The organism is Natrinema pellirubrum DSM 15624, assembly GCF_000230735.2.
GTDB lineage: Archaea > Halobacteriota > Halobacteria > Halobacteriales > Natrialbaceae > Natrinema > Natrinema pellirubrum.
In genome coordinates this window covers 1-111206 of record NC_019962.1, presented here as the reverse complement: position 1 = coordinate 111206, position 111206 = coordinate 1, and the positions used below count along the sequence as shown (strand labels likewise).

Annotated in this window: 115 protein-coding genes and 6 pseudogenes (1 of these 121 running past the window's edge); 60 read left to right on the top strand and 61 right to left on the bottom strand. The window is 65.1% G+C overall.

Going from position 1 to position 111206, the window contains the following annotated elements; genetic code table 11:
- A protein-coding gene (locus NATPE_RS00575; RefSeq protein ID WP_006183219.1) for a heavy metal translocating P-type ATPase crosses the window boundary here: on the bottom strand, positions 1-185 show its beginning. Its footprint begins 2413 nt before the window's first position; the window shows 185 of its 2598 coding nt (coding positions 1-185); the start codon lies at positions 183-185; its stop codon lies off the left edge, out of view.
- An 84-nt stretch (positions 186-269) separates the two neighbouring features.
- Positions 270-860 (bottom strand): AsnC family transcriptional regulator, encoded by a 591-nt coding sequence (locus tag NATPE_RS00570; RefSeq protein WP_006183218.1) that lies wholly within the window; start codon positions 858-860, stop codon positions 270-272.
- Positions 861-986: 126 nt separating this feature from the next.
- On the opposite strand from NATPE_RS00570, the gene NATPE_RS00565 reads away from it, so the two are divergent.
- Positions 987-1184, top strand: coding sequence for a CopZ family metallochaperone (locus tag NATPE_RS00565; protein ID WP_006183217.1), 198 nt, complete (start codon positions 987-989; stop codon positions 1182-1184).
- Between the two features lie 29 nt (positions 1185-1213).
- Here the strand turns inward: NATPE_RS00565 and NATPE_RS00560 are convergent, their stop codons facing one another.
- Positions 1214-2611, bottom strand: coding sequence for a permease (locus NATPE_RS00560; RefSeq protein WP_006183216.1), 1398 nt, complete (start codon positions 2609-2611; stop codon positions 1214-1216).
- 404 nt (positions 2612-3015) lie between these two features.
- On the opposite strand from NATPE_RS00560, the gene NATPE_RS00555 reads away from it, so the two are divergent.
- The gene (locus tag NATPE_RS00555) at positions 3016-3384 is read left to right on the top strand and encodes an SHOCT domain-containing protein (RefSeq protein ID WP_006183215.1); all 369 of its coding nucleotides are present in this window, start codon (positions 3016-3018) and stop codon (positions 3382-3384) included.
- Positions 3385-3466: 82 nt separating this feature from the next.
- Positions 3467-4324, top strand: a complete 858-nt coding sequence (gene hisG, locus NATPE_RS00550) for an ATP phosphoribosyltransferase (RefSeq protein ID WP_006183214.1) — start codon at positions 3467-3469, stop codon at positions 4322-4324.
- 16 nt (positions 4325-4340) lie between these two features.
- Here hisG and NATPE_RS00545 read toward each other — a convergent pair whose 3' ends face one another.
- Both NATPE_RS00545 and NATPE_RS00540 read right to left on the bottom strand, forming a co-directional pair.
- Positions 4341-4760 carry a DUF7344 domain-containing protein gene (locus NATPE_RS00545; protein WP_006183213.1) on the bottom strand — a complete coding sequence of 140 codons (420 nt, stop codon included), beginning with the start codon at positions 4758-4760 and terminating at the stop codon, positions 4341-4343.
- Positions 4761-5120: 360 nt separating this feature from the next.
- Positions 5121-5681, bottom strand: coding sequence for a TATA-box-binding protein (locus tag NATPE_RS00540; RefSeq protein ID WP_004267580.1), 561 nt, complete (start codon positions 5679-5681; stop codon positions 5121-5123).
- 170 nt (positions 5682-5851) lie between these two features.
- Between NATPE_RS00540 and NATPE_RS00535 the strand changes: the two genes are divergently transcribed.
- Positions 5852-6973 carry a THUMP domain-containing protein gene (locus NATPE_RS00535; protein WP_006183211.1) on the top strand — a complete coding sequence of 374 codons (1122 nt, stop codon included), beginning with the start codon at positions 5852-5854 and terminating at the stop codon, positions 6971-6973.
- Positions 6974-7184: 211 nt separating this feature from the next.
- Here NATPE_RS00535 and NATPE_RS00530 read toward each other — a convergent pair.
- The 3 genes and pseudogenes from NATPE_RS00530 to NATPE_RS00520 all read right to left on the bottom strand — a co-directional run bounded on the left by NATPE_RS00530 (position 7185) and on the right by NATPE_RS00520 (position 9972).
- Positions 7185-7700: pseudogene (locus NATPE_RS00530) on the bottom strand (acyl-CoA thioesterase).
- Positions 7701-7784: 84 nt separating this feature from the next.
- Positions 7785-8789 (bottom strand): AAA family ATPase, encoded by a 1005-nt coding sequence (locus NATPE_RS00525; RefSeq protein WP_006183209.1) that lies wholly within the window; start codon positions 8787-8789, stop codon positions 7785-7787.
- 64 nt (positions 8790-8853) lie between these two features.
- The gene (locus NATPE_RS00520) at positions 8854-9972 is read right to left on the bottom strand and encodes a DUF7282 domain-containing protein (protein WP_172637281.1); all 1119 of its coding nucleotides are present in this window, start codon (positions 9970-9972) and stop codon (positions 8854-8856) included.
- Positions 9973-10240: 268 nt separating this feature from the next.
- On the opposite strand from NATPE_RS00520, the gene rnz reads away from it, so the two are divergent.
- Together rnz and NATPE_RS00510 are read left to right on the top strand one after the other, a co-directional pair.
- Positions 10241-11185, top strand: coding sequence for a ribonuclease Z (gene rnz / locus NATPE_RS00515; protein ID WP_006183207.1), 945 nt, complete (start codon positions 10241-10243; stop codon positions 11183-11185).
- 106 nt (positions 11186-11291) lie between these two features.
- Positions 11292-13268, top strand: a complete 1977-nt coding sequence (locus NATPE_RS00510) for a DUF460 domain-containing protein (RefSeq protein ID WP_006183206.1) — start codon at positions 11292-11294, stop codon at positions 13266-13268.
- 78 nt (positions 13269-13346) lie between these two features.
- On the opposite strand, the gene NATPE_RS00505 is transcribed toward NATPE_RS00510, so the two are convergent.
- Positions 13347-13526: a DUF7470 family protein gene (locus NATPE_RS00505; protein ID WP_015298646.1), complete on the bottom strand. Its 180-nt coding sequence runs from the start codon at positions 13524-13526 to the stop codon at positions 13347-13349.
- A 135-nt stretch (positions 13527-13661) separates the two neighbouring features.
- Here NATPE_RS00505 and eif1A point away from each other — a divergent pair, with 135 nt between their 5' ends.
- Positions 13662-13952, top strand: a complete 291-nt coding sequence (gene eif1A / locus NATPE_RS00500) for a translation initiation factor eIF-1A (RefSeq protein ID WP_006183204.1) — start codon at positions 13662-13664, stop codon at positions 13950-13952.
- Positions 13953-14314: 362 nt separating this feature from the next.
- Positions 14315-15658 carry a S8 family peptidase gene (locus NATPE_RS00495; RefSeq protein ID WP_006183203.1) on the top strand — a complete coding sequence of 448 codons (1344 nt, stop codon included), beginning with the start codon at positions 14315-14317 and terminating at the stop codon, positions 15656-15658.
- Between the two features lie 188 nt (positions 15659-15846).
- Here NATPE_RS00495 and NATPE_RS00490 read toward each other — a convergent pair whose 3' ends face one another.
- The 4 genes from NATPE_RS00490 to NATPE_RS00480 all read right to left on the bottom strand — a co-directional run bounded on the left by NATPE_RS00490 (position 15847) and on the right by NATPE_RS00480 (position 18805).
- Positions 15847-17193, bottom strand: a complete 1347-nt coding sequence (locus NATPE_RS00490) for a hypothetical protein (RefSeq protein WP_006183202.1) — start codon at positions 17191-17193, stop codon at positions 15847-15849.
- 133 nt (positions 17194-17326) lie between these two features.
- A complete protein-coding gene (locus NATPE_RS00485; protein WP_049804964.1) occupies positions 17327-18439 on the bottom strand; it encodes a pyridoxal-phosphate-dependent aminotransferase family protein in 1113 nt (370 codons plus the stop codon).
- 71 nt (positions 18440-18510) lie between these two features.
- Positions 18511-18642, bottom strand: a complete 132-nt coding sequence (locus NATPE_RS22920; RefSeq protein WP_241432783.1) for a plastocyanin/azurin family copper-binding protein — start codon at positions 18640-18642, stop codon at positions 18511-18513.
- Positions 18611-18805: a hypothetical protein gene (locus NATPE_RS00480; protein WP_006183200.1), complete on the bottom strand. Its 195-nt coding sequence runs from the start codon at positions 18803-18805 to the stop codon at positions 18611-18613. The genes NATPE_RS22920 and NATPE_RS00480 overlap by 32 nt, the downstream gene beginning before the upstream one ends.
- A gap of 285 nt (positions 18806-19090) precedes the next feature.
- Here NATPE_RS00480 and NATPE_RS22035 point away from each other — a divergent pair.
- Together NATPE_RS22035 and NATPE_RS00475 are read left to right on the top strand one after the other, a co-directional pair.
- Positions 19091-19237: pseudogene (locus NATPE_RS22035) on the top strand (IS5/IS1182 family transposase); the annotation flags it as partial.
- A gap of 158 nt (positions 19238-19395) precedes the next feature.
- Positions 19396-20078 (top strand): annotated as a pseudogene (locus tag NATPE_RS00475) (IS5 family transposase); the annotation flags it as partial.
- Between the two features lie 118 nt (positions 20079-20196).
- Here the strand turns inward: NATPE_RS00475 and NATPE_RS00470 are convergent.
- Both NATPE_RS00470 and NATPE_RS00465 read right to left on the bottom strand, forming a co-directional pair.
- Positions 20197-20664, bottom strand: coding sequence for a hypothetical protein (locus NATPE_RS00470; RefSeq protein ID WP_015298644.1), 468 nt, complete (start codon positions 20662-20664; stop codon positions 20197-20199).
- Between the two features lie 122 nt (positions 20665-20786).
- A complete protein-coding gene (locus tag NATPE_RS00465) occupies positions 20787-22019 on the bottom strand; it encodes an MFS transporter (protein WP_006183197.1) in 1233 nt (410 codons plus the stop codon).
- A gap of 118 nt (positions 22020-22137) precedes the next feature.
- On the opposite strand from NATPE_RS00465, the gene NATPE_RS00460 reads away from it, so the two are divergent.
- Positions 22138-22794 carry a DUF6517 family protein gene (locus NATPE_RS00460; RefSeq protein ID WP_015298643.1) on the top strand — a complete coding sequence of 219 codons (657 nt, stop codon included), beginning with the start codon at positions 22138-22140 and terminating at the stop codon, positions 22792-22794.
- Positions 22795-22826: 32 nt separating this feature from the next.
- Here NATPE_RS00460 and NATPE_RS00455 read toward each other — a convergent pair whose 3' ends face one another.
- The gene (locus tag NATPE_RS00455; RefSeq protein WP_015298642.1) at positions 22827-23165 is read right to left on the bottom strand and encodes a DsrE family protein; all 339 of its coding nucleotides are present in this window, start codon (positions 23163-23165) and stop codon (positions 22827-22829) included.
- 147 nt (positions 23166-23312) lie between these two features.
- On the opposite strand from NATPE_RS00455, the gene NATPE_RS00450 reads away from it, so the two are divergent.
- From NATPE_RS00450 to NATPE_RS00440, 3 genes are all read left to right on the top strand, one after another.
- Positions 23313-24692, top strand: coding sequence for an O-acetylhomoserine aminocarboxypropyltransferase/cysteine synthase family protein (locus NATPE_RS00450; RefSeq protein WP_006183194.1), 1380 nt, complete (start codon positions 23313-23315; stop codon positions 24690-24692).
- Positions 24689-25948, top strand: a complete 1260-nt coding sequence (gene metX, locus NATPE_RS00445; protein ID WP_006183193.1) for a homoserine O-acetyltransferase MetX — start codon at positions 24689-24691, stop codon at positions 25946-25948. Before NATPE_RS00450 ends, metX begins: the two co-directional genes overlap by 4 nt.
- 137 nt (positions 25949-26085) lie before the next feature.
- Positions 26086-26877 carry a hypothetical protein gene (locus tag NATPE_RS00440; RefSeq protein ID WP_006183192.1) on the top strand — a complete coding sequence of 264 codons (792 nt, stop codon included), beginning with the start codon at positions 26086-26088 and terminating at the stop codon, positions 26875-26877.
- A gap of 120 nt (positions 26878-26997) precedes the next feature.
- Here the strand turns inward: NATPE_RS00440 and NATPE_RS00435 are convergent, their stop codons facing one another.
- A complete protein-coding gene (locus NATPE_RS00435) occupies positions 26998-27375 on the bottom strand; it encodes a hypothetical protein (RefSeq protein ID WP_015298641.1) in 378 nt (125 codons plus the stop codon).
- Positions 27376-27541: 166 nt separating this feature from the next.
- A complete protein-coding gene (locus tag NATPE_RS00430; RefSeq protein WP_006183190.1) occupies positions 27542-28234 on the bottom strand; it encodes an HAD family hydrolase in 693 nt (230 codons plus the stop codon).
- Between the two features lie 426 nt (positions 28235-28660).
- Between NATPE_RS00430 and NATPE_RS00425 the strand changes: the two genes are divergently transcribed.
- The gene (locus NATPE_RS00425) at positions 28661-30118 is read left to right on the top strand and encodes a PAS domain S-box protein (RefSeq protein WP_006183189.1); all 1458 of its coding nucleotides are present in this window, start codon (positions 28661-28663) and stop codon (positions 30116-30118) included.
- 9 nt (positions 30119-30127) lie between these two features.
- Here NATPE_RS00425 and NATPE_RS00420 read toward each other — a convergent pair whose 3' ends face one another.
- Positions 30128-30583: a universal stress protein gene (locus tag NATPE_RS00420; RefSeq protein ID WP_006183188.1), complete on the bottom strand. Its 456-nt coding sequence runs from the start codon at positions 30581-30583 to the stop codon at positions 30128-30130.
- A 231-nt stretch (positions 30584-30814) separates the two neighbouring features.
- Between NATPE_RS00420 and serA the strand changes: the two genes are divergently transcribed.
- Positions 30815-32401, top strand: a complete 1587-nt coding sequence (gene serA / locus NATPE_RS00415) for a phosphoglycerate dehydrogenase (RefSeq protein WP_006183187.1) — start codon at positions 30815-30817, stop codon at positions 32399-32401.
- A gap of 63 nt (positions 32402-32464) precedes the next feature.
- Here the strand turns inward: serA and NATPE_RS00410 are convergent, their stop codons facing one another.
- Together NATPE_RS00410 and NATPE_RS00405 are read right to left on the bottom strand one after the other, a co-directional pair.
- Positions 32465-32905 (bottom strand): PIN domain-containing protein, encoded by a 441-nt coding sequence (locus tag NATPE_RS00410; RefSeq protein WP_006183186.1) that lies wholly within the window; start codon positions 32903-32905, stop codon positions 32465-32467.
- The gene (locus NATPE_RS00405; RefSeq protein ID WP_015298640.1) at positions 32902-33198 is read right to left on the bottom strand and encodes an AbrB/MazE/SpoVT family DNA-binding domain-containing protein; all 297 of its coding nucleotides are present in this window, start codon (positions 33196-33198) and stop codon (positions 32902-32904) included. Before NATPE_RS00405 ends, NATPE_RS00410 begins: the two co-directional genes overlap by 4 nt.
- 180 nt (positions 33199-33378) lie before the next feature.
- Here NATPE_RS00405 and NATPE_RS00400 point away from each other — a divergent pair, with 180 nt between their 5' ends.
- The 4 genes from NATPE_RS00400 (at position 33379) to NATPE_RS00385 (ending at position 35735) form a co-directional block, all read left to right on the top strand.
- Positions 33379-33636, top strand: a complete 258-nt coding sequence (locus NATPE_RS00400) for a hypothetical protein (RefSeq protein WP_015298639.1) — start codon at positions 33379-33381, stop codon at positions 33634-33636.
- A 69-nt stretch (positions 33637-33705) separates the two neighbouring features.
- Positions 33706-34074 (top strand): phosphoribosyl-AMP cyclohydrolase, encoded by a 369-nt coding sequence (gene hisI, locus NATPE_RS00395; RefSeq protein WP_006183183.1) that lies wholly within the window; start codon positions 33706-33708, stop codon positions 34072-34074.
- Position 34075: 1 nt separating this feature from the next.
- Positions 34076-35254, top strand: coding sequence for a DUF7118 family protein (locus tag NATPE_RS00390; RefSeq protein ID WP_006183182.1), 1179 nt, complete (start codon positions 34076-34078; stop codon positions 35252-35254).
- A gap of 85 nt (positions 35255-35339) precedes the next feature.
- Positions 35340-35735 carry a universal stress protein gene (locus NATPE_RS00385; protein WP_006183181.1) on the top strand — a complete coding sequence of 132 codons (396 nt, stop codon included), beginning with the start codon at positions 35340-35342 and terminating at the stop codon, positions 35733-35735.
- 368 nt (positions 35736-36103) lie between these two features.
- Here the strand turns inward: NATPE_RS00385 and glmM are convergent, their stop codons facing one another.
- Positions 36104-37480, bottom strand: coding sequence for a phosphoglucosamine mutase (gene glmM, locus NATPE_RS00380; protein WP_006183180.1), 1377 nt, complete (start codon positions 37478-37480; stop codon positions 36104-36106).
- A gap of 102 nt (positions 37481-37582) precedes the next feature.
- Between glmM and NATPE_RS00375 the strand changes: the two genes are divergently transcribed.
- The 4 genes from NATPE_RS00375 (at position 37583) to NATPE_RS00360 (ending at position 40583) form a co-directional block, all read left to right on the top strand.
- Positions 37583-38416, top strand: coding sequence for an HVO_0234 family beta-propeller protein (locus tag NATPE_RS00375; protein ID WP_006183179.1), 834 nt, complete (start codon positions 37583-37585; stop codon positions 38414-38416).
- 63 nt (positions 38417-38479) lie between these two features.
- The gene (locus NATPE_RS00370) at positions 38480-39001 is read left to right on the top strand and encodes a hypothetical protein (RefSeq protein WP_015298638.1); all 522 of its coding nucleotides are present in this window, start codon (positions 38480-38482) and stop codon (positions 38999-39001) included.
- Positions 39002-39091: 90 nt separating this feature from the next.
- Positions 39092-39949 (top strand): ribose-phosphate diphosphokinase, encoded by an 858-nt coding sequence (locus NATPE_RS00365; RefSeq protein WP_006183177.1) that lies wholly within the window; start codon positions 39092-39094, stop codon positions 39947-39949.
- Positions 39950-40043: 94 nt separating this feature from the next.
- Complete coding sequence (locus NATPE_RS00360) at positions 40044-40583, top strand: heme NO-binding domain-containing protein (protein ID WP_006183176.1); 540 nt, start codon at positions 40044-40046, stop codon at positions 40581-40583.
- A 15-nt stretch (positions 40584-40598) separates the two neighbouring features.
- Here the strand turns inward: NATPE_RS00360 and NATPE_RS00355 are convergent, their stop codons facing one another.
- The 3 genes from NATPE_RS00355 to NATPE_RS00345 form a co-directional block, all read right to left on the bottom strand.
- Positions 40599-42647: a hypothetical protein gene (locus NATPE_RS00355; RefSeq protein WP_006183175.1), complete on the bottom strand. Its 2049-nt coding sequence runs from the start codon at positions 42645-42647 to the stop codon at positions 40599-40601.
- 353 nt (positions 42648-43000) lie between these two features.
- Positions 43001-46267, bottom strand: coding sequence for an isoleucine--tRNA ligase (gene ileS / locus NATPE_RS00350; protein ID WP_006183174.1), 3267 nt, complete (start codon positions 46265-46267; stop codon positions 43001-43003).
- A 581-nt stretch (positions 46268-46848) separates the two neighbouring features.
- Positions 46849-47079, bottom strand: a complete 231-nt coding sequence (locus tag NATPE_RS00345; RefSeq protein WP_006183173.1) for a hypothetical protein — start codon at positions 47077-47079, stop codon at positions 46849-46851.
- Between the two features lie 139 nt (positions 47080-47218).
- Between NATPE_RS00345 and NATPE_RS00340 the strand changes: the two genes are divergently transcribed.
- From NATPE_RS00340 to NATPE_RS00325, 4 genes are all read left to right on the top strand, one after another.
- Entirely contained in the window at positions 47219-47926 is a 708-nt protein-coding gene (locus NATPE_RS00340) for a uracil-DNA glycosylase (RefSeq protein ID WP_006183172.1), read from the top strand.
- 32 nt (positions 47927-47958) lie between these two features.
- Positions 47959-48378, top strand: coding sequence for an HIT family protein (locus NATPE_RS00335; RefSeq protein WP_006183171.1), 420 nt, complete (start codon positions 47959-47961; stop codon positions 48376-48378).
- A gap of 156 nt (positions 48379-48534) precedes the next feature.
- On the top strand, positions 48535-48840 hold the full coding sequence (locus NATPE_RS00330) for a hypothetical protein (RefSeq protein WP_006183170.1): 306 nt from the start codon (positions 48535-48537) through the stop codon (positions 48838-48840).
- Positions 48841-48924: 84 nt separating this feature from the next.
- The gene (locus NATPE_RS00325; RefSeq protein ID WP_006183169.1) at positions 48925-49155 is read left to right on the top strand and encodes a hypothetical protein; all 231 of its coding nucleotides are present in this window, start codon (positions 48925-48927) and stop codon (positions 49153-49155) included.
- Here NATPE_RS00325 and NATPE_RS00320 read toward each other — a convergent pair.
- The gene (locus NATPE_RS00320; protein ID WP_015298636.1) at positions 49147-50175 is read right to left on the bottom strand and encodes an A24 family peptidase; all 1029 of its coding nucleotides are present in this window, start codon (positions 50173-50175) and stop codon (positions 49147-49149) included. The genes NATPE_RS00325 and NATPE_RS00320 overlap by 9 nt on opposite strands.
- A gap of 235 nt (positions 50176-50410) precedes the next feature.
- On the opposite strand from NATPE_RS00320, the gene NATPE_RS00315 reads away from it, so the two are divergent.
- Positions 50411-50917 (top strand): HPP family protein, encoded by a 507-nt coding sequence (locus NATPE_RS00315; RefSeq protein ID WP_006183165.1) that lies wholly within the window; start codon positions 50411-50413, stop codon positions 50915-50917.
- Between the two features lie 7 nt (positions 50918-50924).
- Here the strand turns inward: NATPE_RS00315 and NATPE_RS00310 are convergent, their stop codons facing one another.
- Genes NATPE_RS00310 through NATPE_RS00300 form a run of 3 tightly spaced genes read right to left on the bottom strand, consistent with a single transcriptional unit; the run spans position 50925 to position 52932 of the window.
- Positions 50925-51368, bottom strand: coding sequence for an arsenate-mycothiol transferase ArsC (locus NATPE_RS00310; protein ID WP_006183164.1), 444 nt, complete (start codon positions 51366-51368; stop codon positions 50925-50927).
- Positions 51369-51383: 15 nt separating this feature from the next.
- Positions 51384-52544 (bottom strand): ACR3 family arsenite efflux transporter, encoded by a 1161-nt coding sequence (arsB, locus tag NATPE_RS00305; RefSeq protein ID WP_006183163.1) that lies wholly within the window; start codon positions 52542-52544, stop codon positions 51384-51386.
- Positions 52537-52932 carry an ArsR/SmtB family transcription factor gene (locus NATPE_RS00300; RefSeq protein ID WP_006183162.1) on the bottom strand — a complete coding sequence of 132 codons (396 nt, stop codon included), beginning with the start codon at positions 52930-52932 and terminating at the stop codon, positions 52537-52539. Before NATPE_RS00300 ends, arsB begins: the two co-directional genes overlap by 8 nt.
- Before the next feature lie 140 nt (positions 52933-53072).
- On the opposite strand from NATPE_RS00300, the gene NATPE_RS00295 reads away from it, so the two are divergent.
- Positions 53073-53492 carry a RidA family protein gene (locus NATPE_RS00295; RefSeq protein ID WP_006183161.1) on the top strand — a complete coding sequence of 140 codons (420 nt, stop codon included), beginning with the start codon at positions 53073-53075 and terminating at the stop codon, positions 53490-53492.
- 312 nt (positions 53493-53804) lie between these two features.
- Here NATPE_RS00295 and fer read toward each other — a convergent pair whose 3' ends face one another.
- From fer to NATPE_RS22915, 6 genes are all read right to left on the bottom strand, one after another.
- Positions 53805-54194 carry a ferredoxin Fer gene (gene fer, locus NATPE_RS00290; protein WP_006183160.1) on the bottom strand — a complete coding sequence of 130 codons (390 nt, stop codon included), beginning with the start codon at positions 54192-54194 and terminating at the stop codon, positions 53805-53807.
- 356 nt (positions 54195-54550) lie between these two features.
- Positions 54551-55735, bottom strand: coding sequence for an inorganic phosphate transporter (locus NATPE_RS00285; protein ID WP_006183159.1), 1185 nt, complete (start codon positions 55733-55735; stop codon positions 54551-54553).
- A 233-nt stretch (positions 55736-55968) separates the two neighbouring features.
- Complete coding sequence (locus NATPE_RS00280; RefSeq protein ID WP_006183158.1) at positions 55969-56394, bottom strand: universal stress protein; 426 nt, start codon at positions 56392-56394, stop codon at positions 55969-55971.
- 159 nt (positions 56395-56553) lie between these two features.
- Positions 56554-57732, bottom strand: a complete 1179-nt coding sequence (locus tag NATPE_RS00275) for an inorganic phosphate transporter (protein WP_006183157.1) — start codon at positions 57730-57732, stop codon at positions 56554-56556.
- Between the two features lie 116 nt (positions 57733-57848).
- Complete coding sequence (locus NATPE_RS00270) at positions 57849-58232, bottom strand: hypothetical protein (protein ID WP_006183156.1); 384 nt, start codon at positions 58230-58232, stop codon at positions 57849-57851.
- Positions 58233-58459: 227 nt separating this feature from the next.
- The gene (locus NATPE_RS22915; RefSeq protein WP_241432781.1) at positions 58460-58609 is read right to left on the bottom strand and encodes a hypothetical protein; all 150 of its coding nucleotides are present in this window, start codon (positions 58607-58609) and stop codon (positions 58460-58462) included.
- Between the two features lie 105 nt (positions 58610-58714).
- On the opposite strand from NATPE_RS22915, the gene hisA reads away from it, so the two are divergent.
- Positions 58715-59467 carry a 1-(5-phosphoribosyl)-5-[(5-phosphoribosylamino)methylideneamino]imidazole-4-carboxamide isomerase gene (hisA, locus tag NATPE_RS00260; protein WP_006183154.1) on the top strand — a complete coding sequence of 251 codons (753 nt, stop codon included), beginning with the start codon at positions 58715-58717 and terminating at the stop codon, positions 59465-59467.
- A gap of 111 nt (positions 59468-59578) precedes the next feature.
- Here hisA and NATPE_RS00255 read toward each other — a convergent pair whose 3' ends face one another.
- A complete protein-coding gene (locus NATPE_RS00255) occupies positions 59579-59836 on the bottom strand; it encodes a hypothetical protein (protein ID WP_006183153.1) in 258 nt (85 codons plus the stop codon).
- A 276-nt stretch (positions 59837-60112) separates the two neighbouring features.
- Between NATPE_RS00255 and hisB the strand changes: the two genes are divergently transcribed.
- Entirely contained in the window at positions 60113-60700 is a 588-nt protein-coding gene (hisB, locus tag NATPE_RS00250; RefSeq protein ID WP_006183152.1) for an imidazoleglycerol-phosphate dehydratase HisB, read from the top strand.
- Here the strand turns inward: hisB and NATPE_RS00245 are convergent, their stop codons facing one another.
- The gene (locus NATPE_RS00245) at positions 60701-61402 is read right to left on the bottom strand and encodes a hypothetical protein (protein WP_006183151.1); all 702 of its coding nucleotides are present in this window, start codon (positions 61400-61402) and stop codon (positions 60701-60703) included.
- A 118-nt stretch (positions 61403-61520) separates the two neighbouring features.
- On the opposite strand from NATPE_RS00245, the gene NATPE_RS00240 reads away from it, so the two are divergent.
- Positions 61521-62024: a hypothetical protein gene (locus NATPE_RS00240; protein ID WP_006183149.1), complete on the top strand. Its 504-nt coding sequence runs from the start codon at positions 61521-61523 to the stop codon at positions 62022-62024.
- 4 nt (positions 62025-62028) lie between these two features.
- Here NATPE_RS00240 and NATPE_RS00235 read toward each other — a convergent pair whose 3' ends face one another.
- Positions 62029-62451, bottom strand: a complete 423-nt coding sequence (locus NATPE_RS00235; RefSeq protein WP_006183148.1) for a DUF7522 family protein — start codon at positions 62449-62451, stop codon at positions 62029-62031.
- Positions 62452-62661: 210 nt separating this feature from the next.
- Here NATPE_RS00235 and NATPE_RS00230 point away from each other — a divergent pair, with 210 nt between their 5' ends.
- Complete coding sequence (locus NATPE_RS00230; protein ID WP_006183147.1) at positions 62662-63270, top strand: IMPACT family protein; 609 nt, start codon at positions 62662-62664, stop codon at positions 63268-63270.
- 2 nt (positions 63271-63272) lie between these two features.
- Here NATPE_RS00230 and NATPE_RS00225 read toward each other — a convergent pair whose 3' ends face one another.
- Together NATPE_RS00225 and NATPE_RS00220 are read right to left on the bottom strand one after the other, a co-directional pair.
- Positions 63273-64100, bottom strand: coding sequence for a hypothetical protein (locus NATPE_RS00225; protein ID WP_006183146.1), 828 nt, complete (start codon positions 64098-64100; stop codon positions 63273-63275).
- 93 nt (positions 64101-64193) lie between these two features.
- A pseudogene (locus tag NATPE_RS00220) lies at positions 64194-66104 on the bottom strand (TRAP transporter permease); the annotation flags it as partial.
- Positions 66105-66392: 288 nt separating this feature from the next.
- Here NATPE_RS00220 and NATPE_RS00215 point away from each other — a divergent pair.
- Both NATPE_RS00215 and NATPE_RS20900 read left to right on the top strand, forming a co-directional pair.
- Positions 66393-67208: an IS5-like element ISNpe14 family transposase gene (locus tag NATPE_RS00215; RefSeq protein ID WP_015298633.1), complete on the top strand. Its 816-nt coding sequence runs from the start codon at positions 66393-66395 to the stop codon at positions 67206-67208.
- Between the two features lie 595 nt (positions 67209-67803).
- Positions 67804-67908 (top strand): annotated as a pseudogene (locus NATPE_RS20900) (transposase); the annotation flags it as partial.
- 6 nt (positions 67909-67914) lie between these two features.
- Here NATPE_RS20900 and NATPE_RS00210 read toward each other — a convergent pair.
- A complete protein-coding gene (locus tag NATPE_RS00210) occupies positions 67915-69027 on the bottom strand; it encodes an IS630-like element ISNpe13 family transposase (protein ID WP_015298696.1) in 1113 nt (370 codons plus the stop codon).
- Positions 69028-69072: 45 nt separating this feature from the next.
- Here NATPE_RS00210 and NATPE_RS00205 point away from each other — a divergent pair.
- A pseudogene (locus NATPE_RS00205) lies at positions 69073-69852 on the top strand (IS1595-like element ISNpe21 family transposase); the annotation flags it as partial.
- A gap of 2 nt (positions 69853-69854) precedes the next feature.
- Here NATPE_RS00205 and NATPE_RS22025 read toward each other — a convergent pair.
- Entirely contained in the window at positions 69855-70148 is a 294-nt protein-coding gene (locus NATPE_RS22025; protein WP_152422619.1) for a hypothetical protein, read from the bottom strand.
- Between the two features lie 507 nt (positions 70149-70655).
- Here NATPE_RS22025 and NATPE_RS20895 point away from each other — a divergent pair.
- Positions 70656-70859: a YgaP family membrane protein gene (locus tag NATPE_RS20895; protein ID WP_081597646.1), complete on the top strand. Its 204-nt coding sequence runs from the start codon at positions 70656-70658 to the stop codon at positions 70857-70859.
- A 92-nt stretch (positions 70860-70951) separates the two neighbouring features.
- Here the strand turns inward: NATPE_RS20895 and NATPE_RS00195 are convergent, their stop codons facing one another.
- Both NATPE_RS00195 and upp read right to left on the bottom strand, forming a co-directional pair.
- Entirely contained in the window at positions 70952-71329 is a 378-nt protein-coding gene (locus tag NATPE_RS00195) for a cupin domain-containing protein (RefSeq protein WP_006183139.1), read from the bottom strand.
- 66 nt (positions 71330-71395) lie between these two features.
- Positions 71396-72073 (bottom strand): uracil phosphoribosyltransferase, encoded by a 678-nt coding sequence (gene upp, locus NATPE_RS00190; protein WP_006183138.1) that lies wholly within the window; start codon positions 72071-72073, stop codon positions 71396-71398.
- A 461-nt stretch (positions 72074-72534) separates the two neighbouring features.
- On the opposite strand from upp, the gene NATPE_RS00185 reads away from it, so the two are divergent.
- The 5 genes from NATPE_RS00185 (at position 72535) to NATPE_RS00165 (ending at position 76511) form a co-directional block, all read left to right on the top strand.
- Positions 72535-73044 carry a hypothetical protein gene (locus NATPE_RS00185; protein WP_006183137.1) on the top strand — a complete coding sequence of 170 codons (510 nt, stop codon included), beginning with the start codon at positions 72535-72537 and terminating at the stop codon, positions 73042-73044.
- Positions 73045-73128: 84 nt separating this feature from the next.
- A complete protein-coding gene (locus tag NATPE_RS00180) occupies positions 73129-73851 on the top strand; it encodes a DUF5828 family protein (RefSeq protein ID WP_006183136.1) in 723 nt (240 codons plus the stop codon).
- A gap of 88 nt (positions 73852-73939) precedes the next feature.
- Positions 73940-74365, top strand: a complete 426-nt coding sequence (locus NATPE_RS00175) for a hypothetical protein (RefSeq protein WP_006183135.1) — start codon at positions 73940-73942, stop codon at positions 74363-74365.
- A gap of 174 nt (positions 74366-74539) precedes the next feature.
- The gene (locus tag NATPE_RS00170) at positions 74540-75733 is read left to right on the top strand and encodes an inorganic phosphate transporter (protein WP_006183134.1); all 1194 of its coding nucleotides are present in this window, start codon (positions 74540-74542) and stop codon (positions 75731-75733) included.
- A 49-nt stretch (positions 75734-75782) separates the two neighbouring features.
- Positions 75783-76511, top strand: a complete 729-nt coding sequence (locus tag NATPE_RS00165; RefSeq protein ID WP_006183133.1) for a hypothetical protein — start codon at positions 75783-75785, stop codon at positions 76509-76511.
- A gap of 48 nt (positions 76512-76559) precedes the next feature.
- Here NATPE_RS00165 and NATPE_RS00160 read toward each other — a convergent pair whose 3' ends face one another.
- Complete coding sequence (locus NATPE_RS00160; RefSeq protein ID WP_006183132.1) at positions 76560-77960, bottom strand: hemolysin family protein; 1401 nt, start codon at positions 77958-77960, stop codon at positions 76560-76562.
- Between the two features lie 108 nt (positions 77961-78068).
- Between NATPE_RS00160 and NATPE_RS00155 the strand changes: the two genes are divergently transcribed.
- The 4 genes from NATPE_RS00155 (at position 78069) to NATPE_RS00140 (ending at position 79828) form a co-directional block, all read left to right on the top strand.
- Positions 78069-78359, top strand: coding sequence for a glutathione S-transferase N-terminal domain-containing protein (locus NATPE_RS00155; protein WP_015298628.1), 291 nt, complete (start codon positions 78069-78071; stop codon positions 78357-78359).
- Positions 78359-78874: a redoxin domain-containing protein gene (locus NATPE_RS00150; RefSeq protein ID WP_006183130.1), complete on the top strand. Its 516-nt coding sequence runs from the start codon at positions 78359-78361 to the stop codon at positions 78872-78874. Before NATPE_RS00155 ends, NATPE_RS00150 begins: the two co-directional genes overlap by 1 nt.
- Positions 78875-78924: 50 nt before the next feature.
- Positions 78925-79512, top strand: a complete 588-nt coding sequence (locus NATPE_RS00145; RefSeq protein WP_006183129.1) for an L-threonylcarbamoyladenylate synthase — start codon at positions 78925-78927, stop codon at positions 79510-79512.
- Between the two features lie 106 nt (positions 79513-79618).
- A complete protein-coding gene (locus tag NATPE_RS00140) occupies positions 79619-79828 on the top strand; it encodes a hypothetical protein (RefSeq protein ID WP_006183128.1) in 210 nt (69 codons plus the stop codon).
- A 14-nt stretch (positions 79829-79842) separates the two neighbouring features.
- Here the strand turns inward: NATPE_RS00140 and NATPE_RS00135 are convergent, their stop codons facing one another.
- A complete protein-coding gene (locus tag NATPE_RS00135) occupies positions 79843-80526 on the bottom strand; it encodes a CRISPR-associated protein Cas4 (protein ID WP_006183127.1) in 684 nt (227 codons plus the stop codon).
- A 329-nt stretch (positions 80527-80855) separates the two neighbouring features.
- Between NATPE_RS00135 and NATPE_RS22020 the strand changes: the two genes are divergently transcribed.
- Both NATPE_RS22020 and NATPE_RS22015 read left to right on the top strand, forming a co-directional pair.
- On the top strand, positions 80856-81221 hold the full coding sequence (locus tag NATPE_RS22020; protein WP_152422618.1) for a hypothetical protein: 366 nt from the start codon (positions 80856-80858) through the stop codon (positions 81219-81221).
- Between the two features lie 2 nt (positions 81222-81223).
- Positions 81224-81859, top strand: a complete 636-nt coding sequence (locus NATPE_RS22015) for a hypothetical protein (protein WP_015298627.1) — start codon at positions 81224-81226, stop codon at positions 81857-81859.
- A gap of 518 nt (positions 81860-82377) precedes the next feature.
- Here NATPE_RS22015 and NATPE_RS00130 read toward each other — a convergent pair.
- Positions 82378-82968, bottom strand: a complete 591-nt coding sequence (locus NATPE_RS00130; RefSeq protein WP_006183126.1) for a hypothetical protein — start codon at positions 82966-82968, stop codon at positions 82378-82380.
- Between the two features lie 180 nt (positions 82969-83148).
- Here NATPE_RS00130 and NATPE_RS00125 point away from each other — a divergent pair, with 180 nt between their 5' ends.
- Positions 83149-85335: a (Fe-S)-binding protein gene (locus NATPE_RS00125; protein WP_015298625.1), complete on the top strand. Its 2187-nt coding sequence runs from the start codon at positions 83149-83151 to the stop codon at positions 85333-85335.
- 79 nt (positions 85336-85414) lie between these two features.
- On the opposite strand, the gene NATPE_RS00120 is transcribed toward NATPE_RS00125, so the two are convergent.
- From NATPE_RS00120 to alaS, 8 genes are all read right to left on the bottom strand, one after another.
- Entirely contained in the window at positions 85415-85855 is a 441-nt protein-coding gene (locus NATPE_RS00120) for a type II toxin-antitoxin system VapC family toxin (protein ID WP_006183124.1), read from the bottom strand.
- A complete protein-coding gene (locus NATPE_RS00115) occupies positions 85852-86130 on the bottom strand; it encodes a hypothetical protein (protein WP_006183123.1) in 279 nt (92 codons plus the stop codon). The genes NATPE_RS00120 and NATPE_RS00115 overlap by 4 nt, the downstream gene beginning before the upstream one ends.
- A gap of 55 nt (positions 86131-86185) precedes the next feature.
- Entirely contained in the window at positions 86186-86902 is a 717-nt protein-coding gene (locus NATPE_RS00110; protein WP_006183122.1) for a type 1 glutamine amidotransferase, read from the bottom strand.
- Between the two features lie 128 nt (positions 86903-87030).
- Entirely contained in the window at positions 87031-88284 is a 1254-nt protein-coding gene (locus NATPE_RS00105) for a class I adenylate-forming enzyme family protein (RefSeq protein WP_049804962.1), read from the bottom strand.
- 57 nt (positions 88285-88341) lie between these two features.
- On the bottom strand, positions 88342-89127 hold the full coding sequence (locus tag NATPE_RS00100) for an alpha/beta fold hydrolase (protein ID WP_006183120.1): 786 nt from the start codon (positions 89125-89127) through the stop codon (positions 88342-88344).
- Positions 89128-89199: 72 nt separating this feature from the next.
- On the bottom strand, positions 89200-89712 hold the full coding sequence (locus NATPE_RS00095; protein WP_006183119.1) for a DUF3368 domain-containing protein: 513 nt from the start codon (positions 89710-89712) through the stop codon (positions 89200-89202).
- Positions 89713-90003: a UPF0175 family protein gene (locus NATPE_RS00090; protein WP_006183118.1), complete on the bottom strand. Its 291-nt coding sequence runs from the start codon at positions 90001-90003 to the stop codon at positions 89713-89715. It abuts the gene before it with no gap.
- 108 nt (positions 90004-90111) lie between these two features.
- Positions 90112-92889 (bottom strand): alanine--tRNA ligase, encoded by a 2778-nt coding sequence (alaS, locus tag NATPE_RS00085; RefSeq protein WP_006183117.1) that lies wholly within the window; start codon positions 92887-92889, stop codon positions 90112-90114.
- 334 nt (positions 92890-93223) lie between these two features.
- On the opposite strand from alaS, the gene NATPE_RS00080 reads away from it, so the two are divergent.
- The 3 genes from NATPE_RS00080 to NATPE_RS00070 all read left to right on the top strand — a co-directional run bounded on the left by NATPE_RS00080 (position 93224) and on the right by NATPE_RS00070 (position 96756).
- On the top strand, positions 93224-93880 hold the full coding sequence (locus tag NATPE_RS00080) for a hypothetical protein (RefSeq protein WP_006183116.1): 657 nt from the start codon (positions 93224-93226) through the stop codon (positions 93878-93880).
- A complete protein-coding gene (locus NATPE_RS00075; RefSeq protein WP_006183115.1) occupies positions 93877-94566 on the top strand; it encodes a hypothetical protein in 690 nt (229 codons plus the stop codon). Before NATPE_RS00080 ends, NATPE_RS00075 begins: the two co-directional genes overlap by 4 nt.
- Before the next feature lie 93 nt (positions 94567-94659).
- Complete coding sequence (locus NATPE_RS00070) at positions 94660-96756, top strand: GAF domain-containing protein (RefSeq protein WP_015298623.1); 2097 nt, start codon at positions 94660-94662, stop codon at positions 96754-96756.
- A gap of 9 nt (positions 96757-96765) precedes the next feature.
- On the opposite strand, the gene NATPE_RS00065 is transcribed toward NATPE_RS00070, so the two are convergent.
- A complete protein-coding gene (locus tag NATPE_RS00065; protein ID WP_006183113.1) occupies positions 96766-97758 on the bottom strand; it encodes a replication factor C small subunit in 993 nt (330 codons plus the stop codon).
- A 131-nt stretch (positions 97759-97889) separates the two neighbouring features.
- Between NATPE_RS00065 and NATPE_RS00060 the strand changes: the two genes are divergently transcribed.
- From NATPE_RS00060 to NATPE_RS00045, 4 genes are all read left to right on the top strand, one after another.
- Entirely contained in the window at positions 97890-98987 is a 1098-nt protein-coding gene (locus NATPE_RS00060; protein WP_006183112.1) for a bactofilin family protein, read from the top strand.
- 82 nt (positions 98988-99069) lie between these two features.
- Positions 99070-99321 (top strand): ubiquitin-like small modifier protein SAMP2, encoded by a 252-nt coding sequence (gene samp2 / locus NATPE_RS00055; RefSeq protein WP_006183111.1) that lies wholly within the window; start codon positions 99070-99072, stop codon positions 99319-99321.
- On the top strand, positions 99322-99744 hold the full coding sequence (locus NATPE_RS00050; RefSeq protein WP_006183110.1) for a GNAT family N-acetyltransferase: 423 nt from the start codon (positions 99322-99324) through the stop codon (positions 99742-99744). It begins immediately after the preceding gene.
- 60 nt (positions 99745-99804) lie between these two features.
- Entirely contained in the window at positions 99805-100173 is a 369-nt protein-coding gene (locus NATPE_RS00045; RefSeq protein WP_006183109.1) for a hypothetical protein, read from the top strand.
- A gap of 41 nt (positions 100174-100214) precedes the next feature.
- On the opposite strand, the gene NATPE_RS00040 is transcribed toward NATPE_RS00045, so the two are convergent.
- From NATPE_RS00040 to NATPE_RS00030, 3 genes are all read right to left on the bottom strand, one after another.
- The gene (locus NATPE_RS00040; RefSeq protein WP_006183108.1) at positions 100215-101561 is read right to left on the bottom strand and encodes a tryptophanase; all 1347 of its coding nucleotides are present in this window, start codon (positions 101559-101561) and stop codon (positions 100215-100217) included.
- A gap of 153 nt (positions 101562-101714) precedes the next feature.
- The gene (locus NATPE_RS00035) at positions 101715-102341 is read right to left on the bottom strand and encodes a hypothetical protein (RefSeq protein ID WP_006183107.1); all 627 of its coding nucleotides are present in this window, start codon (positions 102339-102341) and stop codon (positions 101715-101717) included.
- Positions 102342-102485: 144 nt separating this feature from the next.
- The gene (locus NATPE_RS00030) at positions 102486-103664 is read right to left on the bottom strand and encodes an aspartate kinase (protein ID WP_006183106.1); all 1179 of its coding nucleotides are present in this window, start codon (positions 103662-103664) and stop codon (positions 102486-102488) included.
- A 206-nt stretch (positions 103665-103870) separates the two neighbouring features.
- Here NATPE_RS00030 and NATPE_RS00025 point away from each other — a divergent pair, with 206 nt between their 5' ends.
- Positions 103871-104308: a hypothetical protein gene (locus NATPE_RS00025; protein WP_015298622.1), complete on the top strand. Its 438-nt coding sequence runs from the start codon at positions 103871-103873 to the stop codon at positions 104306-104308.
- 233 nt (positions 104309-104541) lie between these two features.
- Here the strand turns inward: NATPE_RS00025 and NATPE_RS00020 are convergent, their stop codons facing one another.
- Positions 104542-106107, bottom strand: a complete 1566-nt coding sequence (locus tag NATPE_RS00020; RefSeq protein ID WP_006183104.1) for a DNA-directed DNA polymerase II small subunit — start codon at positions 106105-106107, stop codon at positions 104542-104544.
- Positions 106108-106285: 178 nt separating this feature from the next.
- Here NATPE_RS00020 and NATPE_RS00015 point away from each other — a divergent pair, with 178 nt between their 5' ends.
- Positions 106286-107161, top strand: coding sequence for a S24/S26 family peptidase (locus NATPE_RS00015; RefSeq protein ID WP_006183103.1), 876 nt, complete (start codon positions 106286-106288; stop codon positions 107159-107161).
- A gap of 92 nt (positions 107162-107253) precedes the next feature.
- Positions 107254-108216, top strand: a complete 963-nt coding sequence (locus tag NATPE_RS00010; RefSeq protein WP_006183102.1) for a S24/S26 family peptidase — start codon at positions 107254-107256, stop codon at positions 108214-108216.
- A gap of 87 nt (positions 108217-108303) precedes the next feature.
- Here the strand turns inward: NATPE_RS00010 and NATPE_RS00005 are convergent, their stop codons facing one another.
- Complete coding sequence (locus NATPE_RS00005) at positions 108304-110064, bottom strand: Cdc6/Cdc18 family protein (RefSeq protein WP_006183101.1); 1761 nt, start codon at positions 110062-110064, stop codon at positions 108304-108306.
- Positions 110065-111206 lie beyond the last annotated feature (1142 nt).

Below are 111206 nucleotides of genomic sequence, written 5' to 3'. Positions count from 1 at the left end.
ATCGTCTCGTAGATCTCGGCCAGCGTGATCGTCTCGGAATCGTACTCGACGGTGCCGTCGTCGGTCGCGAAGTTGACGTTCGCTTGCGCCACGCCGTCTCGGGATTCCAGGGCGTCACTGATAGTCTGTGAGCAGTTCGCACAGCTCATGCCCCGGATGTCCAAGTGTGTGGTCTCAGTACTCATTACCAGCTAGTAGGGGATCCCGTCTTACCCCCTTTACTGACCAGAATCCAAAGTACAGAGGAGTATTTACTTTCGAGTCGAAAGTCAGGCACCCTCCTCGAGCCGGTCGTAGCGATCCTCGAACCGGCCCTGACAGGACGAACAGCAGAAGTGATAGACGTCGCCGTCGATCCGGCTCGATTCCCCTTCGCTGTCGACGGTGTTGCCACACTCCGCGCAGGTGAGCGCGAACTGCGTCCCATCGAGCGAAGGCGTCCACTCGGCGTCGTCCATCAGCGTCACGTCGTAGGCGATGCCCGCAGCGTCGGGGAGCAGTCCCTCGAGCCACTCGCGGACCCGCTGGACCTGTGCGCGGGCGTAGAACCAGACCCCGCCGTCGGCGGTGACGAACACGTGTTCGACGGCGTCGGCCTCGGCGGCTGCCGTTCGGCAGTCCTCGACTGTGCCCGGCGGGGCCGTGACCTGCACGAACACCGGCACCCCCGCCCGGAGCTGTGACTGGTCTACGTCGATCGTAAACCGGTTGATAATCCCGGCCTCCTCGAGGCGGTCGACGCGGTCGGAGACGGCGGGCCCGGAGAGGTCGACTTCGTCGGCGATCTCGCTGAACGGCCGCCGGGCGTTCTCGCCCAGCAGTCGCAGGATTTCCATGTCGGTCTCGTCGAGGTCGCGCATACCCGTCGTTCGATCCGACTGCCAAAGAGAGTGGCGACGATAGTTTTCGAAGTCGAAGTCAGATCCATCCGAGCGTTAGCATCGAAAGCAGAAACACACAAAGAAGCGGCGTCCCTACGTTCTCGTATGAGTCAGACGATCACCGTCGAAGGAATGTCGTGTGAACACTGCGAACAGACCGTCGAGGACGCCCTCGAGGGCGTCGACGGCGTCGAATCGGTCGCCGTCGACCGGGAGACCGAACAGGCCACCGTCGAGGGAGATGCGGACCCGCAAGCGCTCGTCAGCGCGGTCGACGAGGCCGGCTACGACGCGTCGGCCTAACCCGTTTTTTTCAACGACTGACGGCGGCGTCAGTGGTGGTCGTGCGACGACCCGTCGTCCGACACCCGCGGCGGGTGCGCCGCGAAGTCGGCCGGCGCGTCCTCGAACGCCCGCTTGCAGGTGGTCGAACAGAAATAATAGGTCTCGCCGTCGTGTGCGGCGCTCGGACCGTCGTCGTCGGTTCGCATTCCACAGACCGGGTCGCGGTACTGTCCAGGGGCACCGAGCCCGCGACGGTACACGAACAGGAGGAACCCGGAGACGGCGAAGGCGATGAGGTTGAGAGAGAAGGTGTAGTTCAGCTCGAAGTACCGCTGCTCGGTCGCCGTCTCGCCGCCGGCTAAGTTCGGGACGATGCCGAGCGCGTCGAACAGCAGTTCCATGAGAAAGCCGGTAAACGCCATCGTCACGAAGAAGACACCGAGAATGTACAGCATGACCGCCCAGCCGTAGTACTTCCGGTAGACGTTCAGTACCGGAACCGTGATGAGGTCGGCGTAGACGAACGCGATGACGCCGGCGAAGCTTATCCCGCCACCCCAGAGAGCGACCGCGAACGGGACGTTGCCCATGCTCCCGACGAAGCTGACGACGGCGATTGCGACGCCCATAACTGCGTTCTCGGCGGTCACGAGCAGGCCGTCACCCCCGAGAAACAGCGCGTTCCAGACCGACTGGGGGACGAACACGATGACGAAGCCCGAGACGAGAAAGCCCGCGATGACGTCGGTCCAGATCATCGACCACTCCTTCCGGTACTGGTTTGCGATCTTGTACCAGCCGCCCCACGACCGGAGTTCGTCCGACCACGCGCCGCTGCTGGCGGTTTGCTGTCGGTAGGTTTCCAGACAGCCCGCGGAGCAGAACCGCAACGTCTCGCCACCGTCGGTCACGATCGTGTGTTCGTCCGACCCCTCCATGCCGCAGGTCGGATCCGTCATCCCGCCGCTCTCGCGGTCCTCGCGCTCGAGTTCCGCACGGACCTCGTCGAACAGCGGCTCCGGGAGCGTCAGCCGGACGATGACGGCCATGACCGCGATGAGGACGAGACCGCCGAGCAGTTCCGCGACGAGGAACTCCCAGCCGAGCAGGAGCAGGATCATCAGCCCGAGTTCGACGATGAGGTTCGTCGACGCGAACATGAACGCGAGGACGTTCACCGCGTGTGCGCCCTTCGCGAACAGCCCCTTTCCGATTGCGACAGCACCGAAACTACAGCCGCTGCTGGCCGCGCCGAACGCCGTCGCCGTCGCGAGACTCGAGAAGTCGCTCTCCCCGAGAACGCGGGCCATTCGCTCCTTCGAGACGTACACCTGCACGAGGCTAGTGATCGTCAATCCCATGATGATCGCCCACGCCGCCGTCCAGAGGAATCCGACGCCGATCCGGAGCGACTCGAGGACGCCCTCGACGAGTGATACGGCCATGTATAGGACGTCGTGGGAATCGACTATTGCGATTTCCCTTGGGAAACCGATGACATCGCCCGTCCGGAACGACGGGGTCGAAAGCGGCCGCGAACCACACGCCGTAGTGGTACGGACCGACCGCCCAGAAGCAGCAGAAGCCGGTTCAGGAATACTACGCGGTGATCTCCGGGGTACCAGCACCGTCTCCTCGTGACCGTCTCGCGTCGAACTCCCGATGGGGCGGGAACCGCCACACTGTGACAGCGATGGATCACGGTTCGATCGCGTCAGTGGCCGACGATAGAACTGTGAAAGTCGAAGTGAGATCCTTCCCAGACATTGCATTCCAAAGGAGAACTGCATTGAGTCACAACCCCGTATCCCTAGCCGGAGACGGACCGTTCCGTCGCCGGTGAGATTGCATGGCAACCGACACACGCGATACGCGACTCGCCACGATCGTCCTCATCGCCATCGGTGCCCTCGTGGTACTGCCAATGGCGTTCATGGGGTTCGGAATGATGGGGTTCGGCCCGATGATGGGCGGCATGTGGGGCCACGGGATGTGGGACGGCGGAACGACACCCGGCTGGCTGCCGCTCGTCGCCGTCCTGCTGCAGCTCCTGTTCGTCGCCGCCATCGTCGGCGGCGGCTACCTCGTCTACCAGGCGATCGCCGGCAGGGACGACACTGACCGCGCGCTCGAGGAACTGCGGCTGGCGTACGCTCGCGGCGACCTGAGCGACGAGGAGTACGAACAGCGCCGAGACGCGCTCGAGCGGGACGAGTGAGCGGGCGGACTGACCGGCGACCCCTCGAGACCGACCGCTCGGATGAAAAGACAGTTCCCCGTCGCCGTCCAAGGACGTGCATATGCGAATCGCCGTTCCCAACAAGGGCCGCCTGCACGAGCCGACGATCGATCTCTTAGAGCGGGCGGGGCTGCACCTCGAGAACGGAGCGGACCGAAAGCTCTACGCGGATACCGTCGATCCCGACGTGACGGTGCTGTTCGCCCGCGCTGCGGACATTCCGGAGTACGTCGCCGACGGCGCGGCCGATCTGGGCATTACGGGCTTCGACCAAGTGCAGGAAGCACGCGTTGACAACGTCTCGGAGCTACTGGATCTCGAGTTCGGGCGCTGCCGTCTCGTCCTCGCAGCCCCCGAAGACGGAGACACCAACAGCGTCGCGGATCTGACGGGCAAGACCGTCGCGACCGAGTTCCCGAACATCACGGCGGACTTCTTCGCCGACACCGGCGTCGACCCCGACATCGTCGAGGTGTCGGGCGCGACCGAACTCACCCCCCACGTCGAGATGGCCGACGCCATCGTCGACATCACGAGTACCGGGACCACGCTGAAAATGAACCGGCTGGCGGTCGTCGAGGAGGTCCTTGCCAGTTCGGTCCGGCTGTTCGGCCGCGAGGACGTCCTCGACGACCCGAAAGTCGACGAGGTCCGGACCGCCCTGGGCTCCGTCAAGCAGGCCGAAGGCAAACGCTACCTGATGATGAACGTCCCGCAGGACCGACTCGAGGCGGTCCGTGACGTCATTCCGGGACTGGGCGGGCCGACGGTCATGGACATCGCCGACGACGAAGATGGGGAGAAGGTGGCGGTCCACGCGGTCGTCGACGAGAGCGACGTCTTCGAGACGATCACGGCGGTCAAGGAGGCCGGCGCGAGCGATATTCTGGTGACCGAGATCGAGCGACTCGTCGAGTAGCCGCGGGCGGTACTCCTTACTCCAAGCGAGCGGAAATCGGCCGCTCGAGCGAGTCGATCTCGAGGACGGATTCGAACGCTCCGCAGTTGGCGGCCGGGCCGACGAGGCTCCGGGCGCGGTCCCAGGTGACGATGTCGTGATCCTCGAGCAGCGGCAGGTGGGTTCGACACAGCGAGGTGTGGATCCGCTGGCGCAGTCGGTGGATCGTCGTCCCAACGGTCGGATCGTGTTCGGCGTCTGCGAGTCGACCGACCAGCGTCCGCAATGGGACGGGGCCGTCGGCGACGAGGACACAGCGGATGACCTCGCGCCGCCGGTCGCTGTCGACGGCCTGACGGATCGTCTCCCGCGAGGGCGGTCGGCGACCGATACCGCCGTCGTTGCCGAGCCGCGACCGGTCCGAAACGACCGTCGGTCGATCTGGGTGGATCGTCATGGGCACGTGAGAGTCAGGGACGGAGACCCGGATAAACGCGAGCGGTCGTTTCGACGAGTCCGACTCGATTCAGGCGAGTCGAGCGCGCTAGGTGGGAATTGAACGGTCGATAATTCGGTGAAAGCGACGGCCGAACGGGCGACTATCGAGGTGAGCGAAGCGAACCGAACGGAACGGGCGACACCGAACGCAAGTAAGCCGATATTACCGGCGCGGCGGAGAACGGCATCGCAGCTAACGTCGAGACACTGAGAGGAACGATCGGCAACGCCGCCGGACGCGCTGGGCGATGTCGACGCGTCCGCGACTGAAGAGGTGGTAGCGTCGGCCGCGGGTGACGCGGCACGAAAACGGACGCCGTTACTCGAGCAGGCCGAGGTCCTCGAGCCGGGAGACGATCTTGTCGACGGCGTGTTCGGCGTCCTCGGGCTTCTTGCCGCCAGTGATGACGAGCTTGCCCGAGCCAAACAACAGCGCGACGACCTCGGGGTCGTCGAGTCGATAGACGAGCCCGGGGAACTGCTCGGGCTCGTACTCGATGTTCTCCAGCCCCAGCCCGATCGCGATCGCGTTCAGGTTGAGGTTCCGACCGAGGTCGGCGCTGGTGACGATGTTCTGGACGACGATCTCGGGGTCCTCGTTGACCTGGATCTGGAGTTCACGGAGCTTGTCGAAGACGATTCGAAGGCTCTCGTGAACGTCGTCGGTGCTTTTCGCGCCGGTACAGACGATCTTCCCCGACCGGAAGATCAGCGCGGCGGACTTGGGATTCTGGGTGCGGTAGACGAGACCGGGGAACTGCTCGGGATCGTAGTCGGCCCCCTCGAGGTCCATCGCGACGCTCTGGAGGTCGAGTTCCTGTCCGATGCCGGTCGACGCCACCACGTTTTCGATGTTGATGGTGTCCTTCGGATCCGTCATTAGTCGCTTAAAAAGACGTATTTAAGGTTTATAAAGGTTGGTACCGCCACCTGATATATCCGGTATATACCCTCCGCGCCGAAGCGGCCGAGACGCCGATTCCGGGCTGCTTGCGGTTTCAGGCCGTGGTATTCGATCACAGTATCCGGTTCGCGGAAAGCGGTAGGCTCATGGCCGCGCCGCCGCGACCATCGGGCGTGTATCTGCTCGAATTGGGCGGCGAGGACGACGCCTTCGCGGCCCGAGAGGCCGAAAGCGCCGCGGTCGGCGTCGATAGGATCGCGCCCGGGCTGGCCGTCGCCGACGCGGTCGTCCCCGAGCGGGTCCGCGGCCTCGCCTACACCCATCGCGCGAGCGAACTGGTCGGCCAGGGCGACGCCGACCTCGCGAGCGCCCGCGCGATCCTCGAGGCCGCCGCGATCGACCGCGAGGGATCGGTCGCGGTCCGAGCGACCGACGTTCACGGTTCGACGGGCGTGAGTACCGAACGGGCCGAACGCGAGCTGGGCGCGGTGTTGGTCGACCGGGGGTTTTCCGTCGACCTCGAGGACCCCGATCACTGCCTGCGGGTCGTCTTTGCCGAAGGCGCGCTCGCGGGCAGCGGTGACCTCCTCGAGTCGGCCGGCGACGAGACGAGTGTCGGGGCCGGAACCGACGGCGACCCGACCTCGGTCTGTGCGCTTGGCTGGCTCGCGGCCGAGAGCGTCCGCGATTTCGGCACGCGCGCACCGACGGACAAACCGTTCTTCCAGCCCGGCAGCATGGACCCCCTGCTCGCGCGGGCCGTCGCGAACCTCGCGGGCGCTCGGCCAAGAGCGACGATCCTCGATCCGATGTGTGGGACCGGTGGCGGCCTCGTCGAGGCCGGCCTCGTCGGCGCGGACGTGATCGGCACCGACGCACAGGCGAAGATGGTCCGGGGCGCGCGCGAGAACCTCACTCACTTCCTCGAGCGCGAGGAGCCGTCGCCGACCGGCGTCGCCCGCGGGGACTGGCACGTCGCCCGCAGCGACGGGACCCGCCTTCCGCTCGCCGACGACGCGGTCGACAGCGTCGTCTTCGACGCGCCCTACGGCCGCCAGTCGAAGATCGACACCCACCGGCTCGAGGACCTCGTCGCGGGCGCGCTCGAGGAAGCCCACCGGGTCGCGCCGCGAGCGGTCATGATCGCCGATCGCTCGTGGGCCGGCGAGGCGCGGGCCGCGGGTTGGGAGGTCGAGTCGGCCTTCGAACGCCGGGTCCATCGGTCGCTGACGCGGTACGTGCTGGTTCTCGAGCGAGAATCTTCGTAACGTCTGTCGGTTATGGTAGCTAAATCCGTCTACCGGATACAGAACGACGGGGAAACGGATTTGCTGCTATCGTGGCAACACGGAGTCACCACACCCTCCCCAACCGATTCACTCGCTCACTACGTTCACTCGTTCATCCCTCGCGCAACGTTAGGTCGCGGTTCGTCGGTGACGAACCGCGCCCCGGCGCGCGCCACCGCAGCGATCCCGTTCAGTTCTCGATCTCGTGGACGCGATCCCGAAGCCGTTCCCCTTTCTCGGTCTCGACGGAGAGGTCAGGAACGGGGACCGTCTCCCCGTTCTCGTCGATCGCGACGAAGGTGAACGTCGACTCGGTGGTCTTCTCGGTCTCGCCGCTGCGAGGTTCCTCGCGCCAGGCGCGCAGGGCCACGTGGACGCTCGTCCGGCCGGCGTCGTAGACGTATGCCTCCACGAGGGCGGTGTCGCCGATCCGGATCGGCCGCTCGAAGTCGAGTTCGTTCACGCGGGCGGTGACGCAGGTCTCGCCGGCGAAGCGCATCGCCGACATCGCGCTCACCTCGTCGAGCCACTTCATCAGGTTGCCGCCGTGGAGCGTGTCGTTGTTGTTCGCGTTACCTTCGAACGTAACGGTTACCCAAATTCGCCCGGCACTCGGGCGAATTCGTTCACCGACTTACGTTCGAAGGTAGTGGTTGGGCTGGACGCGAAAGCGGTTCTTGATGTGGGTCTCGAGAAGCGTCGCCATACTCGCCCTTCGAACGGCGGGCGGATAACGGTCCGTTCTCGACCGATATTGACCGGAGAATACCGCCCGCGGTCCGAGCCCCGATCAGGCGTCTCGACCGAGTTCGGCGAGCAGCCCCGAGACGTGGAGTCGGTCGCTGGTCCCCTCGTGCATCTCGAAGTCGACGTCGGCCGCCAGCCGGTGGATCTCGGCGAGTTGCTCGCCCTGATACCGCTTGCGAGCGATCCGAAGGATCGCCTCGAGGACCTCGTTGCCGTCGAGTCCCTCGTCGACGAGCAGGTCGTCCAGCGTCGACCGGGCGTCGGTAAAGTCGCCGGCCTCGGCGTCGTCGAGCATGGACTCGATCTCGTCCTCGAGGCCGACCTCGCCGAGGGTCTCGTAGGCCGCGCTCATCGTGAGTTCGCCCGCGTCCTCGACGGTCGTCTGCGCTGCGAGAATGGCCTGTCGGAGGTTGCCGTCGGCGTAGCCCGCGACAAACTCGAGGCCGTCCGCGTCGTAGTCGACGCCCTCGCGCTCGACGATCCGCTCGAGGACGGTAACGATCTCCTCGCTGGTCGGCGAGGGGAAGGAAACGGGGAAACACCGCGAGCGGATCGGCGGGATGAGCTTGGTGGGCTGGCGCGTCCCGATGATAAACTGCGTCGTCCGGTGGTGTTGCTCCATGATCCGGCGCAGGGCCTGCTGGAAGTCCTCGCGGACGTCCTCGGCGTTGTCGAGCAAAATAGTGGTGTACCCGCCCGAAACGGGCGCGTAGCTCGCGGACTCCTTGAGGACGTGGTTGATCATGTCCCGTTTGGACATCGAGGATCGGCCGACGAGGAAGTGTTCGAACCGCGGATCGTTCTTGATCTCGGTCTTGGTCCGCCCGAAGAAGTCGGCGACGTTGATCTCGACGAAGTCGTTGTCCGGATCGTCGTGGGCCTCGCGGGCCAGTGCGCGCGCCGCGGCGGTCTTCCCGCTCCCGGGTGGGCCCTGCAGGAGGAGGTTGATCGGCTCCTCGACGGCTCGCTCCAAGTACTCGCGAGCGTCGTCCTGTGGCAACTCGGCCAGCTCCGGGGCGTGGATCTCGGTCCACAGCGGCGCGTCCATCGCCAGCGGATAGGGGACAGGCGGGTAAGAATCGGTCGGTTAGGCGGCGGCCGGGCCGGGTCGACTACCCGCCGTCGGACTCGTTTCCGTCGCCGTCGTCCGCACCGCCCCCCGCCTGCGCGATCGTAAACGTCGTCTCGACCGGTTCGCCCTCGAACTCGATCGGCGACGCCGCGTCGGCGTCGGCCGGGCTCCCCGCGTAGAGGGCGGCCGTCAGGTCGTCGTCTTCGTCGATCGACGCGTCGTCCGAGAGATCGATCGTCACGTTCTCGTGTTCGCCCGGCTCGAGCTGGTCACTCGTACCGACCACCGACCCGTTGTCTTCGACGGCGACGAATCCTCGTTCGGGGATCGCCGCGGCGACCGTCACGCTCTCGGTGGTGCCATCGGCGACGGAAACGCTCGGCTCAGTGTGGAACTCGAGGTCGATCGTCGAGACCGCGCCGTCGGCGTCGGTGTAGATTCCGATCGTCCGCTCGCCCGGCGGCGCGCCGCTCGTATCGGTCTCGAAGGTGACGGTTCGGGACTCGCCACCCTCGAGTTCCAGGATCTGCCGTTCGAAGACCGCGCCGTCGATGCGGACCTCGACGGGCTGTTGGGTCTGGAACTCGGTCGGGTTGCGGATCGTCGCGTTCACCCGGATCGTCTCGTTGGTCGTCGCCGACGCCGGCGCGTCGATCGATTCGACGGCGAAGGAATCGCTCAGTGCGTCTTCCTCGCTCGTGGTCACCGTCGCGGTGTCGCTGACCGGGAACCCGGCCTCGAGGTAGGGCTGGTCCTCCTCGCCGTCGGTCTCGCCGTAGGCGTATCCCTCCTGGTCCGCGGTATCCCGGTGGACCGTCGCCGTCAGCTGGCCGACGAGTTCGCGAGTCGCGTCGTCGGCGCGTTCGACGGTGACGTTCTCGTGAGTGCCGGCCTCGAGCCGGTTCGAGACCGCAAGCGGCTCGTCGCTGCCGTCGGTGACGACGACGTAGCCGCCCTCGGAGAGGGAGACCTCACGGATGGTGACCGCGGTGCCGTTGCCCTGTTGGTCCTCGAACGTGATCGACGCCTCGGGATCCTCCTCGACGCCGAAGATGGCGGGAGCCTGCCCGACCACGATCCCGGCGGCGAGGACGATCGCGATCGCGAGCAAGATCGCGCCGATCCGCTTTACCGTGCCGAACGTCAGTTGCGGGCTCATCTGGGGGTCGTCGTTCCCCCATTCGGGCCGACGGTGGTAAAACGCGTCGTCCGTTCGCAGGACGGCGAATCGGTTCGAATCGGTTTTCCCGAATAGTCTCCGCTTACCACAGTTCACGGAGACTGTCCGTTCGGGCGCCGACTCGAAACTCGACCGGCACGCGCCGCCGCCACGGCGTTTGTCACCGCCTACTATCGCCCGGCGGTATCGAACGCCGCCCTCGAGCGATCCGAAGCCGGTTTAGTCGCGGCCCGCCGAGTCTTGGGCGATGCCACTGCGCGTGACGTTTCTGGGGACGGCCGGGGCGATCCCGACGACCGACCGGAATCCAAGCAGCGTCTTCGTCGCCCGCGAGGGCGAGGAGTTGCTGTTCGACGCCGGCGAAGGGACACAGCGCCAGATGATGCGCTTCGGTACGGGGTTTTCCGTCTCGCAGCTATTCGTCACGCACTGTCACGGCGATCACGTCCTCGGGATCCCGGGGCTGCTCCAGACGATGGCGTTCAACGACCGGGACGAGCCGCTGGCGATCCACACCCCCCACGGGACGCGCGGGCAGATCAAGGGCCTGATCAACGCGCTCGGAAACCGCCCCTCGTTTCCCGTGCGGATCAACGAAGTCGGGGACGGCGACGTCGCCTACCGCGCCGACGAGTACGAGGTCCGCGCGTTCGGAACCGATCACGACACCCGCTCGGTCGGCTACGCGCTCCTCGAGGACGACCGCAAGGGCCGGTTCGACCGCGAGCGCGCCGAGGAACTCGGTGTCCCCGTCGGCCCGAAGTTCTCACGACTCCACGAGGGCGAGTCGGTCGAACTCGAGGACGGCACCGTCGTCGACCCCGAACAGGTCGTCGGTGACTCCCGCCCCGGTCGGTCGATCGTCTACACCGGCGACACCCGCCCGACCGAGGCGACGATCGAGGTCGCCGACGACCCCGACCTCCTGATCCACGACGCCACCTTCGCCGATGACCGCGCCGACCGCGCGGCCGAGACCGCCCACGCCACTGCGAGACAGGCCGCCGAGATCGCGAACCGGGCGGGTGCGGACCGGCTCGCACTGCTGCATCTGTCCTCGCGTTACGCCGGCTACACCGCTGATCACGAGGAGCAAGCCCGCGAGGTCTTCGCGGGCGACCCCGACGCCGTGTTCGTCCCCGACGACGGGGACGCGCTCGAGATTCCGTACCCCGACGGCGACGAGACGTGATCGACGGCGAACCGGTCGAGTGTGTGCCACGCTCGATGCCGGCCCGCAGTCGAAGCAGGTGCGGTCCCGCGCCGGATTTATAGCCGCCTCGTCCCTACGACCCCCTGTGAGTACCCGAACGAGTGCGCTCGATGCAGTCGTCTTCGGTGTCGACATCCAGAGCGGTGACGTACGCGGCGACGCGCCATCGTACGCACTGGCCGTCTACGACGGCGACGGCGTCACACGTGACGTCGTCACCCACCGGAAACTCCGGCGACTGATCGACGACGAGGAGCCGGCGATCGTCGCGACCGACAACATGTACGAGCTGGCCGCCGACAAGGACCAGCTCATCCACTTCCTGGGATCGCTGCCCGCCGACACCATGCTCGTTCAGGTGACGGGTGCCGAGCAACCCGAACCCCTCTCGCGGGTCGCGAAACGCCACGGCGTCCCCTACGGGAAAGACCCCATGCAGGAGGCCGAGGCCGCGGCCCGACTGGCCGCCCACAACGTCGGCCACGAGGTATCGGCATTTACCGACACGACCGAAGTCAAGGTCGCCCGCGGCCGCTCGACCGGCAGCGGCGGCTGGAGCGAGGACCGCTACACCCGCCGCATCCACGGCTCCGTCAAGAAACGGGCCCGCGAGGTCGAGTCCGAACTCGAGGACGCGAACCTCGCCTACGAGCGCGAGGTCCGGGAGGCCTACGGCGGCTTCGCAAACGCCGTCTTCACCGTCGAAGCGCGCCCACAGGACATCCCCGTCTCGCGAAACCGCTCTGGCGACGTCCGCGTCGAGATCGAACGAGAACGGCGGGACGGCATCGAGTTCCGCCCGCTCGCAAAACGGCGCGATCACGTCGTCGTCGGTATCGACCCCGGGACGACGACCGCCGTCGCCATCGTCTCCCTCGAGGGCGAGGTGTTAGACGTCTGGAGTTCACGGACCAGCGACACCGCCGACGTGATCGAGTGGATCGTCGAGCGCGGTCGGCCGGTCATCGTCGCCGCGGACGTGACGCCGATGCCCGAAACCGTCGAGAAGTTCCGGCGGAGCTTCGACGCCGCCGGCTGGACGCCCGACAGCGACCTCCCGGTCGACGAGAAGCAACACCGCACTCGCGAACAGCCCTACGACAACGACCACCAACGCGACGCGATGGCCGCCGCCCTCTACGCGATCGACGCCCACGCGGATCAGTTCGAGCGGATCGCCGACAAGCTGCCGCCGGGGATCGACCGCGGAAAGGTCACCGCCCGCGTCGTCGCCGGCGAGGAGAGCGTCGAGGCCGTCCTGACGGACCTTCGCGACGACGACGGCAGCGAGAACGACGAGACCACCGAACACGAGCCCCGTGAACTCACCGAAGAGGAGCAGCGGATCAAGGACTTGGAGCGACAGGTCGAACGGCTGCAATCACACGTCGAAACCCTCGAGGGCCGCCTCGAGGACCGGGACGACCGCATCGACGAACTCGAGTCCGAACTCTCGCTGGCCCGGCGCGAGGAACGCACGCAGGTCCGCAAGGACCGCGAGGTGAACCGCCTCGAGCGAAAGGCGACCCGTCTGGAACGCGAGCGCGACGAGGCCCGGGAGACGGTCGAGACGCTCGAGAAGAAAGTCGAGCGAATGAAGGCGCTCTGGAAGCTCGATCACTCGAACTTCAGCGACGTCTCGGCGAAGAAGGAGGGGCTGGTTCCGGTCAAGGTCGTCGAGAAGTTCACCAAGGGTGCGATCCGCGAGGCCGACGAGCAATACGGGATCGCCGGCGGCGACGTAGTCTACATCCGGGATGCCAGCGGCGCGGGTCGCTCGACGGCCCAGCTCATGGCGGAGTTCGACCCCCGTGTGATCCTCAAAGAGGGCGGCCTCTCGGAGATCGCCGACGAGATCCTCTTCGAGGCCGAGGTTCCGGTCGGCCCCGCCGACGACGTGGCGATGCAGGAAGTCGACGAACTCGCCGTCGCCCGCGAGGACGACGTCGAAGCCGTCATCGACGACTGGCACGACCGGGCCCGCGAACGACGGAAACAGCGCAAGGCCTCGATGGTCGACCAGGTGATCAGCGAACACCGGGCCGGCGACAACGAAGTGTGAGGCGGTTTGCTGTCCCGGTGTACCGGTGAGACCACAGGACGGTCGCGGTCCCACCGAAATAACCGATCGGAGACCGTATCAGAACATACCGAAGTTCTGGAGCATGCCGGAGATCAGGGACTTGACGACCAGCCCCAGCCCCGCGACGACGAGGGCCATGCCGGTCGCGATCAGCGGACTCACGTAGGCGATAAGACCGATTCCGGCGAGGACGATCACGAGACCAGCGATCCCCAACGCACCGAGATTCTTTAGCATACGGATGACTGCCGATCCGAGCGAGATAAACGGCGTGGTTTCGTGGATCGGGCGGTCGACCGCAACCGCGACGGCTAGCGATTCCGTCCACGCAATCAGTAAAGGGTTAAACCCCTCGACCGCCAATCTGGGGCCATGAGCGACGACGGCGAGGGCGGTCGGAAGAACCTCCGGATGCCCGAGGACGACGAGGTCTTCGCGACCGTCACGAACATGCTCGGGGCGAATCGAGTCAAGGTACGCTGTGCCGACGGCACCGAACGCACCGCGCGGATTCCCGGGAAGATGCAAAAACGCATCTGGATCCGTGAGGACGACGTCGTCCTCGTCGAACCCTGGGACTGGCAGGACGAGAAAGCCGACATCACCTGGCGCTACGAGAAAAGCGAAGCCGATCAGTTGCGCGACGAAGGCCATATCCAGTAGACCGAACTTTTCCTCTGCGGGTGCGCCGAAGGCGCACCCTCGGGAAAACTTCGATGAAAAGCGCTCCTCCTTCCCCTTCATTCACTGCGTTCATTACGGGTCAGTCGTCGGCCCGCGAGCGCCTTTGGCGCTCGCGGTGAACGGCTTCGCTCGGGTTTTCCAAACCACTCGCTCGCCGAGAATTCGGGTAGATAGTTTCACGGCCCGACGAAGCCCGTTCCCCATTTTCAGTGGTAGCGTTCTGAAATCACCCAGTCGAAACATCGCTGGCGCCGTACTGCTCAGGAACGCGCGATCGGTCGCGTCGACTGACTGTCGCCCGACACAGAAGACTTATTCAGTCGTTGTGCATCGACCCGCGCATGAAATACAGCCGGCGGCGAGTACTCGGCGGTATCGGGGCCGGCGCTGTGGCCGGGCTGGTCGGCACGCCCGCGTCGGCCGCGGAGTTCGAACCCGACACCGAGCGGGTGTTCGTCCACCCCGAAACGGGGCTGCTCGACGGCCTCGGCGATCTCTTTGGGCTCATCGAGGCCGTCGGCGGAACCACGCTCCTCGAGTTCGACAACTTCGAGTTCGTGGTCGCGGAGGTCCCGTCGGCCGGACTAGAGGAGTTGCGTCGCGACGACCGCGTAGCGTTCATCGAAGACGACGACGAGACCGGAATCCCCGGGAACTGGTCGCCGTCCCTGCCGGACCTCCTGAATCCCCCTGACGGCTCCGACTGTGCCACCCATCCCGACCAGCGACCGTCGTGGGGGGTAGAACGCATCGGTGCCGACGGCGTCGACCCGAACGGAGCGGGCGTCGACGTGGGGATCCTCGACACGGGGATCCAGTCGGGACACTGCAGTCTGTCGGTCGCCGGCGGGCGGAACTTCACCGGCGACGGGCCGCCCGGGGACTACGAGGATCGCCACGGCCACGGGACACACGTCGCCGGGATCGTCGGCGCGCTGGACAACGACCGCGGCGTCGTCGGCGTCGCCCCCGACGTGAACCTGCACGCGGTGAAGGTCCTCAACGACGACGGTGCCGGCCGCTACAGCCAACTGGTCGCCGGGATCGACTGGTGTCTGTCCAACGACGTCGAGCTGATCTCGATGAGTCTCGGCGGCAAGGCCGAAAACACCTCGCTGGCCCGGGCGATCGACGAAGCACACTCGGCGGGACACCTCCTGCTCTGTGCGGCCGGCAACGAGGGCAACGACGGACCCGACTCCTGTGGCGCGGAGACGATGACCTTCCCGGCGACCCACGAGAACGTCATCGCGGTTACCGCGATGGACGAGGACGACCGGCTGGCATCCTACAGTAGCGTCGGGTCGGCCGTCGACCTGCTGGCACCGGGAACGAACGTCAACTCGACGACCGTCGACAACCGGTACGCGCAGGCAAGCGGGACGAGCATGGCCTGTCCGTTCGTCACCGGCGTCGCGGCGCTCGTCTGGGAAACCCGCGAGGAGGACGGCCCGGGACCGAACGAGCCAGTTCGGAAGATCCTCGGCGAGACGGCCGAGACGGTACTCGGAACCTGCGCGGAAGGCGACGGGCTCGTGAACGCCCGGGCGGCACTCGGTGACGAGCGTGCGACCGAGGGATCGGACTGGAGCAACGGCCCCATCGGCGGCCTCCGTTCGCTACTCGAGCGACTCGTGGATCTGATCGCGGGCTTTTTCGAGTGGCTCCTCGGGCTGTTCGAGTGATCCGCGGTAGCGACCGCTCGAGCGGACTCGTCACGCGTCACTCGGTCGCTCAACGTCCGCTCGGCGGTCTCGAAGGCAACGAGAACCGGCTCGATCGTTCGGAGCCGCGGGAATCATAGCGTACGGCGGGACGTTCGTGGCGGCCGTCACCTACTGCGCCCGGTTGCTCGCCACGAGTAGGGGTCTATTTATTCGTTCGAGCGCCCGCCGGTCGCGTCCTCGTCGTCGAACACGCGCTCGGACAGGCTTTCGACGTTTTGGTCGATGATCCGGGTCGCGATCGCGTCTCGCCCTTCGGTCAGCCGGACGAGACCGCGGACCATCTCCGTTCGCGTCTCGAGGGGAACCTCGTTCAGCAGCCGCTCGGCGACCAGCATCACACCGTCGCCACGCTCCCCCGCGAGGACGGACACCATCAGGTCGGCGGCTCGCGCTCGTACGATCGGATGCTCGTCGGACAGCGCGGCGACGTACGCGTCGTAGAACGCCTCGATCGCGGGCACCAGCGCCTCGAGGGAGTCGGGACTGTCGTCGGCGTTCTCGGCGGTGACGATGAGGTCGCCGAGGAGGCGGCTGGCGCCGTGGAGTGCCCCCACCCGTATCTCCGGCAACTCGGCGTCGAGGAGGTCCGCCAGCGTACTCACGTGGTCCGGCTTCGGGGGTGTGTCGGCGCTCAGTAGCCACGGTTCCCAGAGCGTCCGCGCGACCAGCCGCTGTGTCGCCGCATCGACCGCCGGAAGCGTGCGGACGAACCGTTCGAACGTATCGTCCCCGTCGATCGAGGGGACGGCATCCGGTGTGTGGCTCGACTGTTCTTTCCCCGCGGGTACCGTTCCCCACGAGCGATCGGTCGGACGGGCCGCGACGGCACCGATCCACCGAACGGCCCGCCCGTTTCGATCCGGATCGTCGCTTTCCAGCCAGTCGGCGATCCGTCGATCGATCTCCGTGTCCTCGACCGCATCGGGAAGCTTCGTCGCGAGCAGGTGGTAGTACTCGTCGCAGTCCAGCAGCGTCGTCGCCGCTTCGAACGAGAGGTCGTCGCGTTGGTCCCGGAGGACGGCCGACGGAGCCACCTGTCGCTCCGACTCGGACTCGTCCAGTGGAAGTCCGCGACGGCCTGGAAGCCGTCGCTCCTCCGAAAACAGCCGGTACCAGCCGTCGTTGAGAGCCGGGACGAGACCGTAGTTAGCCGCCGAGTAGTCCGCGATCGCCCAAAAGCTGTGTGAGAGGGATCGAAAGACGTCAACGGCCACGTACTCGCCGTCGAACTGACGGTACAGTCGTACCTGTCCGCTGTAACTGTGGTCCTCTATCGAGGTCTTCGCCACCAGTGGTGCCTCGATTTCCGCCGGTGGAGCCTTGTCGTTCCACGCCCCGTCGTAGGTACTTCCGCTGGGACTCCAGTAGACGTTGTCCAGACAGTCGTCGACGTAGCCGTTTCCGTCGAGTTGGTCGATGACGGCCTCGATCTCGCTTGCGATGTCGTCGGTCGGTCTGGTACCCGTCTCGAACGTGTACTTGGATCCTCTCATTGCTTCTGCCCCACCGACAGTACCCATCGAAAACAAATCACCATTGATACGGTATCGACGTGAGCGACCGATCACAGCCTCGCATCCGTACTCGCGATCCTCATACCGAGACGCGGTGTGGGACGTCCGGGACCTACAGCCCGGCGACGTCCTCGATCGCGTCGGTCAGCTCTTTGATCGACTCGAGGTCGTGTTCGCCCATGTGGCCGATGCGGAAGGTCTGCTCGCCGAGTTGCGAGCCGTAGCCGTTCGAGAAGACGAAGTCGTACTCCTCGGAGACGGCTTCGATCGTCGCGGCGACGTCGATGTCCTGCGTGTTCTCGATGCAACTCACGGTCTGGGACTCGTACCCCTCTTCCGGGAACATGTCGAAGTGGTCACGCGCCCACTCGCGGGTGTACTCGGCCATCTCACGGTGGCGCTCGTCCCGGGCGTCGTGGCCCTCCTCGAGCATGTGTTTCATCTGCTTGCGGTACGCGAGCATGATCGGGATCGCCGGCGTCGAGTGGGTCTGGCCCTTCCGCTCGTAGTAGTCGATCGTCCGCTGGAAGCCGCCGTACCACGAGGCGGAGTCCTTCTCGAGTTCGCGCTCGTAGGCCTCGTCACTGACGACACAGACCGCCAGCCCTGGCGGCATCGCGAACGCCTTCTGGGTCGACGCGAAGATGACGTCGATGTTGTGTTCGTCGATGTCGACGTAGTCCCCGCCCAGCGAGGAGACGGCGTCGACGACGAAGTAGGTGTCCGGATACTCGGCGACGACGTCGCCGATCTCCTCGATGGGATTGCGCACGCCCGTCGAGGACTCGTTCATGACGGTCGCGACGACGTCGTAGTCGGTGTCGCTTGCCTCGAGTTCCTCGCGGATGTCCTCGGGTTTGATCGCCTGGCCCCAGTCGTACTCGAGGCGGTCGACGTCTTTGCCCAGTCGCTCGGCCACGTTGGCGTGGCGCTCGCTGAAGCTACCACAGGTCGGGACGAGGATGTTCTCGTCGACGAGGTTGAGCGTCGAAGACTCCCAGAACTCCGTGCCCGACCCGGTCAGGATAACGACCTCGTTGTCGGTGCCGAGGAACTCCTTGGTGTCCTCGACGATGGTCGTATAGAGATCGGTCATCCGGTCCATGCGATGGCCGAACATCGGCTCGCACATCGCCTCGATGACGTCCTCGCGCACCTCGGTCGGGCCCGGAATATACAGCGTCTTGTCGGGGTAGTCGCCCATGTATTCGCGTTTTTCGGTCACGGATATCACCTGATACGGGCTACTGCGGAACGAGGCAGTATGGTACTTTTGATGATCGGTCGACACCGGTGTCACTCGCCGCTTCGGACCTCGATAGTGCCCCGCATTCCGATGTAGTAGTGGGGCTCACAGACGAACTCGACGGTATTACTCGAGGCTTCGAATCGAGGCTTAGGCCGGGTCGTTCGCGCTGGACACCTCAGTCGGTCCCACGCCGGCCGACTCGCCGTCGCCGTAGACCGCGAGGTTGTGGGCGCCCTGCTCGTCCTCTGTCCACGTTATCGTGTAGTTCTCGCCCTTTCGGAGAGTGAGGGTGGGGTTCTCCACGCCTTCGATCTGAGACGGCGCGACACTCTCCCAGGACATAGCCAGCGATCGGAGTTCGACGGTCGTCTCGAATTCGATCAGCTCGAACGTCTCGTCCAGACAACCCGCGAGAAGACCGGTCGCAGCTGTCGGTCAGTTTCACCCCATATATCCGCATAGTGAGAGGTCCTCAGTCAGCGTGTGAGTCCGCGGCGAGAGCAATATCCGGATTATCGCCGTTCCAAAAGGGTTCTCGCGCCGATCAAAGGGCTGCGTTGAATCACTAGACGGCGTCAGGAAAGGTCAGTAAATCGAAGGAGTTGAAGCGGGAAAATTTGGTTGTCCATGACGCAAACCTCCCGCTTCACCGAGCGTTGCGTCTCGATTGCACAAAGAGTTACGGGTGAACGAGGCGAATCCGCCACCCCGACCGGTGGCGGCGGATTCGCCGACTATGCCCTCATTTCGCTGCATTGTCGCCGGATTTACCTTGATACGTAGCGTGTCATAGAATACGTCTCATACCCTCAACTTGGCGATTATACAGCTTCCAATTCGCGTGTAATCCTATGAATTTCGTCAGTCATGGGTTTTGCTCAAGGGCGAAACCGTGAACAACGCCTCCTGAGAACTATTCTATGACACGCTCTGATACGTCCTATCGGATGGCGATCGATCTCTTGAAGGAAATGCCGCAAATAGCAGGGGAGATCGGCCTTGACGTGGCCGATTTCCCCGCTCCATCTACGCTATGTAAGGCGTTTGACCGGATCGAGATGTGTGTCTGTCGAGTGCTGCTGCGCCAGTCGGGCAGTTGCACAACTCTTCTGAACACGCCGCTGTCGACACGACATTCTACGAACGTGATCGTGCGAGCCGCCACTGCTGCCACCGAACAAATTACCGCGTTCAAACGATCAAAGTCACAAAACTCGTCGATACAGCAACGCAAGCCGTTCTCGATCTTCACTGCTCGACGACGTTAGAAGGAAGTGACGCAGACCTTTGTGAGCAGATCGCCCGCCGGAACGCGGGCGATCTGCAGTCACTTGCCGCTGACAAGGGCTACGATAAGCAAGCGCTCCGCGAACAGCTCCGTGAACTCGACATTCGTCCGCTGATCAAACACCGGATCTTCGCTCCTTACGATCACGCACACAACGCACGTATTGACGAAGACCGGTACGCTCAGCGGTCAATGACTGAAACCGTGAACTCCGCAATCAAGCGCTCGCTCGGCTACACCGTGCAAGCGCGTACCTGGTATCGAGAGTTCCGTGAAATCGCCTTGATGTGTGTTGTCTATAACATCAAGCGGGCCGTCAAACAGTGAAATCCAACGCCGTATGGTGATTCAACACAGCCGATCAAAGCGATCGCCGTGGCGGGTTCGCTGAGGTACCTTACCGTCACCGTTGTAGTACGGTTACACCCACTGCACCCGCAACGGACTATTTGACCTGGATATCGGCGACCATCGTCGTCGTATGGACCTCGCAGATGTACGTGACCATTTCGCTGCTGGCCTCGAACTCCAGCCACTGATCGTCGCCGGGTTCGGTGACCTGGTCGGTCACGAGGTCGTCGACGACCTCGTCGTTCTCGTCGTAGATCGCGATGTTGTGTTCGGCGCCGTCGCCGGTTGTCCAGCCAATCTCGTAGGTTTCCCCCTCCTGGAGGATGAGCGTCGGGTTCTCCTCGTCGGCGATCGAGTCAGGCGCGATGCCGACCCAGCCGGACGTCTGTCCGTCGAACTCGATCTGCGTGTCGGGATCGATCTCGATACCATCACCGTCACCGTTGCCGTTGCCGTTGCCGTTGCCGTTGCCACCGCTACAACCGGCGAGGAGCGCGGTCGTCGCCGCCGCGCCCGTCACCTTCAGCGCTGTCCGCCGTGAAACCGGATTATCTCGTGCCATCACCGGGAATAGGGATTGAGAGCATAAAAGTTGATACCTTCTCCCACTACAATGATGTGAATATACATACCACAATATTTGTACGATCAAGACGGGGTGGCCTGTCGGACGCACGGCCACTCTCAGGCATCGCCCCGGTCACCGGATCGGAACCGCTCGGTCGGCTCGAGCGAGAGCCGGAGAAACGCCGGGATCGTGACGACGGCGATCGCGATCTCGAAGCCGCCGACGACGAGGAAGGCCAGGTCGTAGCCGTGGTTGCTGGCGACGGTGCCGCCGACGAGGAAGCCACCGAGGAAGCCGAGGCTTCCGGCGAGGTTGAACCCGGCCATGGCGACGCCGCGTTCGCTCTCGTCGGCGAGGTCGGTAACCAGCGCCATCGTCGCGGGGGAGACGAGCGCACCGAGGATCCCGACGCCGATCATCGCGATGGCGGCGGTAGCGACCGACGGGGACGCCCCGACGAGGAGGATCCCGCCACCGTAGCAGGCCGAGCCGACGACGATGGGGACGGTTCGTCCGATCCGGTCCGAGAGCGCGCCCATGGGGTACTGCAACAGGGCGAACGGACCGAAGAAACACGCCAGCATGAGACCGGTCGCCCCGGCGTCGAGTCCGAACGTCTCCTGGAAGTACAGCGTGCCGACGAGCGCGAAAAACCCCGCGGTGAGCCGGTCGACGAAGCCGAAGGCGTACGGGATCGACAGGACCGGTTGCCGTCGGAGACCGTCGACGAGGGCGCGAGCGCTCCGCCCACGGTCGGGCGTTCGGTCCTCGACGCGGGTCACGAGCGCCCCGACGCAGACGAGGAGCCCGGCGGCGACCAGCAGCGGCGCGAGCGGATCGACCTCGGTCAACTGGCCGCCGATCGGCGCACCCAGGGCCGCGCCGGTGCCGATGGCGATCCCCGCCGCGCCCATGTTCCGGCCGTGGCCCCCCTCGAGGTCCATCAGCATGGTCATCGTCAGCGAGAACGCGCCGATGGTCATCGCGCCCTGGAGGACCCGGAGGGCGAGGATGCCTTCGAAGGGAATCGAACCGACCGCCGGCACCGCGGCGAGGGACGCGTAGCCGACCGCGCCGGCGAACGAGCCCGCGACGATGAACGGGACCCGTCGCCCGGTCGCGTCGCTCGCGACCCCCCAGACGCCGACGAAGCCGACGTAGGCGGCGAACTCGGCCACGAGGAACCACATGCTCGCGTCGAGTGGCGTCGCCGCGAACGCCGACGTCGCCGCGTCGGCCCCCAGCGCCTCGACGAGCGTCGCGACGCCCGGATAGAGCAGCAGCTGGGAGAACATCACTGCGAAGACGAGGGCTGCCAGCACGACCCGATCACGGTCACTCGAGTGCACGGGCGGCCCTTTGTACTACGGGGGTATCAAGTCGTCCGTCTCCGACGACGCCTTCGGCCGCGTCCCCCGTGTAGCCGAAACCGACGCGCTTTCGTCGGCGAACGACCTGCATCGATCGATGGCACTCACGCGTCGCCGACTGCTCGCCACGGGTATGACCGCCGGGACCGCGACCGTCGCCGGCTGTGCCGGAGTCCTCGAGGACGAACTGGCCTCGGAGGCGGCGACCGTCGCCCCGGCCGCGCTCGAGGAGACCGGGTACGAGGAACGCACCGCCGAGGAAGTGCCCGTCGAACGGACCGTGAGCCGGTTCGGGATCGAACGGACGATCGAGGCCCGGAACTGGTACGCCGAGTACGACCGCTCGATTTCGCTCGCTGCCGTCGGACTGACGCGCGTCCAGGCGGCGGTCGTCGCCGTCCTCTCGACGCCGCAGGTGTCGGTCCTCGGGAAGACGTTCAATCCCGTCGGCGACTACTCGACGGACGACCTCGTCGCGCTGATCCAGAACCGATACGACCGACTCGAGAACGTCGAGCGCGTCGGGTCGGAGTCGGTGTCGGTCCTAGGAACCGAGACGACGCTCGCACGGTACGAGGCGCGCGCACGACTCGTCAGCGCCGGCGCGTCGCTCGAGGTCTTCCTGCTGGTCGGCGAACCGGTGACCCACGGCGACGATTTCGTGATTCCCGTCGCGGTCTTCCCGCAGGTTCACGGATTCGAGACCGAGTCCGGGGCTGTTCGGACGATGCTCGAGTCGCTCGAACACGCGTAGCGACGCCCGAGCCGAGGCCGTACGGAGGCGGGCTACGGACGAATATACGCGTAGCCTTCGTTCTGTAGTCGCGTGAGTTCGCCGCCGCCCGAGGGGACGGTCTCGACGCCCTCGACGAGGTCCGATTCCGCGAGGTCTTTCAGGTCGAGCGTGTTCCCGCAGGCCTTGACCGCGACACCCGTCTCGAGCAGCGATTCGACCATCCCGCTGTCGTCGCCGCCGGCCGTCAGCGGCTCGATGCCGTCGGCCTGTGCGACGATAGCGATGTCATCCACATCGACGGAGTCGTCCTCGGTGAGGTTCTGCGCGATCGTGAGTGCGGTCGCTCGCTGTGCCGGCTCGTCGGCGATGAGATGAAACACTGTCTGCACGGCTCGAGGGTAGCGGCCCCCGCGGATAGCGGTTGAGCCTGCAGGTGACGTGGAGTCGTCGACGGAGTCCGTGCATGTGAATGTCTAGGCTGCTATTTTTGCCGTTACTGCGGTGCATATGAATGTGGAGAAGTATGCATATGAAACATGAGCGACGACGCCAGCGACGGGTACGACGCCGACGGTGAGACACCGGAGGTGTCCCGGGATGGAGGCGGTGACACCGCCGGTAGCGAGGAGCGCGGGCTCGGCACCCGCAGCGTCCACGCCGGCCAGTCTCCCGATCCGGAAACCGGTGCGATGGCACCGCCGATCTATCAGACGACCTCCTACGTCTTCGAGGACGCCGACACCGCCGCCGACCGATACGCCCTCGAGGACGACGGCTACATCTACTCGCGGATGGCCAACCCGACGGTCACCACGCTCGAGGACCGCCTCGCCGACCTCGAGGGGGGTGCGGGCGCGGTCGCGACCGGCAGCGGCATGGCCGCGCTCGACGCCGCCGTCCTGATCCTCGCCGAGGCGGGCGACAACGTGGTCTGTTCGACCGATACCTACGGCGGGACGACGGCCTACTTCTCGAAAACCGCAACTCGGCGGGACATCGAACCGACGTTCGTCCCTACGCTCGAGTACGACGCCTACGCCGAGGCCATCGACGAGGACACCGCGTTCGTCCACGTCGAGACGATCGGCAACCCCTCGCTGGTGACGCCGGATTTCGAGCGGGTCGCCGAGATCGCCCACGACAACGGCGTCCCCCTCGTCGTCGACAACACGTTCGCGACGCCGGCGCTGTGTCGACCGCTGGAACACGGGGCCGACGTCGTCTGGGAGTCGACGACCAAGTGGCTCCACGGCTCGGGGACGACCGTCGGCGGGGTACTCGTCGACGGCGGCTCGTTCCCCTGGGGCGACCACGGCTACGACGAGATCGCGGGCCAGAACCACGCCTATCACGACGTCGACTTCTCGCGGGACTTCCCCGAGGCCCCCTTCGCCGCGACCGCACGCTACCGCTCGCTGCGCAGTCTCGGTAACCAGCAGTCGCCGTTCGACGCCTGGCAGACCCTGCAAGGGCTGGAGTCGATGCCCCTGCGCGTCGACAAACACTGCGAGAACGCCCGGATCGTCGCCGACTACCTCGACGATCACGAGGACGTCGCCTGGGTCACCCATCCCGGCCTCGCGGACCACCCGACCCACGACAACGCCAAGCGATATCTCGAGGACTACGGCGGGATGGTCGCGTTCGGCCTCGAGAAGGGGTACGAGGCGGGCAAGGCCTTCTGCGAGAACGTCGAGTTGGCCTCGTTCCTCGCGAACATCGGCGACGCGAAGACGCTGGTGATCCACCCAGCCAGCACCACCCACGGCCAACTCACGCCCGAAGAGCGCAAGGAGGCCGGCGTCACCGACGATCTGGTCCGGATGTCGGTGGGTATCGAGGACCCCGAAGACATCCTCGCGGACCTCGAGAGTGCGATCGCGGCCGCGACGCAAGCGGCGGGTGAGACGGCGTGACGACGAAAGAGACGGCCGACCTCGGGGAGTTCCAGTTCCTCTCGGGGGAGTCGATCCCGACCCTCGAGGTGGCCTACGAGACCTACGGCGAGTTTACCGGCGATAACGCGGTGCTGATCTGTCACGCGCTGACCGGTAGCGCCCACGTCGCCCGCCGGCCGGACGCGGGCGACGAGACCGCAGGACAGGCTCGAGCCTGGTGGGGCGACGTGGTCGGCCCCGGGAAGGCCATCGACACGACGGAGTACTACGTCGTCTGTGCGAACGTGCCGGGATCGTGCTACGGGACGACCGGCCCAGCCAGCGAGAACCCCGAGACCGGCAAACCCTACGGCACCGACTTCCCGCCGGTCACGGTCGGCGACTGGACCCGCGCCCAGCGGAAACTGCTCGACGAACTCGGCGTCGGCCGGCTCCACGCGGTCGTCGGCGGCAGTGTCGGCGGGATGAACGTCCTGGACTGGCTCCGTCGCTATCCGGACGACGTCGAACGCGCCGGTGCGGTCGCAACCGCCGCCCGCCTCGATCCGCAGTGTCTCGCGCTCGATACCGTTGCCCGCCGGGCCATCACGAGCGACCCGAACTGGAACGGCGGCCACTACTACGGCGCCGCCGAGAGCGACGCGAACGGAGGGTCGTCGGACTCGTCCGACGGGAGGGCCGAACCCGAGGAGGGGCTGGCTCGAGCCCGCCAGATCGGCCACATCATGTACCTCTCGAAGGCCTCGATGGGCCGGAAGTTCGGCCGGCGGTCGGCGGGCCGGGAGACGGTCCGCGAGGAACAGCCAGACCCCGCGGCCGCCTTCTTCCCGTATCGGGAGGTCGAGTCCTATCTGGACTATCAGGCCGACAAGTTCGTCGACCGGTTCGACGCCAACAGCTACCTCTACATGACCCGCGCGATGGACGACTTCGATCTGTCGGCGGGCTACGAGGGAGACGCCGATGCGCTGGCGGCCTTCGAGGGCGAACTCCTCTTGCTCTCCTTTACCGGCGACTGGCACTTCACCACCGAACAGGCCGAAGCGCTGGCCGAGGCCGCCCGCGCGGCCGATGTCGACGTCGCTCATCACGTCGTCGAGTCCGATCACGGCCACGACGCCTTCCTCGTCGAACCCGAGAAGGTCGGCCCGCCGCTGTCGGACCTGCTCGCAAGCGGGCTCGAGGGACGGGCGATCACCGACACCGAACCGGAATCCGAGTCCGACAACTCCGGTGAGTTCGCGCCGGTCCATACGAGTCTGTTTTCCGAGTGAGATCGTGGCAGCCACGATACCAGACGGAAATTCGACAGGTAGTTGGGCCGATTCACACGGTGTTTCGCCAGCCAATATCGGTGTCAGCGGGGAACAGTGCCGTAAATTATAATACCTGTCTGTCTGATGTATTGGTGATGTCAGACGGGAAGCAACTCGATTACGAGGATGAATCGGACGTACAACGGCAGGTCCCGCAGGGCAGCGGGAACGAACTGCCGGTCAAAGAGGGGGCGGTGTTCGGGGCCATCGCCGTCGTCGCGACGTATCTCACGCACCTGCTCCTGACGATGATCGCGACGGCACAGTCATCGCCGATCGCCGAGGCGGTCGGAACGGGTGAGGACTCGTTGATCATCACGGAGATGGTTCCTTCCTGGAAGGCCGCCGGGTGGAGTTACCTCAGCGTGTTCGGGACGGGATTCGAAGTCGACGGCGAAGCCGCGGCGCTCGGCGGTGCCCCGAATCACGCTGCCGCGTTCGGCAGCGGCCCGGGTAGCCCATTTTTCCTGTCGGCGCTGTTTCTCTTCCTCGTGACGGTCGGGGGGATCGTCGCTGCCGGGTACGCGGTCGCCAAGTACACCGACGCCGACGATACCGTCGACGCCGCGAAGGCGGGTGTCACCGTCGCGCTCCCCTACGTCGCGTTCGCCGCCATCGCGGCGTTCCTGATGAGCCACAGCTACTCCGAAGTGCCCACCGTCGCGAGCCTCATCGGTCCCGAGAGCAGCGGTGTACTGGGCCTCGAGGCCAGCGAGTACCTCAACGACGCGGGCGATTCGGTTACCACCAACGCCGAGTTCGGTCCGTCGACCACCGACGCGCTCCTCTTTGCCGGGATCATCGTGCCGGCGATCCTCGGAGCCGTCGGCGGCCTGCTCACGCAGCCCCGCGACGCCCTCGAGACGGTGATGGCGAAGGTCCAGTAACGCTCGAGTCGCTTATCGACGCGCGGAGCCGAATCGAACGACGGATCGAACCTATCGATTTCTCACACGGACCGAAACGAACGCACACCGACAGTCACGGCCGTGGTGTGGTCGAAAGAATCAGGACTGGTGTTCGTGACCCTGCTCGAGCGCGACGTACTGCTCTGCGTACGATCGGTTCGACCGCCGGCGCGCGAGCCAGTACTGGAGATCGGAGACGAACAGCGCGAGGTTCTCCCGGGCGAGCAGCTTCATCGAGATGCCCTGAGGCGATCGGAACAGCGCAATCAGCGACCACATCGTCCCGGCGGCGAACGCGCCCATCGCCGAAAAAGTCATCCCAAGCGTGAAGAACGTCGTCGCGTAGACGAAGCCGATCCCCATCGACGGGAGACTCGTGCCTAACGGAACCCGTGCGCTCGAGTCGCGAAGGGTGGGCGCGAGGAAGACGATCGAGAGGCCGCTGCCGAGCATGAATACGAGGTCTTGCCACATCATCAGCAGTACTTACTCGGTCACGAGTTAATAACTTGTTCGGTGCCGAAATCAGCAGTTAGTCCTGAGAGTCACGCCGAGCCGGGTAACGAGACGAAACGGCGAGTAGAGACGGTAGGAACGGAGAACCGGATATCGACGAGTGATACAACCGGCGGTTACGGGTCGCTCACTCGTCGTCGAGGACGCCGTCCGCGACGAGCGTCTCGCGGGCCTCGGCCATCGTCGAGACGACGGTATCACAGTGGGGTTCGACCGCCGGTTTGGGTTCGAACCCGATCGCCAGCCCCGCGACCTCGAGCATCGGCAGGTCGTTGGCCCCGTCGCCGACCGCGACGGTGTCGGCGAGGTCGACGCCGACCTCGTCGGCGAGGTCCGCGAGGGCGTCGTCCTTGGTGCCCTCGATCAGCGGCCCCTCGACCGCGCCGGTGAGTACTCGCGGCTGATCGCCGCTCGTACTGTCCGAGGCTGTCGCCTCGCTCTCGCCCCCGGTCATCGGCAGCCGGTTCGAGACGATGTGATCGACGGAGACGCCCTCGCGCTCCAACGCGGCCGCGACCCCGCGCTCGAACCCGCCCGTGAGGATGGCGGTCGTGACGCCGGCGTCGTTCAACTCGGCGATGAGATCGGCCGCGCCCTCCCGGAGGACGACCTCGTCGAAGGCGGCCTCGGCCTCCGCTTCCGGCAGCCCCTCGAGCAGGGCCGCGCGCTTGCGCAGGCTCTCGGCGTACTCGATCTCGTCGTTCATCGCGCGCTCGGTGATCTCGTCCATGTCCGTGGCGACGCCGCGGCGATCGCCCAGCAGGACCGTCATCTCGGAATCGGAAAGCGTCCCGTCGAAGTCGAAAGCGACGACTGTCATCGCTCGCCGGTTGACGGTCCCGGGATAAACCAGTTCAGGTTTCCCATCGCGAGAGTTGCCGTTCTTTCAGCTAGAGCCGAACCGAAACGTAGTATCGAGCCGCCCACAGTAGCGCGTATGTGTCGGATATTCTATGTTCCGAGTACGAGAAGGGGCCGAGTCTCGAGGAAGGGGACCGGTCGGACGGTGACGCGGACGCCAACGAGAGCGACGCCGAACCAGCGGAGAGCGGTCGACCGACGGGAATCGCCGTCGCGCCTTGGAAAGGGACTCGCCGCCGGCGTGAGCGCGTTCGCGGTCGGGGTCGGGGCCGCCGTCGCCGCCGTTTCGCGACTGGCCGGACCGGCTCGGTAACCGACGACGATCGGCTCACGCTTCCGCCCGGTGGCCGATGTTTATATAGGTTCAGCGTACTGTTTCCCTGGCGTGACCGACGGCGACCGGGCGTGTGAGCGGTCGAGTTCGACCGACGGCCTCGAGTCGCCGCTGTTTCCCTTCGAGGAGGGCGAGTTCTTCCGGCAGTTGGTCGCCAACACTTCCGAGGGGTTGCTGACCATCGACGAGGAGAGTACCATCGTCTTCGCCAATCCAGCGATCGAGTCGATCCTCGGCTACAGCCCCGCGGAACTCATCGGCTCCTCGAAGATGACGTTGATCCCCGAACGGCTGCAGGACGCCCACGCCGCCGGGTTGGAGAAGTATCTCCGAACCGGCGAGAAACACATCGACTGGGACGGGATCGAACTCCCCGCGTTACACAAGGACGGCCACGAAGTCCCCGTGCTGGTAAGCCTCCGGGAACACACCCACGAGGGCCAGCGGCTGTTCACCGGCCTCTTTCGTGATCTCTCCGGCCGGAAGGCCCGCCAGCGCCGCTTCGAGGCCGTCTTCAACAACACCTACCAGTTCACCGGTCTCCTCGAGCCCGACGGGACCGTCCTCGAAGTCAACCGGACGGCGCTTTCCTTCGCCGGGGTCGAACGAACCGACGTCGTCGGGAAACCGGTCTGGGACACCTACTGGTTCCAGCTGGACGACGAGGCGCGCGAGACTGCCCTCGAGGCCGTCGAACGCGCCGGCGACGGAGAGCTGTTCCGGGACGAACTCCGGATCCGAGGTGCCGACCGAACCGCGATCATCGACTTTTCGATCCGGCCGATCACCGACGAACGGGGCGAGATTCAGCTGCTCGTCACCGAGGGACGGGACATCACGCCGCTGAAACTCCGGGAACAGCACCTACGAGTCATCCACCGACTGCTCCGGCACAACCTCCGCAACGAACTCAACGTCATCAGCGGGTTCGCGGAGACACTGCTGGCGGAACTCGAGGACGAGACCCACCGCGAGTACGCGGCCGAAATCGCGGCGACGGCCGCGTCGTTGATCGATCTCAACGAGTCGGCGAAGGAACTCGCCGACGTGACCCTCGAGGACGGCCGCCCGCGGACGCCAGTGGCCGTCGGTGACGTCCTCGAGACGGTCGTCGACGACCTCCGTGACCGACATCCCACGAGTATGATCACGATCACCGGGGCGACGGCCGCCGTCGTCGCCGGCGACGATCGGCTCGCGACCGTTCTCGAGGAACTCGTCCACAACGCGATCGTCCACGCCGACGCGGCCGAGCCGGCCGTCGAAATCGGCGTCGACGAAAGCGACGAAACGGTCGCCGTTCGGATCGCCGACACCGGGCCCGGCATCCCCGCATCCGAGCGGGCCGGCATCTTCAACGACGAACCGATCACGCAGGTCAGACACGGCAACGGGCTGGGGCTGTGGCTCGCCAGCCTCATCGTCGACGACTACGGGGGCTATCTCGACTACACGTCCCGCGACGGCGCGGGGAGTTGCGTCGTCGTCCGCCTCCCGCGAGCGAAATAACGGCCGGTCCTACTCGCCGTCCTCGACCGGGGTCTTGACGATCGTCACCGGACGGGAGGCCAATCGCGCGACGCGATCGGTGACGCTCCCGAGCAGCTGGCGGTAGTCGCCGGACCGTTCCTTCGACCCCATTACGAGCATGTCGACGTCGGCCTCGTCGGCGTACTCGAGGATCTGTTCGTGGGGGCGGCCGTGTCTGACGACCGTCGTCGGCTCGAGACCCGCGTCTCGGGCCGCCTCGGCGGCCGACTCGAGGGCCTCCTCGCCGACGTGTTCCAGCGCGGCCTCGAGGCTCTCGAACTCGTGGACGTACTCGTCCCCGCTGTAGGAGTTATAGACGTCGCTGTCGACGACATACAGCAGGTGGAGGTCCGCACCGGTGTCCTCGGCGACGGCGACGGCGTGTTCGATCGCGAGTTCCGTTCCCTCCGCGGCGTCGGTCGGCAGCAGGATTTTGTCGTACATACTCGACGATACAGTCCGTCGCTTGATAACTCCACGCCGTAATTCTCGGACACTGGGAGGTCGGGGCGGAACCGATCGCCGACTGCCGTCGAGAAACGACGGTATCGACGACGCGGGGGACGGGGTCGGCGTCCACACCGCCGCCGAGACACGGACCGGGAGACAGCGGTATTTTTTGCCGGCCCCGACCACAACGGAAGGGTTTACGTGTTCCGCCCGGTTGTCTCGCGCATGAAGGTTCTCGTCACGGATCCGATCGCGGACGCGGGTCTGGACGTACTCAGAGACGCCGGCCACGAGGTCGAAACGGGCTACGAACTCGAGGGCGAGGCACTCCTCGAGGCGGTTTCGGACGCCAACGGCATGATCGTTCGCTCCGGGACCGAGGTCACCGAGGAGGTCCTCGAGGCCGCCGAAGAGCTGGCCATCGTCGGCCGGGCCGGCATCGGCGTCGACAACATCGACATCGACGCCGCAACGGACAACGGCGTCATCGTCGCCAACGCCCCCGAGGGCAACGTTCGGGCGGCCGCGGAACACACCGTCGCGATGACGTTCGCGATCGCGCGCTCGATCCCCCAGGCCCACATCCGCCTGAAAAACGGCGAGTGGGCCAAAAGCGACTATCTCGGAGCCGAACTCGACGGCAAGACCTTAGGCGTCGTCGGCCTCGGCCGCGTCGGCCAGGAGGTCGCCAAGAAACTCGACTCGCTGGGCATGGACATCGTCGCCTACGACCCCTACATCAGCGAGGAGCGCGCCGACCGCATCGGTGCCGAACTCGTCGAGTTCGAGGACTGTCTCGAGGCCGCCGACTTCGTAACCGTCCACACGCCGCTGACCCCCGAGACGGAGGGGCTGATCGGCGAGGACGAACTCGATCTGCTGGGCGACGGCTACCTCGTCAACTGCGCCCGCGGAGGCGTCGTCGACGAGGATGCACTGGCCGCCAAGGTCGAGGACGGCACGCTGGCCGGCGCGGCGATCGACGTCTTCGCCGAGGAGCCCCTGCCCGCCGACTCGCCGCTGCTGGAACACGACGAGATCATCGTCACGCCCCACCTGGGTGCCTCGACGGAGGCCGCTCAGGAGAACGTCGCCACCTCGACCGCCAGTCAGGTCAACGCTGCACTGGCCGAGGAGCCCGTCGCGAACGCGCTGAACGCCCCCTCGATCGACGAGAGCGCGTTCCCCCGCGTCGAGCCCTACATCGAGATCGCCGAGACCGCGGGCAAGGTCGCCGCGCAACTGCTCGAGGGCCGCATCGAGGACGTCGAGGTCGTCTACGAGGGCGAGATCGCCGACGAGGACATCGAGTTCGTCACCGCGAGCGCGCTCAAGGGCGTCTTCCAGCCCCTCGAGTGGCAGGTCAACGCGGTCAACGCACCACAGATCGCCGAGGATCGGGGCGTCGATGTGACGGAATCGAAAACACGACAGGCCGAGGACTTCCAGAGCCTGATCTCCGTGACTGTCAGCAACGACGACGACGAGGTCTCCGTCGACGGGACCCTCTTCGCCGGCAACGATCCCCGGATCGTCCGCGTGGACGGCTACCGCGTCGACGCCATCCCCCACGGCCGGATGGTCATCGCCCGCAACACCGACGAACCCGGCGTCATCGGCCAGATCGGCTCCGTGATGGGCGAGTACGACGTCAACATCGCCGGCATGTTCAACGCCCGCGAGACCATCGGCGGCGAGGCACTGACCGTCTACAACGTCGACAGCGAGGTTCCCACGGAAGCGAAGGAGGAACTCGAGTCCGACGAGCGGATCATCGGGATCAACGACATCACGCTGAACGGTCAGAACTGATCGGACAAAGCGTAGAACCGATTCTGACCGGCGGAGCGTTCCTCCCGATCCGATCTAGTAGGGCTATACGCCGTGGTCACGAAACCGTTCGCACGACACTTCGAGTGGGAGATCGTCGAAATCGTCGTCTCCACCGACGACGAGTGTCGCATCCCGTTCGTACGCGAGTGCAACGGCAGCCGCGTCGGCTAGTGAGATGTGTCCGTCGGATTTTACCTTCCCGACGAGTCGCCAGTCAGGAGCTGTGACAGTCACTCCCCGTCGCTCGAGGGCACGGAGATCGCGGTCGGCGACACGAAACGAATCAGCGGTCGGCGTTCCGTCGTCTGTACCCTCGAACCGAGCGACGAGATAGAACACTTCGCTGGCGTTCGCTTCTGTGAGAAGGCCGTCCACGTCACCGGCGAAGACAGCAGAAAGTAGGTCTGCGATTGCTTCGTGACCGGATTCGCCGTAGAAATACGCGATGATCGCTTCCGTGTCGAAAACGTAGCGATCGCTCATTCGTCGCTCTCCGGCCGGAGTCGTTCGAACTGCTCTTCCTCACGGCGATGGTCGGCGTCTCTGAGTTTGCGCATCCGTTCGGTAATCGATCCGGACTCGCGCGCGTCGGCGTGGATTCCGTGGAGTTCGTCCGGTGACGGAACCGGTTCGATGACGATTCGATCACTCTCCTCGTAGACGAACACCTCGCCAGGCGTCTCGATACCGAATTTCTCACGTAACGCCTTCGGGATGGTCGCCTGCCCCTTCTGCGAAACGCGTACTACCTCTGGGCTAGGTGTATTACTACTCATTCTTGGTTGTACTCTTAGTACCGTATCTTACTAAAAGCACCGTAGCAGCAGTACCGTCCGTTACTAGAGGCCGGACACTCACGCTCGAGTGAGCCTGACCGCCACCGTGTGGACAGTCCGTCCGTTCGTGAACGTACTTTATGCCCGTCGGAAGGCTCTCCCCTAGCGGAGGCGAACGACATGACAATGCAGAATCGCGGGACCGTACAGCAACCGACCGACAGCGCCCGCGAGGACGCAGCCGACACGAAGTGGGGGATTCGGGAGGGGATCGGCATCTCACTGGTCTCGATCTTCGGGCTGTTGTTCTTGGTGATCGGCCTGCTGCTGGCTCCAGGACTGGCCGAAGCGGCGTCGACGGTCGCCATTACGGTCGGCCTGCTGGCAGTCGCGATCGCGATCGTCGTCGTCGGCCGCTGGAGCTGGCAGGGACGCTAAGTTTCGACGCGCTTGCGTCGACCGAGTCGCGGCAAAAGACCTATCGCTCGGACGACCGATACCGCGAGTATGGACGAGGCAGTTTCGGTCGACTTCGGCGAGGACGGACTCGTCCCCGCCGTGGCACAGGACGCCGACTCCGGCGAGGTTCTCATGCTCGCGTACGTCTCGCCGGAGGCCTTAGAACGGACCCGCGAGACGGGCCGAGCACACTACTACTCGCGGAGCCGCGACGAGTTATGGGAGAAGGGCGCAACCAGCGGCCACGTCCAGTCCGTCAGGGAGGTCCGCGTCGACTGCGACGCCGACACGCTGCTCTATCTGGTCGACCAAGAGGGTGGCGCGTGTCACACCGGCCACCGGTCGTGCTTCTACCGGACGATCGAGGGGGAAAACGTCGGCGAACGAGTGTTCGACCCCGACGCCGTCTACGAATAAGATGAGCGAACGCGCTCCGCCCTCCGACGCGCGCGCAGGCGCTACCGCAGGGAGCGACGGCGAACCGACCCCGCTCGAGGAACTCGAGGCCGCCCGGAACCGTCTCGAGACCATCGAGGACCGCATCGCCGACCACGACGAAGACACCGTCGACGAGGTCGCGACGGCCTATCGGCGGGCCGAGACCCTGCTCGAGGACTACGTCGACCGCGCGACCGGCACCGGCAAGGAGAACTTCCAAGCCTACATCGAACTCGAGGGGAAGTTCGACGGACTCGTCTCCGGACTCTCCGAGGACCTCCCCGAACACGAGGCCTTCGAGGACGCCCTCGAGGCGATCGACAAGCGCCGGCTCAGCGAGTCGGACTTCGAACGGGCCCGCGAGGCCCTCGAACCCGCCGCTGAGTACGCCGACCTGCTCGACGACCGCGAGGCCGCCCGCGCGGACCTCGCCGAGGCCCGCAAGACCGCGAGCAAACGCCTCCGGACGGTCGGCGACGAGATCGACGAGCGAGAGCGGCTGCTCGAACTGGCAAACGCCGACTTGGACGCCCCCGTCGAGCGGCTCCGCGAGCCGATCGAGCGCTACAACGAGGCCGTCCGCGAGGCCTTTCGCGAGTACCGGCTCGAGGCGAGCGCCCGCGAGGTGTTCGACCTGCTCGAGCGGAGCCGGTGGTACCCGTTCGTGGGCTACGAGCAACCGCCCGAGGACCTGTCGCGGTACGTCCGAGAGAACGACGCCGGCGAGTACACGATCCCCGAACTGCTCGAGTACGCCGACTACTCCCGGTCGAAGCTCTCTCATTACGTCGACAGCGCGGACGAACTCAAGCGCAACGTGGCGACCCAGCAGACGTTTCTCGACGGGATCGACGCCGAGCCACTGACGGTCGACTGGCCGCCCGAGCCAGCCGGTGCGCTGCGACGCCGGGCGCGGGAGTACCGTCCCTTCGTCGCCCGGATCGCCGACGAGGACGTCGTGGCGAACCTTCGCGAGGTCCGACTGCTCGCGACCGATCCCGACTACGACCGGCTCCAGACGGCCGCCCAGGCGGTCGCGCAGCTCTCGGCCGACCAGCGCCGACGGCTGACCGACGGCCGCGTCGAGGCCGAACTCGAGGAGTTGCGGGCCGAACGCGATCGGCTCGAGGACGCGCTCGAGATCGACGACCCGGTCTGAAACGGGCGAGGGGCCCGGCCGCTCGAGAACGCCGTCGCCGCAAAATCAGCCCTGTACTTTAGCCGCCGCCGACCGAACGGCACGTATGAGCAGACACGTCCTCGTGCCGATGGACGACTCCGAGCCGGCGCGGGCAGCACTGGACCACGCCCTCGAGTGGGTGCCGGCCGATCGGCTGACGGTCGTCCACGCGGTCGACGACCTCACGGCCGACTACGAGGGCATCGTTTCGGGGGCCGACGAGCCCGACTTCTTCGCCGACGCGAGGGCGATCGCCGACGACCGCGGCCGGTCGCTCGAGACGACCGTCGTCGAGGGCGAGGGGGCGGCCGAGGCAATCCTCGAGTACGTCGACGAGGCCGATGTCGACGCGATCGTGATGGGCAGCGAGGGGAAGGCGGGCGTCTCGCGGCTGTTGTTGGGCAGCGTCGCAGAGGGGGTTACGCGGCGGGCCGCGGTTCCGGTGACGATTGTTCCCTGAGTCGGTCGCGCTGTTCAGTACAGATTCGTATGGAGAACGACAGATTGGGCTACGAATGATCAGCAGTTTGCAGGAAAGAATACACACAAATAGCGATACTGATGAAAATCAGAGATACTGTCCACGATTCGTCTCCACTTATACTAGTCACAACAGCAAGAACTGCAAACGCTAAGGCAACGATAGCCGAACGAATCGAACGAAGATGTGCTGTTAACAGCAAATACTGATCGTCATTCATAGATAATGTATAGTATTTCTATAATATATGCCTTCTGTTAATAGAGGCGAGAGCTAATTACTACTTCGAGACCTGCATGGCCTGTACTGAACAGTTAGGCCGCTCGAGCGGACGATAGAAACCGGGTTCAGGCGTCGGCCTTCGCGTCGGCCAGCGCCTCGTACATGTCGTCGACGAGTTCCTCGGCACGGTCGCCGTCGCGGGCCTCGGCGTAGATCCGGACGAGCGGCTCGGTGCCGGAGGGGCGGGCCAGCACCCACGCATCGCCGTAATCCAGCCGGTAGCCGTCTCGAGTGTTGAGTTCCGCGTCGGCCGCTTTGGCCTGATTGGCGGCCGCATCGAGCATCGCGTCGCGTTCCGCCGTCGACTCGTACTCGAGGTTGCGCCGGACGTTGACGTAGCCGTCGTAGGGGGCGACGATCTCGCTGACCGGCCGCTCGGCCACGAGTTCGAGGAATCGGGCCGCGGTGAAGGCCCCGTCCCGGGAGAGCCGGTAGTTCGGGAAGAAGATCCCGCCGTTGCCCTCGCCGGCGATCGGGACCCGCTGGCCCGAGGCCTCGAGTTCGCGGATGCGGGTGATGATGTTCGTCGAACCGATCGGGGTGAGTTCGAGGTCGGCCCCGACCTCGTTCACGACGTCGACGAGCCGCTGGGAGACGTTGACCGCCGAGACGGTCGTGTCGCCGGCCTCGAGTTCGGCGGCCGCAAGCGCCGCGAGCGTGGCGTCGCCCTCGACGTACTCGCCGTCCTCGTCGAAGAAAATCGCGCGGTCGGCGTCGCCGTCGTGGGCGATCCCGACGTCGGCGTCGGTCGATCGGACGAGCCGACCCAGATCGGCGAGGTTGTCGGGGACCGGTTCGGGGTCACGACCGGGGAAGTGGCCGTCCGGCTGGCCGTTGACGGTAACGACCCGACAGCCCAGTTCCCGGAAGAACTCGGGGCTGGTCAGCGCGCCCGCGCCGTGGCCGGGATCCAACGCGACGGTCAGGTCCGCGTCGGCGATCGGCTGGCGGTCGACGGCCGCGAGCAACCCCTCGACGTAGGCCCGGCGAACGCCGTCGATCTCGCGGACCCGGCCCGTCTCGTCCCAGGCGGCCGCGGTGAACGACTCGGTCAGCAGTCGGTCCTCGATGGTCTCGAGGGTCGCGACCGAGAGTTCGACGCCGTCGGCCCCGACGAGTTTGATCCCGTTGTACTGGGGTGGGTTGTGCGAGGCCGTGACGACGATCACTGGGACCGCCTCGTGTTCGGCGTAGGTCTGTGCGCCAGGGGTAGGAACGATCCCCAGTCGGTCGACGTCGATGCCGATGCTCGCTAACCCACTGGCGGCCGCATCGGCCAGCATGCGGCCGGTGTAGCGGGTGTCGCGAGCGATCCCGACCCGCTCCGCGCCGGCGTCCTCGGCCCAGATCGTCCCCGCCGCCTTCGCAACGCGGAGGACGAACGCGGGCGTCAACTCCTCGTTGGCGACGCCCCGCGTCCCGCTCGATCCGAATATCTCCATTACGCGTTAGTCGGCGGGGACGCCCCATAGTGATTCCGCAAACCGCTGCCGAAGACGGCCCCGGGACGGAACGTTTTCGGCCCGTCCCGTCCACGGTCACGTATGCACTCGATCGAGGAGAAACGCGTCTACGGCGACCGAGAGGGCGCGATCACCGCCTATGTCGCGAGCGCGTTCGGTGTCGTTCGGGTCCGCGTCGCCGGCGACACCGTCGGCGAGTTCGGTCTCTGCGAACGCTGCGAGGCTCGAGACGTCGCGACGACCGACGAGAGCGTCGCGATCGCGACCGACGAGGACGTCCGCGTGGCCCCGCTCGAGGACGGGGACGTGGTCGAGGAGTCGTTCGCCGAAACCGGGTTCGGCCCGGCGGTCGCCGTCGGTGCCGACGGCGGCGAGCTGCTCGCGGCCAGTCCCGATGGCCGGGTCGCCCGCCGGCCGGCAGGGGCCACGGAGTGGACCACGCTCACGGACGAGACCGTCGCATCGGTACGGGCGATCGACGGCGATCTCGTCGGAACGGAAGACGGCGTCTATCGGATCCACGACGGCGGACTCGACCACGCCGGTCTGACCGACGTACGAGACATCTCGGCCGCCGGCGTCCCGCTCGCGGCCACCGCCGAGGGCCTATACAAACTGGGAAACGGGTGGATGGCGGTCCGCGAGGGACCGTTCGATGCCGTCTCGGCGGATCCCCGATCGGAACAGGGGACGCTGACGCGCGCACACGCAGTCGCGAGCGAGGAAGTATACGGCTACGCCGGCGACGACGAGTGGGACGCGCTCCCGGACGCGAGCGAACCGATCGTCGACGTCGGCTACGGCGAGACGGTCTACGCCGTGACCGAGGGCGGAACCTTCCTAGCGGCCGCCGAGGACGGATGGCGACCGCACCCGATCGGGGTCCGGGACGTGACCGGGCTGGCCGTGCGATAGCGGGAGACCGCCGATCCGCGTCTGACGGAGGTTTAATTACGTGGGCTGCTACCCACGGGATATATGGGAGAGCTACCACGACGGAAACTGCTAGCCGTAAGCGGTACTGCCCTCACCGGCGCGGTCGCCGGCTGCATGGGCGGTGACGACGGCGACGACGGGAACGGTGACGGCTCCGGGGACGGCGGGACCGAGGACCCCGCCGACGGGGAAACCGAAAGCGAAACCGTCGACGGAACGATCCTCGGCGAGATCACCGTCGACAACCTAGACGGCGATGCCCACACGGTCGACATCATCGTCGAATTCGACCGGGAAATCGAGGACTGGGCGACCGAGGAACTCGAGGCCGGCGGCGGGACGACCCTCGATCGAAACTGGCCGACCGAGTCGGGGCAGTTCCGCGTGACGACGCGGCTCGATCAGGGCGAGCCGGTCGAAGTCACGCCGGCGGACTGGAACGACCCGTCGTGTCTGAACCTCTTCGTTCGGATCGATCGGAACGGGGAACTGACGCTCCTGAGCGATACGACCGGCGGACCGTGTGGCGCCGGCGATCCGAGCGTCGACGACACCGACGCGTGACAGACCCCGCCGGCCGCGCTCACGCCTGCCCGAGCGAGGGTGTGGGTCCAGAACGAAAACTGGTTTAGCCCCCGCGCTGTCGAACCGACTATGATCGTCAGCGGATCCACGTCGCAGGCCCTGGCCGCGGCGCTGGCACGCGAACTCGAGGAACCGCTCGCCGCCGTCGAGTACGACCGCTTTCCCGACGGTGAACTGCTCGCGGCCGCCCCCGGCGTTGCCGAGGCCGACCCAGATCGAGCCGTGATCGTCGCCTCGACCGTCTCGAGCGACGCCCATCTCGAACTCCTCCAGCTACAGGACGCCGTCCGCGAGGCCGGGGTCGAGGAGGTCGTCACCGTCCTCCCCTACATGGGCTACGGCCGGCAGGACGCGGCGTTCGAACCGGGTCACCCCGTCTCGGCGCGGGCGGTCGCCCGCGCGATCTCGACCGGAACCGATCGCGTGCTGACGGTCAACCCCCACGAGACGGCCGTCTGCGAGTTCTTCGAGCCGACGGCGACGGCCGTCGACGCGGCGGGCCGGCTGGCCGATCCGCTCCCCGACGACCTCACTGAACCGGTCTTTCTCTCGCCGGACGCCGGCGCGATCGAACTGGCCGAGACGACCCGCGACGCCTACGGGACGGGCGAGACCGACTACTTCGAGAAGACCCGCCACTCCGGCACCGAGGTCGAAATCTCGCCAAGCGACGTCGACGTGGCCGGCCGCGACGTCGTCGTCGTCGACGACATCATCGCGACGGGATCGACGATGAGCGAGGCCGTCAGCGTCCTCTGCGATCGCGACGCCGGCCGCCTGTTCGTTACCTGCGTTCACCCGCTGTTGGCCCGCGATGCCGTCACGAAGCTCTCTCGAGCCGGTGTCGAGGCGATCTACGGCACCGACACCATCGAGCGGGGCGTCGATACCGTCTCGGTCGCCCCCGCGCTCGCCGAACACCTGTAAGTAAACGATTAAGTAGCCGCCGAACGCGGGTCTAGGTGGTATCGCGTCGCACGACTGCGGTCGGATCGGCCGCTCGGCGACGCGGGGGAGCCCGATGCACGGAATCGTCCACAAGACCCTCGAGGAGTACGTCGTCGAACGGACCGACGACGACACCTGGGACACGATCGTCGAGCGTTCGGAACTGGAGCCACAGCTGTACCTGCCCGTCTCGCATTACGACGACGACGAGATCGACGCCATCCTCGAGACGCTCTCGGGGATGGCGACGCAGGACAGGGCCGCGATCGAACGCGATTTCGGCCGGCGGCTGGCCCCGGAACTACTCTCGACGTTCAGCGCACACGTCGGCAGCGGCTGGGACCTGCCCGAGTTGCTGGTCGGTCTCGAAGACGTCTACGACGACATCGAAACCGCAACCGACGAGACGTCGCTGCCGAAGCTGTCCTGTACCCGCGAGTCCGATCACGCGATCGTCACGTACGACACTCACCGAGATCGCCAGTACTGCGGGCTCGCCCACGGAATTCTCGACGGGCTCGTCGCTGCGTTCGACGCCGACGCGACGGTCACGAAAACCGACTGCGTCGCGGACGGGGCCGACGCCTGTCGGTTCCGGGTCGACCTCGAGTGAGTGCCGGCACGGGAATTATCGTCGCCGAGCCGCCAGACCGGTCACGACCAGCAGAAGGAACGCGCCGAGCGTCGCCAAAACCCCGAAGCCGGGTACGTCGTCGATCGCCGCGGCCGGCCCCGTCTCGCCGACGCTGATCGTCGCCGTTCGCTCGCCGACGCCGACCTCGTACTGACTCGCCTCGTCGAACCGGAGTTCGGCTTCGACCGTCGCCGTCCCGTCGGGACGAACCGCTACCGGTCGCTTGGCGGCGACGCCGTCGACGGTCCGGAACGCGAGGACGGCAGCCCCGGGCCCGTCACCGGCGGCCTCGACGGTTGCGGTCGCCGTCACCGGCTCGCCGGGATCGACCGCCTCGGGCTCGAGCCGGAGGTCGGTGACGGTCACGCTCGGCGACGAGCGGACGACGGCGGTCAGTCGCTCCGAGCCGATCCGCAGGACGTACGTCCCGGGTTCTGCGGGCGTCCACGAGAGCCGGTGGGAGCGCTCCCCGCCGGGCGCGAGCGTCCCCTGCCGATGAGCGACGGTCCGGCCGTCGGCCCCCAGCGTCAGGTCGTACGTCCCCTCGCGGTCGCCGGCGTTGTCGACCGCCGCCGGGACCGTCACGGACTCGCCGGCGGGCACGACGATCACCTCGTCAGTGCCGGCGTCGACGCCCGCCTCGGACGCCGACCACCGCGGCCACTCCTCGCCGGCGACCTCGATCGGACCCGTCCCGAACCCGTACTCGAAGCTCGCGACCGACTGGTCGAACGCGGCCCGGTGGTCCGTTCGACTCCACACGGCGGGCGTCGCGTCCGTGCGAGTGTAGCGCTCGGCGTCGGTCCGGACGGCCGTCCCGCCGTAGGTCTCGATCGAGCCCAGGAGGGCTGCCTCGGTCGCCGCATCGTCGTCGGCGTTCAGGTCCCGAACGACGTCCGCCAGCGTTCGATCACCGTCGGTCGCAACGCGTAACTGGCGGTCGATCTCACCGGCCACGAGCGCGCCTTTGACGTAATCGGTCCGGTCATGCTCCCACGTCCCGGGGTCGGCGAGCGCGCCGTCGGCGTAGGGCGACTCCGTCCCGCGCTCGAGCAGTCGGCTGAATTCCTCGAAATCGGTATAACCGGCCTCGAGAGCCAGCAGTCCCGCGTGGTAGTCAGCCTGTCCCTCGACGAACCACTCCGTCTCGGTCGTCGTCCCATCGGCGGTGTTGGCAAAGCGTTGGCGGACGTGGACGTACTCGTGGAGCCAGGCCGGGTTCGGACTGTCGAGGGGTTCGTCCGCGACGACCCAGGCGTCGGACTCGCCGTACTGGATACCCCGCGGTCCCCAGTCGACAGTGGCGGGGACCGCGACGACGAACACCTCGTCGGATCGTGCCCCGACCTCGAGCCGGCCGCTCGCGTCGGCCAGCGCCGAGAGGATCGCGTCGGGCGACTCCTCGAGCGTCGCGGCCTCGGGGACCGCCAGCCGGAACCGCTCCCCGTCGACGGTCCGTTCGCGTTCGGTCACCGCGCCGAAGAAGGCGATATCGCCGCCGGTCGCCCCGGGGCCGTCGACGCGGACCGTCTCCTCGATGCCGACCGGATCCGTCCGGCGCAGCGAGATCGCCACGTCCGGAACCGGGACGACCGCCCACTCACCGGTGTCGACGAAGGAATACCCCTCGCCGGTCGCGCCGGCACCCTGCGAACCCGTTCGATCGGCCGGCATCGTATACCGGACCGTCGGCTCGTCAGTGTCCCCCGTCCACTCGAGGGTCCGCTCGCCGGTCCGCTCGAACCCCGTCGTCGACTCGACGGTCGCACCTTGCTCGAGTTCGATCTCGAGTTCAGTCACCGAGTCGGGCACCCGAAACGTCGTTTCCGTCTCGAAGACGTCGGTGTCGGTCGGCCGATGGCGGAGCGTCGTCGTTCGATGGAGGACGTCCGACGAACTCCCAGTCGCTGCCGCGCCGACGGACGGAGTCTCGAGATCGGCGCTCGCGGGCGCTCGATCGGTCGGTGTCCCGGCGGCGATGCCGGCCGGGAGGCTACAGGCGAGCAAGACGACGAACGCGAGGGTCACGAACCGGGAGGTCACTATCCCTCTCTGGTGAATCAGCGGACAAGACTTTTATGGCAGCCGTAGTGTCACTCGGCGACGAAAGAGCGGCCATCGCGAGTTTCTCGCGATTCCAAAACGCAGACCGGTCGGCTTCGCCTCCCGGTCTCAGTCCGACGCCTCAGCGGCCGCCAGCGGCTCGAGCGCGACTTCGGCATCCACCTTTTTACGCGTCGGGTTCGGTCGCTGCTCACGGTTCCCGTTGGTCACCGCTCGCTGTCCGAGGACTCACTCTGTTCGCCCTCGCTTTCCTCCCTCACCACTCGCGTAAAAATCTGGACCAAAAAGACCGGAACGGTCGACTTCGTCTCCCGTTCCGGAAACGGACGCTATCAGTCCGACGCCTCAGCGGCCGCCAGCGGCTCGAGCGCGATTTCCACCGTCACACCTTCGACCTCCCACTCCTTGCGGTGGCCGTCCTCGACCTCGCGGCGCTCGTCGGCACGGACTTCCTCGCTGATGAGGTCCGTGCGCTCGGCGACGAGATCGGCCACGCGGTCGTCCTCGATCGTGAGATCCAGCGCGATCCGTTCCTCGACGTCGAGGTCGAGGTCCTTACGCATCTCCTGGACCCGGCGGATGACCTCGCGGGCGTAGCCCTCGCTCTCGATGTCGTCGGTCAGCGAGGCGTCGACGTAGACGACGCCGCGGTCGTCGCCGTCGAGGCCGAAGGCGGTGCCGGCGACGCCGTCGGGGGTCTGGGTGACGAAGGAAACCATCTCGTCGGTGATCCCCTCGTCGTCCTCGAGGACATCGGACACGGCGTCTTCGATCGCCTCGAGGCTCGGCTCGTCGATGCGGGCCTCGTTGAGCGCGTTCATGACCTGCCCGGCGCGGTCGCCGAAGGCGGGCCCGAGTTCGCTCATGTCGGCCTCGGCGCTGTAGGCGAGTTCGCCCCAGCGTTCGTCGGGCGAGACGAGTTCGATATCGCGGGCGTTGAGTCGCTCCTCGAGCAGGCCGGGGTGGCGTTCGACGGCCTCGACGACCCGGTCGTCGTCGGCGGCGACGACGACCCGTGGAACGGGCCAGCGCAGCTTCCGGCCGGCCTGCTGGCGGGCGTTCGCGCCGGCCTCCTCGATCGCGCGGAGGAGCGCGACGTCGGTCTCGAGCTGGTCGTCGGCCCAGTACTCCTCGACGGCGGGCCAGTCCTCCATGTGGACGGTCGGGTGGCCGTTGTCGCCGGTCAGCGTCCCGTAGATCTCCTCGCTGATGAACGGCGCGTAGGGGGCAAGCAGCGCGACCGTCTCCCGCAGCACGCGGTAGAGCGTCGCGTAGGCGGCCCGCTTCGAATCGCTGTCGGCCTCGTCCCACATGCGCTCGCGGACCGCCTGCACATAGAACCGCGAGACGTCCTCGACGACGAACTCGAGGAGGGCGTCGATCGCCTTGTCCTGGCGGAACTCCTCGAAGGCCGCGGTCATCTCGGCCTTCGTGGACTGCAGTCGAGCAAGGACCCACTCGTCGAGGGGCTCGAGGTGATCGTCGACCGACTCGAGGGTCGTTTCGGTCGGGTCGAACTCGTCTAACCGCATGTACGGCAGCGGGAACCGGAAGACGTTCCACAGCGTCCGGAGGTGGTTCTCCATCGTCTGCATCCCGTCCCAGTCGAAGCGCATGTCCTCGCCCTGTGGGTTGTTCGACAGCAGGAACAGCCGCATCACGTCCCGGCCGTGGCGATCGATCGCCTCGTGGGGGTCGATCAGGATGTCCTTGGACTTGCTCATCGCGCGGCCGTCGGGCATCAGCGCGTGGCCGTGCATCAGCACCTCCTGATAGGGACTCTCGCCGAGCGCGGCGGTGCCCATCCCAAGCTGGGACCAGAACCACCCTCGGGTCTGGTCGTGGGCCTCGAGGATGAAGTCGGCGGGCCAGAGTTCGTCGAACCGGCTGTCGTCCTCGGGGTAGTTCAGAGTGCCCCACGAGGCGACCGAGGAGTCGAGCCAGACGTCGAAGACGTCGGGGACGCGGGTGTAGGTGGTGCCGTCCTCGGTGATGGTCAACTCGTCGACGGTGTCCTTGTGGAGGTCCACGGTTTGGGAATCGATCTCCTGATCGACCCGCTCGGCGAGTTCCTCGCGGTCGCTGATGACGATTCGGTCCTCGTCGTCGTCGCGGTCCTCGGGGGTCCAGACGGGCAGCGGGATGCCCCAGTAGCGCTGGCGGGAGACGTTCCAGTCCGGTGCTTCCTCGACGAAGTCCCGGAAGCGGTTGTCGCGGGCCCACTCGGGGTGCCACTCGCTGTCCTCGATGTTGTCGAGGAGTTCGTCTTTCACGTCGGTGATCGTGATGAACCACTGGTCGGTGACGATCTGGACGATGCCCGTATCACAGCGCCAGCAGTGACCGTAGCTGTGGGAGATCGTCTCCGACGCGAGCAGGTCGCCGTCGGCCTCGAGGTCGGCGATGATGTCCTCGTTGGCGTCGCGGACGAACTGCCCCTCGTAGTCGCCACCCTGTTCGGTGTAGACGCCGTCGCTGCCGACGGGACAGAAGATCGGGAAGTCCAGTTCGCGACCGCGCTCGAAGTCCTCTTCACCGTGGCCGGGCGCGGAGTGGACCAGTCCGGTCCCGTCGCCGTGCGTGTCGACGTAGTCGGCGGCGTAGACCTGACAGGCCCCCTCGTGGTCGGGGTGGTCCGGAACGCGGTCGGCCATCGGGTGGTCGTACGACCAGCCCAGCAGGTCCTCGCCGGTGTGTTCTTCGACGACCTCGTAGTCATCGTAGCGGCCCGCTTTCAGCACGTCCTCGAACTTCGGCTCGGCGACGTACAGCAGTTCCTCCTCGCCGTCTTTCTCGGCGCGGACGCCGACGTAGTCGCCGTCCTCGTCGACCGCGACGAAGGTGTTGGCGGGGATGGTCCACGGCGTTGTCGTCCAGATGACGAGTTTTCCGTCGCTGCTCACGGGTCCTTCGTCCCCGTTCGCTCCGTCCGAGGCCTCCTCGCCGTCGACCTCGCGATCCTCGAGGTCGAACTTGACGTAGATCGAGGGGTCCTCGACGTCCTCGTACTCGACCTCGTTGTTCGCGATCGCGGTCTCACACCGGGGACACTGCGAGATCGAGCGGTGGCCCTTCTCGACGAGCCCGCGGTCGGCGGCGTTCGAAAAGCCCCACCAGGCGGCCTCCATGTACTCCGGTTCGACGGTTCGGTAGGGGTCGTCCCAGTCCATCCAGACACCGAAGTCCTGGAAGTCCGCCTGCAGGCCCTCGAGTTGCTCGTCGGCGTAGTCCTTACACTCCTGGATGAAGTTCTCCTCGCCGAACTCCTCGATGTCCTTCTTGTTCTCGAAACCCAGCCGCTCCTCGACGCGGGTCTCGATCGGGAGCCCGTGCATGTCATAGCCCGGGCGGTCGGTGACGTCGTACCCCTGCATCCGGAAGAAACGAAGGTAGACGTCCTTCAGCGACTTGTTCCATGTCGTCCCCATGTGGGCCGAGCCCGACGTGTACGGCGGGCCATCGACGAAGAAGAAGGACTCACCGTCCGACCGATGCTCGACCGTCTGCTCGTAGGCGTCGACGTCGTCCCAGTACTCGAAGACCCGCTGCTCGAGTTCGTGTGGGTCGTACTGGTCGTCGACCTCGTCGAACCTGCTCATAAAGATTCCATCTCACTCCGAAACTAAATGGCGTTCGGTCCGCCGAGTCGGCAGGGTTTGACGATCGTTCGGCCAAACTAGGTTTTCCACGACATATAAATGCGGAATGTTTTCAGCGACATGATCGGAATAGCTACTCTATGGTCAAACTTCGAAATAGCTAAGCGAGCTTAAAATTCAGAAACCAAGAAGAACTTATTAAGGTATAGTCACTGGGTCAAGTATGAGTCAAACTTCCGACCCGATACTGTCGTTCACTAACAAAGTGGTATTAACGGGTACACTATTCCTCTCATTTATTGCAGGGGGTGCAATTGTCGTGTTCGGTCTCTCAGCAGTCGGTCTCAGCCAGTACACGACCGGAAATACTGGCGCAGTAACAACTTTTGCTGGCGGTCTCGCCGGAATGGTGTGCCTGTTTGCGTATCTCTCGTATCAGTACTATCGAACCTACGAAAAATAACACGCTGGACCTCCCGGTCAACCTCCGCCTAAAGACGGAGGGATGCACGATCGGTCTGTCTCAATATCCCAGGGAGATCGTTTTCGCCGCTCGAGGCCTCGTGGTCGGTCGCGGCCGCTCAGACGTACTTCGAGAGAACCTTCTGGTAACCGACTCCGTACGCGCCGGCGTACAGCATGAGGCCGCCGAGCGCGCCCAGCCACAGGGCGATCATCGCCTCGCCGGTACCGAGGTGTTGGAGACTCGCCTGCTCGACGAGGACGCCACCGGTCGTCAGGACGCCGGCGACGACGGTATACAGGACCAGTTGCAGTGATTCCGCGAGCAGTTCCGGGCCGAGGGATGTCATTAGCACGTCTCTACCCACCCACCCAACGTAAACCTGTCCCCTCGAGTGCGACGCATCCACACGGTCGGCGACGACTACTCGACCGGCAGCCGCGACCGAGAACCGACTCGGCTAAACCGCTGGGAACGTAGTCCGGACCGTGCCCGCGTCCGATTCCGAGACCGACGCCGACGACGGTTCGGCGACCGGCGACGATCCCGCCGTTCCGACCGAGCGCAACGTCCTCGAGCCAGACTGTGCGCGCTGTCCGAAACTGGCCGAGAGCCGCGAGTGTATCTCGTGGGGGACCGGCCCGCTCGAGGCCGACGTCGTGGTCGTCGGCGAGGCTCCCGGCTACGGGACCCCCGAGGCGGACCGCTGGCGGGGCGGCAACTGGACCGGGAAGGCCTACACCTCGCGTCACTCCGGCCGCCGGATCCGGCGCATGCTCGAGCGAGTCGGCTACGGCGACGACGCCTACTACACGAACGCGGTGAAGTGTTTTCCAGCCGATCCGGACGACCCCACCACCAACCGCGAGCCGACGCCCGAGGAACGGGCGAACTGCCGGCCCCACCTGCTGACCGAACTCGAGGAGGTCGATCCGACGGTCGTCCTCGCGACCGGCAAACACGCGACGGAGACGGTACTGACGGCCGAGAGCCGTGACCTCGAGGGGTTTCTCGACAGCGTTCTCGAGCCGGTATGGTGTGGCCGCCTCGGCGTGTGGCTCGTACCGATCCTCCATCCCTCGTATCAGGACGTCTGGATCGGCCGGCTGGGATACGAGCCCGACGAGTATCTCGCGGCGATCGCCGAGACGCTCGACGACCTGTGTCGTGGCCGGGACAGCGGTGGCGGCGAGTAAGCTTCTTACGACGAGACGACACATACCCGCGTATGAGTACGATCTTCAGCCAGATCGTGGAGGGGGAGATCCCCGCACGGATCGTGTACGAGGACGAGACGACGATCGCCTTCCTGGACGCCAATCCGCTCGCGCCGGGCCACACGCTCGTCATCCCGAAAGACGAGTACGAGCGGCTGAACGACGTCCCCGACGACGTCGCCGCGGACCTCTACGAGACCGTCCACCACATGGTCCCCGTCGTCGAGGACGCGGTCGACGCCGACGCGACCACCGTCGCGTTCAACAACGGCGAGGAGGCCGGCCAGGAAGTACCCCACGTCCACTGTCACATCGTCCCCCGGTTCGAGGGCGACGGCGGCGGCCCGATCCACGCCGTCGCGGGCGACCGCCCGGATCTCGACGACGACGAACTCGACGACATCGCTGCCGACATCGAGTCCAGCGCCTGAGATCGGCGGCTCAGTTCTCGCCGTCGCTCGAGCGGCCCACCCGCTCGAGCGTGCCGGCCACGTTCCGTGAGCGAAGCGCTCGTCCCTCGGTCGTCCGCCGCCGGCGAATATATTCGTCCCGAGGGCTTTGCACCGTCGCCCCGAGGTCGGGAACGAATGAGCGATCGGGAAGAGACCCTGCGGGAGCTGGCGGCGCGGCTCTGCGAGAAGGAGGCCGTCGCCGACGCGTTCGTCGCGAAGAGCTTCACCGACCACCACCTAATGGTCGACCTCGAGGACGGGAAGTCGATGCCGACGGAGATCCGCGAGCTGCTTGCGGCCCACGACCTTCGTGGGGCGAACGCGGAGTACGACACCGACGCGGATGACCCCTCGTTCGCGGGCGATTTAGAAGACGGAACGCGTCACCAGTTCGTCGATACCGAAACACGGGGCGACCACCAGTCCTACGTCGTGGACTGACGGCGGTGCCGTCGGTGGACGACCCGTCGGCTGCCACGGTATGGCTGCCGTGACGTTTTTGCCGTCCGCACGCGACGCTGGCGTATGGCCCTCGCCGGCATCGTTGCCCAGTTTCGCGCCCACCCCGTCGCCACCGTCCTCGAACTCGGCAGCGTCCTCGTCTGCTGTCTGCTGTTTGCCGGTACCTTCGTCCTGCTCTCGACTGGCGTGCCGACCGGGCGGGGCGACCCGTGGCTCGTTCTGATCGGGATCGGCGTCGCCTTCGTCCTCTTCTGGACGGCGCTGGTGCCGCTCTACGAGCGGACCCTAGAGTAGAGTCCCAAGCAGCAGGTCCCCGTAGATCAGCGCGATCACCAACCCGGCGAAGATCGGCACCAGGAACGGCGTCCCCGGCGAGATCCAGACCGTCTCATTTTCGTGTAGCACCTCGAGTCCGTCCCGGAGCGCCTCGGGCGTCGTGCCGTAGGCCGACCCCTCGATGTCGTCGAGGAACGCCTCGGCACCCCACGGATCGTCGACCGCGGGCGCTCCCTGCGAGTCGGCCGCCGCGGTCGCGGCCGTCTCGGTTTCGGCCCCCTCGAGCGCGCCGCCGTCGCCCCGGAGATCGACGTCGGCAGTCACCGCGCCGTCGGTCGGCGGGTTCGGCTCGTCGGGGAGAGTTGCGGGGTCGCGGTACCGCTCGGGAGCATCGCGCAACTGCGCCAGCGAGAGCCCCCGCCAGCGCAGGTACATCCGCAGGGCGTCGAGGTCGAGGCCGCCCCGCGAGAGCCCCGTCGGCGTCTCGAGCAGGCGGCCGTGGGTCTCCGGCACCTGCTCCCACGAGACCGGCCAGCCGACGAACATCACGGGGGCGATCCGGCCCGCGGCGGCGTTGCGGATCGCCAGCACGACCGGGAGCGCGACCGCGACGAGGACGGCGTTGGTCAGGATCGTAAACGAGAAGGCACCGATCCGGGTCGGCTCGAGCGGCAGTGTCACCGTCCCCAGCGCGTACTCGGGGAAGGTCGGGAACAGGACCGCGAGGACGAGTAAGGCCTTCGCGTCGGCCCCGCCGAAGCCGCCGATCCACCAGAACAGGTAGGCGATGGGGACGACCAGTCCCAGGCTGATCGCCGTCGGGACGAGGAAGTCGTAGCTCCAGACGGTCCCGCCGGCAGCCCACGCCAGTCGGGCGTCCCAGAGCAGCAGGACAGCCCCGAGGAGCGCGAGGGGGATCCAGACGGTACTCGAGACGCGTCTGGTCTCGATGTCGCGGTAGGCGGTCCAGGCGAAGACGGGGACGGCGACGAGTCGAAGGAGGTCCGGCCCGGTCGCAACGGTACCAGCAAGCGTCACGGGCGTCCCTGCGAAGCGCGGTGCCGTTACGTTTTCGGCCTCCGGACGGCATCGGGGGCGACCGCGACCGTACCGGTTTCCCCGGGTGTGCCGGTATCGGACAGCGAACCGACCGGAAACTGAACGCCAGAGCAACGGTGGTCGCTCACGGTCGAATTCCGACACCGGCTCGCGCGTTCGGCCGGTGATCGTCACAGCAAACGGCATATCCGTTCGTGCTGCGAACGCCTCGAGCATGAGGGACGGCGCGGCCTTCTCGACCCTGTACACCGGCGTCTTACTCGCGGTACCGGGCCTGCTGGCGTGGGTGACCGGGCAGGCGCTGCTCTTTCCGAGCCTGGGACCCACGGCGTTCCTGCTGGCGACGGTCCAAGAAGGAGAGGTGACCGCGCCGCGGCGGGTCATCGGCGGCCACGTCGTCGGGATCGTCGCCGGGCTCGTCGCCTACCACACCATCGCGCCCGGCCTCACGGTTACGACGGCCGCACCGACGTTCGCGGTCAGCCAGCTTCGGCTGGTCACGAGCGGCGTCGTCGCCGTCGCGTTGACCTCGGGCGGAATGCTCGCGACCGAGACGGTCCATCCGCCGGCCTGCGCGACGACGCTGATCGTCTCGCTGGGGCTGCTGGCGTCGCCGCTCGAGGGCGCGCTCATCGCGCTGGCCGTCGTCGTCCTCGTCGGCGTCCACGAACTGGTCACCCACGACCGTCCGTTCCGCGAAGACCTCCCGATCGGGCGCTAAGGGCGCCTCAGGGCGCGTCGCTGAACTCGTCGAACAGCGCGGCCACTCGGCGCTCGATCTCGTCGCGGATCTCCCGTACCTCCTCGGGATCACCGCCGTCCGGATCGGGCAGCGCCCAGTCGCGGACGTCGACGCCGTCAACGTCGCCCAACTCGAGCGTCGAACACCCCATCGTCGCGACGTAGTCACACGAGCGGAGTTCCTCGGTGGTGACCTCCCGCGGCGTTCGGTCGGACAGGTCGAACTCGAGTTCGGCCATGGCGTCGATCACGCCCGCGTGGACTTCGTCGGCCGGGTCCGTGCCGCCGGTCAGGATCTCGAGGGAGTCCTCGAGGCCACGACGCTCGCGTTCGCGCTCGGCGAAGGCGGTCGACATCTGGGAGCGGCCGGCGTTTTGCACGCAGACGAAAGCGATTCGAGTCGGGTCGTCGGAGTCGGTATCGGTTGACATGGTGTGTTCTCGTGATCAGTCGTCGGTCGGTGTCTCTCGCGTCGTCGGCTCGAGGCTCCCGGTATCGCGCTCGCCCCAGTCGAACCGGCGCTGGAAGTACAGCGCGACGTTGACCAGCGCGAGCAGGACGGGGACCTCGATGAGCGGGCCGACAACGGTGGCGAAAGCGACGCCGGAGCCGACGCCGAAGACGGCGACGGCGACGGCGATGGCGAGTTCGAAGTTGTTCGAGGCCGCGGTAAAGCCGATCGCGGTCGTCGTCGAGTAGTCCGCGCCGATCCCCCGGCCCATCCCGAAGCTGACGAGGAACATGACGACGAAGTAGATCGTCAGCGGGACGGCGATCAGCAACACGTCCGCGGGCGCGGCGACGATGTTCTCGCCCTGCGTGGCGAACATCACGACGATGGTAAAGAGCAGGGCGACCAGCGTGAGCGGGTCGATCTTGGGGACGAACTCGTCGTCGTACCACTCCTCACCTTTGGTTCGGGTCCCGACGTATCGGGTGAGGATGCCCCCGGCGAAGGGGATCCCGAGGAAAACGGCGATCGCCCAGAACACCTGTTCGGGCGAGACGTTGAACGTCGTGATCTCGGCCGCGAGCGCCTCCATGCCGAGCAGCGGCGGGAGGACGAGCGCGAAGAACCAGACGTACACCCCGTAGGTGACGATCTGGAAGAGGCTGTTAAAGGCCACGAGGCCGGTCACGTACTCGGTCGAGCCCTCTGCGAGTTCGTTCCAGACCAGCACCATCGCGATACACCGGGCCATCCCGATGAAGACGAGCCCGAGGAAGTACTCCGGGCGGGCGGGCAGGCCGGGCACGAGCCCGCTGAAGAAGAAGACCGCCAGTCCGAACATCAGCGTCGGCCCGATGAGCCAGTTCTGGACGAGGCTCAGGCCCAGCACCCGCCAGTTGCTGAAGACCGTCGGGAGCCGCGAGTAGTCGGCCTTCGCCAGGGGCGGGTACATCATCGCGATGAGGCCGATCTCCACGAGGTGCAGGTCTCGAATCGGCTCGGTCACCGACGGCGCGACCTGCCCCAGGCCGACGCCGACGATCATCGCCGCGAAGATCCACACGGTGAGATACTTGTCGAGGAAATCCATCGACCGCGGATCCCCACAGCCCTCACAGTCGCAGTTCGGTCCGTGGTCGTGTGACGCGCTACTCATCAACGCTCCCCTCGAGGACGGTCACGAGCGCTACGGCGCGGTTGGTCGCCCGGTACTTCTTCCAGCGGCCGTCCTTGCGGCCCTCGACGAGGCCGGCCTCGACCAGCCCCGAGAGCGCGTGGCTGAGCCCGCTCTCGGTAACGTCGACGACCGCGTGGAGTTCACAGACACAGAGTTCTGCCTCTGCGGCGACGAGAACGCGAACGAGCGTATAGCGCGTCTCGTTGGCCAGTGCGGAAAGAACGTCAAGTTCGGTGTTGACCTGTTCCGGCCCGATCGCTGCCTCGAGCGTGCTGAGTTCGTCGAGCCGTTCTTCGACATCTTCGTTGCGACACTCCCCGAGTTCGTCCTCGAGATATCGTTGGAGTCGCTCCGTCGCTCGTGCCATCGCTAGCTGATTGAGCAGTAGCTCAATTAATGCTTCCGGTAGAAACCCATACTAGTGGCAAGAGACCGATATAGCGGAGACAGGGCCAGTGTGTTGGAATCAGCCGAATGCTTTTAGTTGAGCGTTTTCTAAACTGGCGTATGGAGAATCAGCAGAGAGGCGAGTCTCGTCTCGATCGAGTCAGTGAAAGTAGTCGGAAGCAACGGGACGGAGCAGAATTCGTCGGTGCGTTCGGGAAGAAAACCGGGAGTTCCGATCTCGTCTTTCTCGAGGGGTTGCTCCCAGAACGGGACGGTGAGGTCGCTCGGAGGGAACCGCCGTCACGGCAGCTAGAAATCTGTCTCCAAACGCTCGAAGCGGAACTGGATCGGTATGGCAAAGATCCGGCAGACGTTCTTCAATTAACGGTGTATCTCACAGACATGGATGCGTACGAGGAGATCAACGACACGTACGAGCAGTTCTTCGGGACGACATGCCCCGCACGTACGACGGTGGGCGTCTGTGAACTCCTCGGAGGGGCAGCAGTGACCGTTGACGGTGTTATCGCCATCGAATGAACGCGACGTTCGCGTAGGCACGTATCGAAGTCACCCCGTTACGTTCGACGTGGGAAACAGTGGGAGAGACTACCGATACCGTAGCGGTCGCCGTCGAAGCGGTAACTCGGTGATGGAATCGTGGAATTCGCCGAAGCTGGGGATACTCTCGGGGGGAATCTCGGCCGTACCTGACTGAGAACGGCTGCCGGCAGTTCCTGTCGTCGCCGGAGACACGGTAGAGACGGAAAGAGTCGAGACTACCCGCGGGTTGGGCGGCACTTGTCGGTTCGAAAAAACGTTGTTGTGGCCACGATGTGGCCCGCTCAAATTTTAAATGACGCGGTTCTGCAGGTAGTCAAGGTGCTTGGCGTTGTAGACGATCTTGACCTCGTCGGTCTCGGGCGAGCCGATGCAGGTCAGGCGGACGTTCTTCTCTTCGACTTCCTCGTCGGAGAGGATCTGCTGCATGTCCATGTCGATCTCGCCCTCCTTGACGATCGCCGCACAGTTCGCACAGGCACCTGCGCGACACGAGAACGGCCAGTCGTAGCCCTGGGCCTCGGCCGCCTCGAGGATGTATTCGCCCTCGGCGACGTCGAGCGAGCCGTAGTCCTCGTCGTCGAGGCCGGCGTCTGCGGCCTCGTCGAAGAGGTCCTCGTCGTCCATGTCCCAGCCGTGGTCGTCCAGTACTTCGTAGTTGAGGTATTCTACCGTGGGCATCAGTCTTCGGTTCGGGTCCCGCACTGGTATAGCTTGCTGTTCAGTCCTAAATTGTCTATGAGTCAGAATCGACTAATTCGAAGGAAAGAATCCCCGTGTTCGTTATAGAATCGGTGGATAGGGACGAGAAGAAAAAGAAATGTCGGAAAGAACCCGTCAAATGGTGGTGGTATTTGCCGAATCCGAAATCCGCCGCTGTACGGACGTGAATCGTTGTTGGTCGCCGTCAGCGACGGCTCCGGATCGCATACGGTCCGACCACAGCGGGACAACGGAACGAACGTGTCGAACAATCCGGTCAAGACGGAGAGGCCAATGAGACGGGACGCGACGAATCGTCCGGGACCCGCGGGCGGTCAAAACCCGAAGATCGGGACGAACCGGAAGGTGAAGTAGGCCCCGATCGTCGAGATGGCCGGGACGACGTTTTGCATCAGGATCACGCGGGCGGTCGTCGAGGGATCGAATAGATCCGACGCCTTCGGGATGTCCTCGACGTCTTCCTCGCCGATTTCGGGGGAGCGTTCGCCCTCCGCTTCCGCGGTCAGCGCGCCGACGGAGACGCGGGTTTCCTCGCCGCGGGCGGCATCGGACAGCGTCGTCGTCCGGGTGGCTCGCCCCCAGCCCAGCCCGACGATACTCATCGTCGCGATGACGACGAAGCTCGCGGGGATCCCGATCCACGAGAGGCTGACGACGATCCCCGAACTGATGACCGCGACGACGATCGCCGCGGTCAGCGGGAGGTTCGTGATGTCGCTCCCGAGCGTGTCGAGGGTCCGGCGAGCGATCGTGAAACAGCCGACCGCGACCGCCGCACAGCCGATCAGGATCAGCGGCACCATGTCGACGTCGCCGGTGCCGTAGATCGGCGCGATCGCGTTGGCGATGTTGCTCGTCCCGGATGCAAAGCCCATCAGACACCCGATGGCGACGACAGTCAGTGCGCCGGTGATTTCCCGGCGGTCGGCATCGACGCCGAACTGGAGCCGCGGGACGAGCCCCGACCGGTCGATCGAGACCATCGGTCGGCCCTCGTCTTTGGATTCGATGGCGATCCAGGCGTTGATCTGCGGATAGAAGTATCGTCCGACCACGCCGGCCACCCAGAACCCGATGATCGGCGCGACGATCCACCAAACGGCGATTTCGCCGAGTTCGTTCCAGTTGAGTTCACCGGTCGCCATCCCCAGCGCGGCGATAGCACCGACCGCGGTCATCGACGTCGAGGCGGGGACGCCGGCGTAGTTGCCGACGAACAGCGCGCCGCCGATAAAGAAGAGGACGGCGACGTTCGAGCGCAGCGTGAAGATTGAGGTGTCGGTAACGAGTTCTTCACCGAGCGTCGTAACGACCTGCGGACCGATGGTGTAGGCCCCGACGAAGAAAAAAATCGACATCAGGCCGGCGGCCATCACCTTCGTGATTACGTTGGCACCGACGGCCGGCCCGAACGCGGGGCCGGTCGTCGAGCCGCCGATGTTGTAGCCGACGAAGATCGCAGTGAGAAGCCCGACGATAAGCAGCGGTTCCGCGTTCACGCTCGGAATTCAAGGGATCGGATATTAAAAATACGCCTATTCGTAGCGCCGGTCATCCGCTCGTGTCGTCCGGGGAGAAGTTCGCAGCCGATGGTATCGACGCGCGTTTGCCGCAGTCACGACGGTGGACCACGCCACGGAACCGCGCGCTCGAGCGAGTCGCGGAAGGCGGCGAGCGGGTCGTGATCGATCGCCGTGCCGACCGGCGGGTCGCCGACCCGTCGGCCCGCGGCTTACCGGACGACGACGACCGGAACCGGGGAACTCCGGAAGACCTTCTCGGCGACGTTACCAACGAAGATACGATCCGCGACGGATCCGCTGTGCGTCCCGATGACGACCGTCTCGTAGTCGCCAGCCCGGTTGATGATCGCACGCGCTGGATGGCCGAATTCGATCGCGGTCTCGAGTTCCGCGTCGCCGTCGGCGTTCGCGACGATGTCGCGTGCGCGATCGAACACCTCACTCGCGTGTTCCTCCGCGGCTTCCTCGAGATCGTCGGCGAGCGCGAGCCCCGTCGCGTGCCCCCACATCTGTGACGGTTCGCCAACGACGTGTACGACGGTTATCTCGGCGTCCGGGAAGACCTCGAGGGCGTACTCGAGGGCGTGGTCGCTCATTTCCGAGTCCTCCATCGGGACCAAGACGCGTGAGACCATACGTCCCGTTCCACACCCGGAGGAATAAACACGCAGGGACGACACCGCGGATCGGAGCGGAGATCGAACGGGGCCAGCGAAGGGGCTGGGGTGCTGCCGAGCGCGATACGGGGGCAGCGGTCCCCCACGGATCCAACGTCTCGAACTGTGAGAACGGAGTCAGAGCCCGAAGATCGGAACGAACCGAAACGTGGCATACGCGCCGGCCGTCGCGATGACCGGGACGATGTTCTGCATGAGGACCACGCGGGCCGTCGTCGCCGGATCGAAGAGATCGGACGCACGTGGGATCCGTTCCGGGTCCTCGTCGCCGATCGGCGGCAGCGTTTCACCCTCCTCATCGGCGGTCAAGGCGTCGACGGAGATCGGGACCGACTCCTCGCCCCGGACGGCATCGGCCACGGTTATCGGGCGCGTCGCCCGTCCCCAGCCGAGCCCGATGATACACATCGTCGCGATGATGACGAAACTCGCGGGAATGCCGATCGCGGAGAGAAAGATGACGAGCGAGGCACTTACCGTCGCGGTGACGATCGCCGCCGTCAGCGGCAGTTCCGTGAGATCGTTCCCCATCGTCTCGAGGGTGCGCCGCGCGATCGTGACCGTGCCGATCCCGACCGCGGCACAGCCGATGACGATCGCGGGGTTCATCGCGAGTTCGCCGCTGCCGACGAGCGGGGCGACCGCGTTCGCGATGTTCGAGGTCCCGGAGGAGAAAGCCATCAGACAGCCGATGACGATCACCATCGCGATGCCGCCCAGTTCGCGCCGATTCGTGGTCTCGGTCGGGACCGGAACCGGAACCCGACGGGAGCGATCGATCCGGTAGAGGGGGCCCTCACTGCGCACCATCGCAAGCCGTCGGTTGAGCGACGAGTAGAAGTAGCGGCCGATGATTAGCGAGACCCAGAACCCGATAAACGGCGAGACGACCCACCAGATAGCGATCTCGCCCATGACCGCGACGTTGAGTTCGCCGGCGGCGAGCCCGAGTCCCGCGATCGAGCCGACGGCCGTCATCGACGTCGAAGCGGGGACGCCGAAGAAGTTCCCGACGAACAACGCAGCGCCGATAAAGAAGAGGACGCCGATACTCGCCTCGAGCGTGAAGACGCCGGGATCCTGGACGAGTTCACGGCCGAGGGTATCGACGACGCGGCGACCGATCGTCCACGCACCGATGAAGAAAAACACCGTCATCAACACGCCGGCCGCGGTCTTCGAGATCGCATCGGCACCGACGGCCGGGCCGAACGCCGGTCCGGTCGTCGCACCGCCGACGTTGTATCCCACGAAAACGGCCACGAGGATCCCGACGAGGAGCAACGCGGACACCATGCTGAGGGAAAGCTATCACGTCGATTCGGATATTCGTTGTGCCGTCTCGTACGCAGAGAGGATCGACGGCCGTCGGACGCGGGTTTCGATCGGCGAAACGCATCGGCGGCGAGGGGCTACCGAGCGGCGTCCCCGGTCTCGTCCTCTCCGCTCGCCGGTTCGTCGGCGACCGTCTCCTCGAGGAGGTTCTCGATTTCGTCCTCGCGTGGCCGACGGTCGATGCGTTCGTCGACGGTTTCGATCCGTTGCTGGACCGTATCGACTTGCTCGCCGATCGTCTGTTCGACGGCCTCTTCGACCGTCTCTTCCATCTCCGTCGTCATCCACTCCGGATCGAAGCGTGCCATCTTCCAGATGACGTGGAGTGCGTACGAGACGAGGACGCCTAACCCGAGCGCTAACCCGACTCGTGTTCCCTCGACGACGATCAAAACGACCGACACGAAAATCAGACCGCCGTAGGCGAGATCGATGATCGCGTCGATATAGCGTGGCTTCATCGCTCGGTCAGCCCCTTCAGCGCAGTCGCGGGTCGGTTTCGAACTCGAGCCATACGGGATCGCATCACATACCGTCATTTCAGGACAACGTGTGAAAGCACTTTGGGGAATCTGCATCGAACGTCCCGGAATGACGCGATCGCAAACACCGTCTCGACGGACGGAAGCAGCTGGAAGGTACACCGATCCGGCCGACGGTACCGAACCGGTAGCTGCCGGGGTCGGAATCAGGTAGACGACGCCGAGTCGATAGAAACCCCGTCGGCTGGACGACCAGCCAATGCCCCGCTACCGGCCTCCTCGAGTCCGATCCCACGCGGGATCGCATCGGCCAGCCGGAAGCTGATCTCCCACTCGACGCTCTCATCGAGGGTCATGGGCGCTAAGACGTCGATTGTGACCACCGCGACGACGCCCACGACGCGGCGACGGCAGTCGACGAAACCGTCGCCTTTACTCGCGCCGGCCTCGCGCACTCGAGTATGGGTACTGATGGCAACGACGTACGCGGGACGTTCGAGGTGATCCCGGCGGTCGACGTACAGGACGGCGAAGTCGTCCAACTCGTCCAGGGAGAACGCGGCACGGAAAAGAGCTACGGCGAGCCGGTCGAGGCCGCTCAGCGGTGGCTCGACGCCGGCGCGGAGTCGCTTCACCTGGTCGATCTCGACGGGGCGTTCGAGGGCGAACGGGGGAACGCCGACGCCATCGACGCGGTGATCGACGCCGTCGACGTCCCCACGCAACTGGGCGGGGGAATTCGGACCGTCGACGACGCCGTCGACCTGCTCGAGCGGGGCGTCGACCGGGTGATCCTCGGGACCGCGGCGGTCGAGACCCCCGAGATCGTCGGCGAGATCAGCGAGCGCCACCCAGAGAGCGTCGTCGTCAGCCTCGACGCGAAGGACGGCGAGGTCGTCGTCGAGGGCTGGACCGAGGGCGCGGGGATCAGCCCCGTTGAGGCGGCCAAGCGGTACGAGGACCTCGGGGCCGCCGGGATCCTGTTTACCAACGTCGACGTCGAGGGACGACTCGAGGGGGCCGCGACCGAACCGGTCCGCGAACTGGTCGCGGCGACGGACATCCCCGTGATCGCCAGCGGCGGCGTCGCGACCCTCGAGGACGTCCGCGACCTCGCGGACGCCGGCGCAGCGGCCGTCGTCGTCGGGAGCGCGCTCTACGAGGGACAGTTCACGCTCGAGGAAGCACAGGCGGCGGTCGACGCCACCGAGTAGCGTCGCGGATCGGTAGTGGCGGCCAGTCGCGGGAGAACGACGGACCGGTTCGGACGGCGGGCGGCGACCGACCGGTCGAACCGGGAGCGAAACCGCGTCGGCGATGCAGCGTTACTGGTTGTAGCCGTGACCGAGGTAGAGTGCGAGGACGTTGATCGCGAGCAGGGCGAGGAAGGCCAGCGTCACGTGGGGATCGCCCAGTCCCTGCATGAGAAGCGGCAGATGGACGAAAGGCAACGCGATAGCGCCCCAGAACGACAGGAACTGTGCGGGGCGTTTGACCGACCGGCGGAGTCGGCCGCGGTCACGCTCCGTCTCGGGGTTCGACGGAGCGATCGATTCGTTCGACAGTGGGGAGGGGTTTGACATCGGATCGGGGCACCTCGTCTCGACTGTGAGATTCACTGCAAACGTCATATAACGGGTCGACAGTTGGCGTCGTTTCGGTCCGTTTCAGCCCGTACGTGGCGAGTGAATGACTTTTTTATGGCGGCTGAAATTCCGTTAGACGTTTTATTATAGCATCTCCTCCGCTATCGGGGGGACAGAACTGAGTTGCCGAATTCGGCGGCCGATTCGGGAGGCGGTACGATGTGAGTACCGACGAGCGGAACCGCCTTGTATCGGGGGCGGCATGGGTTCGACATGAGCGAGCGAACGGCAACGGTCACGCGCGAGACGGCCGAGACGTCGATCGAGTGTACTCTCGAGATCGACGGGAGCGGGACGGCCGCGGTCGACACCGGCATCGGCTTCTTCGATCACATGCTGACGTCGTTCGCGAAACACGGCCTGTTCGACCTCGAGGTCGACTGCGACGGCGACCTCGAGATCGACGACCACCACACGGTCGAGGACGTCGCGATCGTCCTCGGCGAGGCATTCGACGCGGCGCTTGGCGATCGATCGGGCATCGTTCGATACGCCGACCGACGCGTCCCGCTGGACGAAGCGGTCGCGGGGGCCGTCGTCGACGTCAGCGGTCGCCCGCGGTTTTACTTCGAGGGGACGTTCTCCCAGGCGTCGATCGGCGGGTTCACGAGCGACATGGCCCGTCACTTCGGGGAGTCGCTGGCGATGAACGGCGGCCTGACACTCCATCTCGAGGTCGACGGCGAGAACGCCCACCACGAGGTCGAGGCGCTGTTCAAGGCGCTGGCGCGGACGCTCGACGACGCGACCCGAATCGACGAGCGCCGGGAGGGGACACCCAGTACGAAAGGGACGCTCTAGTCACGGTCGCCGAAGCGTCTCCCCTTTCTCGACGAACTCCCCGTCTTCGATCGCGTAATCGACGATCGCCTCGGCCTCGCAGGGCTCGAGGTCGTAGGCCCCGGCGGCCAGTTCCTCGACGGCGCGTCGGTCCATGGGAAACTCGCGGTTGCGCAGGAGCCGAACGACCTTGGCGTAGGCCGCCGGTCGGCCGGTCGCGGTCCCGTCCCGATCGTCGTCTCGGTCGGGCTCGCTATCGGCGGCGTCGGCCGCGCCGGAGCCGTCGTCGCTGGCGGAATCGGTCGCCGTCTCGTCGGCCGACTCGGTGGCGACACCGCGTTCGTCGCGTTCGAACGTGATCCCGTCCTCGAGCGACGCGTCGGCGGCATCGGCGTCGACCGTCGCGGTGGCGGCGTCGTTGGAGCCACTATCGGGGCCTGAATCGGCTTTTGCCGCGTCGGCAGCCGTCGGAACCGTCGCGGCCGAACTGCCCCCGTCGGATCGATCGTCGCCGGCCGCATCGGTGTCCGTCCCATCGGCAGCCGCGCCGTCGCGGGCCCGGGCGAGCAACGGTTCGAGCAGCCCCTCGAGTCGCTCCCGACAGTCGGGACAGAGAACGACCCGTCGCTGTTCGGCTTCGGTCGGCTCGAGTTCGGGCGGGACGATCTCGAAGGTCCCGGTGGCGTCGCCCTCACAGAAGTCGCAGGTCCGGAGTTGGCGCATACGGACGGTATCGGACGGGGCGTACAAAAGCACACGTCAGACGGGTATCGGGGACGCCGTCGTCGAACGAGGTCAATCACCGGACATTATACCACCCCGGCCGTAGGGACGACAACGAATGTTCGACGAGATCATGGAGAAGTTCGAGGGATCACCGAGCCAGCAGGCGGTCATCAGGTTGTTGCTCGAGCGGGGCTTTTCGGTCAACGACGACGGCCGGGTCGTCTCCGGCGGGATCGAGATCCCGAACACCGGCATCGCCCGCGAGATCGGCGTCGATCGGCGGGTCGTCGACTCGACGACCGACGTCATCCTCGAGGATCCCGAACTGCGGCGTATCTTCCAGAACATCTCGCAGGTACCGAGCCTGATGGATCTCGCCCCGGTGTTGGATCTGACCGTCCTGTCGGTCGCGGTCCAGAACGCCGAACAGGAGGGGATCGTCGCCGAGGTCACGGGAACGCTCGCGGACAACGGCATCTCGATCCGACAGACGATCAGCGAGGACCCCGAGTTCACCGACGAGCCGAAGCTCTACCTGATCGCCGACGGCGACCTGCCGGGCGAGGTGATCACCGAGATCCGCGATCTCGAGTTCGTCCGGAAGATCGAACTCCAGTAACGGGTCAGGCGGCGTCGGTCCCGTCGGGGGTCGGCGCGTCGACGCTGTCGGCGTACTCGTCTAACACCGACGCGAGCGCGCTCGTTAGTTCCTCGAAGCGCTCGATCGACATGTCGTCGGTCGTCACCCAGACGCCGTGGGGCCCCCGGATGACTCGCGAGAGGAACCCGTTCTCGAACATTCGAATCGTCGCCTCGTACTCGCCGAGTTGGGTGTTCCGGTAGGCCGACTGCGAGTGGAACCCGAGCCGTTCGTGTTCGGCGAAGCCGATCAGGTCGGCCGTCTGCTCCAAGTCCGACCGGAGATACAACTGTTCGACGTCGTCCTCGGTGAAGTAGGTGATACTGCGGAGTTCGTCGCCGACCGTCGTTCGGCAGACGCTGTGGATCTCATCTGCGAGGTCGGAATGGATTGCATCGCCGTCCATGTGTCCACATTGGGCATGAGGGAATAATAGCGTATGGGAGCCAGCGACATACCCCGTGAGAAGCGACGAACCGCCGGCGCGTGACACCGGGCAAACGCTTGCGAGCCGGTCGAGGCGGTCCCCACGAGCGCCAACCGACGGGCTCTTTTCGCCGACCGTTGTAGCGGCAAATATGACATGCGTCCGGCCTCGATCGCGGAGGGAACGCCCGTGAGCGACACCTACCGGACCGTCGCGGCGTCGGCCACCGCCGAGTTCGTTGTCCAGGGATCGGAGTTTCTCGGCCACGTCCGTCCCGTCGACTCCGTCTCAGCGGCCGAGGCGTTCGTCGAGACCGTCCGCGAGGAGTACGCCGACGCGACCCACAACGTGCCCGCCTACCGGGTCCGGGCCGGCGACGACGGCGAGTTCCTCCGGGAGTACTCGAGCGACGACGGCGAACCCTCCGGTTCGGCCGGCAAGCCGGCGCTGAACGTCCTCACCCAGCGGGAGATCGAGAACTGTGCGGTCGTCGTGACGCGGTATTACGGCGGCACCAACCTCGGCGTCGGCGGCCTCGTCCGGGCCTACTCGCGGGCGGTGAAAGACGCCCTCGACCGGGCCGGCGTCGTCGAGGAACGCCCCCACGAACGCCTCGAGATCACCGTCGATTACGACGACTCGGGGACCGTCCGCTCGATCCTGGAGAGCGAGGGCCACGAGTTCGACGCCGAATACGAGGCCGAGGTCCGTTTTGCCGTTCGCGTCCCCCTCCCCGAAGGCGACGCCGTCCGGGACCGAATCCGGAGCGCGACGAGCGGCCGGGCCGACCTCGACTGAAATCACCCCGTCGCGCCGTTCGGGAGCCGTCCCTCGATCTCGGCTCGGACTGCCTCGAGTTCCGGGAGTTCGTCGCGGTCGAAGCGCACGTCGAAGAGGCCCCGGTCGAGGACGAGTTCGTCCTCGCGGAGCCGGACGTGAGACACCTCGTCCCACGGGACGAACGATCGGGTGTACGGTCGCCGTTTGACGAGGCCGTTCTCGTAGACCCGTATTTCGGGCGTAGCGCCGAACGAACCGACCTGCCAGCGGCCCTCGGCAAGCCCGCTGCAGAGCCACAGCGCCGCGAGTCCAATCCAGACGAGCGACCCCGCCCAGTCCTCGGTAACTGCGTTGCTCACGGCGAGCACGCTCCAGAGCGCGAGGACGAGGGCGTCCAGCTTCGGGGCGCCCGGCGGGGTCCACTCCCACGTACCGATGGGGTCACCGGTCGTGATCGCGTCCGTGTAGCGAGTCGCAACCAGCCACCGCAGGATCATGCCCACGATGGCGACGGCGATCGACGACGCGAGCGCGACCAGCAGGACGCGTGACTCGAGGGGTGTCAACAGCGACGCGCCAGCCGCGATACCGAATGGGACAGGCAACAGAACGAGCGCGGCCCGTCGACCCCACGTTCGGCCGAGCCGGACGGCCAGCCCACGGATTCGACTCGCGAGGACGACACCGACGAGACAGCCGCCGCCCAGTCCAGCGGCGTACGTTCCCGCCACGCCGTTCGAAGTCGTCTCCGGACGGACCAACACGACCAGTACCGTCACAAGCCCCGCGACGAGAACGCCAACGTAGCCGCCGAACGCGAGTCGAAACACGCGGTCCGGTGGGGCCATGTCGGTGGGAACGAGCGAGCGATCCGACTCTCGAGCAGTCACGAACGACCCTTGGACCGGTTGTGTTAAAATTGTAATGGGTCGCCGGTCAGATTACGCGTCGTTCGGCGTCGGTGTGGCGGCCCCCAACTCGGCACCGGACGCACGGGCGGAGTTGCGGTAGGAAAGGGAGACGAGAATCGCCAGTCCGAGCGCCCGGAGCGGAAGCGTGACGAGGAGGCCGGTGAGGCCGACGGACAGTCCGGCCAGCGAGAGGACGGCCTCGAGGACGAGGAGCGGCACCTCGGGGACCATCAGGAAGATCGACGCGGCCGCGTACAACGTCCGGCGACCGGAGTCGACCGGGGAGTACTGACAGCCGATGATCGTGACGCCGAGCGCGTACACGCCGAGGAACATTCCGAGGACGGGAACGACGACCTCGGGGAGGAAGAAGCCGAGGTCCGAGATATCGGCCCAGCCGACGAGCCCCCATTCACCACCGGTCTCTCTGACGAGCAGGATACCCGGCGAGAAGACGAACGCGAACGGGACGAGGATTTTGTTCAGCGAGAGGAGGAACGCAGTGACCGCGGTTTTGAGTTCGTCGGCTTTCGCGACGCCTGCACCGGCGAACGCGGCGACTGCGACGGGTGGCGTGACGTCCGCCATCAGCCCGAAGTAGAGGATAAAGAGGTGGGCGGCAACGACCCAAACGCCGAGGTCCTCCATCGGTCCGCCGAGCATCGCGACCAGGATGATGTACATCGCGGTCGTCGGCATCCCCATTCCGAAGATGATCGCCGCGACGCCCGTCAGGGCGAGCAGGATCAGGATCGACCCACCGCTGACGGCCTCGATGAGCGCGGCGAGGTTCGGGCCGAGCCCGGAGACGCTGATCACGCCGGGGACGACGCCCGCCGCTGCGACGGCGATGACGACCGTCGTTGCGGTCCGCGCGCCCGAATCCATCGATTTCACGACGAACGTGCCGAAGCGGTAGCCGGCGTTCCCGGCGATCGACGGACGGCCGATGGATTCCGCGCTCCGGCGGGCGGCGTCGTCGACCGCACTATCGAGTTCGAGCAGCGGTGCGTCCGACCGCGGCCGAACGAGCAGGAAACCGACGCTGACGAGGATCGCGATCGTCCCGAGATCCGACGCGGCAGCGGTCGCCGCAGCACCGAGCGCGTACGGATCGGCCGCCGACTCGAGGCCGAGCAGGACCTGAATCGCGGTCCCGAGCCCGACGCCGTAGGTCGCGAACGCCGCGGCGTGGGCGAGCGTAATCGCGGCGATCGATCCGAGCAGTGGGCCGCGACTACGTTCGTCGTAGGCGGCCACGACGGCGATCAACGCGACGATAGCGATGATCGTGTACCAACCGGCTCGATTGATCGACAGGCGAGCGATGACCAGAAAGTGAATCAGGAGGACGAGCGGGACCAGGTAGAACCACCCGGTACGGAAGTTCTCGAGGCCGTTCGGAAGCTCAGCACGTGTGATGCCGCCGATCCCGCTACGAACCGCTTCGAAGTGAACCATGACCCACATCCCGAAGAAGAAAGCGATCGCGGGCAGGGTCGCCGCCACGATCACGTCCGAATACGCCGTCCCGGTGAACTCGACGATGAGGAACGCGGCCGCGCCCATCACCGGCGGGAGGACCTGCCCGCCCGACGACGCCGAGGCTTCCACCGCGCCGGAGAACGAGGGCGAGTAGCCCGACCGCTTCATCAGCGGGATCGTGAACGCGCCCGTCGTCACCGTGTTGGCGATCGACGAGCCACTGAGCATCCCCATGAAGCCGCTCGAGACGACGCTCGCTTTCGCCGGCCCGCCCTTTCTGGTGCCGGTCAGCGAGTACGCGAGGTCGATGAACCACTTGCCGGCACCGCTCATCTCGAGGAAGGCACCGAAGAGAATGAAGATGTAGATGTACCGAACGCTGACGGTCACGGGGACGCTGAAGACGCCCGCTTCGACCGTGTACCAGCGGTCATAGACGATGTTGTCGTAGGTGTCGGTCTGAATTAAGGGCGTGCTGATCGTAACATTAGAGCGATGGCGCGGATCCAGCGTGGCACATAAACTAAAGATTCGAATGGTATGAATATTATGATTGATGAATCCAGCAATCAGCTACGGTTATGCATGACCTGTTGCTTGTTCAATACGTAGTCTGTCTCCTTTGGGATACATAGTTGCTTTGGAAATAACATGCTCTGTTGCAGCGTCGAATAGCACCAGTTTCAGCCTTGTTCTCGGCTGATTTCCGTGAGGCTTGTGGGGAATTGGACGCCGTCTTGCGATATGAGGTCGAAACGGCCGATCATACGGCAGTGTAAGAATCTTGCCAAACAGCACGTGGATAACCCTGACGAACCCGCTGCGCCGGACGGCGCCAGCGGGTTCGCCGAGTGGACTCAGATCGCGTTTATCCTCTTGCATGCGGAACTCGACAAAGATTTCCGAGAGACTGAAGCATGGTTCAATGACTCCAGAGCCATCCGTGAAGAGCTTAACATCGACAAATCGCCGGATCACACCACGCTCTGTCGATGGGAGCAACAGGTCGACATGCGTGAACTCCGCAGCCTGCTCCGCCGCAGTGCGGAGCAGGCTGGCTGGTCGGGAACAGCAGCAATCGACGCCAGTGGCTTCCAGCGAGATCAAACCAGCTATCATTACCGGAATCGTGCTGGCTTCTCGTTTCACAAGCTGAAGACAACGATTTTGGTCGATACAGAGTCACTGGCGATCAAAGACGTTCATTTCACGACGAAGCGCAAGTGGGACGGACACATCGGCTTGCAGGTCTATCGGCGCAACGCCGAAGACCTGCAAGAGTTCCTTGCAGATGCGAACTATTCGTGGTCAGATCTCAGAGAGGAGTGTCGCGCTGGCGCGACACGACCGCTAATCAAACACAGGGAGCACAATGCGCTGAAGAAAGCGCATAACGCTCGGATGGACGAAGATCTGTACCATCAGCGGACACTGAGTGAGACTGCGTTCTCACTGCTGAAGGATGACGGTGAGAAGTTACGCTCTCGGAGCTGGCACGGCCAGTTCCGAGAGCTCACGCGCAAGTGTATCGTGCATAACCTATCGCAGGCGGCGAGTTAGGGCTCGCCGCCTGCTCTCTTTCTCTGGACGTATCCGCCAGAGACATCGCCGTCATCCACGTACGGGTTCTCACAAAGTGACCTAATTCTGATGGTTGCAGAATCAACGAACTGTACTCCTCCCACATCATCCAGATCTCAAAACAATCAGTACAGGAGTTCTAACGCCATCTACCTGGATATCAAAATTTCAATACTGCCGCCGTCTTGCGTTCAACAGAGCAAAATAACACCTTCTACGTTAAATGGACCCCCGACGTATGAACTATCATTCGGGAAGTAGGTTACTGCTCGACCATCAAAGTGTACAGCAGAGTGTTCTCCTGCTCCATAGCTCGCTTCATTTATATTATCCGTTGGTACTACGTAAATTCTTGCATCTCCGCTTGAACTTCCTCCCATATAGTTTTGATAATGTTCAATATGGTAGTCCTGATAATTCCCGGACGTACCTCCTTCACGTTCAAATACGAATCGAGGAGATCCATCACTGACTATTTCGATATCGCTCTTCTGTAGGAGATTGTTGACGCCGCTTAGCTGTCGCTGTCGAATCGAAGAGAGCAAGGACACCGCGTCAGCGGTGTCCGTTAGGCATGATTCCGCTAGATGTGTTTGGGTCGGAATCGGTCGCAGCGGACCTGTTGGAGCAGGTTCGCTGGCGTAACGGTGTTACTTGCCCTCGCTGCCGTTCTGACCGATAGTGATTAGCAAATCTTATTGAGAAATCCACTGAGGTGATTGTCAATCCACGATGCAGCGAAACTCAGTTTCTCGGTCAGTTGGTCGAACAGTTCGTCAAGGAGTCTCCGGTACTCGTCTTCGCCGTTAACAATCAACGGCGAAGACTCCCACTTGAGACTCTTCCAGACAGGTTCGATTGGGTTGAGGTCCGGGGAACCAACCGGAAGGAACACCAGATCAATCCCGAGTTCATGAGCACGCTTGCGCGTGTGCTTGCAGACGTGTGACGAAAAGTTATCCAACACGAGCAGAATCCGCTTGCCGGGATTCTGCTCGCGGATCTCCTCGAAACACCCACAGATTTGTTCTTTCTCCTGGTTCGGTGGGAACGACAGCACGCTCTCTCCGTTGAGCGCATAGAACCCGGCCGCTGGTGTATCGATTTTCACCAGCGGCCGAGTGATATGTGGTTCATCGACCGTATACAGTCGCTGAGAGTTGTCCCATGGTTGTGGATGCGAGACATCGAAAAATCCCACCACAGTCCCGCCATCAGTGCAGATATCCTCATCGGTACGCCACTTCTCTTCGTCGTCATCGTCGTCACTCTCGCGCTTATTATGTGGCTGGTCGTGAGCATCCTCGTCGAACGCGTACTCAACGCGTTCGTCGAGGATCTCTTCGGCGTTGTCGGGTCGATCAGGCCGTTTTGTCCGAGGAATGGCGTAGGAAAGGCCGAGATTGTGTAGGAACGTTGGGAGGTAGTGTGGATGATATTCGACGTCGAACTCCTCGTCGAGAAGGTGCTGAATCTCCTGTTTTTTCCACGGTTGTCCCTCACGTAGTCGATCGATGAGTTCGTCTTGTTGGTCTTCGTCGAGCTTCGGGGGCCGACCGCCCCCGAAGTTCGGAGTGAGTTTGCCGAGACCTCCTTCGTTCCAGCGGTTAACCCAGTTCGTGGCGGTGCCCTCAGATTTCCCGACGTCGTCGGCGGCTTCCTTCAGCGTGGCACCCTTGTACAGCCGTTTGATGAACACGAGGCGTTCGAATTCCTTCTGATCGTCTGCCTCGCCGAGAAGACGATCCAGATCTTCTTCACTCAGGTGTCGCACGATTTTCTTCTCTCGACCAGTCACTACACTAAAGAGATACTTCTACTCAATAACTTTCCCGAATCACTAACGGTCAAGAACGGCAGCTATGGGAACTTTCAGCGCTATCTCTGTAAGAATTGCGACCGCACATTCAACGACAAGACCGGCACGATTTTCGCCCATTCGAAGGTTGCACTCAGAAAGTGGCTGTTCTCGATTTACGCGTTTCTCCGGTTTAACACGAGTCTTCGCCAACTTCAGCTAGAAATCGACGTTCAGTACAAAACGATTTACCAGCGCGTCGAGCGCTTCACGAAGGCGCTCGACGCGCCTTCGATCGACCTCGTCGGTCCCGTTGAAATCGACGAAGTCTACGTTTCTGCAGGGCTGAAAGGCCGCGAGCGCGACGCTCGGTCGCGCTCGCGTGGCCTGTCCACGCGTGGACGAGGATCGTACGATCAGGACAAACCGCCGGTGTTCACGATCGTCGATCGCGGCACCGACAATCGGTACGTGATCCCCGCGAAATCCGCCGACGAATCAACGGTTCGGCTCCTTCTCGCAAACCGCGAGAAGGAGCCACTGACCGTCTACACCGACGGATTTCGTGTCTACGACCCACTCAACGAGGACGACGCATTCGAGCGCGAATACGTCGTCCACGGCGACGGCGAATACGCGGATGAAGATGTCCACGTCAATACCTGCGAGAGCCACGGATCGCTGCTGCGACCGTGGCTCTCGCCTCATCGAGGCGTCTCAAAAGATAAGCTCACACAGTATCTCCGAGCGTTCCAGCTTCGACGAAAACTACTGCGGAAACCGGGAAGAGAAGCGCTCAAACACGCTATCAAAGCTACGCTGTGAGATCAACAAAGTGCTACACAAGAGCGTTCGATATAATCTATCACACCTGCTTCGTCATCATGTTCCCAGACATGTGTACTATCGTTCAAGGTACCCATTATTTCTCCGGTATGATTAATCTGATGAGCACTCTCATCTACGTCAACAGGTTCCTTCAGTGCGCTACCTTGTCCACCCATCGTATCAACTTTATATTCCAGTTCAACACCTCTAGTTTCTTTTAGAACGAGTTGCCAAGACCCGCGTGCTGAGACTTGACCAACAAGGCCACCTCCTAGAAGGCCCGCTCCAGTCACTACACCAGTTCCTCGTTTTAACAGATCTCGTCTTCCAAGCATCAATTTGCCGCAAAGTCATAGGAGGATAAATAATTTTTTATTCCAACACCTGTTAGAGATTGCCAAACTCGAGAAAGATCAACCGACAGCAGCTGTGGAATCTCTTGACAACTGGCGTCAAGGCTCGCCGTATAACAGGCGGCACCGGGGGATAGCCGACCTCGAATGGAGTCCAGACGACCCGCGGCCCCTCTTCACCCACAGGTAGAGGTTGACGAATACGAGCGAAACCCGATTATGACGTCGATACCGATTACGAACCAGAAGATTTCATCCCGTACATCGTCGACCAGAAGGCACTACTGTGCTGTGATGGAATACTTCGACGGCTGCCAAAAGTCATATTTACGTCCTTGAATTTGAGGCGGCGTCGCGTCCCACGAGGACGATCTGCACGGCGAAGTCGGCGAGACAGACGGGACCGAGCCCTGTTAGGGACTCCACTATTACGTACTCGTTGGTCTTATATTCGGACATAGACGAAACGTCGGCGGATTCGACCGGCTCGTCCTCGCGGCGACACTCCTCGTCCTCGGATACCGAAACCGGAACCGAACGCTCGGGACGCTGGCGTTCATCGCCGGGAGCGACATCCTCGCAACCGCGGTCATCCAGCGGTGTCCGGTGAACGCAGTGCTTGGAATCGACACCTGCGGGACCGGAGGGTAAGGATACGGGACGGGCCGAGGTCACGGGGCCCTCGAGTCGGGGAAGAAGGATTCTCGAGAACCGCTTGAAACCGTTGGAGACTCGCGCGACGATCACTCCTCAGGCTCGTACGGGACGGCGTCGCCGTCGACCGCGGGAGCGCCGACCGCGATCACCGAGACCGAATCGTCGGCATCGTCGGGATTGTACGCTCGCTGGGGCGCGCCGGGTTCGACCGCGAACAGCGACCCCTGCGGGACCGTAAACTCCTCGTCAGGTGTCTCGACGTGGAGCGTTCCCGAGAGGACGACGAACACCTCCTCTTGGGTCTCGTGGGAGTGGTAGGCCAGCGGCAACTGCTCGCCCGGCTCTGCGTCGAACCGGTTGATCGCGACGTTTTCCATCCCGGCCGCGTCGCTCAGCCGGCGGAGGTCGCAGGGTCGCTCATCGACTCGCTCGAGGTCGCCCGGGTCGACGACGCTGTAACGCATAGGAAGTCGATTCGAGGCGATCAGCAAAAGTCCGTCGCCACCCGTACGAGATGTCGGATCGGCCGCTCAGGTCGTGCGGAACGCGCGGTCACCGGCGTCGCCCAGTCCGGGGACGATGAAGCCGTTGTCGTCGAGTCGGTCGTCGATCGACACCGTCAACAGGTCAGCTTCGTCGAACTCCTCGCCGACCCGGAGCAGCCCTTCCGGTGCCGACACCGCCGAGAGGACGATCAAGTTCTCGGGTTCCACCGCGTTCTCGATGACGTGATCGAGAACGGTACACATCGTACTCCCGGTCGCGAGCATCGGGTCGGCGATGATGACCGTGTCATCCTCGGTGATCTCGGGGAGTTTCACGTAGTCGACCGTGATGGGGAACGAGCCGTCCTCGGAGCGGCCGGCTTCCTCGTCTCGGCTCGCGCTGATGACGCCCTGTCGCGCCCGCGGGAAGGCCTTCAGCAGGCCCTCGACGAACGGCGTCGCCGCGCGCAAGACGTTGATGATCACGACGTCGTCGAGGCCGCGAACGCGCTCGCCCATCGTCTGCTCTAAGGGCGTCTCGATCTCGACGTACTCGGTCTCCATGCGGCCGTCAATGATCTCGTAGCCGCAGATCCGACCGAGTTTGACCAGTCCCTTCCGGAAGCTGACCTGCTCGGTTTCGACGTCGCGGAGCCGACTCAGCGTGTCCTTGGCCAGTGCGTGAGTGATGAGATAGGCGTTGTCCCGGTCTTCGATCGGCATACCCGTATGGCCACCCGCCGGGTAGTTCACAGTGTCGATCAGCGGCGACGACCGTGCGACGCGACACCGTGTCGAGACGATCGCGCCGCGGGAAAGCTCGAATTGTGACCGCTAACAGGATTTTACCGAGTCGTGAGCCACACACCGTCCGGAATTCAGGCGGTCGCGACGCCCGCCGAACCCCGCCTTCGCCCGGCCGAAACGGTCGTAACGGTGGCTCCGGTTTAATCGGTCGATCGGCGTATCCTCCGGTGCCCGATCACGGGCGAGGAACTCCAATGAGCAACCAGCACCACCAGCAGCCGCGACAGGGACCGACGGGACAGCAACCGACGAGCCGAGGCGGAATGCAAGGGACGGGCGGGCAACAACCGATGGGCAGGCAACGAATGAGCGGCCAGCAGCCGACCAGCGGCGGCCAACAAACGGGTGGTCAGCAGTCGATGGGCGGCGGCCAGCGGATGGGAAGCCAGGGGACGCAGGGCCAGCGATCGTTCGAGGATCACCTCACCAACGAACTGCGGATCGCGCTCGAGGACTTCACCGAACTGTCTCACGTCGCCGACTGGTGTGCGAAGATGTGTGCCTCGGAGGGGCCACAGCTGGCGACGTGTGCGGCGATCTGTCGCGACATCGCGGAACTGGCCGCGTTCAACGAGAAGCTGATCGCCCGCGACTCGATGTTCGGCCCCGAGATCGCGGACACGTTCATCCGGATCGCCCGGGAGGGCCTGCCGGAACTCCAGCAGTACCAGCAACATCCCCACGTCGCTGAGACGATCTCAGCGATCGATCGGACGATTGATTCCTGTATGACGCTGCTCGAGCTGGTCAGCGGCGGCCAGGAGATGGGCGGTCACCAGTCGATGGGGACACGGGGTACCAACCAGTCCGGCGGCCGGATGGACACGGGCGGCCGACCGATGGGACAGCAGCCGATCGGCGGCCAGCAGACCGGCGGCCAGCGGTAACGTCGGTCCGCATCGACGGCCGACGCAAGCGGACGACGGCAGAGAAGTTTATACCTGTCCGCACGCTACCACTCGGCCAGCCGAATGGAAGAGAGCATCTCGGGGTTCAAAGTCCGCGGTGACTGGGGCGATATCGTCGAACACGGGGAGCGAATCACGCGCGCACTCCGTGACGTCGACGTCCACGATCCCGACCAGGAGTGGGGCGCGCGCTTCGCGCGCGCCTTCGAGGAATGGGACGAGTGGCGACCCAAAGCCCACGAAACCCTCGATTCCGACGTCAGTGAAAAGACCGCCGACCAAGCCAGCGTCGAGGAAGGCAAAGGCGAAAAGGCCGGCAAGGAACCCGACGAGGACATCAAGACCGCCGGCGAGAAGCTCTCGGAGTCCTACGAGAGCCTCGAGGACGACGACGCCGGGGCCGCGGTCGACAACTGGAAGGAGTCGATCGATTACGTCGCGCGCGCGGCCGACTCAGCGAGCCGCAAGGCCCTGCGTCGGGTCGAAGACACGGTCTATCAGAACGTGATGACCCAGCTCGCGCCGTACTACTTCGACAACGAACTCGTCAGCGCCAACGTCCAGCAGTCGACGCGCAACGGCGGCAACGGCGAACAGTTCGTCTTCGAGGTCAACGTCAACGACGACGACCTCAAGGAGGCGGTCTCCGAACGGCTCGCCGAGTACGAGGACGAGATCGACCGCTGGCACGTCGAGGTCGAGAAAGACACCGACGCGGCCGAGGCCATCGAGGGCGCGGAGCCGCCGCCGGAACCCGACGACAACTCGCGGTCGACGACGAACTGAGACGCCCCGTCGGATCGCCGCCTCGCTCGGTCCCGGAGCGATCCGCTCGAAATAAGGTTATTATATGTTGGACTGACAGAAATATCGTATGGAGCGCGACGGACGCGCGACCGCGAAATGGCTCCTCGAGCCGACCGCCGATGGGGCACCGCTCAGCGTCGGAATACTGGGATGGCTAGTCCTCATCAACGGAATGAGGATCGGTAGTCAAGGCATTGTGAGCCCTCTGGAGAACGGGCCAGCAATCGTCGTCGGTGTGTGTACAATCGGTATCGGCTGGACGATTCTCACTGGCCGACCGATCGGTCTCGCCGGGGGATTCCTCGGTTGGAGTTTGCACATTACATTGGGATTTTTCGGCGTTCTCAACGCAGGGACCGTCGAAGACGATGTCGACCTACTACTGGGTATCGTGGCCGCCGCGACGCTCTGGCTGACCGGACTATGGATCCTGTACAGACACAGGGGGTTCTTTCTCGAACACGTCGCGACCGATTGCGAACCAGTCGAGTAACGTAGGCGAGGTTCCGACGCGGCGACAGATGAACGTGGAGACCGGGCGGGTTCTCACGGCGTCCCCACTGCAGTAACTCGAGCGGGCCCGATCGCCGTTACGTTACCGACCGTCCGCCACTGGCAGCTGCAGGTCGGCACACACTTGTAGGGGCCGCTAATATGAAGCGGGTAGATGGTCGATATCGCCACGCTCGGGACCTTCGGCGTCGCCGCGATCGCGAGCCTCTTTATGGCGTGGGCGATCGGTGCCGGCTCGAGCGGCTCGACGCCTTTTGCCCCGGCGGTCGGTGCGAACGCGATCTCGGTGATGCGAGCGGGCTTTCTCGTCGGACTGCTCGGCTTCAGTGGCGCGGTCCTACAGGGTGCCAACGTCTCCGAGGCGGTGGGGACGGAACTGATCGGCGGCGTAACTCTCTCCTCGCTGGCCGCGACGCTGGCGCTGCTGATCGCGGCCGCCCTGGTGGCGATCGGGATCTTCACGGGGTACCCGATCGCGACGGCGTTTACCGTCACGGGCGCGGTCATCGGTGTCGGCCTCGCGATGGGCGGCGATCCGGCGTGGGCCAAATATACCGAGATCGCCACCCTGTGGGTTCTCACGCCGTTCGTCGGCGGCTCGATCGCCTACGCGGTCGCTCGAGCGCTGCGCGCCGAGGTGGTCCCCGAGGAGTATCTCATCGTCGTGCTGGCCGCCGTGGTCGGCGCGATCGTCGCCAACATCGAGTTCGCGATCCTCGGTCCGGCGGATGCGGGCGGGCAATCGATCGCACAGGCCTCGAGCGTCTCGCTTCCCGGGCCGGCGATCGCCGGGACCGCCCTCGCGACGGCCGTGATCGCGGCGTTGTGGGCGGTCGCGATCGGATTGGACCTGCGCAACGGCACCGAACGGGGCGAGCGGCACTTCCTGCTCGTCCTCGGCGGACTGGTGGCCTTTTCGGCCGGCGGCAGTCAGGTCGGGCTGGCGATCGGCCCGCTGATCCCGCTGTCGGGCGAACTCGATCTGCCGCTGCTCGCAATGTTGGTCGGTGGCGGGTTCGGTCTCCTGTTGGGCTCGTGGACCGGCGCGCCCCGGATGATCAAGGCGATCTCACAGGACTACTCCTCGCTGGGTCCGCGGCGGTCGATCGCCGCGCTCATTCCCTCGTTTATCATCGCCCAGACCGCCGTCTTCTACGGCATTCCGGTCTCGTTCAACGAGATCATCGTCAGCGCGATCATCGGGAGCGGCTACGCCGCAGCCGGCGCTGGCGGCGGCGTCAGCGCCCGCAAGATGGGCGTGACCGTCCTCGCGTGGATCGGGTCGCTGGCCGGCGCGATCACCGTCTCCTTTGTCGGCTACACCGCCGTCGCCGCGGTCCTGCTGTGAGCCGGCCGACATCGAACGGTCTTTACCCGACGGGTCGTGAGTCCGACGTATGGACGAGGACGCCGTCGACGTCACCGATGCCGCCGACGAGACGATCCAGTGGCGTCGCGACGCCAGTACCTCACGTACCGTCCGACTGCTGTGGACGTTCGGCGTCGGCACCTTTTTCGCCGCGATCCTGACGGTCGTCTGCTGGCGGCTCTACAGGCTCGCCGGCGAGGCAGCCGGCGGGACCGGCCACACCGTCGTCGTCGCGCTCATCGCAGCCATCGCTGTGACCGTCCTCGCGGTCGCCGCCTCGAGCGACACCGAACGCCACCTCGAGCGACTCCCGGTCGACGTCCCCGGCGAGAAGCGACTGGACCGCGCGATCGACGCGGCCGTCGGGACCGTCGTGATGGGGGGCGTCATCGGCCTGTTGATGGGAGTCGGGCGGTACGTCTCGCAAAACGAACTGTTGGCCGTCGGTGCCAGTCCCTTTACCTTCGTCGCGGCGGTATCGGTTCCGCTCGCGCTCGTCGCGCTCGTTCTCGCGTCGTTTCTCCAGTCGGTCGGCAGGCTCGATCCCGAGGAGCGAACGATCTATCTCTACGAACCCGAACAGGTGATCGATCTCGCAGTCATCGAAGCGGTTTCGATCCGTCGACTCGGCGACGCGGCCGTCCTCTCGCTGACGTACGCCCAGCCGGACGGGCAGTACGTGCAGGGACCCCGTCGAATCGTCGTCCCGCCGGCGGTCGCACGCGATGTCGCCGCACTCGTCGGTTCGGAGAACTGATCCGGCCCGCGGTCGCGCTCGATCGACAGGAAGCAGTGACCCGGCGGGCTACTCGTGGTCGTTGTCGGCCTCGAGCGGTGCTGCGTCGTCGGGTTCCGGCTCGTCGTCGTCCGGCTGCTCGAGTTTCGTGAGTCGGGCTTTCAGGATGCGGGTGTTCTCGACGGTCTCGACGGTGATACGGACGCCGTCGTAGGTGATCTCCTCACCCTCCTCGACGAGCCGGCCGGCGCGGTTGAAGATGAAGCCGGCGATGGTCTCGAACTCCTGTCCCTCGGGAAGTTCGATGTCCAGCGATTCGTTGACGTCCTCGATGTTGACCTCGCCGCGGACGAGGACGGTGTCGTCGGCGATCTCCTCGATGGGCTGTTCCTCGCCGCCCTCCAAGATCTCGCCGATGATCTCCTCGATCATATCCTCCATCGTCACCAGCCCCTCGGTGGTGCCGAACTCGTCGATGACGATGGCCATGTGCATCCGGTTTTCCCGCATCTCGGTCAACAGTTCGTCGACGTTTTTCGACTCGGGAACGTGTAGCGTCGGCTGGATGAGGTCCGCTAGCTCGAGTTCGTCGTCCGCCGCCTCGCCGTAGTTCAGGTCCCGGACGAGATCACGGATGTGGACGACGCCCTGAACGTTGTCGAGACTCCCCTCGTAGACCGGGATGCGGGCGTGGCCGCTCTGGATACAGGTCTCGATGGCCTCGTCGATCGGGGCATCTTTCGGCACCGCCGTCATGTCGAGTCGCGGGGTCATCACCTCCTTGACGATGGTGTTATTAAAGCGGAAGATCCGCGTGAGCATCTCGTGTTCCTCCTCTTCCAAGACACCCTCGCGCTCGCCGGACTCGATCATCTCCTGGATCTCGTCGCGGGTGACGTAGGGTGACTCGATCGCGCCCGTCGAGCCGATGAGGCGGTTGATCTGCCGGGTGAGGTAGTCGAAGAGGACGATCAGGGGAAAGAGCAGGTACTCGGTGAGCTTCAGCGGTTTCGAGATCCGGACCGCCCACGACTCGGTGTTCTCGACGGCATAGGACTTGGGGACGCTCTCGCCGAACAGCAAGACCAGGGCGGTGATTCCGAACGTCGCCAGCAAGACCCCGACCAGCCCGCCGAAGTACAGCGACAGGATCGCCGTCGCGATCGAGGACATCGCGATGTTGACGATGTTGTTTCCGACGAGGATCGTCACGAGCAGCCGGTGGGGGTCGTCCTTCAGCGCTTTCACCAGCCCCGCGCCCGAGACGTCGTCCTCGATCATTCCCTCGAGACGGTGTTTCGGGAGGTTGAACATCGCGATCTCGGAGGAGGAGAAAAAGCCGGAGAGCGCGATGAGGACGGCGATCGCGAACGCGCCGAGGATCGTCACTATCGACTGATCGAGCTCGACACCCACGACCGGCAGCTCGTAGGTGGCCAACGGGACCGCGAGCGACGGAGACAACGCCATTGATGTACAGCCTAATAGCCGGATCGGTTAACCGTTTCCCATTTTACAATGACGGTCATCACCGCCGGCGACGACACGTTTACCCGACCGATTCCCCTAGACACGGCCATGAACGACACCGACGACCGACCGATCACGTTCTACCGGCTCCAGGGCTGTCCGTTCTGCGAGCGAGTCGCCCGACTCCTCGAGGAGTACGAGCTGGGCTATCGCTCGCGGTTCGTCGAACCGATGCACTCCGAGCGAGACGTCGTCAAACGCGTCGCCGGCGTCCGGACCGTCCCCGTCGTCGTCGACGAGAACACCGGCGTCACGATGGCCGAAAGCGCCAACATCGTCGACTACCTCGAGTCGACCTACGGCGAGGGAGCCGCGGCGACGGCCGGAGGTGACGACTGATGCCGGAGTTCGACGTCGTCGAGTTGGGGCCGGCGGATCACCCCGAACCCGGCGCGGACGCACCCGACTTCACCCGACCGCTGGTCACCAACGAGTTCTGGGAGGACCGGACGCTATCGGAGATCGTCGCCGAGACCGACGGCCCGACGATCCTCGTGTTCACGCCGATGACCGGCTCGTTCCTCGCCAAGTACGTCTGGGACGAACTGACGGAGCGAAACTGGGACGACCGCGCCGGCCGCGTCGTCGGCCTCACGGCCTCGACACCCTACGGCGTCAAGCGATTCCTCGGGGACAATGACTACCCCTTCACGTTCTTTAGCGACCCGAGCAACGAGGTCGCCGACTCGTACGGCATCGCACACGACCTCGACGGCATGACCGGCCTCGGCGAACCCCGCGTCGCCTTCTTCGCGCTCGCGGATGACCGCACGATCGAAGGCGCGTGGGTCGCCACCGAGTGGCCCGACTTCCCCGACTACGACGCCCTCGAGGCCGAACTCGGCCTCGAGTGACCGGCGCTGAGCGACAGGTTTTTGCCCGGGATCCGCCGAGTTCGACCCGAATGAGCGAGTACGACCGCGCAGCCGAGGCGATCGAGGAGGGGAAACTCGTCGTCTACCCGACGGAGACGGTCTACGGCCTCGCCGCGGACGCCCTCTCGCCCGCCGCCGTCGAGCGGGTCTTCGAGGTGAAAGGCCGGGACCGGTCGAAGCCGGTCTCCATGGCGGTGCCGTCGGTCCCATCGGCACTACAGCACGTCCGCGCGACCGAGCGGGAACGGCAGTTCATGGGCACGTTTCTCCCCGGCCCGGTGACGGTCCTCTGTCGGCGACGCGAGACCGTACCGGACGAACTGACCGCGGGACGGGACCGCGTCGGGGTCCGAGTCCCGGACCACGCGGTCGCGTTGCGACTCTGTGAGCGGGCCGGGACGCCGATTACGTCGACCAGCGCGAACGTCAGCGGCCGCGAGAGCGCATGCCAGGTCGACGACCTCGATCCGGAAATCCGCGAGGACGCGGCCGTCGTCCTCGACAGCGGCGAGACCGATGGCGGGACCGAGAGTACCGTCGTCGACGTCTCGAGCGGGACGATCCACCGCCGCGGTGCGATGGCCGACGAGATCGAGGCCTGGCTCGAGCAACACTGACTCGCGGCAGCCGTAACCACCACCCGCTCCGAACACGTCGCTGCTGCCCCCTTTGACAACGAAAACTACATACGATAACGATCCGACATGTTTCCGTACGTCGCCCATGAGCAGTCAGCCCAGCAGCGACTCGTGGTTCCGGACGCGACCAGTGCTGTGGTTCCTTCTCACCGTTACGGTCCCCGGCGGTGTGTACGCTGGCAGCAAGGTCGTCATCGGCGGGCAGTCGCTCGAGAGCGCGGTGCCGATCGGCATCGTCTTCGGGCTCGTCTTCGCCGTCGCGACCGCGGTCCTGAAAGCGGCGCTGGGACGGTAGCTCGAGCGACCGGCCTACAATCCCAGCAGCGATCGCAACGTCCGCGTCGTGACACCACACTCCGCAGCGAACTCACAGGACTCGCATTTCGAGCGGTTGGTCGTCCGCGGGGGCGGACCGTCAAGCTCACGGATCGCCCGCAACGCGCTCCTGTAGGTCGCTTTCCGGCGGGTCGTCATGTCGACCGAGCGGATCACGCCGTGGGCCGGATACTCGAGCCAGGCCCGTTCGACCGACGTCTGATGTTCCCATGCGATTGCCTTCGCGGCCGCGACCGCCTGGACCGACTGGGACTCCCAGACGCCGTTCTCGGGCGGCTCCCCCGAAGACACCAGCACCGGCTCGAGCGGGTCGGCAAGGACCTTGTGAACGATCCCGCGACAGTGGCGGCCGGTCGCGAACACGTCGCGGTCGAGCGGGTCTCGAAGCCGGTCCCACTGCCCGCTCTCCGCGAGCCGGTCACGGGTCGCCGCCAGTCGATCCCGGTACCGAACCGCCGGGACGGCGATCGGTTCGTCCTCGAGGTCCCCCGGTGGAGCCTCGAGCAGCGATTCGTAGCGGGGCTCGAGCGCCCGGATCGCGTCGACTTCGGGCGGCGGCTCGCGCTCCTCTGCCGGGAGTCGCTGCTGATAGTAGCACTTCCGGGGGCAGTAGGCGGCGGTGCGGAGGTCACTGAACGAGATGTACGTGCAGGTCACAGTCCGTTTGGACGCGGTTTCCTATAAGAAGTCCCGCCCGGACAACGTGAACCGGCGCGTGTGCGCCGAGGTGATGTACCGCTCGGCGAGTCGCAGGGGTCAGCGAACATCGTGTGTACGTTAGTTTCTTGCCCGTAATCCCGAACGAACGTCTGTACGCGTGGAATAAACACACACACACACACATCACCTAGAGCGATAGTATCCGAGGTCGGCTCCCGAACGCAACCATATGATCAGTCTATAATAGTTGAATACATATACTATTGGTGAAATCCTTATATGGAGTTATGAGAAGTAATAGAAGATCGGTACTTCGGAATATTAGCATGGTATCACTCCTAGTGGGTGGAACAAGTCTTGCATCTGGCAAGGGTAATGGGAATGAAATACCTAAAGAAACAGATGAAAATCTACGGGATGAACTAGTGAAAGAGGGATGGGTCCAAAAAAACAAAAATATATTATACAAGCGTATCACTGATAAAGATCTTATAAATGATTTGCGCAATTATCCGACCGTCCCTAGAGTAACCCTAAAGTTAAACTCTGGAAGGAGAAACACCCGTATAAAGATTAACTTGAAAAAACTCCCACAGATTGATGAAAGAGATAAGAGAGAAATAAATCGTAGAAAGAAGAGTGAGATAAAAGAAGATGAGTATACTATCAGTATTAGAGAGGAAGATAAATAATAATGACTCATCCTGTGCGTATAGATACTGACGGCGAAGAGGCAGTGGATATCCATGACTTCAATCGAGCGAAAAAAGCAGATAAAACGTGGAAACCACTCGGGGTTACTGGGAATGGGGTTAACTGGCATTGGGAGAGTGCTCCCTCCGGTGCTGACGAATATATTACTGGCACTGCTGTTGTCGGTCAAGGATGGGGCGGCTACAAAGGAGAGGTGTGGCTCGGTCGTCAAATAGAAGTCTATGACTCAGATGGAGATGATCCAGAAGACCTTGTTGATATTTATTTCGACATATCCGCTTCTGGATATGTTTTCGCAGGAGGTTCTGGATCTGCTGAAGCTGAGATCGAGGGAATCATTGAAGATGTAGATTCTGGAACCACGAGAAGTGTCTCCCTGCTGAATTTTTCGGCCGCAAGGGCGGGAGCTAATTCTACTAATGGTTTGAGCCAATATAAAGGGAAAATAAATAATTTTGAACTTGATGTCAATGATACTTATAATGTCTGGGTAAAACTAAGAGTTGAGGCTCACGTACAGGGAGTAAGTATGTCTTTTGCTGATTTCGGAAATGAAGATGGAGACAGCGGTGAATACGTGCAGATAAATAAAATAACTATTGACAAGGGTCATTAGAGCCATATTCTATAAATCACCCACCATATACTGTTTGTTATTTTAGAAGGTTGCTGAGTAAGACACCTCGATATTATTTCCCGCCTTAATATAGAGAATTGAATATAGTAAGTATAATAACTACGCAGTCAAATAGGGACTATAATGGTATTATCAAGTGGAATAATTAAAATAGGAATAGACGCGTTGTTATTCATTCAGACAGAAGAGTTGATACTAATTAGTGCAGCGATCGTAGTGATGGTCGGAATTCCGACGGCAGGAATGTACTTCCGTGCAACAGAAGACGACACGGACAGAGTATTTCTTTTGACTGGGGTAATGTTGGTAACATCTATTCTGATACCGATTATTGGTCCGATTGTCCTCTGGATTGGCTATGCTCTAGTAACGGAATGAGGGCCCACATGCTCACACGAGTGCTCGAAAAAGGGACTGTCTTCGCAGTAGCTCTCTCCGAAACGTCTCGAGAAGAGGCCGGTTACGGATCGGTCACGTAATTTCCAATTTCTGACGTATCAGAACTCCACGTCCGTCTCCATCCCCTCAGTGGCGTCCTCGAGGCCGTCCTCGCGGAGGTCGGAGGTCATGCGTTCGGAGAGGTCGGCGTCGGCGAGGACGCTGTCGAACTCGTCGCGGTAGCGGTCGTTGGCGGTCCGGGACTGGTCCTCGGCCTCGGCGACGCGGCGGTAGCGGCGGATCGCGGCCTCGCTGACGCCGTAGTCGTCGGCGAGCGTCGCGTCGTCGGCGTCGCGGTCGCGGATCGCCGCGAGGTCGACCTCGTCGGCGTCGTCCTCGCCGACGAGATGCAGCGACATGCGGGCCTCGAAGACGACCTCGGCGTCGACACCGAGGTCGTCGGCGACCGCCTCGTCGCTCCGGTCGTCGTAAAAGCCTCTGGCGACGGTGAGTAGTTCGTCGTCCGAGAGCGGCGTCTCGAACTCGTAGCGCTCGCGCATCTGCTGGACGACGCTCTCGAGGCGTTCCTGATCGGTCCGTTCGTCCCGCTCTAAGGAGCCGCGGGTGTCCTCTTGTGATTCGGTGACGGTCTCCTCGCCGTCGGTGACGTCGGTGAAGATGTCCCGGAGTTCCTCGGTTTTGTCGTTCATGGGTGGACACTCCCGACGGGCGGCTATTTAAGCCTGTTGCCAGATAGGTTGGGCGGGCGAAACGAACATGGACGACTATTATAAACTCGAAATAGTAGGAAAATTTTCGCAAGACGGCGTCGGGGTTGACTTCGACCGAGTGTGGCAAGAATTAAGTTACCGCCCTCCCCGTCATTGGATATGCATGCACTAGCACAGTCAGACGTGGCGAGGGAGACGTACTGGGGCATCACCAGTGTCGAGTACGCGACGTTTTACTTCCTCGCGTTCACCGCCATCGCCGTCTTCACCTACGGCGTCTATCGGCGGTTCGCCCGCTACTCGCAGGGCGACGACGACTCCTTCGCGCGTCTGAACGACCTGCCGAACCGCATCGTGAGCTCGGCCAAGATCGTGCTCTCGAACGAGAAACAGTTCAATCGGGACCTCTACGGCGGCCTGATGCACTCCTTTATCCTCTGGGGGTTCCTGACGCTGTTTATCGCGACGCTGATCCTGATGGCCGAGGAGTACGCCGCCCAGAAGATCCTTCACATGTCGTTCTGGGACGGTGACTTCTATCTCGCCTACCAGTTCATGGTCGACGCGCTTGGGCTGCTGTTCGTCGTTGGCATCGGGATGGCGATGTATCGGCGCTACTGGGTGCGCAACCACCGTCTCTGGGGCCGACACACCTCCAACGAGGACGATATCTTCATCTGGACGCTGTTCGCGCTGGGCATCGGCGGCTTCCTGCTCGAGGGACTGCGCATCTACAGTGCCGGCATTCCCGACCACGAGATCGTCAGCTTCGTCGCCTACGGGATGGCGCTTAGCTTCGACGCCGTCGGGCTGCCGACGATGGGTGCCGAACAGGCCGGACTGAACGGGGCCGGCTTCAACGTCGAGAACCTCCACTGGCTCGCGTGGTGGTCCCACTCGCTGATCGCCTTCTTCTTCATCGCGTGGATCCCCTACGCCAAGCCGTTCCACATGATCTCTTCCTTTGCGAACGTCGTCACGCGCGACGAGAAAGCAGGCAAGCGCCTGCCCAACGTCCCCTCGGATCTGGACGCGACCAACGCCGAGTCCATCGACGACTTCACCTGGAAGGAGATCCTCGACCAGGACGCCTGTACCAAATGCGGTCGCTGTTCCTCGGTCTGTCCGGCCAAGTCCTCCGACCGGCCGCTCGATCCGCGGAACGTCATCCTCGACCTGAAGTCCTACCGGGAGGATCTCGAGGCCGGCGGGGAGGAGAAACCGATCATCGCCGACGGCGGTACCTCGGTAATCAACTCCGAGACGATGGACTCCTGTATGGCCTGTATGGCCTGTATGGACGCCTGCCCCGTCGAGATCGAACACCTCAAGAGCTTTACCCGACTCAACCGCCAACAGACCGATCAGGGCGACGTCTCCTCGAGCATGCAGGACGTCTTCCAGAACGTCATGCAGAACGGCAACACCTTCGGCGACTCACCGCGCAATCGCGGCGACTGGACCGAGGACCTCGAGTTCGACGTCACGGACGCCCGCGAGGAGGAAGTCGACTACCTCTGGTACGTCGGCGACTTCCCAAGCTACGACGAGCGCAACAAGCAGGTCGCCCGCTCGCTGGCGACGATTCTGAAGGAGGCCGACGTCAGCTTCGGCATCCTCTTCGACGACGAGAAGTTCGACGGCAACGACATCCGACGGGTCGGCGAGGAACTACTCTACGTCGAACTGGCCGGCCACCACGTCGAGACGTGGGAGGACTGTGAGTTCGACAAGATCGTCTGTACGGACCCCCACTCCTACAACACGTTCAAGAACGAGTACCCGGAACTCAACTTCGACGAGTTCTCGGACGATCCGATGATGCCCTTCGAGTACGACGAGCAGTGGAACGACGACGGCGAGATCGACGTCTACCACTGGACCCAGGCCGTCGAGGAACTCGTCGAGGAGGGCAAACTCGACCTGAGCGGGACCGAACTCGACTACACGGTCACCTACCACGACCCCTGCCATCTGGGCCGGTACAACGACGAGTACGAGGCCCCGCGCGAACTCATCAAGGCGACCGGCTGTACGCTCGATGAGATGCCCCGGAACCGCAGCAACTCCTTCTGCTGTGGCGGCGGTGGCGGTGGCCTCTGGATGGACTTCGAGGAAGAGCCAAAGCCGAGCGAAGAACGCATTCGAGAGGCGCTCGAGGACACCGACGCCGGCAGCGGGATCGAGAAGTTCGTCGTCGCCTGTCCGATGTGTATGACGATGTACGAGGACGGCCGCAAGACCGGCGACTTCGAGGACGAGATCGAGATCGTCGACGTGGCCGAACTCATCGTCGAGGCCATCGGCAAGGCAGACGAAGCGCAGGTCGAAGTCGCCGCCGACTAATCGGTCTCCAGTCGGTTCGGCAGCCGACGAATCGGATCCGCCTTTTGAATCGAACGAGGAAGTTCGAACAGCGGTCCCGTTACCCGTCGCTGATCATCGTCGGATCGATTCGATCGACGAGGCCGTCGAAATCGTCGTCAAAACTGAGAACAACATCGATATCACTGTTTTCGACGAACACGACGAGGCTCGCGTCCGTGAAGCTGAGGTCATGGTCGTCGTAACGGTCGAAAACGCGGACCGTTTGCTCGAATCGGTCGTCGGAGACGAACAGCATCTTGATCCGATCGGGAAACGGACCGCGCCCGGCGATCCGATCGCCGACAGTCCGTGCTTCGCGGTGACTGCCCGTCCGCATTCGGGTGAGCGTCACCGCTTCGTCGTACACGTAATCGTTCGTATATAGTGTACCAAACTCACCGGTCAACGCAGCTTTCAACGCGTTCGTCGCTGCTTCGTGGTGTTCGTCCCGCTCGTTTTGAACGGCAACGAAAACACCAGTATCGACGAGGAGGCTCATTCGCCGTACAGTACCGCATCGATCTCGTCTTCGTTCGTTTCGACACCCCAGTCCGAACTGCCGGACAACCACTGCTCGATTTCGTCGTCGGAGAGCGGTTCGAAATCGTCCCGGAACGAGTCGATCACGTCGGCTTTCGACTCGTACGGCTCCGTGACGAGTCGCTCGAGCAACGCCTCCTGCGTCACCTTCTTCCCCGTCTCGAGCCGGATTTCGGCCTGCAGCTCCTCGAGACGCGACTTCGTTCGGTCCGTGACTTTGACCGACGTACTCATGCGAACTAGTAGAGCGTTCTACTGAGAAAACAGTTCCGCCGCTACCGGAACAGGCTTACGCCGAAACGTCGGAACTGTCCGCGACCGCGTTCGCGTGCTTGAGCTCGCGGACGAACTCGAGGAAGTTGTCGAAGACGAGTTTCGCCTCGCAGGAGCGGCGATAGTTCTCCTCGGTGATCTCGGCGAGGATCGACTCGCGGCGGTCGTCGGAGAGGTCCTTGCGGTGGACGAGTTCGCGGGCGGTCTTCGTGTCGTACTCGGGGTGGAACTGGACGCCGAAGACGCGGCCCGTGCGGAAGCCGTGGTTCGAGTAGTCGTTTTCGGCGAGGGGGTCGGCACCGGGCGGGAGGGTAGTAACCGCGTCGGAGTGGCTGGTAAAGGACAGGAAGGTCTCGTCGATGCCGTCGAACAGCCGCGAGTCGCCGGTGTGTTCGATCTCGCTGTAGCCGACCTCGTAGACACCCATGTCCTCGACGGTGCCCCCGAGGACGTCGGCGAGCAGCTGGTGGCCCCAACAGACCCCGAGGAAGGGGATCCCGCGATCGATCGCCTCGCCGACCCACTCCTTGACGGGCCGCATCCAGTCGTCGTCCCAGTAGACCGACGAGCGGGAGCCGGTGACGACGGCACCGTCGTAGTCGAAGTCGTCGGGGACTGTACCGTCAGTGGCGTCGAACTCCGCCAGCGAGGCGTCGAGTTCACGTCGGAAGTTCCGCGTCGTGTTCTCGTCCCGGTGAGCCGCGTTCAGGACGGCGATTCGGGGTTTACTCATTACGCCATACTGCCCACTGGACAAGAATAGGTGTTCCGCCCGATGCCGTGGTTGCCGCAACTGCCGACAGCCAGCACCGCGCCTCGAGCGCCGACGGCATCGAAATCGGTTACGCTCGCGACTGCGACTCATCGCAGGTAGTAGGTCCCCGCTTCGTCCCGCCAGAATCGGTCGCCTGTATCGAACCAGCCGTCGGCGATCCAACCGCGATTGCCGGCGTCGTCCCCGGTGCGCTCGAGTGCGGTCGGGTCGTCCCGCTGTTCGTCGGCGGTTCCGGCAGCGTTTACGTAACCGTCGGCAACCACCGGCCCCGAGAGTTGGAGGTGGCCGTCGGCCGCTCCCTCGAGGACCGTCCCCTCGTCGTCGACCAGCCGGGCACGACAGTCCGGAACCGGACGGCCGACCGGTGACCCCTCGGACTCGTCGGCACGGGTGTCGCCGACGAACCCCTCGCTCAGGGCAGTCGGACACTCGAGGCGGCCGTAGACCCGTGCGACCGGCACGTCCCGATCTCGGTAGGCCCGGATCACATCCCCGTCGTCCGGCGCTTCGCAGACCGCACGCTCGAGCGAGGCGGCGGCCGCGTCGAAGCCGGGTTCGGCCGCGATGTCCCGGAGGACGGCCTGCCGGCCGGGCAACAGCGTGGCCCCCTCCTCGGCGATCGCGGTCGCGGCGTCGCCGGGGTCGAATGCCCGATCGAGCAGGAGCGTTCCGCCGACGTACAACACCGACAGCGCGACGCGGACGAGCCCGTCCGGCGCGGCCAGCGGCGTCGTGAGGGGGACGACGTCGTTCGCGGCCAGTCCCCACGCGGCGACGGCCGTCCGGCAGTTGCGTTCGAGGGTCTCGCTCGCATAGCCCGCAACCGGTCGACCCGACTGGCCATGGAGGGCGAGCAGCGGAGCGTCGCCCGGCCGGCGATCGTCGACTTCGACACCGGCGCGATCCGCCTCGGACAGTTCCGCAAGTGTCACCGACCGGTCGAACGGGATCGACCGCACTAGATCGCGCTGGGCCGCCTCCGCGACGACGATCTCGGGCTCGAGGACATCGAAGGGACGCTCGACGGAGGCGGGCGTCAGCAGATGGGAAACCGGCGCGAGCGTCGCCCCGAGCCGTCGGCAGGCGAAAAACAGCGCCAGCGACACGACTCGGTTTCGGGTGACGAGACAGACCGTGTCGCCGGCCCCGATCTCGAGCGCGGCGAGCCGTTCGGCGGTTCGGTCCGCGATCGCCGATAGCTCGCCGTAGGAGACCCGGTCCTCGTGAACCGTCTCCGCGGGCGCGTACAGCCGGTCCTCCGAGATGTCGACGACCGCGGTCCGGTCCGGGAAGTGGTCGGCCCGTCTGGCCAGCGAGAGGGTCACAAGGGTCGCTTCCACGCTCGCATACGTAGTATGGCGGGGGTCAGTCGCAAGCACTCCCGCCGCCCGACCGAGTCACCCGGAGTCGTCGGTCTGTGCCTCGAGAAAGCCCAGCAGGAGATCGTTGACCGTCCGCGAGCGCTCGATGAAACAGAGATGCCCCGCGCCCTCGAGGTCGCGGAACTCCCCGCGGGGCAGTCCCCGCGCCAACGCCTTCCCGGCCGCCGGCGACACGAGTTCGTCCGCACCGCCGTAGATCACCCGCGTCGGCTGGGTCACCTCGACCAGCCAGTCGGTCGCGTCGAACCCCTCGAGGGCCGCGACCTGTGCCGCCCAGCCGTCCCGTTCGGCGTCGCCGTCGGCCCGCCAGTCGACGATCCCCTCGAGTGCGTCGGGTTGGGCCTCGCGGAAGTCCGTCGAGAGGCCGGCCGTGAGCGACTCCCGAAGCGCGTCTCGGTCGTCCGGCGGGGCAAAGAGCGGTTCGAGGTCGAACGCCTCGCCCTCGGCGGCCGTTCCGAACAGCGTCAGCGTCGCGACGCGACTCGAGTCTCGAGCGGCACAAAGTGCGATCGCACCGCCGAGCCCGCAGCCGACGAGATGTGCGTTCGTAATCCCGCAGTCGGCCAGCACCGCCTCGAGGTCGGCGGCGAGCGTCTCGAGGTCGTAGGGACCGGGCGGTGCATCCGAGCGACCCGTCCCACGGAGATCCCAGACGACGGCCTCGTGGGGGCCGGCGACGGCGGCGTGTTGCCAGCCCCACAGCCAGCCGCCGAGGCCGGCCTCGGGGACGAAGACGACGGGCGCGCCCTCGCCCGCACGGTCGTAGTACAGCGAGACGGCTCCGTTCGATGCGGTCGGCATGAGAGAATCGACGGGGCGGCGGTGAAAGAAGGGGACGGTTTCGACTCGAGTTCCCGGTTTCTCGATAGTCGCTTACTCCTCGAACGTCTCGAGTTTCCGGACGAGTTTCGAGTAGAGAGCAGGCGAACAGTACCAGCCGGCGTCGATCATCGCGTCGATCGTCTCGCGCGCCTCGGAGACGGAAATAGCGCCTCGTTTCACACACAGGAGTACGAGATACGCCGTCCCGCGCGTCTCGATTCCTTCGATGTCCGCGACCCGGCGTCCGGCCGCCTCGTCCATCACGGCGGTCGCATCACGGGCCGCAGCACAGGCGAGTACTGCGACGTCAGCGTCGCTCACGTTCGGGTTGCGTTGGAGACGGGTCGTAAGCGGCGTCTCATCGACCGAGACGATATCGAAGATTCCGTCTTCGATGCACTGCTCGATGCGCCGCGCGTCGGGATAGCCGTCTTCGAGGCCGGCGGTCACGACTTCGTCGTGAACGGGTTCGGGAATACGACAGCGACGGTCCAACTTCGAAGCCAGCCGTAGCTGCTCGACCTTCGCGAGGTAGATAAGCGGTGTCGCGTCGAAAACCCACATCTATAGCTCGTCGAGATCCGCTTCGAGATGGTCGCTCGATACCCAAGAGATATCCCGTTTTTCAACGAGGGCCGCGAACTCCCAGTCGGACATCCCCGCGATTTCGGCGGCTTTCGTGAACGTGACGTCTCCCTCTGCGAGACGGTCGAGGGCTTGTTCGCGACGCCACTCCGCCAGTCCTTCAGCGAGCAGCTTTCGAACGGCCGTACTTCGGTCGAGGCGCTCTTCCTCGAGAAAGTCCTCGAGTTCCGCCTCGAGATCGTCCGGTACCCGCGCCGAAATCGTCCCCATGGCGTATACTATATTTGCATCGTATACAAGCGTTTTCCCGTATTCGAAGCGGCGCTCGGAGGATAGGGAACGATGTTCGAGGGCAGCCCGAACGGAACGCAGTGCCGATCAGGCGTTCAGGATCTGGCGCAACACGTCGGGGGCGTCCTCGAGCGCCGCGTCCAGATCGTCGACGTTGGGACCGCCGCCCTGTGCGAAGTCCGGTGGGCCGCCGCCGCCGCCGCCGACCTTGGCGGCGAGTTCGCCGACGACCTCGCCGGCGTTGACGCCGACGTCGTCGGGGACGGCGACGACGAACTGGGCGCCGCTCTCGCCGCTGCCCAGCACGGCGATCTTGCCGTCCTCGACGAGGGCGTTGGCGGTCGCCCGCAGTTCGTCCATGTCGGCGTCGATCCGCTGGACCACGGCGGTCGTCTCACCGACCTCGACCTCCTCGCCGCCGCCACCGCCGCCGGCGCGGGCTGCGGCGAGCTGTTCGGTCAGGTCTTCGATCTCCTTGCCTCGAGCCTTCCACTCCTCGAAGAACCGCTCGGCGGTCTCGGGGACGTCTTCGGGCGAGACGTCGAGGATTTCGGCGGCCTCGTAGAGGGCGTCTTCCTTCGCTTGCGTGGCCTCGATGGCGGCCTCGCCGGCCGCGAAGGTGATCCGCTCGACGCCGTCTTGGACGCGCTCGGTCGAGAGGACCTTGATCGTGCCGATGTCGCCGGTGCGGGCGACGTGGGTCCCGCCGCAGGCCTGGACGTCCTCGTCGACGGTGATCAGCCGGATCTGCTCGCCCGGCGGGATCCCGCCCTGATAGAGGTCGAAGCCGTGTTCGGCCTCGGCATCGTGGCGGTCGGGCCACTCCTGAGTGACCTGCGTGTTGTCCATGACGATCTCGTTTGCCAGGGACTCGATCTCCTTGACGTCCGCGCGGGAGATCCGGTCGTAGTGGCGGACGTCGATCCGCGAGGAGTCGACGCCCTTCTGTGCGCCGGCCTGGCGGATGTGTTCGCCCAGCACCTGCCGGGCGGCGTGGATGACGATGTGGGTCGCCGTGTGGTGGCGCATGAGCTGACGGCGACGACCGCCGTCGACCTGCCCGTTGACGAACTCGCCCTTGCCGGGGCTCTCGTCGGTCCGGTGGAGGATCACGCCGTCCTCGATCTGGACGTCCTCGACCTCGACGGTGGTATCGTCGGTCGAGAGCGTCCCCGTGTCCGCGGGCTGGCCACCGCCCTCGGGGTAGAACATCGTCTGATCGAGGACGACGTCGGAACCCTCCTCGCGCTCGAAGACATCCAGCACGACCGCCTCGAACTGGGTGCGCCCCTGATCGTCGTAGTAGAGCTTGTCCGTCTCGGGGAGGTCGGCGAAACGTTCGTCTTCCTCGTCTTCGGCCTCCGCAACGACCTCGGGCGTATCGTGGCGTTTCGCGACGAGGCTGTAGAAGTCGTCGGGGATCTCGACGTCAGCCCCCGATTCCTCGGCGATCTCCGCGACCATGTCCGGCTGGATACCGTGGGAGTCGTAGAGTTCGATCAGTTCGTCGGTCGGGATCGGCTCGCCTTTCTTCGCGTACTCCTCGGCCAGTGTCTCGACTCGTCGGCCGCCCCGTTCGAGCGTCTCGCGGTACTTCTCGACCTCGGTACGGACGATGTCCCGGATCGTGTCGCGGTTCTCGTACTCGAGGCGTTCGGCCTGCATGTCGACGAGTTCGTCAAGCGGCGCGTCGACGCCGACGGTGTCACAGAGCCGTTTGGTGCGACGAAGCACCATCCGCGCGAGGTAGCCAGTACCGACGTTCGAGGGGACGATGCCGTCGCCGAGCATGTACGCCAGCGTCCGGCAGTGGTCCGCGATCGCGTAGATGTCCTCGAGCGGTTCCATCAGTTCCTCGAGGGTGTCGACGTCGACGTCGAGTTCGGCCGCGATCTCGCCGCGGGCGGTCTCCATGTCCTCGGCCTCGTCGATGTCCATGTGGCCCGCGAGCTTGGCGGCCCGATGGATCAGTGCCTCCTGCTCGTCGGTGTGGTCGAGCCCGGCGTTGTCCTTCAGGAAGGCGATCATGTCGGGATAGACCGCCTCGTAGACGGTCGGGGTCCCCTGTGAGACCCAGGTCCAGCGCTCGAGCCCGTAGCCCGTGTCGACGATGTAGGTGTCCATCGGGCTGTAGCGGTTCCCGTCTTTCATCTCGTACTCGCCGTCCGGGTCTTGCTCCATCGACATGAAGACCAGCGTGGCGAGTTCGACGCCGCGGTAGATGACCTCGATGGCGGGGCCGGCGTTGCCGCCGCCGACCCACGGATCCTCGATGTAGATGACCTCCTCGAGGTCGACGCCCATCGAGTCGAAGAAGCCGTCACAGAGTTCGACGGTCCGGTCCTTCCAGTAGACCTCGCCGTGGTAGGCGTACTCGTCTTCGTCGACGTCCTCGCGCGTGTTGAACGCGTGGTGGGCCATCATCTCGAAGGCCATCGTGTGTCGCCCGGTCTTGCCGACGTTGTCGATGTCCTGCATCCGGATGCAGGGCTGGGACACCGTCAGCGGGTTCGCGGGCGGGGGCGTCTCGCCGCTGGTCACCAGCGGCTGGAAGTCGTAGATCGACGCCTGTGTCAGCAAGACGTCGTCGCGCCAGCGGTTCGCCGCGACCGGGTAGGGATCGATTCGCTCGTGATCGTGATCCTCGAAGTAAGAGAGAAAGGCCTCGCGCATCCCCGAGAGGTCGTACGACTCCTCGAAGCCGGAGTTGTCGATGAAGCCGTACTCCTCGCAGGGCGGTTCACCGCAGGTCTCCCTGCCGTGATCGCGCGTCCAGAAGTGCGCGCCACACTCCGGGCACTCCTTGCGCTCGAACCCTTCCTCCTCGAAGTACTCGAGGCGGTATTCCGCCGCCAGTTCGCTCATTACGCGTCTATTGGCCCTGCAGCGCGTAAAACAGTTCCGCAACCCCGCCGCCCGAACGGAACGACGAGGCGAACGAGATCGGGAACAGAAGAGTCGGATGCAGCTGTTGCCCGACGACGGGCGATCGTGAACGGTCCGATAGCGGGCGTCTGCCGCGGATTATTGTCCGGCCAATCGAAGTGGAAGCTAATAAGTACGTTCCCGGAGTCAAAATGACCGATGAGGGAAACGCTGTGGATCCGGGGGTACGGCGAACGATCGGCGGAGACGGTGAGGGGCAACAGCCGTCGGCCCTGACTGCTGTAGTTCGACGCCAGCGACGGCGGAGGTAACCGTGTCGACGCGACGGAGCCTCCTCCGAAAAGCCGGGTTGGCCGGCGTCGGGACCGTCTCGGGTGCGGCACTGCTTCCGTCCCCACCGGACGCAACCGACTCGAGCGGAACGGTCGAAGCCGCCGAACCGCCCGCGGCGGTCGGCGACTGGGTCGACGAGCCGATCACCGACGAGGCCGAGACACCGATCGGGCGCTACCACTACAAGCCGACGCCCGACGGCTACCGGGCGACCGCCCCGTTCAACGTCGTCGTTCTTCCGGCTACAGGGGGCGAGAGTGGCCTCGAGCGGATCATGTCGGTCCTCGTCGACGAGGGCTGGGTCCGCAACCCCGAGGAGTACACCCGGTACGCCTGGGACCGGACGGCCGAGGAGTACGTCCGCCAGGAGGCGACGGCCGCCCAGACCTACTACGGGACCAACGGCCGGCGACACGTCCGCTGCTGGTCGTTCGAGGGGATCGTCTCGATGCAGGCTCACGAGGACACACCCGCCCGGCCGAAACACGGGGTCACGTCCTACCTGCGCGGCCGGGAGACGATGGAACGGATCTTCGCGGACGAGGGGTGGCACGTCTCCCCGCGTGCGATCGATCTCCGAAACGAGAAGGGGCCCGACCACGACGGGCTCGCGACCGTCATCGCGGAGGAACCATGAGTACCGACACGGGCGACCGGCACTCGCCGGGCGCGGCCGCGTCGATCGGTGCCGCGCTCGAGCATCCCCTCGTCGGCCGCTATCGGCGACGGACGGCGCTGACGATTGCGTATCTGGGCGGACTGGTCGCGATGTTCGCCGGGAGCTACCTCGGGGCGCGAGTGAGCGTCGGCGGCGACGTCCTCGACACCGTCTCGACGAAGGGGTTCGACGCGCTCAGCATGGTCTTTATCGCGTTCGTCATGCTAACGCTGCTGATCGTTCCCGTCTGCTATGCGCTCTGGAACGGCGGCCCAGGGATGGCCGCGCTCCTCCCGCTGGTCCCGGTCGCGCTCGGCGACCTCGTCGTCGGGAGCTACGTCCTCGATCTCGATCTCGCGACCGGGCTGACCGTCGGTGCGAGCGCGGCCGCGCTCGCGCTCGTCGCGACGGACGCCCGGCGAGCGGGCTCGCTGCGGTTCTGGGAGGCTCCGATCGACGACGACGGATTGCTGTTCGTCACCGCGGTGTCGCTCGTCGGCGCGTTCGGCGTGGCCCGATTCGTCGCCGCCGCACCCACGTACGTCTACGAGTGGTACGCGCCCTTCGGAACCCTCTGGCTCGTCCCCGCCGGGGTCGTCGGAAGCTACTGGCTCCGCCGGCTCCGGTCGGTGTGGCGTCCACGGACGAACACCACCGCCGACTAACCGGCCTCGAACCGATCCGTTCGGCGGCCGCGGCTCACCGGTCGATAGCGACGACAGAACTTTATCCCGCCGGTCCAGTCACGTCGGACAGACGTGAGCCGCGACGGCACACCCCCTTCGGCGACCTCGCGACCCCGAACGGTTCTCTACGTGGCCGACACCGAACGGGCCGCCAGCGACGGTGCCGCCGCGCTCGAGGCCGTCGAGTCGGGGCCGACGCGGTCGGTCCACGCCGTGACGACGGTCGATCGGGTCCGCAACTGGGCGGCCGAAGCCGACTGCGTCGTCTTCGCCGAGACGCCGACGACGGCGGCGGGAGCGACGCTGCTCGAGGTCGTCGACGCCTGCGGGGAAACGCCGCTGGTCCTCTTTACCGAGTCGTCGTACGCGCCGACGGCCGCCCGATCGACCGACGGGATCGACGGCTACGTCCGCCGGGACACCGACGACGCCATTTCGCACCTCGCCGACGAGATCGAGTGGGTCTGTGCGGGGTCCGGGACCGTGGCCGACGGGCCGGAACGAGAGCCCGAGTCCGAACCCGATGCGATCGCGCTGGCCGGCGACCGAGAGCCGTCGACCGACCGGGCGGCCGAGCGACTGCTCGAGGCGGTCCCCGAGCTGGCCGCCTGTCGCGATCGCGACCGGCTCTTCGAGCTGGTCGTCGAGACGGTCGCAGACGCCCTCGAGCGGGATCGCTGCTGGCTGTCGACGGTCAATTTCGGGACGTTCGAGCCGCGGATGACGACGTCGGCGATCGGGACCGACGAGCTATCGCCGCTTCCCCGCGAGGGACCGCTCGAGGACATCTTGCAGTCCGGCGACCCGCTGCTGATCGACGATCTCGCCGCCGACGATCGACTGGCCACCCCGCTTGCGGACGCGGCGTCGCTGTGTTGTGTCCCCGTCGGCGACGTCGGCCTGCTCTGTGTCGCCGCCGCCGAGCCTGACGCGTTCGACGAGGCCGACTGCGAGGTCCTCTCGGCGTGGTGTCGAGCCGCCGGCGCGGTCCGCGAGCGGATCGACGACGAAACGGGTCGCCGACGCGAGCGGGACCGCCTCGAGAACCAACGGGACCGGCTCCGGAGCGAGCGGGATCGCCTCGCCGAGGAACGCGACCGACTCGAAGACGAACGCGATCGCTTCCGGGCGCTGTTCGCGAACGTCCCGGAGCCGACGATCCGCTACGAGACCGACGACGGCCAGCCGGTCGTCCGCGACGTCAACGATGCGTTCCGCGAGGTGTTCGACGTCGATCCCGAGTCGATTACGGGGACGCCGGTCGGCGAAGACGCCGTCCCGCCGGGACTCGAACACCGACAGACCGCACTGGCGGACGCGCTCCGGTCGGGCGAGCGTCGCCAGCTCGTCAGCCGCCGGGAATCGGTCGAGGGAGTCCGGGAGTTCCTGCTGACGCTGGTCCCCGTCGAGCCCGACCCGGAGCGCGACGATCACAACCCAGAAGGGCTGATCGTCTACAGCGACGTCACCGCGGCCAACCGGACCGAGCGGGAACTGGCCGCCGCGCGGGCGCGCCTCGAGACGATCGCTGACCTGCTCGACGACGACGTTCGACCGCCGCTGAACGTCGCCCGGGGCTATCTCGAACTCGCGGCCGAAACCGGCGATCCCGACCACTTCGCGGAGGTCGACGACGCACAGGAACTGCTGCGGGAACGGATCGACGAACTGGCCGCGATCGCCCGCGAGGACGACGTCCTCGTCGAGACCGAACCCGTCGCGGTCCACGACGTCGCCCGGCGGGCCTGGGTCGCCGTCGACACCGGCGACGCGCGGCTCGTGACGCAGGCGCCCGACGACCGCGTCCTCGAGGCGGACAAGACGCGGCTCCGGGAACTGTTCGAACACGTGCTGGGAGCCGTCATCGACGAGGAGGGCAACGCCGAGGGTGACGACCACACCGGTGAGACGCCGCCGGTCGTCACCGTCGGCGCGACCGACGACGGGTTTTACGTCGCCCGGCGGGCCAGCGAAGACGCCGACGCGGGAGGTCCGACGACCGAACCCGTGCCCGGCCAGTTGGCCGCAGCCGACGGCACCGGGTACGGGCTCGGCACCGTCGAACGGATCGCCGACGCCCACGGCTGGGACGTCGGCGTCGCCGAGGACGACGGCCGCGTCGCCTTCGCCTTCCGCGGCGTCGACTCGGTCGACGACGGACCCGCATAGAAAAGCGCGTTAGGGCTCGTTCTCGAGGGCCAGCGACGCCAGCATCGCCTCGAGTTGCAGGCGTTCGTTCGCGCCCTCCGTGATCCGGTAATCGACCTCGCCGAGTCGCTCGAGCAGGCGTACGGTCGCCCGCTCGGGGATATCGAACTCCCATGCCGAGCGGTGGAGTTGGTCGATCACGTCGCCGCCGGCGAGTCCGCGTTCGGTCAAGAGGTCCTCGAGGGCGGCGCGGGCGGCGGTGAAGTCGCCGTCGATGGCGTGTTCGACCATCGCCTCGACTTCCTCGGGGCGGGCGGTGGCGGTGATCGCGAAGACAGTCTCCTCGTCGACGGTCTCGCCCATCACGGCGGCGGCCTGCAGCCCGTTGATCGCCTTCCGCATGTCGCCGTCGGCCGCGAAGACCAGCGCGTCGACCCCGTCGTCGGTGACGTCGATCTCCTCGTTCGCGGCGATCTCGCGGACCTGGGCCTCGATGGCGTTCTCGGTGAGTTCGGTGAACCGGAAGACGGCACACCGCGATTGAATGGGATCGATGATCTGGCTCGAGTAGTTACACGAGAGGATAAAGCGCGTGTTGTTCGAGAACTGCTCCATCGTCCGCCGGAGCGCGGACTGGGCGTCGGAGGTCAAGGCGTCGGCCTCGTCGAGGAAGATGATTCGATGCGAGTAACCGCCGAACGAGGAGCGTGCGAAGTCCTTGATGCGGTCGCGGACGACGTCGATCCCGCGCTGGTCGGAGGCGTTCAGCTCGAGGAAGTTCTCGCGCCAGTCGTCGTCGTAAACCTCGCGGGCGATGGCCTGTGCGGCCGTGGTCTTTCCTGTTCCCGCCGGACCGGCGAAAAGAAGGTGAGGGAGGTCGTCCTGCTCGACGTAGTTCTCGAGTCGCGGGACGATGTCCGTGTGGCCCTTGATGTCGGCGAGCAGTTCCGGCCGGTACTTCTCGATCCAGACCTCCGTCTTCCCGGGGGTGGGCTCCGCCGCCTCGGCGTCGGCCTCGCTCATACCGGTCGAAGGTGCGGACGCAAGATAAATCGCCCGAAGGGAGTTCTCGCATCTCGAGCCGACAGCGGAACCGGCACGGGTATTGATATCTGCATAACACGTTTTTCTATTTGCTCGTGGTCAGGAGACGTATGCAGGGAGAGCGCTACGGTTCACGGCTCGTCGTCGCGATGCTGGTCGCAATCGTGATCATCGGCATCGGTCCGCTGACGGTCGCCGCCCAGTCGAACGGCCAGACCGGCGGCACCGTCGTCGTCGAGGAAGGCGAGACGGTCGACAGTCTCGAGGCGTTCGGAGGAAGCGTCGTCGTTCGGGGAACCGTCACCGGCGACGTCAGTGCCGTGGGCGGTGACGTCCGGATCGAACGCACCGGCGTGGTCGGCGGCGACCTCGAGACGGCCGGCGGGAGCGTGACGATCGCGGGTACCGTCGACGGCGACGTCGACGCCGGCGCGGGGAGTCTGACGATCACCGAAGACGGAACTGTCGGTGGGACCCTCACGGCCGGCGTCGGGACCGCGACGATCGACGGGACCGTCGAGGGTGACGCCGTGATCGGGGCCGATACCATCCGGCTGGGCGAGACGGCGTCGATCGCCGGGGATCTGCGGTACGACGGCGACCTCGAGGGCAACACCGACGCGGTCGATGGCGAGATCGAGCAGGACGCCTCGCTGGGAGTCGACGTCGCGCCGACGGTCCAACCGTTCGCGTCGTGGTTGTTCACGGCCTACGCCCTCGCCGTGAACCTGTTGCTGGGCGCGCTCTTGCTGGGGCTGTTCCCGCGGTTCTCCGACGGCGTGGCCGACCGCGTCGCAAGCAGTCCGATCCGGTCGGGGCTGGTCGGGCTGGCCGCCTTCATCGGGATTCCCGTCCTCCTGATCGCGCTCGCGATCAGCGTCGTCGGCCTCCCGCTGTCGCTGGTCGGCGGCTTCGCGTTCGCCCTGCTGATATGGGTCGGAGTCATCTACGGTCGCTTTGCCATCGCCGCCTGGGTCCTGTCGCTCGTCGGGCTCGGGAACCGCTGGCTCGCCCTCATCGTCGGGCTGGTCGCCGGTGCCCTCCTCTCGCGGCTGCCGGTGCCGATCGTCGGCGAGGTCATCGGACTGCTCGTCCTCCTGCTCGGGATCGGCGGGCTCGTTCGCGGCCTCGTCGGCCACTGGCGGACCGCGCGGGATCGCGACCGCGAGCGGCCGGCTCCCAGCTCCGACGAGCCGACCGTGGACTGACGGCGGCCGACGAGACGGGGTCGGCCCCGCCGCCGTCGACTGCGAGCGACGCGCTCAAGAACGCCCCGTTGCAAGTGAGGGTATGCAGGTCACCGTCGACGTCAAAGGTGAGGACACCTACGAGTTCGATCTCGAGGCGGTTGCGGGAGCCGACGCCGGCGGGGTCGACGGCCGCGACGCCGAGCCGCCGACCTACGCCGATCTCCTCCGCGAGGTCGACCTGAGCCCCCACGAAGTGAGCGTCCTCGTCGACGGCCGTCCGGTGCCCGAGGATCGACCGGTCGAGAGCGAGCAGGTGACCGTGCTGCGGCTCATCAAGGGCGGCAGCCGGTAGATGTTCGTCCGTCCCGCGACCCCCGACGAGTCCCTCGACGTGCGGCGGATCCTCGACGCCGCCATGCTCGAGCCCGGCGACGTCGAGGCCCGGATCGAGGACGGCGACGTCCTCGTGGCGGGCGACCGGTGCGAGGGGAGCGCCGACGGCGCGGTCGGAACCGACCGGATCCTCGGCACCGTCGTCCTCGAGCCGATCCCGGACGAGCGGGGTGCCCACGTCGCGTCGATCGGCGTTCGCCGCCGCCACCGCGATCGGGGGATCGGGTCGGCGCTGATCGATCGCGCCCTAGAGCGCGAGCGCCGGCTCACGGCCCGATTCGACGACGGCGTCCGACCGTTCTACGAGCGGCTGGGATTCGCGATCGAGGCGATCGACGACCGGCGACACCGCGGCGTCGCGGTGCGGGGAGACGACGATTGACCGAGACCCGTCGCCTGCCGGCCCAGCTTTATCCCGACGGAACGTGGTAGCCACCGCCGCATGGCGCTCCAACGGCTGCTCAGCGGTGATCCGTCGAAGCGTTCGAAGGTTTATCTGGCGATCGGTGCGCTCTCGCTGGCGAAGGCGATCGCGGTTCGCAACGACCGGAAACGGTTCCGACGCGAGTTGCGCGACGCGGGCCTGTTCCTCGGCGTCGGGTTGGCGCTGCGCCGGTTCGGCAAGATGCGGGCCCAGAAGCGCCGGGAACTCGAGTCACAGGTGCCCGACTGGGCGATCAAGCTGGCGACTTCCGAACCGGCGAAACAGGGCGTGCGAAACGTCGCGAAACAGCGGCTCGGGCGCGAGTCGGAACCACAAGCGGAACCGAGCCTGAAGGATCGGGCCCAGCGCGTCCTCTCGAGTCGCTGATCACACAGTACAGCGACCGTCTCGAGCGATCGGGCGCGTTCTCACGACGGGATCGGCTCGAGGCTGGCGGTGAAGTGACGCAACTCGCGGTTTTCGGGCTCGGACGTGATCTCGAGTCCGTCGACCGCTTCGCGCTTCTCGAGGACGGTCGCGGCGGTTTCGGCGACGTGTTCGAAGTGTTCCGTGTGGTACGTACGGCGCGGGACAGCGAGGCGGACCAGTTCCGGTCGGTCAGTGTCGGGGAACGCGAAGCTCCCGAGTTCGACCCCGCGGACGCCGCCCTCTCGGTACAGTTCACAGACCAGCGCCTGGCCCGGGAACTCGTCAGCGGAGAGGTGTGGAAGCGCCGCGCCGGCGTCGAGGTAGACGGCGTGACCGCCGGGCGGCGTGTAGATCGGGACGCCCGCGTCCTCGAGCAGGTCCGCGAACGCGCGGACACCGTCGAGGCGGTCGGCGACGTAGGCCGCTTCGACGGCCTCGCGAAGGCCGGTAGCCATCGCGGCGAGATCCCGTCCGGACATCCCGCCGTACGTGGGAAAGCCCTCGTAGAGGATCGCTCGCTGCTTGCACCGCTCGAACAGCGCCTCGTGGTCGGTCGCGACGAAGCCGCCCGCGTTGGCGAGCCCGTCTTTCTTGCCGCTCATGACGATGGCGTCGGCGTGGGAGAGCTGTTCGCGGGCGATTTCGTCGATATCGCATCCGGCGAACTCGTCCTCGCGGCGGCGGACGAAGCCGGCGTTCTCGGCGAACCGGCAGGCGTCGATGACGAACGTCGCGCCGATCTCGTCGGCGAACGCCCGCACCTGACGGGTGTTCTCGACGGAGACCGGCTGGCCCGCCGTCGAGTTGTTCGTGATCGTCAGAATCACCAGCGGCACGCGCTCAGCGCCCACCTCGTCGACGACCGAGCGGGCCCGCTCGAGCGAGAAGTTGCCCTTGAACGGCTCGTCAGACGTGAGGTCGTGGGCTCCTTCGACGGGACAGTCGACCGGGTCAGCCCCCTGATTCGCGACGTGGGCCCGCGTCGTATCGAAGTGCGTGTTGTTGAGCGCGACGTCGCCCTCCTCGAGAAGGGCGCCGTAGAGGACGTTCTCCGCGCCGCGACCCTGATGGGTCGGGACGACGCGCTCGAAGCCCATCACGTCCCGAACGGCGGACTCGAGGTCGGCGAAGCTCCGCGACCCCGCGTAGGACTCGTCGCCACGCACCAGTGCGGCCCACTGGGCGTCACTCATCGCGCCGGTACCGCTGTCGGTCAGGAGGTCGACGAAGACGTCCTCGGCATCGAGATCGAAGACGTTGTAGCCGGCCTCGGCGAGCGCTCGTTCGCGACGGTCTCGAGAGGGGAGCCGGATCCGTTCGACGACTTTCGACTTGTAGGCGACCATACGGCAACGAGGACGGCGCGCGTGTTCAGTCTAGTTGCGGCTCCGTGTCCATCGATGGCGCGAACCGTCCGTTGCAGGATGGATCGGCTCATCAACGGCTGAAGCGGGCGGCCTGTGGTCGAACGCGGCTGCCGAACGCCTCGTCGACCGCAGTCAACGGGCACCGGTGTCGCCAAACGCGTCGTTCCCGACCCGCGTCGGCGTCGGTTCGGGACCGACGAGTTCCAGATCGGTTCCGGCCCGGACGGTGAGCGCGGACGTCGAGTCGCTGCCGGCCCCGTCCGCATCGCCGGTATCGGTCGCCTCGCCCCGCCCGCTCGAGGCCGTGACACTGCCTCTCGAGGCGGCGTCGGAGCCATTGTCGGTATCGGCCGACGCGTCCTCGCTCGACCCGGTCGCCGTGACGGCGCTGAGTTCGGTCGCCGTCGCGTCGATCACGTCGCCGTCGTCACGGACGACGACATCCGGATCGCCGACGAATTCGAACGCGAGGGCAGCGGCGGGACCGGCCACCCCGCCGGCCGCGTCGCTCCGATCGGTCGGGTCCGGGTCAGCCGCTGTGTCCGCGTCCGCCGGCGTGACGGTCTGGAGGTCGTCGAAGAGTTCGGTCGCCGTCGTGTCGTCGACGGCGGCGTCGTCGGGGATCGGGTCGTGAGCGCCGTCACCCTCGAGGTCCGCCGGCGAGTCGACGCCGAACTCGGCGAGGACCGCGTCTGGATCTGGCTCGACGTCGGGGAACACTTCAGTCGGGGTCGAATCCGGGCTCATGACTCGCCCCATTCGGCACCGCCCCTTCGTTACGGCGTCGCTACCGTTGTTTCGGCAGTGATAGTCACGTACTAAAATTCGTCTCGATCGGACGACGGTCACGATCTGGAATCGATCGAGCGGCGTCGGAGCGGGTCCGACGCCGGAAACCGGTGCCTAGAACAGGTCCTGGGTCAACTCGAGGGTCTTCTCCCGGTCCTCCCAGTCGACGAACAGCGCGACGCTGGTCGCGCTGGTGATGATGTCGTTAAGGTGGATTCGAGCCTCGGACAGCGGGTTGACGATCTCGCTGATGATGCCGGGCTGGTTGGGGAGTTCGCCGCCGGTGACGCGGACGACCGCGACCGGCGAGTCGACGGTGACACTCGAGAGTTCGTCGCGGGCGATGACCTCGCGGTGAAGGATGTTCTCGGCGCGTTCGGCCTCCTCCTCGTCGATGTAGAAGGTGATGGTGTCCATCCCGCTGGCGACGGCGTCGACGTTGACGTCGCTTTCGGCAAGTGCCTCCGAGAGGTGGTTGAAGATGCCGGGCTGGTTCCGGATCGCCCGGCCGGCGACGGTGAGACAGGCCAGCGGCCGCTCGCGCAGGTCGACGAGGTTCTTGAACTCGCCCTCGATGCTCGTCCCGCCCGACAGCAAGTCGCCGTGCTGGTAGTGGACGACCCGGACGTCTAGCTTGCCGTCCTTGTAGGAGAGCGCGGAGGGGGCGACGACCTCGGCCCCGCGAAACGAGAGGTTCCGGAGTTCGTCGACCGAAATCTCGCCGACGTTGCGAGCCCCTTCGACGACGTGGGGATCGCCGGTCATGACGCCCTCGACGTCGGTCACGATGACGACTTCGTCGGCGTCCATGTACTTGCCCATCATCACGGCGGTGGTGTCGCTGCCGCCGCGGCCGAGCGTCGTGATCGAGCCGTCCGGCCCTTCCGCGAGGAAGCCGGTGATGACCGGGACCGTGCCGTCGAGATCGACGGCGATCTCCTGGGCGCGTTTCTGGGTTTCCTCGACGTTGACCTCGCCGTACTCGTCGGTGACGACGGGCCAGCGATCGCTGCCGGGTTCCAGGAAGACGGCGTCGATGCCCCGGGCAGTGAGTGCGGCCTTGAGCATCCGAACCGACGTGCGCTCGCCCATGCTGACGATCTGGGCGCGGTCTTCCTCGTCGGTCTCGAAGGTGATCTCCTCGAGCAGTTCGTCGGTGGTCGACCCCATCGCACTGGCGACGACAGCGATCTCGTGGCCGTCCTCGACGGCGGCGGCGATCGAGTCCGCGGCGCGGTTGATCCGGTCGCCGCTGCCGAGACTCGTGCCGCCGAACTTGGCTACGACGCGCATGCTGACACCTCGCTGACCGTGTGCGTGACGGTGGTGTGACTCATACTCGTTCCGTTACCAAGGCGTGCAGATAACTGTGTCCATCGTCCGGGTTTTTGCCCCGGTCATTCGACCCGTAACGGCCCCGAAACTGACAGTAACGATACCAGTCAGGGAAGACACTCGCGACCGGGATTTATTGTCGTGCGTAGCATTACCACATGCCGATGAACGTACGGGACGCTCTCGAGGCCGACGCCGACGCGCTCGCGTCGATCGCCGACTCCCCGACCGACGTGATGCGCAATCTCGTCCACGACCGGACGGTGCGCGTCGCGGAAGACGGGAATCACGATCCCAACGCCGACGTCTCGGGATCGCAATACGACGGCTCCGATCCGGAGGACCTGCTCGGGTTCATTAGCTTCGACGCGCGCGAAGACACTGTTCACGTCACCCAGCTCGACGGGACGGACGAGGCCTGCAAACGGCTGCTGGCCGAACCGGTCCGGTTCGCCGAACGCGAGTCGATGGCCGTCGAAGTGCTGGCCGCCCGCGACGCCGATCCGATCGAGACCGCCGCCGAGGACCTCGGCTTCGAGCGCCGGGGCCGCGGCCCGCGGTTCAACGGCTCCCCGACGGTCCGGTTTCGACTCGAACCGTAGCGAAACAGGCGGTTGTCTGGCCTCGAGCCGAAGAAGACAAACGAGTGTCCGTACCGCGAGTGAGTGAAGCGAACGAGCGGGCCGACGACCGATGTGAGCGAGAGCGCGGCACGTAGTGCCGCGAAAGCAAGCGGCTTCGCCGCGAGCAACGAGCGAACGGAGGGAGGAGGCTTTTCATCGAAGTTTTGCCGAGTGCGGTCGCTCCGCGACCGCACGCAGCGCAAAAGTTCGGTTCAGCTGAACTTTTGGACGGTCACGTCGAGCGTGTCTAGATCGACGATCGGCGCGAAGCCGGCGTCGGGGTCGATGTTGACGCTCTTCTGGAAGTCCGTCTGGGCCTGCCAGCAGCCGGAGTTGATCGCCAGCACGTCGTGGTACTTGCCGAACCCGAGCTTGTGGACGTGGCCGGTGTGGAAGATATCGGGCACCTCGTCGATGACGAGGTAGTCCTCCTCTTCGGGCGCGAGTCGCGTGTGACCCCCGAACTGCGGCGCGACGTGGCGCTTCTTGAGGAGGTGATACATGGCCTTGTGGGGGTCGTCGTAGCTGGCTTTGTCCTCGGGCAGTTCCGCGATGACCTCGTCCAGACTGACGCCGTGGTACATCAGGACTGAGACGCCCTCGAGGGTGACCATCGAGGGGTTGCTCACGATCCGGGGATCGTGGGCGGACATGATCTCGCGCAGTTCCTCGTCGAAGCCGGGCTGGGGTTCGGCCAGTCGGACCGCGTCGTGGTTGCCCGGGATCATGACGATCTCGATGTCGCCGGGGATCTTCTTGAGATGTTCGCTGAAGGCCTCGTACTGTTCGTAGATGTCGACGATGTCGAGTTCCTCGTCCTGATCGGGATAGACGCCGACGCCTTCGACCATGTCGCCGGCCAGCAGCAGGTACTCGACGTGTTCCGCTTCCGCGGTGTGAAGCCAGTCCGCGAAGGCGTTCCAGGCGTCGGCCATGAACTCCTGACTGCCGACGTGGACGTCGCTGATCAGTGCCGCCTGGACGTGGCGATCGGCCGTCGACGGCTCGTGGGTCCGGGGAACGTCGGGGAAATGCAGCGAGTCGACGAAGGCGATCCCCGAGTCGTCCGCCAAGGTCCCCTCCATCGCCAGCACCTCGTCACAGAGCAGTTCGTCGACCAGGTCGACGTAGTCCCGGTCTTTCATCACCAGCCAGGGGAAAGTTCCCGTGGCGTCCTCGAGTTCGATCAGCCAGTGGCCGCTGGCCGTCGATCGGATGTCGTTGACCAGTCCGACCATCGCGACCTCGCTGCCGCCCGGCATGTCCTGAATGGCGGTCGCCGGCCGGTGGTTGACCCGTCCCTTGAGCTTGCCGCCCAGCCGGTCGAGTCGGTCGCGAAAGACCGAGACGAAGTCCTCGTACTCGCCCGTCCCGGTACTCTGGCCGGTCATATCGCCGACGATCTCGAGAGCGCGTTTCGCGGGATCGACGGAGCGATCGGCGGGCGTGGACCCCCCCGTTTCAACTGGAGTGGCTCCGGCCGGTTCGTCGCCCGGGTCCGGGTTGGTTCCAGTTGAAACGGAGGGGGTCGAATCGCCGTCGGGAACGGCGGCCGTTTCGGCGGGAGCCGCGTCGGCGGCGGGGGCGTCCGCCGAGAGCGCCGCCTCGACGTGTTCGGTCCGGACGACTAAGGCGTCCTCGGGGACCGCCTCGAGGACGCGTTCGAGGGCCGCACCGGGATCCGAGGCCCCGGCGAGCCGCGTCACGGCCTCGCGTTCGGCGTTGTAGCCGCGGCTCGTGAGTTCGCCGACGATCCGCGCGGGGGCCTCGAGTGGCACAGCCATCACATTCGCGAGCGGAACAAAAAGGGTAGCGAATGCCGGGTGCGCCGGCAACCGGCGACCGACCGGGCTGCTCCGTCGCCGGGACGGGATCGTCCGAAGTCGGACGAGCGATCGGTCGACCGACTGGTCGCCGCCGGAAGGTTCATGCGCGACTCGACGCAACTGCTCGGCAATGGACGGGCCCGACGCCGGCGAGAGCGACCGCGGCCGATCGGGGCCACCCGACGATCCGCCGACCGCCGACGTGTCCGATGGGGCGGCCGACCGGGACAGGGCCGACGACCGACTCGCGTCTCGACCCCGCCCGGGCGACGGCGTCACGATCGACGACGGGATCGTCCGCTGGTTCCTCGAGGCCGACGACCGAGCGGCGGTCGTGGGTCGGGACGTCGCGGCGAGCCTCGCGATCGTCGCCGTCGTCGGCCTCCTGCTGTTTGCCGTCGCCGGTACCTGGCCGCCGCTGGTGGCCGTCGAGAGCGGCAGCATGGAACCCCACCTCGAGCGGGGAGATCTCGTGCTTGTCGTCGACGAGGGACGGTTCGCCGGCGACGGTGCTGTCGACGGAACTGGTATCGTCACGCGCGAGCGCGGACTGGAGACGGGCCACGAGACGCTCGGCGACGCGGGCGACGTCGTCGTGTTCAGACCGGACGGCGACCCGCACCAGACCCCGACGATCCACCGGGTTCAGTTTCGGGTCGAGAAGGGCGAACGCTGGGTCGAAACGAAGGCCGACCCGGCGTTCGTCAACGGCGCGACCTGCGAAGAGATCGCGTCCTGTCCCGCTCGCTACGACGGGTTCATCACGAAAGGCGACGCCAACCCAGCATACGATCAGATCCCGCGGTCCGGGGCGGACACGACCGTCGTCAAACCCGAGTGGGTCCGGAGCAAAGCGATGGTTCGGCTCCCGTGGCTCGGCGAGATCCGGCTGGCGGTGGATTCCGCCCGTTCGCTGCTGGGCGTGGGTCCGGCGGGCGTCGCAGTCGTCGCAGGACTGGTCGCGATCGCGCTGTTTGCCGCGGCTGCCGACGGCCGGGATCCGTAGGACGTTTCGTGCCGGGCACTGCGATCCCTCGCGGCGATTGGCAGTCGCGACGAACGGAAAGTTGATTGGCGGCCCCGGCAAAACGGGGCACGATGAGCGGTTCTGATTCCGGGGCTCCCCCCGGCGATTCCGGCGACGGCGATCGCGAGCGGTCGGCGGCGAGTCCCGGCCGCGACTCGCCGGATGACAACGCCGAGAGTTCGCAGCAGCGCGGTGACCGCGAACACGCCAGTGACGACGGCGTCACGATCGAGGACGACGGCGTCGTCCGCTGGTTCCTCGAGACCGACGACGAGAACGTCATGTTGGTTCGGGACATCGCAAGCAGCGTCGCTCTCGTCGCCGTCGTCGGCCTCCTGTTGTTCGCGGTCAGCGGACTCTGGCCGCCGCTGGTCGCCGTCGAGAGCCCGAGCATGGAGCCGAACATGCACAGGGGCGACCTGATCTTCATCGTCGAGGACGGGCGCTTCACCGGCGACGGAGCCGTCGGCGACACCGGCATCGTCACGATGCAGCGGGGCGAAGAAACCGGCTACTCGGAGTTCGGTAACCCGGGCGACGTGATCGTCTTCCGACCGAACGGCAAGACAGCGACGACGCCGATCATCCATCGCGCCCACTTCTGGGTCGAGAAGAACGAGAGGTGGGTTGAAACGAAAGCCAGCGAGGAGTTCGTCGGCAACGCGACCTGTGAAGAGATCGCGTCCTGTCCCGCTCGCTACGACGGGTTCATTACAAAAGGCGACAACAACCCCGGCTACGATCAACTGCCGGGATCGGGTGCCAGAACGAACGTCGTCAAACCCGAGTGGGTGACCGGCAAGGCCATGTACCGGATCCCGTGGCTCGGCCACGTTCGACTGACTGTCGACAGTCTCTTGGGCGGCATGGTCGTCCCCGGCTCGCCCGCGGGTTCGGCCGCTCCCGTGACGCCCGCGTCGGTTGCTGGCTCCGGAGCGTCAGGGACAGGACTCGGTGGGGCAGTCGCCGGCGCGACCGGTATCGCCGGACTCGCCGGCGGTGCCGTCCTCGCTGCCGGTCGCTACCGGTCCTGACTCGCAGTCCCGTTCTTGGAGCGTTACCCGTCGGTACTGGCAGCGAAACGAATCGGCGAGGCAAAGACCAGCGGAGATCAGCGGAACTCAGTTCTCGAACCGAGCCTGTACGAACGGCTGGACGTCGTCGATATCGGAAAGCCGCGAATCGGAAAGGAGGACGGCCTCCGTCTCCTCGAGCGGGACCGAGAGGCTGATCTCCTTGGTTCGGCCGTACCGGCCCTTGGAGACGACGACGGCGTTGACGATCCCGAGCATATCGAGTTCGCTGATGAGGTCCGTTACGCGACGCTGCGTGAGGACGTCCGCGTCGATCTCCTCACAGAGCCGTTTGTAGATGTTGAACACCTCACCCGTGTTGATGCTGTGGACGCCGTTTTTCTCGAGCAGGATGATAGCGAAAAGGACGAGTTTCGACTGCGTGGGGAGCGTACGGACGACCTCGACGACCCGATCGAGTTCGATCTTGTCCTGGGCCTGTCGGACGTGTTCCTCGACGATCGTCTCCGACTGGGAGCGCTCGGCGAGTTCGCCGGCGGTCCGCAGCAGGTCCAGCGCACGCCGTGCGTCCCCGTGTTCCTGTGCGGCGAAGGCCGCACACAGCGGGATCACGTCGCCCGATAGCGCGCCCCCCTTGAAGGCGACCTCGGAGCGATGCTCGAGGATGTCACGGAGCTGGTTGGCGTCGTAGGGCGGGAAGACGATCTCCTCTTCGCCCAGCGAGGACTTCACGCGGGGATCGAGGAAGTCGGTAAACTTCAGGTCGTTCGAGATGCCGATGATCGAGACCCGCGAGTTCTCGAGTTCGGAGTTCATCCGCGAGAGATTATACAGCGTGTCGTCACCGCTTTTCTCGACGAGTTTGTCGATCTCGTCTAACATGATGACGACGACCCGTTCGTCGTAGTCGACGGCGTCGAAGAAGACGCTGTAGACCCGGTCGGTCGGCCAGCCGGTCATCGGCACCTCTTCGAAGGAGTCCTTGTCGTCTCGTAGCTCCGTGATCCGGGCTTCGATCTCGTCTCGGTCGTCGAACGGCGTCGACGCGAGCGGGTGATCGGGGGTCGGATCGGCGGCCCCGTCCCCGGATACACCGGGCCCGTCGGCAGCGTTCTCGAGTGCCGCCGGTTCGGTTTCGGACGATGAATCTGTTCGGTCACCGGACCCCCCTTTTTCGAGTGGAGAATCACCGGACTGCGGTCCGGTATCAGTTCCAGTCGAAGTTTCGGCGTCGCCGTCAACCTCGTCCTCGGAGACGAAATCGAACGGGTCCGACGCCGTCCGATCGTCCGGGTCGTCGCTCGAGGCATCGACGTCGATAGCGCGGTCGTACGCCTCGAGATCGTCCAGCAGGGACTGGAGTTCGTCGATCCGCTCGTCGATTCGAGCCTCGTTTTTCTCGATGAACTTGTTCGCGAGCTGTGCGAGGACTCGGTACTGGGTGTCGGTGACCTCGCAGTTGATGTACTCAACGTCACAGGGGACCGAGTACTTCTGAGACGTACTCTCGAGTTCCTTGCTGACGAACTTCGCGCTCGCGGTCTTGCCGGTCCCGGTTTTCCCGTAGATGAGAATGTTCGAGGGGGTCTCCCCGCGGAGCGCGGCGACCAGAATCGTCGCCATCTTGTTGATCTGATCGCTCCGATGGGGGAGTTCGTGTGGGGTATAGGACGGTCGCAGGACCTCCTTGTTCTCGAAGATCGGTTCGCCGCTCAACAGATCATCGAACAGGCCCTGATTCGACTCTTCGTCGCCGAGATCCGCGTTCTCGAAGTTTCCCGAGAACCCGTTCGCTCCGTCGACCTCGACCTCGTCCGAACCCGTGATCTCTGAATCGTCGTCTGACATCGGTCGTACACGAACCCCCTGGTTTCGGGTGGAGTACCGAGTCGGCAACCGGAAAGAGCCTCGTACGATGGCTTCCTTCAGTGGATTCGCGATCCCGGTTACACGATTCGGGTCCAGTTGATGCAAACGAAACAGAGGAAAACCACGCTAATAAATTTGTCCCTTCCCCGTCCGGATCGAGAAACAGCCGCCGATCGATGGCTGTGACTCGGCCCTGCCAACGACATCGCGTCCGCCGTTCGGTGGCCGAACGGAACCGATCGCCGCTGCTCACACGCTTGTGTCACGAGCGACACCGCCGTCCGAAAGGTGAGTTCGAACGCGGTATCGGGAACAGGTGAGAACATTGGGAACGGGATTTCGAGTCGACCGGCAGGGGGCTGGCTTCGACTGGAACGGACGGACGTACTGCGTGTGCGTTGGTAACATGTCAATGCACATGTCGACGATACATATTGGGATAGTAACTGAAGAGTGCGGCCGAGTTCTGTATCGGAAGTAGATGTGGGATCGACTGACAACGCCGGAAGAGAATGTGTGGTGTAGGATACCAATAGTCGATACCTTCCCCCCACCCCTTCGTTTCGGGTGGAACGCAGTCCAAGGGTGGGGTGGGGGGAGGGGGTCATTTTAGGAGGCAAGTTTTATGTATATAGCCTAGAAACAGTATCCGCAGAACTAGCAGACAACAGTATTTTGCTAGAGGGTTATTCAGTATTGCTAGTGCCTACTAGATCGACACCTCATAGCTTCTCTAATTACTAGATCAGTCTTCGAGTTACTAGAACCGATTCTCTCGCCGCGTTCGGCCTCGAGACCCTCCCGAACGGCGGCTCGAGTGGAAGTCAAGGGGGAATCCGGACCGATTCCGTCTCTCGATCCACTCCCCCGTTCGTCGGTCTCCACTCGAAACGAAGGGGTGGGGGGCTCCGCTCCGGGATCCTACTAGGTGATCCTTTATCACATACAGCTCGACACACCATATCGGGGCACTCGTTACCAGAGACCAATACTCTCCTTCGAAACACGGTTCTACGCTAACGGCTCGAAGCGGAACACGTTCTCGAGTCCCACTGTCGTTTTCCCTCGATTATCGGTCACTTCTCGTCAGTTCTAGGTGAACCACTGTCCGTCCGACCGAC

Bases quoted from the DNA above. Each gene is read 5' to 3' on its own strand.
- NATPE_RS00560 (WP_006183216.1), bottom strand. From the start codon at position 2,611: ATGGCCGTATCACTCGTCGAGGGCGTCCTCGAGTCGCTCCGGATCGGC.
- NATPE_RS00565 (WP_006183217.1), top strand. From the start codon at position 987: ATGAGTCAGACGATCACCGTCGAAGGAATGTCGTGTGAACACTGCGAA.
- samp2 (WP_006183111.1), top strand. From the start codon at position 99,070: ATGCAGGTCACCGTCGACGTCAAAGGTGAGGACACCTACGAGTTCGAT.
- hisA (WP_006183154.1), top strand. From the start codon at position 58,715: ATGGGTACTGATGGCAACGACGTACGCGGGACGTTCGAGGTGATCCCG.
- NATPE_RS00490 (WP_006183202.1), bottom strand. From the start codon at position 17,193: ATGAGAGGATCCAAGTACACGTTCGAGACGGGTACCAGACCGACCGAC.
- NATPE_RS00030 (WP_006183106.1), bottom strand. From the start codon at position 103,664: ATGCGCGTCGTAGCCAAGTTCGGCGGCACGAGTCTCGGCAGCGGCGAC.
- NATPE_RS00100 (WP_006183120.1), bottom strand. From the start codon at position 89,127: ATGCCGACCGCATCGAACGGAGCCGTCTCGCTGTACTACGACCGTGCG.
- hisB (WP_006183152.1), top strand. From the start codon at position 60,113: ATGAGCGAGCGAACGGCAACGGTCACGCGCGAGACGGCCGAGACGTCG.
- NATPE_RS00400 (WP_015298639.1), top strand. From the start codon at position 33,379: ATGACAATGCAGAATCGCGGGACCGTACAGCAACCGACCGACAGCGCC.
- hisG (WP_006183214.1), top strand. From the start codon at position 3,467: ATGCGAATCGCCGTTCCCAACAAGGGCCGCCTGCACGAGCCGACGATC.
- NATPE_RS00075 (WP_006183115.1), top strand. From the start codon at position 93,877: ATGAGTACCGACACGGGCGACCGGCACTCGCCGGGCGCGGCCGCGTCG.
- NATPE_RS00570 (WP_006183218.1), bottom strand. From the start codon at position 860: ATGCGCGACCTCGACGAGACCGACATGGAAATCCTGCGACTGCTGGGC.
- NATPE_RS00095 (WP_006183119.1), bottom strand. From the start codon at position 89,712: ATGTGGGTTTTCGACGCGACACCGCTTATCTACCTCGCGAAGGTCGAG.
- NATPE_RS00040 (WP_006183108.1), bottom strand. From the start codon at position 101,561: ATGGTCGCCTACAAGTCGAAAGTCGTCGAACGGATCCGGCTCCCCTCT.
- NATPE_RS00375 (WP_006183179.1), top strand. From the start codon at position 37,583: ATGCACTCGATCGAGGAGAAACGCGTCTACGGCGACCGAGAGGGCGCG.
- NATPE_RS00470 (WP_015298644.1), bottom strand. From the start codon at position 20,664: ATGGCACGAGATAATCCGGTTTCACGGCGGACAGCGCTGAAGGTGACG.
- NATPE_RS00185 (WP_006183137.1), top strand. From the start codon at position 72,535: ATGGGAAGCCAGGGGACGCAGGGCCAGCGATCGTTCGAGGATCACCTC.
- NATPE_RS00125 (WP_015298625.1), top strand. From the start codon at position 83,149: ATGCATGCACTAGCACAGTCAGACGTGGCGAGGGAGACGTACTGGGGC.
- NATPE_RS00275 (WP_006183157.1), bottom strand. From the start codon at position 57,732: ATGGTGTCCGCGTTGCTCCTCGTCGGGATCCTCGTGGCCGTTTTCGTG.
- NATPE_RS00300 (WP_006183162.1), bottom strand. From the start codon at position 52,932: ATGGCACGAGCGACGGAGCGACTCCAACGATATCTCGAGGACGAACTC.
- NATPE_RS22915 (WP_241432781.1), bottom strand. From the start codon at position 58,609: ATGACCCTCGATGAGAGCGTCGAGTGGGAGATCAGCTTCCGGCTGGCC.
- NATPE_RS00005 (WP_006183101.1), bottom strand. From the start codon at position 110,064: ATGTCAGACGACGATTCAGAGATCACGGGTTCGGACGAGGTCGAGGTC.
- NATPE_RS00295 (WP_006183161.1), top strand. From the start codon at position 53,073: ATGGAGAATCAGCAGAGAGGCGAGTCTCGTCTCGATCGAGTCAGTGAA.
- NATPE_RS00115 (WP_006183123.1), bottom strand. From the start codon at position 86,130: ATGAGTACGTCGGTCAAAGTCACGGACCGAACGAAGTCGCGTCTCGAG.
- NATPE_RS00280 (WP_006183158.1), bottom strand. From the start codon at position 56,394: ATGGTCTCACGCGTCTTGGTCCCGATGGAGGACTCGGAAATGAGCGAC.
- NATPE_RS00215 (WP_015298633.1), top strand. From the start codon at position 66,393: ATGAGGTCGAAACGGCCGATCATACGGCAGTGTAAGAATCTTGCCAAA.
- NATPE_RS00420 (WP_006183188.1), bottom strand. From the start codon at position 30,583: ATGTACGACAAAATCCTGCTGCCGACCGACGCCGCGGAGGGAACGGAA.
- NATPE_RS00315 (WP_006183165.1), top strand. From the start codon at position 50,411: ATGAGGGACGGCGCGGCCTTCTCGACCCTGTACACCGGCGTCTTACTC.
- NATPE_RS00255 (WP_006183153.1), bottom strand. From the start codon at position 59,836: ATGTCAAACCCCTCCCCACTGTCGAACGAATCGATCGCTCCGTCGAAC.
- NATPE_RS00545 (WP_006183213.1), bottom strand. From the start codon at position 4,760: ATGACGATCCACCCAGATCGACCGACGGTCGTTTCGGACCGGTCGCGG.
- NATPE_RS00480 (WP_006183200.1), bottom strand. From the start codon at position 18,805: ATGTCCTGGGAGAGTGTCGCGCCGTCTCAGATCGAAGGCGTGGAGAAC.
- NATPE_RS00235 (WP_006183148.1), bottom strand. From the start codon at position 62,451: ATGGACGGCGATGCAATCCATTCCGACCTCGCAGATGAGATCCACAGC.
- NATPE_RS22020 (WP_152422618.1), top strand. From the start codon at position 80,856: ATGGTATCACTCCTAGTGGGTGGAACAAGTCTTGCATCTGGCAAGGGT.
- upp (WP_006183138.1), bottom strand. From the start codon at position 72,073: ATGCCGATCGAAGACCGGGACAACGCCTATCTCATCACTCACGCACTG.
- NATPE_RS00180 (WP_006183136.1), top strand. From the start codon at position 73,129: ATGGAAGAGAGCATCTCGGGGTTCAAAGTCCGCGGTGACTGGGGCGAT.
- NATPE_RS00310 (WP_006183164.1), bottom strand. From the start codon at position 51,368: ATGTCAACCGATACCGACTCCGACGACCCGACTCGAATCGCTTTCGTC.
- NATPE_RS00450 (WP_006183194.1), top strand. From the start codon at position 23,313: ATGAGCGACGACGCCAGCGACGGGTACGACGCCGACGGTGAGACACCG.
- NATPE_RS00535 (WP_006183211.1), top strand. From the start codon at position 5,852: ATGGCCGCGCCGCCGCGACCATCGGGCGTGTATCTGCTCGAATTGGGC.
- NATPE_RS00330 (WP_006183170.1), top strand. From the start codon at position 48,535: ATGAGCGATCGGGAAGAGACCCTGCGGGAGCTGGCGGCGCGGCTCTGC.
- NATPE_RS00245 (WP_006183151.1), bottom strand. From the start codon at position 61,402: ATGCGCCAACTCCGGACCTGCGACTTCTGTGAGGGCGACGCCACCGGG.
- NATPE_RS00130 (WP_006183126.1), bottom strand. From the start codon at position 82,968: ATGAACGACAAAACCGAGGAACTCCGGGACATCTTCACCGACGTCACC.
- alaS (WP_006183117.1), bottom strand. From the start codon at position 92,889: ATGAGCGAACTGGCGGCGGAATACCGCCTCGAGTACTTCGAGGAGGAA.
- ileS (WP_006183174.1), bottom strand. From the start codon at position 46,267: ATGAGCAGGTTCGACGAGGTCGACGACCAGTACGACCCACACGAACTC.
- NATPE_RS00325 (WP_006183169.1), top strand. From the start codon at position 48,925: ATGGCCCTCGCCGGCATCGTTGCCCAGTTTCGCGCCCACCCCGTCGCC.
- NATPE_RS00495 (WP_006183203.1), top strand. From the start codon at position 14,315: ATGAAATACAGCCGGCGGCGAGTACTCGGCGGTATCGGGGCCGGCGCT.
- NATPE_RS00410 (WP_006183186.1), bottom strand. From the start codon at position 32,905: ATGAGCGATCGCTACGTTTTCGACACGGAAGCGATCATCGCGTATTTC.
- NATPE_RS00045 (WP_006183109.1), top strand. From the start codon at position 99,805: ATGGCGCTCCAACGGCTGCTCAGCGGTGATCCGTCGAAGCGTTCGAAG.
- fer (WP_006183160.1), bottom strand. From the start codon at position 54,194: ATGCCCACGGTAGAATACCTCAACTACGAAGTACTGGACGACCACGGC.
- NATPE_RS00520 (WP_172637281.1), bottom strand. From the start codon at position 9,972: ATGAGCCCGCAACTGACGTTCGGCACGGTAAAGCGGATCGGCGCGATC.
- NATPE_RS00170 (WP_006183134.1), top strand. From the start codon at position 74,540: ATGGTCGATATCGCCACGCTCGGGACCTTCGGCGTCGCCGCGATCGCG.
- NATPE_RS00365 (WP_006183177.1), top strand. From the start codon at position 39,092: ATGATCGTCAGCGGATCCACGTCGCAGGCCCTGGCCGCGGCGCTGGCA.
- NATPE_RS00440 (WP_006183192.1), top strand. From the start codon at position 26,086: ATGTCAGACGGGAAGCAACTCGATTACGAGGATGAATCGGACGTACAA.
- NATPE_RS00165 (WP_006183133.1), top strand. From the start codon at position 75,783: ATGGACGAGGACGCCGTCGACGTCACCGATGCCGCCGACGAGACGATC.
- NATPE_RS00195 (WP_006183139.1), bottom strand. From the start codon at position 71,329: ATGCGTTACAGCGTCGTCGACCCGGGCGACCTCGAGCGAGTCGATGAG.
- NATPE_RS22015 (WP_015298627.1), top strand. From the start codon at position 81,224: ATGACTCATCCTGTGCGTATAGATACTGACGGCGAAGAGGCAGTGGAT.
- NATPE_RS00015 (WP_006183103.1), top strand. From the start codon at position 106,286: ATGGACGGGCCCGACGCCGGCGAGAGCGACCGCGGCCGATCGGGGCCA.
- NATPE_RS00270 (WP_006183156.1), bottom strand. From the start codon at position 58,232: ATGAAGCCACGCTATATCGACGCGATCATCGATCTCGCCTACGGCGGT.
- NATPE_RS00370 (WP_015298638.1), top strand. From the start codon at position 38,480: ATGGGAGAGCTACCACGACGGAAACTGCTAGCCGTAAGCGGTACTGCC.
- NATPE_RS00240 (WP_006183149.1), top strand. From the start codon at position 61,521: ATGTTCGACGAGATCATGGAGAAGTTCGAGGGATCACCGAGCCAGCAG.
- NATPE_RS00335 (WP_006183171.1), top strand. From the start codon at position 47,959: ATGAGTACGATCTTCAGCCAGATCGTGGAGGGGGAGATCCCCGCACGG.
- NATPE_RS00555 (WP_006183215.1), top strand. From the start codon at position 3,016: ATGGCAACCGACACACGCGATACGCGACTCGCCACGATCGTCCTCATC.
- NATPE_RS00460 (WP_015298643.1), top strand. From the start codon at position 22,138: ATGGCACTCACGCGTCGCCGACTGCTCGCCACGGGTATGACCGCCGGG.
- NATPE_RS00385 (WP_006183181.1), top strand. From the start codon at position 35,340: ATGAGCAGACACGTCCTCGTGCCGATGGACGACTCCGAGCCGGCGCGG.
- NATPE_RS00110 (WP_006183122.1), bottom strand. From the start codon at position 86,902: ATGAGTAAACCCCGAATCGCCGTCCTGAACGCGGCTCACCGGGACGAG.
- NATPE_RS00145 (WP_006183129.1), top strand. From the start codon at position 78,925: ATGAGCGAGTACGACCGCGCAGCCGAGGCGATCGAGGAGGGGAAACTC.
- NATPE_RS00405 (WP_015298640.1), bottom strand. From the start codon at position 33,198: ATGAGTAGTAATACACCTAGCCCAGAGGTAGTACGCGTTTCGCAGAAG.
- NATPE_RS00090 (WP_006183118.1), bottom strand. From the start codon at position 90,003: ATGGGGACGATTTCGGCGCGGGTACCGGACGATCTCGAGGCGGAACTC.
- NATPE_RS00150 (WP_006183130.1), top strand. From the start codon at position 78,359: ATGCCGGAGTTCGACGTCGTCGAGTTGGGGCCGGCGGATCACCCCGAA.
- NATPE_RS00140 (WP_006183128.1), top strand. From the start codon at position 79,619: ATGAGCAGTCAGCCCAGCAGCGACTCGTGGTTCCGGACGCGACCAGTG.
- glmM (WP_006183180.1), bottom strand. From the start codon at position 37,480: ATGGAGATATTCGGATCGAGCGGGACGCGGGGCGTCGCCAACGAGGAG.
- NATPE_RS00010 (WP_006183102.1), top strand. From the start codon at position 107,254: ATGAGCGGTTCTGATTCCGGGGCTCCCCCCGGCGATTCCGGCGACGGC.
- NATPE_RS00345 (WP_006183173.1), bottom strand. From the start codon at position 47,079: ATGACATCCCTCGGCCCGGAACTGCTCGCGGAATCACTGCAACTGGTC.
- NATPE_RS00360 (WP_006183176.1), top strand. From the start codon at position 40,044: ATGCACGGAATCGTCCACAAGACCCTCGAGGAGTACGTCGTCGAACGG.
- NATPE_RS00540 (WP_004267580.1), bottom strand. From the start codon at position 5,681: ATGACGGATCCGAAGGACACCATCAACATCGAAAACGTGGTGGCGTCG.
- NATPE_RS00505 (WP_015298646.1), bottom strand. From the start codon at position 13,526: ATGCTAAAGAATCTCGGTGCGTTGGGGATCGCTGGTCTCGTGATCGTC.
- NATPE_RS00035 (WP_006183107.1), bottom strand. From the start codon at position 102,341: ATGGGGCGAGTCATGAGCCCGGATTCGACCCCGACTGAAGTGTTCCCC.
- NATPE_RS00155 (WP_015298628.1), top strand. From the start codon at position 78,069: ATGAACGACACCGACGACCGACCGATCACGTTCTACCGGCTCCAGGGC.
- NATPE_RS00390 (WP_006183182.1), top strand. From the start codon at position 34,076: ATGAGCGAACGCGCTCCGCCCTCCGACGCGCGCGCAGGCGCTACCGCA.
- serA (WP_006183187.1), top strand. From the start codon at position 30,815: ATGAAGGTTCTCGTCACGGATCCGATCGCGGACGCGGGTCTGGACGTA.
- eif1A (WP_006183204.1), top strand. From the start codon at position 13,662: ATGAGCGACGACGGCGAGGGCGGTCGGAAGAACCTCCGGATGCCCGAG.
- NATPE_RS00060 (WP_006183112.1), top strand. From the start codon at position 97,890: ATGCAGGGAGAGCGCTACGGTTCACGGCTCGTCGTCGCGATGCTGGTC.
- NATPE_RS00050 (WP_006183110.1), top strand. From the start codon at position 99,322: ATGTTCGTCCGTCCCGCGACCCCCGACGAGTCCCTCGACGTGCGGCGG.
- NATPE_RS00435 (WP_015298641.1), bottom strand. From the start codon at position 27,375: ATGATGTGGCAAGACCTCGTATTCATGCTCGGCAGCGGCCTCTCGATC.
- NATPE_RS00225 (WP_006183146.1), bottom strand. From the start codon at position 64,100: ATGGCCCCACCGGACCGCGTGTTTCGACTCGCGTTCGGCGGCTACGTT.
- hisI (WP_006183183.1), top strand. From the start codon at position 33,706: ATGGACGAGGCAGTTTCGGTCGACTTCGGCGAGGACGGACTCGTCCCC.
- NATPE_RS00120 (WP_006183124.1), bottom strand. From the start codon at position 85,855: ATGAGCCTCCTCGTCGATACTGGTGTTTTCGTTGCCGTTCAAAACGAG.
- NATPE_RS00525 (WP_006183209.1), bottom strand. From the start codon at position 8,789: ATGGACGCGCCGCTGTGGACCGAGATCCACGCCCCGGAGCTGGCCGAG.
- rnz (WP_006183207.1), top strand. From the start codon at position 10,241: ATGCCACTGCGCGTGACGTTTCTGGGGACGGCCGGGGCGATCCCGACG.
- arsB (WP_006183163.1), bottom strand. From the start codon at position 52,544: ATGAGTAGCGCGTCACACGACCACGGACCGAACTGCGACTGTGAGGGC.
- NATPE_RS00065 (WP_006183113.1), bottom strand. From the start codon at position 97,758: ATGAGCGAGGCCGACGCCGAGGCGGCGGAGCCCACCCCCGGGAAGACG.
- NATPE_RS00025 (WP_015298622.1), top strand. From the start codon at position 103,871: ATGAACGTACGGGACGCTCTCGAGGCCGACGCCGACGCGCTCGCGTCG.
- NATPE_RS00430 (WP_006183190.1), bottom strand. From the start codon at position 28,234: ATGACAGTCGTCGCTTTCGACTTCGACGGGACGCTTTCCGATTCCGAG.
- NATPE_RS00175 (WP_006183135.1), top strand. From the start codon at position 73,940: ATGGAGCGCGACGGACGCGCGACCGCGAAATGGCTCCTCGAGCCGACC.
- NATPE_RS00160 (WP_006183132.1), bottom strand. From the start codon at position 77,960: ATGGCGTTGTCTCCGTCGCTCGCGGTCCCGTTGGCCACCTACGAGCTG.